Below are 86,925 nucleotides of genomic sequence, written 5' to 3'. Positions count from 1 at the left end.
GATGACCAAGTGGAACACCACGGGCAGCGAGGCTCGCGGCTCCGCCGCGCGCAACACCAGCCAGCGCCTCAGTCAGCCCGACAACACCGCGGACCCCCTCACACCCAAGAACGTCGGTGGATCGAGGCTAAGGCAGCAGCGGTCTTGTGGACTTCACCTCGTGAGTGCGGCCGGATGCGCCAAAAGGTAGCGCCTGCCTTCAGCACGGTGATGTGACCGGCATCGCGCACCGCATCGGCTACCGCTGACGGCACGCGCGCCATACTGATCTCGCCGCCACTGTCATAAAGCGAATTCGCGTCGTCTCCAATGAGGAACGTATAGCGCCGCTGGTGCTTCACAAAGTCCCGGAACCCACTCCACCCCCACTGCAGGGCTTGAACTGGCGACGCCGCATATGGGTCTCGCTGCACCCAGAGCTCCCCGACGATCGCATTCTGGAGGTCGCTGAAGAGATCTTCATCTTCTGTGATCCCGTGATCCATGAGCAGATCGGCAGTGATGCGCTGGCCGCCCATCTGGAAGCCGCCGTCCGCTGACGAATACAAGACCTGGTTCACTGGATCTTCGTACTCGTACTCAAAGCCTTCCACGATGAGCGCCAGAATGACCTCGACGGCCGCTGACGCTTCGGGCGGGACGGGTGTCCGTCCGCAGTAGTCGCACGGCTCTTCCCCTCCTTCGGCGCGGATAGCCTCACCAAGAGCAACATCATCGACACACGTGCTGCAGATGATCTTTCCCACATCGCGCCATCCCCGGTCGTCTGAGAGTAGCTGGTACTCGCTTGCTCCACTCATCCAATCCCCATCAGTCTCGTCGCCTATCAGCCAGTTGTGCTCCCGCTACACAAACACCTTATAAGGGCTCAATCCGAACGCGCGGGAAACCGACGGACGCGCCGATGATCGATCACGAAGCCGGGGTAATGGCGATCGAAACTCCGAATGGTGCCGGATGTCTCATCCGCACGTGCTTTCGATCGTTCTCCGAGTAGAACACCCTAGCCACGGGCCTTAATGAAGATCTCGCCGCTGCATTCGTGAGTCTCCATGAAATCAACGAGCAAAACGTGTCAGAACGACATACCAAGATTCTGCGTAAAGCCAGCCCCGACCAGCAAAAACGACGCCCGACGCATGTCGCGTCGAGCGTCGTATCGGTGGAGCTGAGGGGATTCGAACCCCTGACCCCCTGCATGCCATGCAGGTGCGCTACCAACTGCGCCACAGCCCCGTGATGTGTGAACGTTTCCGCTCCAAACAACTTGCCCAGACTACTACACGCTGTGCCCAGCCGCGAAACCGAGTCGGTCTCTGGTGGGTACCACGTGCATCCGGAACCTAGGCGACGGTCACGGTGAGCGGCACCACCGGGCAGTCCTTCCAGAGGCGCTCGAGGGAGTAGTAGAGGCGGTCTTCGTCGTGGAAGACGTGCACGATGAGGTCTCCGAAGTCGAGCAGCACCCAGCGGCCCTCAGACAGGCCCTCGCGGCGCAAAAGCTTGGCGCCGAACTCCTCGAGCTTCTCGATGACCTCTTCGGCGATGGCTCGCACGTTCGGTTCGTTGCGACCCGAGGCGACGAGGAACACGTCGGTCAGCGGCAGGGGGCCGGAGACATCGAGGGCGACGAGGTTCTCGGCCTGCTTGGAGTCGGCCGCGCGGGCGGCGAGCTGGGTGAGTTCGATGGAACGGGCGGTTGCGGTCACGAAGAGAGGATCACCTGACGTTTAGAAGATTCTGAAAGCAAAGACGGCGACGAGAAGCCCGACGACTCCGACAGCGAGCGTACTGGCGATCACGAGGAGGATGACCGGAGCGTTCGCCCGGCTGCGTTTGGGCGGTGCGATGAGCCCAGAGTTGGAGCCATGCGTACTGACGGCACGCGTCGCGCTGACGGGTGCGACGTCAGACCCGACGTCGCCGTCGGGGTCGAGGTACGCGTCGAGTTCGGAGGATTCGAGGCCGTCGGCCGGCGCCGCACCCATCGAGCCGAGGCTCATGGGGAGGTCGATCGACCCGGTGATGATGACCTCGCCGGTCTCGTCGAGTGCCGTTCCGACGTCGCCGTGATGCGGAACCGACGGGAGTACGAGTGCGCTCGTCGTGGCCACGCTGTTCGACGCTCCGACACCACGCGAAGCGACCAGGTTGTCGAATGAGGAGTCGGTGGGGTCGACCCGTGTGACCTCGCGGTCGGCGGGGGCCGGAAACAGCGGTGACAGGATCGGTCCCGAGGGGTTCTCGTCGATGGTGATGACGTGCACGGCCTCGGGAGCGGTGGTGTCGTCGATCTCGGCGAACTCCTCGTCTTCCTGGCTGGCGACATCGGGGTCGACGGCCTCGTCTACGACGATCAGCTCCTCGACGGGAACAGCGACCTCGCTGGTGTCACTCGGATCGCCCGAGGCGGGGGCGGGGTCGGCGGCGAGCGGCTCGACAGTTTCGACGGCGCCGGTGTCGACGATCTCGATGCTGTCGGTCGGGGGCGTCTCGGGGATGATCTCGGCGATGATCGGGCCGGTGACGGGGTTCGCCGAGCGGTCGGCGGGTTGCGCGCTGCCGGGCTGCGAGTCGGCCAGCGGATGATCGGCGGAGAGTGCGCGACGGGCGCGACGGCTGAGCGCGGGAGTTGCGGCCACGGCCGAGGACGGGGCGAAGGGAACGGCGGATTCGCCCGCAGGCGACTCGGCTGCAGGCTGAACCTCAGCGGGCGCCCCGCCCACGGGCGACTCGACGACGGGCGACTCGACGACGGGCGTCTCGACGACGGGTTCGACAACCGGCGACTCTGCCACAGCGGGTGACGCAGCGACCACAGGGGCTTCGGCGGCCGCGGGCACCGCGGCTGGATCAGGGGCGTCGACGGAAGCCACCTCGGCGGCACGGCGCTGAGCTTCTCCCTCGTCTGCCGCTTTCGCGTCTTCCTTCTGCTGCTTGCGCGGTTTCTGGCGTTCGAGTTCACGGAGCGCACGCCGGGTGAGCGGCTGCTCGTCGTGAGGCACAGTCATTCAACACTCCGATATAGGTGATGCTTGGTGATGTATTGAACTACACCGTCGGGTACCAAGTACCACACTGGGAATCCCCGGCCTACCCGCCCGCGACAGTCAGTCGACGAGATCGCGAGCGCCGGAACTTCCAAATAGCTTACGTCTTGTCGCGGTAAAGCGGAAATGGCCAGCGTGTGACCCGGCCGTGAGACGGCCACGAAGTGGGCGAGCGACCAGAGCTCCTCGGAGTCCTTCCAGCCGAGGATCTGCGCGATGGCGTCGGCCCCCGAGATGAAGAACAGGTCTGCGTCGGGGTTCGCGGCCTTCAGGTCGCGAAGGGTGTCGATCGTGTATGTCGGCCCGTCGCGGTCGATGTCGACGCGGCTGACGGTGAACCGGGGATTCGACGCCGTGGCGATGACGGTCATCAGATAGCGGTGCTCGGCCTCGGTGACCACGGTCTTCTGCCAGGGCGAACCTGTGGGAACGAAGAGAACGGTGTCGAGGTCGAAGAACTGGGCCACCTCGCTGGCCGCCACGAGGTGGCCGTGGTGGATGGGGTCGAAGGTGCCGCCCATGATGCCGATGCGCGGCCGACGCGGCGCGCCCGGGACCACTTCGGACAGGGCGGTCATCGGTGCGGCGCTGACACTTCGGAATGCGGAGCGTGTGGCGGAGGAACTCAGTGGTCGGCGCCGGTACGGTCACCATGACCGTGCAGGTCGTGCGACTGTGCGAACTCGGCGGACTTGCGCGGATGACGGTTGGCGACATCCCGGTAGCTCCACATGACGAAGCCGCACGCCAGGAAGATGGCGAAGGCGATCAGGCCGAAGAAGACGCCCGGGAACGGCAGATGGTTGACGGCCCCTTCACTCAAGACGATCGCACTGGTCACGACGGACATTCGTTCTCCTGTTGCTCATGAGCGGCCAACCGGGCCGCGCTTCAACTCTACCGGCTCACGGCGCTTCTGCCGCTCAGACTGCACCCGGGCGACGGATGCCCGGCAGAACCCCGCGTCTACCCGCGCACCTGGCCGGAACCCCGCACCAACCACTTCGTACTGGTGAGTTCGGGCAACCCCATCGGACCGCGCGCGTGGAGTTTCTGGGTGCTGATGCCCACTTCGGCACCGAAACCGAACTCGCCACCGTCGGTGAAGCGCGTCGACGCATTGACCATCACGGCGGCCGAGTCGACCTCGGTGAGGAACCGCTCTGCGTTGCCGAGGTCGTTGGTGATGATCGACTCCGTGTGGTGGGTCGAGTACTGACGGATGTGTTGCATTGCCTCATCGATGTCGCTGACGACCCGCACCGAGATGTCGAGGCTCATGTACTCGGTCTGCCAGTCTTCTTCCGTCGCCGGCACGGCGTCAGAAAAGAGGGCACGCGTCTCGTCGTCGGCGTGGATGACGACCCCGTCTTCACGCAGTCGGGCAAGCACCGGAGGCACCAGCCGGGCTGCGGCACCCCGGTGCACAAGCAGCGTCTCGAGGGCGTTGCAGACACTCGGCCGCTGCACCTTGGCGTTCTGCACGATGTCGACCGACCACTGTTCGTCGGCGCTCTCGTCGAGGAAGACGTGCACCACGCCTGCCCCGGTCTCGATGACGGGCACCTTCGACTCTGCGACGACGGTTTCGATGAGGGACGCGCTGCCCCGGGGAATGAGAACGTCGACCAGCCCCCGCGCCTGCATGAGCTCGCGGGCACCGTCTCGCCCGAACTCGTCGATGGTCTGCACACACTCCCTCGGCAGCCCGACGGAGGCCAGGGCATCCTGGATCAGGCCGACGAGCACCCGGTTCGTGTTCTCGGCCGCCGAACCACCTCGGAGAACCACCGCGTTGCCGCTCTTGAGAGCGAGCGCGGCGATGTCGACGGTGACGTTCGGACGCGCCTCGTAGATCACACCGACCACACCGAAGGGCACCCGCACCTGGTCGATGCGGATGCCGTTCGGCAGCACCCGCCCGCGCACGGTCTCGCCCACCGGGTCGACGAGGGCGGTGATCTCGAGTACCGCGTCGGCGAGCGCCGACAGTCGCGATTCACTGAGCGCGAGCCGGTCTTGCAGCGCCTGCGACAGCCCGTTCGAACGCCCGTTCGCAAGGTCGAGTCGGTTGGCCGGCAGGATGTTCGGCGAACCGGCCCCGACCGCCCGGGCGATGGCCTCGAGCGCGCGGTTCTTCAGCTCGGTGTTCGCCGTGGCGAGCGCGAGGGAGGCCACGCGAGCGGCCCGCAGCCGGTCACCCAGCGCGGGCGGGGCCACCGGCGGCGTGGGGTACGTCGGTGAATCGAGAATGGTGTCGGTCATGCTCAGATTCTAGAACGCCGCCGCCCGGCACGACGGGGAGCCGCCGATGCTGTGGACAACTGCTAGCGGGCGGCAGGTGTGAAGAACGTACCGATCGGATACCCGGCGAGCGCTTCGCTCACGAGGGTGGCCGAGGTCACCAGAACCGCGGTGCCACTGTCGGCGGCCAGCCGTGCCGCTGAGACCTTCGTCGCCGCTCCCCCGGTACCCACGCCGGCTGCCCCGATGTCGCCGAAGGTGACGTCGGAGAGCAGGTCGCCCTCCGCGACATCCACGATCTTCACGGCCCCCGGTTCGTGCGGCGGGCGCGTGTAGAGGGCATCCACGTCGGAGAGCAGCACGAGCAGGTCGGCCTTCACCAGCACCGACACCAGCGCCGCAAGCCGGTCGTTGTCGCCGAAGCGGATCTCGTGCGTGGCGACCGTGTCGTTCTCGTTCACGATCGGCAGAATGCGCAGCGTCAGCAACCGCTCCATCGCGCGCTGGGCGTTTGCCCGCGGGCTGGCGTTCTGCAGGTCTCCGGCGGTCAGAAGCACCTGGCCGGCCACGATGCCGAAGCGGTCGAGACTGTCTTGATAGCGGTAGATGAGCACGTTCTGGCCCACGGCGGCCGCAGCCTGCTGCGTGGCGAGATCGGTGGGCCGGGCATCCAGTTGCAGGTAGGGCACGCCGGTGGCGATGGCCCCGGAGGAGACCAGGATGACCTCCACTCCCCGCGCGTGCGCCTCGGCCAGCGCGGCGACCAGCACGCCGATGTGCCCGGCGTTCTCCCCGCTGATCGAGGAGGAGCCCACCTTCACCACGACGCGCGAGGCGGAACGGATCTGATCGCGCGTGGAGATGGCCTCTCGGCTCACTCCTCGTCTCCGCGCGACCCCGCAGACGACGGCGTTCCCGCAGACGACGGCGTTGCGGCAGGCGACGGCGTGGCGGCGTCGTAGTCGGGCTCGGTGAGCCCGTCGGCCTCCTCGTCGCCCCAGAGCCCGGCCTCCTTCTCGCGCACCAGTTCGGCGCGCGCGGCGGCCTTCGCGTCCATCAGTTCCACATAGCGCTCGCGCCGGGTCTGGTTGGTGCGACGGTGGTTGGGATCGAGTCGCGAGTCGGTTCCGCGCGGGGCGGTGACGAGCTCGGCGGTCGAGGTGAGCGTGGGCTCCCAGTCGAAGATGATGCCATTGCCCGGGCCGATGACGACCGTGGAACCGCCGACGGCTCCCGCGCGGAACAGCTCGTCTTCGACACCGAGCTTCGCGAGCCGGTCGGCCAGGAAGCCGATGGCCTCCTCGTTCGTGAAGTCGGTCTGCGCCACCCAGCGCTCGGGCTTGGCGCCGAGAACGCGGTAGACATTGCCGAACGACCCACCTTCGACGACCACGCGGAAGTCGACATCGTCGACGGCTTTCGGTCTGATGACGATGCGGGGGCCGGATGCTTCGGTGGCAGCCTCAGCGCGGCTGGTGGTCACGATCTCGGCGAGTGCGAACGACAGGCCCTGCAGCCCCTCATGGCTCGCTGTCGAGATCTCGAAGACGCGGTATCCCCGGGCTTCGAGGTCGGGCTTGACGAAGTCCGCCAGCTCCCGCGCCTCGGGCACATCGATCTTGTTCAGTGCGATGAGCTGGGGGCGTTCGAGCAACGGCAGTTGGCCATCCGGAACCGGGTACGCAGCCAGCTCGGCGAGGATGATATCGAGGTCGCTGACCGGGTCACGGTCGGGCTCGAGGGTGGCGCAGTCGAGCACGTGCAGCAGCGCGCTGCAGCGCTCGACGTGGCGGAGAAACTCCAGGCCGAGGCCCTTGCCCTCGCTCGCGCCCTCGATCAGGCCGGGAACGTCGGCGATCGTGTACCGGGTCTCGCCGGCCTGCACGACCCCGAGGTTCGGGTGCAGGGTGGTGAAGGGGTAGTCGGCGATCTTCGGCTTCGCGGCCGACATTGCGGCGACGAGGCTCGACTTGCCGGCGGAGGGATAGCCCACGAGTGCGACGTCGGCGACCGTCTTGAGTTCGAGGAAGACGTCGCCCTCCCAGCCGGGCGTGCCGAGCAGCGCGAAGCCGGGGGCCTTGCGCTTGCTGGAGGCGAGGGCAGCGTTGCCGAGCCCGCCCTGGCCGCCGGGGGCGACGACGATGCGGATGCCCGGCTCATCCATGTCGACGAGGGTCTCGCCCTCGGCCGACTTGACGACGGTGCCGACGGGAACATTGAGGATCATGTCTTCGCTCGAGAAACCACTCTTGTGGTCACCGGCGCCGGGACCGCCGTTCTCAGAACTGCGGTGCGGGCGACGGTGGAAGTCGAGAATGGTCGTCGTCTGCGGGTCGCTGACGAGGATGATGTCGCCACCGTTGCCGCCATTGCCGCCGTCGGGACCGGCGAGCGGCTTGAACTTCTCACGCTTGATCGACACGCAGCCGTTGCCGCCGTTGCCGGCTCGAAGATGGAGGGTCACTTGGTCAACAAACGTTGCCATTTGCACTCCTTAAGATCGAAAACGCATCTAACGAAAAAACAGGGGCGAGCCGAAGCCCGCCCCTGCGCAAAACAAGAGGTACCTGACTAGGCAGGCACCGCGACGGGCTCGGTTGCGCCGACCGGAGCAACAGCCTTGGCTGAAGCAACGATGTTGATCACCTTGCGGCCACCCTTGTTGCCGAACTCGACCGCGCCGGCGGCGAGAGCGAAGAGGGTGTCGTCGCCGCCACGGCCGACGTTGACGCCGGGGTGGAAGTGGGTACCGCGCTGGCGGACGATGATCTCGCCAGCCGAGACGACCTGACCGCCGAAGCGCTTCACGCCGAGGCGCTGGGCGTTGGAGTCACGACCGTTGCGAGTGGAACTCGCGCCTTTTTTGTGTGCCATGAGTGTCTACCTGCCCTTACTTGATCGTGGTGACCTTGACACGAGTGAGCTCCTGGCGGTGGCCCTGGCGCTTCTTGTATCCGGTCTTGTTCTTGAACTTCTGGATGACGATCTTCGGGCCGCGGAGGTCTTCGAGAACCTCGGCAGTGACCTTGACCTTCGCGAGCTTGGTCGAGTCGGAGGTGATCTTCGTTCCGTCGACCAGCAGCACTGCAGCCAGCTGGATGTTGCCGTCTTTGTCACCCTTGATGCGGTCGAGAGTGACGATCGTGCCGACCTCGACCTTCTCCTGGCGGCCACCGGCGCGCACTACTGCGTAAACCACTTCACATACCTATTCTCTAAACGTTCGGTGCCGCCCAACAGACGTTGGACACCACCTGTGATATTCGATGAAATCTTCTGGAAAAGTACCAGCCCGGGAGCGCGGGCAGAGCCGTGCGCGCACCAACGGTCTACTTTACTTCGAACTGCTCCCCCGGTCAAACGCGCTCGAGCCGCCCGGCGAGCCCCGGGCGTTTGTAGGCTGGCCGGATGACCGTGCTGATCGATCTGCCACGCTGGCCCGCCCATGACACCCTCTGGTCTCATCTGGTCAGTGATGAATCGCTCGGCGAACTGCACGCGTTCGCCCGGGCCCTGGGCATTCCGCGCCGTGGATTCGACCTCGACCACTACGACGTTCCGGCTGCACGCTACGACGAGGCTGTGGCCGCGGGGGCAGAACCCGCGACGATGCGCGAGATCGTGCTGGCGCTCCGCACTAGCGGGCTGAGGGTGGCCGCGAAGGACCGCCCTCAGCACCGCCGCTAGGCGACTCCTACTCCGTCGGCGCGACCGGGGCGCTGAGCGCGGCTGTCGACACCCGGCGGCTGCGCGAGCGCCCCTGGCCGGGCTGTTTGGGTTCGGGCAGGGCCTCCAGCACAGAGTCGAGCAGGCGTTCTGCGTCTTCGCGCTTGGCGCGCTGAACGGGATGCGACTGCTCGGGAAGCTCGAAGAGGGGCAGCTCGGGCTCCTGCCGGGCATCCGGAGCCGATGTCTCGGCAGACGATGCTGCGTCAACCGCGGGCTGCTCTTCGACCGCGGGCTGCTCTTCGACCTCGGGCTGCTCTGCGGTCTCCTCGGTCGCGGGATGCTCGCCCGGCGCCAGCTCGGCAGAGACGTCGGCCGGCAGGGCGACGAGCTCATCGTCGAGCGGGGAACTGCTGCCCTCCGCCGTTTCGCGGTCAGCGCTGGCAGCCTCGGCACTCGCCGCAGCGCGCTGGCTGCGCGAACGACGGGAACTGCGGCGCGAACGCGGCGACGAACCAGCCTCGGCGCCCTCTGACGGGGTCGCGGTCTCATCTGTCCCGACCGCGTTCTGCGTCGTCGGCAGGGTCCCCGAGAGGGCCGCCTCGACGACAGCCGCCGATTCTTGGAGCGTGACCTCGTGAATGGGCTTCTGGCCGTTGGCCGCAGCGATGGTGCTGGCCGCGATCTTGGCGAGGGCCGACTGCGCTGCGGGGGTGATGCTGTGCGTCACACCAGCGGTATGCGAGCCGTTCGAGGCGCCGCCGTTCGACGAACCGCCGCCGTTGCCACTGCCACCGTTCGAAGAACCCCCGTTGCCGTTCGAGCCCTGCCCGCCCTTGCGGGCACGCCGCTGCTCAGGCTGGGGGGTCTGCGCCTGGTGACGACGGGAGGTGGGATCGTGGTGCACGACCACCCCACGACCGGCACACACTTCGCACGGCTCACTGAACGATTCGAGCAGACCGAGGCCGAGCTTCTTGCGCGTCATCTGCACGAGACCGAGCGAGGTGACCTCGGCGACCTGGTGCTTGGTGCGGTCGCGGCTGAGGCATTCCACGAGCCGGCGGAGCACCAGGTCGCGGTTCGATTCGAGCACCATGTCGATGAAGTCGACCACGATGATGCCACCGATGTCGCGCAGGCGCATCTGGCGCACGACCTCGTCAGCCGCCTCGAGGTTGTTCTTCGTGACGGTCTCTTCGAGGTTGCCGCCCGAGCCGACGAACTTGCCGGTGTTGACGTCGACCACGGTCATGGCCTCTGTGCGGTCGATGACGAGCGATCCGCCGGAGGGCAGCCAGACCTTCCGGTCGAGAGCCTTCTCGATCTGCTCATTGATGCGGTACTGGTCGAACGGGTCGTTCTCGCCCTCGAAGATCTCGATGCGGTCGACCAGGTCGGGGGCCACCTGCGCGAGATATGCCTCGATCGTGGCCTGGGCATCCGCCCCACTGATGACGAGCTTGCCGAAGTCTTCATTGAAGACGTCGCGGATGATCTTGACCAGCAGATCGGGCTCACCGTGCAACAGCGCGGGAGCCTGGAGGGCCTTCAGGTTGTCACTGATCGAGGACCACTGGCTGATGAGCCGCTGCACATCGAGCGTCAGCTGCTCCTCGGTGGCACCCTCGGCCGCGGTGCGAACGATGACGCCCACGTTCTCGGGCAGAACCTCTTTGAGGATCTTCTTGAGGCGCGCACGCTCGGTGTCGGGCAGCTTTCGGGAGATGCCGTTCATGTTGCCGTTGGGCACGTAGACGAGGTAGCGGCCCGGAAGGGAGAGCTGGCTGGTGAGACGGGCGCCCTTGTGACCCACGGGGTCTTTGGTGACCTGCACGAGAACGGTGTCACCGGGCTTCAGCGCCAGCTCGATCCGACGCGGCTGGTTGCCGGTGTCGGCCGCCTCCCAATCGACTTCGCCGGAATACAGCACGGCGTTCCGGCCGCGCCCGATGTCGACGAAGGCAGCCTCCATGCTCGGCAGCACGTTCTGCACGCGGCCGAGGTAGACGTTGCCGATGAGCGAGGCATCCTGGGCCTTGGCCACGTAGTGCTCGACCAGGACACCGTCTTCGAGAACGCCGATCTGGATGCGGTCGTGGCTCGAGCGCACGATCATCGATCGGTCGACGGACTCGCGGCGGGCCAGGAACTCGGCCTCGGTGATCACGGGTCGGCGGCGGCCGGCGTCGCGGCCGTCACGCCGGCGCTGCTTCTTCGCCTCGAGGCGGGTGGAGCCCTTGATGCGCTGGGGCTCGGTGATGAGCTCGGGGGCCTGCGCCTGGCGCGGCGGGCGCACCTTGACCACGGTGTTCGGCGGCAGCTCGTCGGGCAGGCGGCTCTCCTCGCCGCTGCGGCGGCGGGTGCGCCGGCGCACGGTGGTGTCTCCCCGGTCGTCGCCGTCGCGGCCGTCGCGATCGTCTCGGTCGTCGAAGCCGCGTGGGTCGCGCCCGCCGCGGTTGCGGTTCGGCCGATCGTCACCCCGGTCATCCTGATCGTCGCGGTCGTAGTCGTCGCCCTGCTCGCGCCCCGGCCGGGGCGGCAGGAGCTGGATGTCGGGGGCCTGGAAGAGCAGGGACGTCGTCGTACGGGGTGCCGGCGACGGAGCGGCGGCAGGTGCCTGCCCGAGCTCGGGCTCGAGCCACGGTTCGGTGGGTTCGTTCGGATCTGTCATGGGGACCTTCACATCTGTTGTGGTCGCGCCCGTCTGCAGCGCGGGGGCGCCTGGCGCCGCCGCGGTCGTTCGATCGGGTGCGGCCGTGAGCTCGGCGGGGCTGAGGGCCCCGGCCGGTGCATCGGGCTGGGTCAGCTCTGCGGCTTTTCGTGCGGCTCTGCGGCCACCGAACAGCCGCGACCGACGTTTGGCCGGTGGTTGCTGGGCGTCATGGGTATTCTCTTCCACCATTTCTGGTGCACTCCTTGCCGGGTTCGCTGACCGCGCCAGGCGAACCGGGTACTCTCTCGTGCGGCCCGATCTCGGCTGACTTCGCCTCGTTCGTACCGCAAATCCTTCACGACTCCGCCCGGCTTCTGCTCTGGGCGATCTTCGTGTTCTGTTGTGCCCGGGCCCCCTTCGTCAGGTCGCCCGAAAAATCTTCTGCGCCAGCAGGCGCATGTTCTGCTGTCTTCGAGCGCGGCTCGAAACACATACAGGCATTATCGCACGCATTCCCAGATCGGGGGGTGAGGCCGTGTGGCAGAATGCCACAGTGATCGAAGACACCCTGCCCGCGCGGCGCCCCGTGGGCCTCGCGATCTTTCTCGTCGTGGCGGGCGTGATCGGCTGGATCGCCTCATTCGTCTTGACGCTCGAGAAGATCGAGACGCTGATCAACCCGAACTACGTGCCCTCGTGCAACATCTCGGTGCTTGTCAGCTGCGGCCCGAATATGGCGAGTCCCCAGGGCTCCCTCTTCGGCTTTCCGAACCCCCTCATCGGCGTCGCCTCGTTCGTGGCCGTGATCGTGGTCGGCGTCGGCGTCCTCGCCGGGGCACGCTTCGCCCGCTGGTTCTGGGTGCTCTTCAACCTCGGCATCGTCGCCGCCCTGGTCTTCGTGATCTGGCTGATCGGGCAGAGCGTCTACGTGTTGGGCACACTCTGCCCGTACTGCATGGTTGTCTGGAGCGTGGTCATCCCGCTGTTCTGGTACGTGACCGTCTACAACCTGCGAGAGGGCAACATCCCGGTGCCGGCGGGCGTGCGCAGCATCGCGGGGCTGTTCTACCCGTTCCTCTGGCTGTTCGTGATCGTCTCGTACCTCGTCGTGGCCGTGCTGGCGCAACTGCGCCTCGACGTCATCGCCTCACTCACCAACAGCTGACCGCGTGCGTTGTGCGCAAAAGCACCCAAACCGTCAGGTTTGGGTGCTTTTGCGCACAATGGTTCGGGTCAGTCGAACCAGAGGGCGAGCTCGCGAGCGGCCGACTCGGGTGAGTCGCTGCCGTGCACCAGGTTCTGCTGCACCTTCAGGCCCCAGTCACGGCCGAGGTCGCCGCGGATCGTTCCGGGCGCCGCGGTGGTGGGGTCGGTGGTGCCGGCCAGCGAACGGAAGCCCTCGATCACCCGGTTGCCGACGACACGCACGGCGAGCACCGGGCCCGACTCCATGAACTCGATCAGGGGCTCGTAGAACGGCTTGCCCTCGTGCTCTTCGTAGTGAGCGGCGAGCAGCGTGCGGGAGGGCTCGAACAGTTTGATGTCGACGAGCTGGTACCCCTTCTTCTCGATGCGGGCCAAAATGTCGCCGATGAGGTTTCGGGCGACACCATCGGGCTTGATCAGAACGAGTGTCTCTTCGACATTTGCAGTCATGGGGCGGTTCTACTTTCTGGGAATCGGAGCGGGATGGAGAGGGGAGAGGATCAGGGCGCGGGCGCGAGCTTCGCGTTGTCGCGGTCGATCATGCCACCCTTGATGACCGCGAACACCCACATTCCACCGAACAGCACGGCAACGATGAGCATCAGCGGTACGAGAATGGCCGAGGCGAGGATGATCGCCTGCAGCGCCCAGCCGAGCGCGATGCCGAAGGGGCGGTTGAGCAGCGGGATCGTGGCGAGCAGCAGCACGCAGAGGGCGGCTCCCCCACCGAGGGCGACGGGCCAGGGCAGCGCCTTCAGGCCGAAGATGGCGAGCGTGGCGAGGAACATGATCACCGACTCGAAGCCGAGCACGATCGAACAGAGGCTCTCTCGAACCGTGCGCTTGCGGCGAGCGCGGGGAGCGCGCGGTTCGCGCGGAGTTCGGTTCACGGCTTCCACCCTTCCTCGGCCGCCAGGGTGATGATCTCGCCCACGAGGGTGATCGAGCCCGTGACGAGCACGGCGCCCTTCGCGCTCTCCCCCGCCGAGTCACGGGCGATCGCCGCCGCCTCGCGCGGGTCGAGCTCGACGATCACCCGGTCGGCACCGGCGATGCCGACGACTACGCTCGCCAGTTCGTCGGCGTCGATCGCGCGGTCTGACGACGAACGCGTCACAACGAACTCCGACACGACGGGTTCGAGCGCCCGCATGATTCCGGCTGCGTCCTTGTCGGCCAGCACGCTGATCACGGCGACGACCTTGTCGAACGAGAAGTATTCGGTGAGCGCCGCCGCGAGCGCCGTCGCACCACCCGGGTTGTGCGCGGCATCCACCAGCACCGTCGGCTCGGTGCCGATCAACTGCAGGCGCCCGGGCGATGTGACCGAGTTGAAGGCCTCGACGAGAACATCGTCGACGAGGGCGTTCGTTCCCCCACCGAGGAACGACTCCACCGCCGCGACCGCGACGGCCGCGTTCTGCGCCTGGTGATCGCCGTAGAGCGGGAGGAAGAGGTCGCGGTAGGTACCGGCGATGCCCTTGATGGTCACGACCTGCCCGCCGACCGCCACGGAACGGGAGAGCACCTCGAACTGCTCCCCCTCACTGATGAACGTCGACTCGGTGAGCTCGGCCGCACGCTGCAACTCGGCCAGTGCCTCAGGTTGCTGCTTCGACGACACGACCTGCACGGCCGGTTTCACGATGCCCGACTTGGTGCGGGCGATCTCGGCGACGGTGTTGCCGAGGCGGGCGGTGTGGTCGAGCGAGATCGGCGTGAACACGGCGACCTGCCCGTCGGCGACGTTCGTCGAGTCCCATTCGCCGCCCATACCCACCTCGATCACACCGACGTCGATCGGCGCATCGGCGAACGACGCGAAGGCCAGAACAGACAGGGCCTCGAAGAAGGTGAGCCGGGGCTCTCCTTCCGCGGTGAGCTCGTCGTCGACCAACCGGAGGTAGGGCTGGATGTCGGCCCAGTTCGCGGCGAGCGCCTCATTGCTGATCGGCCTGCCGTCGATCATGATGCGTTCGTTCAGCCGCTCGAGGTGCGGGCTGGTGAAGAGCCCGGTGCGCAGCCCATAGGCGCGGAGGATGCTCTCGGCGATGCGGCTGGTGCTGGTCTTTCCGTTGGTTCCGGTGATGTGGATGATCGGATAGGCCCGGTGCGGATCGCCCAGCAACTCGACCACCCTGCGCGTGGCGCCGAGCCGGGGTTCGGGCGCTGCCTCACCGAGTCGCGAGAGCAGCTCGGCGTAGACCTCGTCGCCCTGCTCGACGAACTCGTCGGGCAGCTCGGGCTCGTCTTCGCCGATCGTCGCCGCACCGCCCGCCCGCACCACGAGCTGCCCGTCGTAGGCGTCGGCCATCTCGAACTCGTCGGCGCTGTCGTCGTCGGCAGCGGCACCGGGATCGTCTTCGTCGACCGTTCCGTCGTCGTCGTAACGCTGGCGGTGCACGCCGTCGCCGGGGTCGTCTCCGTACCCGACTTCGTCGCGCCTGCCGTCTCCCTCGCGGAGACCATCGTTACCGAACTCGTCAGCGCCCGCTTCGTTGCTGCGATCAGACATTCCGCACTCCTTCCGGCCGGCTCACGGCCACGACGAACAGGTCGCTGTTGGCGTACTTGCCGCCCTCGATACGGGCCACATGCTCGGGCGCGGCGGCGACCAGGCGACCCACCCACTCGGAGGCGAGCTGGTCACGGTACTGCCCGAGGTTTCTGAAGTCCTTCGGCGAGACGACGGTGAAGCGGGTGGCGAGGGTCTCGTCGTCGATCGCGACGGTGCCGGCGTTGCTGCCGGAGCCACCGACGGCGACACTCCTCACCGCGTCGGCGTCATCATCGGAGAAGAAGATGAGATCGAGCGTGATGCGGTCGCTCACGTCGAAGCCGGCGCCCTTGCGAGTCTCCTGCACGGCACGGACGACGTCTCGCGCCAGGCCCTCGGCCTGAAGCTCCAGGGTCATCGCGGTGTCGAGCAGGGCGAACCCTCCCCCGGGCAGAAGTGCGAGCGCGGAGGCCGGGGCTGCGGCACCCTCGGCAGCAGGCTGCCCCGCGGCATCCGGAGCAGCCGTCTCGAGCACGAGGTCGTACTCTGCGGGTTCCAGCGCGATGCCGCCGGCTGTGACGACGCCGCCCTCCTCGCTCCAGTCACCGGCCCGGGCGGCCTTGATCGCGAGCTGCACCTGCCTGCCGAGACGCGGTCCCGCCGCACGGGCATTCACGGTGAGCTTCGACGTGATGCCGAAGTCGGCCGCGCTGGTGGCGCTCTGCTCGACGAAGGTGACCGTCTTGACGTTCAGCTCGTCGCGCAGGATGTCGTCGAACGCAGCGAGCGCCGCCGCGTTCGAGGTCACGATGGTGAGGTTCGCCAGCGGCAGGCGCACGCGCAGCCCGTTCGCTTTGCGGAGCGAGAGGGCCGTCGAGCTGATGGCGCGGATCTGGTCCATCGTCGCCACGAGCGCATGGTCTTCGGGGAAGGCGTTCGCGTGCGGCCAGTCTTCGAGGTGAACGCTGCGACCGCCCGTCAGGCCCTGCCAGATGTGCTCGCCGATGAGGGGGATGAGCGGGGCCGAGAGTCGCGTCAGCGTCTCGAGAACGGTGTAGAGCGTGTCGAACGCCTGCTTCTCGTCGCCCGACCAGAACCGGTCGCGCGAGCGTCGCACGTACCAGTTCGTCAGAACGTCGGCGAAGTCGCGGAGACGGGCCGCAGCCACGGTCGCATCCAGAGCCTCGAGGTCTGACGTCACACCCTCGACGAGTTCGCGCGTCTTGGCGAGCAGGTAGCGGTCGAGCACATCGGTCGAGTCGGTGCGCCAGGAGGCCTCGTAGCCTGCGGACGAGCCCGCGACATCCGGAGCGGCACCCGCGCTCGAACCTGCGGCATTCGCATACAGGCTGAAGAAGTAATAGGTGTTCCAGAGCGGCAGCAGGAACTGGCGCACAGACTCACGGATGCCCTCCTCCGTGACGACGAGGTTGCCGCCCCGCAGAACCGGCGAGCTCATGAGGAACCAGCGCATCGCATCCGACCCGTCGCGGTCGAAGACCTCGTTCACGTCGGGGTAGTTGCGGAGGCTCTTCGACATCTTCTGGCCGTCGCTGCCGAGCACGATGCCGTGGCTGATGACGCTCTTGAACGCCGGGCGGTCGAACAGGGCGGTCGACAGGGTGTGCATCGTGTAGAACCAGCCGCGGGTCTGGCCGATGTACTCGACGATGAAGTCGGCGGGGCTGTGCGAATCGAACCAGTCGCGGTTCTCGAACGGGTAGTGCACCTGGGCGAACGGCATCGACCCGCTGTCGAACCAGACGTCGAGCACATCTTCGATGCGGCGCATTGTCGACTGGCCGGTCGGGTCGTCGGGGTTCGGGCGGGTCAGCTCGTCGATGAAGGGCCGGTGCAGGTCGGGCTGGCCCTCGGCGTTCAGGGGCAGGGTGCCGAAGTCTCGCTTGAGCTCGTCGAGGGAGCCGTAGACGTCTTCGCGCGGGTACTCGGGGTTGTCGCTCTTCCACACCGGGATGGGCGAACCCCAGTAGCGGTTGCGCGAGATCGACCAGTCGCGGGCGTTGCTCACCCATTTGCCGAACTGGCCGTCTTTGACGTTCTCGGGCACCCAGCCGATCTGCTGGTTGAGCTCCTCCATGCGGTCACGGATCTCGGTGACCCGCACGAACCAGCTCGACACCGCCTTGTAGATCAGCGGGTTGCGGCAGCGCCAGCAGTGCGGGTAGGAGTGCTCGTAGCTCGCCTGGCGAAGCAGCCGGCCGTTGGCCTTCAGCAGTTGCGTCAACGGCCTGTTCGCCTCGAAGACCTGGAGACCTGCGACCTCGGTGATGTTCGGCAGGAAGCGAGCGCCCTCGTCGACCGAGATGAGCACCGGGATGCCCGCGGCCTCGCAGATCTTCTGGTCTTCCTCGCCATAGGCCGGCGACTGGTGCACGACGCCGGTGCCCTCGGTGGTCGACACGTAGTCGGCGACGAGGATCTGCCAGGCGTTCTGGGTGCCGTAGGTCTCGACGTCGGCGTAGTGGTCCCACAGCCGGTCGTACCGGATGCCGTCGAGCTCGCTCCCGAGAAGGGTGCGGCCGACCGCCGCGCGGGCTGCCTCTGCGGAATCGTAGCCGAGCTCTTTGGCGTAGTTGCCGACCAGGTCGGCGGCGAGGAGGTAGTCGGCGGTCAGGACGGTGGTCGAGACATCCGTACCCCCGACCTCCCCCACGACCTCTGCATCGGCGGTGCCGTTCGGGCCGCTCGGCACGACGGCGTAGGTGATGTCGGGCCCGACGGCGAGCGCGAGGTTGGTCGGCAGGGTCCACGGGGTCGTCGTCCAGGCCAGCGCCCGCACGGCGGTCAGGCCCAGCGCCTCGGCCTTCGTGCCCACGAGCGGGAAGGTGACCGTGACGGTCTGGTCTTGCCGCATCTTGTAGACGTCGTCGTCCATGCGCAGTTCGTGGTTCGACAGCGGTGTCTCGTCGTGCCAGCAGTACGGCAGAACCCGGAAGCCCTCGTACGCCAGGCCCTTGTCGTGCAGCTGCTTGAAGGCCCAGATCACGCTCTCCATGAAGGTGGTGTCGAGCGTCTTGTAGTCGTTCTCGAAGTCGACCCAGCGGGCCTGGCGGGTGACGTACTCCTGCCACTCGCCGGTGTACTGCAGAACGGATGCCCGAGCCGCCGCGTTGAATTCGGCGATGCCCATCGCCTCGATCTGGCTCTTCTCGGTGATGCCGAGCTGGCGCATCGCTTCGAGTTCGGCCGGGAGACCGTGGGTGTCCCAGCCGAAGCGGCGGTGAACGAGCTTGCCGCGCATGGTCTGGAAGCGCGGAAAGAGGTCTTTGGCGTACCCGGTGAGCAGGTGGCCATAGTGCGGAAGGCCGTTTGCGAAGGGAGGGCCATCGTAGAAGACCCATTCGGGAGCATCAGCCCGCGCGTCGATGGACGCCTGGAAGGTACCGTCGGCCTTCCAGAACGCGAGCACCTGTTCTTCGAGAGCTGGGAACTTCGGGCTCGGCGTGACGGAGGCGGGAGGCCTGCCGGCGCCGAAGGCCGCGCCGGCGGCGTCGGTCGTGCCGGCCCCGGCTGCGGGTGCTTCTTTGGGGTACGTCATGGTTGCTGGTGTCTCCTGGACGGCTGTGTTGGTGCTGCTGCCTGTTCCACGAGGACGCCAGCTCTTCTGCTCCGGCGCGGTACCACCCCGCTTACCGTCTGTGCCGGTTCGCTGTCGCTGCCCCGGCTCGTTCGGTCGCTCTCTCTTTGGCTGTGACGGGCCAGCCCCGGCCGGGTCTACTGGGCGGGCCCACCCTTTCGGGAGGGGTACCACTGTTCTTCCGGCGACTCCCCGGTGATGACCGGCTCATAGTCTTTGCACGGCAATATTACACGCGCCCCGCGCTGACTAGGCTGCTGGGGACAACTCTCGCGAAAGGAGACCCTGTGGAGGAACCAAAACCGGCCCGGGGCCGCCCGCGAGCCTCCTCCCGCGAGCTGCTCGAAGACGCAGCCTTCGAACTCTTTCTCGAAAACACCTACTCCAAGACCACCGTCGAGCAGATCACCCAGCGCGCCGGCGTCGGCCGCTCGACCTTCTTCAACTACTTCGGCAGCAAGAGCGACGTGTTCTGGGGCGACATCGACCGGGCATCCGATGTTCTGCAGCAGAGGCTCGACGAGCAGGCTCCGGATGCCCGGCTCACGATCGCGCTCACTGCCGCCCTGGCGGCCACAGCCCGCGACTTCGGGCCGTCGAGAGTGCCGTGGATCCTGACCCAGTACCCCTTCGTCGGCACCGTCGCAGAGGTGCAGGCGTCAGCGCTGGCGCGCTTCTCGCGGTGGGCGGGGCTCGTGGCCACCTTCACCGGTGTGCGACTCGGCCTCGACCCGGAGACGCTCCGGCCCCGAACCCTTGCGTACGCGGTGACCGGTGCCGTGGTGGCGGCAGCCCAGGAGTGGGCGGCTGCGGGCCCGTCGCGCGGATCGCTGGAACCGTTCGTCGTGGCGGCGCTCGACTCCCTCGGGGCCGAGCTCGGCGGCTGAGCCGGGAGCGACCGGCGCGAGCCCTGCGCGAGCCGGACGTGCTCCCGACGCGCTTCCGACGCGCTTCCGACGCGCGGAGCTTCGATCAGCCCTGCAGCGCGGCCGCATCCGGCACGACGGTGGCAAAACTGCCGTCGAGAGCGGCCATGAAAGAGGCGTGCACCTGCGCACCCGGAACGGTCGTGCCGTCGAACCGGAGGTCGGGCGCCGCGCACGCCCCAGCGACGACGGTCACGGTGTACCCGAGTTCGTGTGCGGCCCGGGTGGTCGAGTCGACGCACATGCTGCTCATCATTCCGACGATCACCAACTCGGTGACGTCGTTCTCCGCCAGACGCTCGCTCAGCCCCGTGCCGATGAAGCTGTTGGGCTCGTGCTTCTCGATGACGACCTCACCCTCGGCCGGAGTCATCAGCGGGTGGAACCCGACGCCCGGTGTACCGGGCCGGAAGAAGGTCGCGTCAGGATCTGTGGACACGTGGAAGACGTGCATCACCTTTTCGCCGCTGGCGCGGAAGGTGTCGAGGACCGCTCGCGCCGACGTCGCCGCCGCAAGCGGTTCGACCAGAGGGAAGGAGCCACCCGGGAAGTAGTCGAGTTGGATGTCGATCAGAAGCAGCGCGCGGGTCATGACCCCATTATGCCGGGGCGAGTTCGACCCGGAGCTGGCTGAAGATGAAGAGCGAGGCGGAGCCCGACCGAACCCGAGCGTGCACCAGCGTTCGAAGCTCGCCCGATCGGCGAAGTCGAAGCGGTGCTCGCTGAGGTGGGAGTCGGCTGTGCGGAGTCCGGCGGCCGCGGCGAGCCGCTCGACCTCGCCCGGTGAGGGGCGCACGAAGGGGGCATCGAACCCGTCGAAGTTTGCGTTCCACCGGGGGATCCCGCGACATCCATCGCCATCTGTTCGAGGGAACGGCGCTCGCTCGCCCCCACGAACTGCAGCACCAACCGGCCCGCCGGAGCCGTGACCGAGCGGAGCTCTGAGAGGGCGCGGCCGAGGTCGGGCACCCAGTGCAATCCGTTCAACGACACGACCAGGTCGATGTTTCGCCCGCCCAGGTCGAGGGCGAGAACGTCTCCGGCCTCGAAATGCACCTTGGCATCCGCGCGGCCTGCAGCCTGAGCCACCATGAGCGGTGACGGGTCGATGCCCCTGACGGCGCCCGTCTGCAGCCGCGCTGCGATGAGGGCCGACACCTCTCCGTCTCCGCAGCCCACGTCAAGCACCCGCTCACCAGGGGAAGCTCCGCGGCGAACGTCGCGCCGAGCGCGTGCTGAAGGTCGGCGAACCGGGCGTACTGCCGCCCATCCCAGTCGGTCAGCGCGAACCTCCACCTCGGCCCATTCTGGCAGCGCCTGCGTGCGGGGAGGAACCCTCGGGCAAGCCCCAGAACGGGGACCTGTGAGTCTTCACAGAACTGACAGACTCACCCCATTACATCATCTGAACCGCTGGGGGGCGGCTCACAGGAACCCCCCTACACGCCCATTCCGCAGAACCCGTCTTCGCCGTACGCGGCCACCGGCACGCTTACACCTGGACCGCCGAAAGCCCCGATGGGCCTGGCGCTGGCCGCACTCATCGTCGGCATCGCCGCCTTTCTCTTCGGGCTCATCCCGGTTTTCGGCGCGGTGGTGGGCATCGCTGCCATCGTGCTCGGAGTCTTTGCACTGCGAAAGGGCCAGTCCAAGGTGCTGGCGATCGTCGGCATCGCGCTCGGAAGCATCGCTACCATCACCTCAATCGTCGTGACGATCGGGGTGGGCGCTGCGGTGAACAGTGCCTCGGTCGACGAGCCGGTCAGCATCGTCGCTGAATCGGCCACGCCGACAAACCAGGCCTACTCCGCGCCTCAGCCGGTCGAAACGGCACAGGCGGCACCTACGTCGGCGCCCGTCGAGACTGCCGCACCCATCGAGACGCAGGCGCCCGCCGCTCAGGCCCCGGCGCCGGCGGCGCCAGCCGCCCCGGATGTTTCCGCCGAATACAAGTCGGCGTTGCGTTCCGCCACGAACTATTCGGAGATCCTCCACCTGAGCAAGGCGCGCCTCTACGACCAGCTCACTTCGGAGTACGGCGAGAAGTTCTCGGCCGAGGCTGCCCAGTACGCGGTCGACAACGTGCAGGCCGACTGGAACGCGAACGCCCTCGCCACGGCGAAGAACTACCAGAACGAGATGTCGATGTCGCCCGAAGGCATCCGCGACCAGTTGACCAGCGAGTATGGCGAGAAGTTCACAGCCGACGAAGCCGACTATGCCATCACCCATCTCAATGACTGACTCGCCTGTCGGCGGGTGAGGACCGGAATGCGGCCCGAGCAGGCCTGACAGGGCGGGCTCGGGCCTCATCCGTCCTGTGACGCTACTCGAGCAGCTTGCCCGCGACCGTGACGTCCTCGCGCATGAAGGCGGCGATCTCGGCGGGGATGGCCGGGATGGTCTCCCGCACCACGCCCGTCGACGGTGACCAGACGAGGTTGACCTGCAGGGCGGGATCGGTCTCGGGGTAGTCGCTGCGGTTGTGGCAGCCGCGGGTCTCGCGGCGCTCGAGTGCGGCCTCGAGGGTGGCCCGCGCCGCGAGCGCTGCCGACTTCAGGTCGAAGGCGTGCGCCAGATCCTGGAAGCCCGCGATGTCGGGGTGGATGCCCACGCTCGGGATGCGCGCCTCGATCGCGTCGAGCTCGGCGAGCCCGGCCAGCAGGCCCTCCTCGCTTCGAACGACACCCGCGTGTGCCGTCATGGTGTTGCGGATGGCGCGCTGCAGCGCGCGCACGTTCTCGGGCCCATCGGAGGCGAGCAGGTCGTCGATGTCGGCCCGAGCGACGGCGACCGCGGCCACCGACCGCTTCTGGGCGGACAGACCGGCGGAGTAGGCCGCGGCGGCCCGGCCGACGATGCGCCCGAAGACCAGCAGTTCGATGAGCGAATTGCCACCGAGCCGGTTCGCTCCGTGCAGTCCCGACGATGCCTCGCCGATCGCGTAGAGGCCGGGAACGTCGGTGGAGTGGTCTTCGGGGCGCACCCAGACGCCACCCATCGAGTAGTGCGCGGTCGGCGCGATCTCGATCGGATCCTTCGTGATGTCGAGCATCTGCAGCTCGAGCATCGTCTGGTAGACCCTGGGCAGCCGGGTCATGATGGTCTCGCGGGGCAGATGCGAGACATCCAGCCACACACCGCCGTTGGGGGTGCCGCGACCCTCCTTGATCTCGGTGTAGCAGGCCAGCGCCACGCGGTCTCGGGTGGACAGTTCGAGCCGCTCGGGGTCGTAGTTCTGCATGAAGCGCTCGCCCAGCCCATTGCGCAGGATGCCGCCCTCGCCGCGGGCCGCCTCGGAAATGAGGGTGCCGGCCGCGTTCTCGGGCTCGATGATGCCTGACGGGTGGAACTGCACCAGTTCGGGGTCGCGCAGGCGCCCGCCCGCCTCGACCGCGAGGCGGAAGGAGTCGCCGGTGTTCTCGTCTCGCCTCGATGAGGTGCGCCGCCAGATGCGGTTGTGCCCGCCCGCGGCAAGAATCACCGCGTCGGCATGGATGAGGTACTTCGTACCGTCTTCGACGTCGAATCCGTACGCCCCGAAGACTGCACCGTCGTCGTTGACGAGGATGCGTGTGACATACACCGTGTCGAGAATGGGCACATTCAACTGCGCTGCCCGGTTCACCAGCGTGCGCTGGATCTCGAGGCCCGTGTAGTCGCCCGCGAACGCGGTGCGGCGGTAGGTGTGGGCGCCGAAGAAGCGCTGCGAGATGCGGCCGTCGGCCTCCCGGGCGAACGGCATGCCGTAACGCTCCAGGTCGTCGATGCCCTGGGCCGCGCCCGAGGTGACGATCTCGACGGTGTGCGGGTTGGCGAGGAGGTAGCTCTCCTTCAGGGTGTCGGCCGCGTGCTGCTGCCAGCTGTCTTCGGCATCCATGGTGCCGAGGGCCGCATTGATGCCGCCGGCCGCGAGGGACGTGTGCGCATCCGATTTGGACCGTTTGCCGAGGGCGAGCACATCGACCCCGGCTTCGGCGAGTTCGATGGCGGCGCGAAGTCCGGAGCCGCCGGTACCGATCACGAGGACGGTGGTGGAGATCTGTCGTTCTGAAATGCTCATGGGGTAACGCTAGGCTCGGGCCACCGATTACTCCAATGCATATGTCGGCTGCTCATGATGCGTTTAAGCTATGGATATGAACCTCGAACAGCTGCGCAGTTTCGTCGAGGTCGCCCAGCTCGGCAACTTCAGTCGGGCCGCCGACCGACTGCACCTCGCCCAGCCCTCGCTGAGCCGCCAGATCGCCTCGCTCGAGCTCGATCTGGGCGCCGAACTGTTCCACCGGGCGCGGGGCGGCAGCACGTTGACCGTCGCCGGTGATTCCCTGCTGCCGCTGGCGAGGCGGATGCTCGCCGACGCCGAATCGGTACGCCGTGAGCTGAGCGAGTTGGCCGGTCTAGAACGCGGCCGGGTGCGACTCGGTGCGACGCCCAGCCTCTGCATCAGCCTCGTCGCCGAGGTGCTGAGCGACTTCCACACGGCCCATCCCGCTATCGAACTCCACCTCTCGGAGCAGGGCTCACGGCGCTTGCTCGATGAACTCGCGGCCGGTGAACTCGATCTGGCCCTGATCACCACCTCCGGCCCGACCGCTGCCGACCGGTTCGCGATCGCCCCCCTGCTCGTCGAGGAGTTGGTGGTCGTCTCCTCGGCCGCCGAACCACCCGTCAACGCGCACGGCACGATCAGGCTGCAGGATGTCGCGGGCCTCCCCCAGGTCGGATTCAGCTCGACCTACGACCTCCGCCGAACGACCGACGCCGCGTTCTCCGCCGCGGGGCTGCACCCGGAGGTCATCCTCGAGGGCGCGGAGATGGATGCTGTGCTGAGGTTCGTCGAACGCGGCCTCGGAGTGGCGATCGTGCCGGCGATGGTGTTGATCGACCGGCCGGGGCTGCGTTCCGTGCGGCTTCGCCAACCGACCCTCACCCGCACCATCAGCCTCGCCCGCCCGACGGATGTCGCGCCCACCGCCGCGGTCGGCGTCATGCAGCGCACCATCGCCAGAACGGCGGCTGCCTTCGCCGCCCGGTCAGGCGCAACCCTGAGGCCCGCGGGCAGCGCCTGACAGGAACCCGCGGCCCGCGGTCAGTGACCTCCGCTGGCGAGAGCAGCAACGTCTGCCGCAGACAGCGCCCGGTTGTAGACCTGTACGTCGTCGACGGCTCCGGCCCAGAAGTCGGCGTTCCGGCCCCCCGCCTGCGCCCGACCGACAGCGAGCGGACCTGTCGACGCGACTCCCGGTGCCTGGTCGAAGGACTGGGTCTGCGCAACGCCATCGACAAAGAGCGTGAAGCGCCCGGTATTCGCGTCGTGCACTCCGGTCAGCTGGTACCACCTGCCCGTGACAGGCGCGACGTTCGACAGGGCACGGCCCTGCTCGGTCGAGAACGCGAGCCGGTCATCCGCTTTCGAATACTGCAGGAAGAACGCACTCGTTCCCGCTCCGTCCTGGCTGACGGCGGTGGCGAACGAACCCGTCGAATCGAGCTTCACCCAGGCGCTGACCGAGAAGTTGCCGACCGTGTCGAGAACCGGGCCCGCCGTCTGGGCGTAGCTTAACGAACCGTCGAACTGCAGCGCCGAACCAGTCGCACCCTCGCGTGCCGCAACCCACGCTGCCCCGCCGGCGAGCGTGAGGTCATGGCCCGCGCCCGAACTGTCTGCTGCCGTCGCCCCCGCTCCCTCATCGAGTGACCAGAGACCGATCGGCGCCTGCTGTCCAGCCGGATATGCCACCGTCAGGGCCTGGCGGGCGTGCGTCGACTGGTTGTTGGCGGCGCCATCGCGGTAGGTCGCCGTCGCAACGAGATCTGTCTGCGTTCCGGGCGCCGAACCAGACGGCGGCGTCAGGACGGAGGTCCAGACGAGGGAGGCCCCCGGACGGATGCTCGCCCGCTGCGCCGCAGAAGGCTGTGACACCACCGTCGACGTCCAGCCCGGCGGCACCGCGAGCGCCGTGGCCGCAGCCGCGAGCGGCCGAGGCGAAGCGTTTGTCACGGTGACGCTCACCGGGGTCGGCCCGTCGATCGACAGCGAGCTTCCCGGCGCGCCGGGCGCCCCGACACCGCCGGCGCCTGAGCCGGACGATATGGCGACCGTGGCCGCCGAACTCGAGGGGCTCCATGACTGCAGCTCCGTGACGCCCACGTATGAACCGGCAGGGTTGGTGAACAGGAGCCGAACCTGGGTGGTCGTGACCGGGGCGAACGTGATGCGGTTGAGCCCGTTGCCCACCGGGGTGCCGGGCGCCCGAACCTGGCCGGGAACATCCAGCCAACCGCCCGCCGCCAGGTACTGCACGCGGTAGTCGGCCGCGGGCCTGACCCCGCCCCCGTCGTCGTAGCCGAACCAGCGCAGATCGCTCACCGCTGTCGGCACTCCGAAGTCGACCCCGTAGTAGTCGGTTCCCGACGCATTCGGCGAGGCATAGTTGGTCCACCTGGTGTTCTCGGGCACCTCGGTGTACCAGATCTTGCCGTCGAGCGGGTTCCAGGCGTCGTCATTCGGGAACGTGTACGAGGCGATGGGCTTCGGGTACCCCTGGCGAAGCGGGTTCGCCGCATCGTTCACCAACCGGGTCGCCGCACCCGAGGCTGTCGCCTGGCCGGTACCGGGTGTGTTCGCCGCCGACGCGGCCGCCACGGCCGCGCCCGTGGGAGCCACCTGGCGAAGCGTCACCGTCGTGTCTTTGAGCGTCTTCGAGAAGGTGACGCGCTTGCCGTCGACGTACACCCCCATCCCCGCACCCTGGCCGTAGTGACTCCCGTCCGCATCCCAGAGCACGCTGATGTTGTGGGAGTGGTAGGGCACGTTCTCGACCGCGTAGTGGTCCCACGAAGCATCCACCAGTGGTTTGATCTGCAGGGTCGTCCCGTCCTGCGGACGCAGCCCGAGCAGCCCCGAGAGCACGAGGTCGTTGAACGTGGAGTGGTTGTAGTCCTCGCTGTGGTTGGCGCCGTCGTAGATCCACGTGGACTGGTCGGGGTCGTGCGCCTCGGCGACGTAGGGCTTCCCGTCTTTGTACTGGGTGAGCGCGTAGGTCTCGACCGCCTTGGCATAATCGGCCTTGGTGATGGCGGTCTGCGCGGGGTAGTCGTCGAGCTGGTTGGCCAGCCCGGTGAGGGTCTGCGAGGTCGAGAAGGGCCAGCTCGGGCCATCCCACCGGCAGCACCCTCCCGCTTCGAACATGAAAAGCGGGCTGCGGCGTTCGGCGGTGGTGGGGCCGAACGGAGCGGCGAATCCCTGCGGGTCGGTCAGCTGCTTCCAGGCGTCGGAGTCGGTTGCGGATGCCGCACCGAACGCCCACGGAATGTAGCCGATCTCCTCCCGGGTGTCGAGCAGGGTGTGGTTCGGGTTGTCGTCTCTGGCCATGGCGAAATAGAACTGCCGCGACGGATCCCACAGCCACTTCTGCATCGAGGTCTTCAGGTTCGCCGCAGCGGTGCTGTATTTCGAGGCGGTCGCCCTGTCGCCCATCATCGACGCGATGCGGCTGATCGATATCGCATCGCCGTACTGGTACGAGTTCAGCGTCGGGCGGTAGCCCGCACCGCCGTGGTACGGGTCGTCGGACTGGTATGACGAGGCCGAGAGCTCCATCGCATCCCAGACCGGAACGGACCAGTAGAGGCCGAGGTCAGCGTTGTACTGCCCGCTCCACCCCTCGTACTGGCTGATGAGCTGGGGCAGCAGGGCCTTCACCTGCGTGAAGTCGCCCGTGACCTGGGCACGGCCGTAGGCGGCGCTCGCCAGCCAGAAGCTGTACTCGTGGGCCCAGTCGTCGGTGTCCTTGTTCACGCCGTCGGTCATCGGCTTCGCACCGGCACCCGGACCGGTCAGCCAGAACTTCGTGAAGTCGTCGACGTACTGCGGATCGCGCAGCCATCGACCCTCGGTGATCTGGTGGCCGGCGGCGGCGTTCACCGCCTGGTAGGGGGCGGCATAGCCGCAGCAGTCCAGGAACTCGGTCGAGATGTACCCGTCGGTCGGGTTCGTGTACCGCAGGTGCTCACGGTAGACGCGCCAGCGGTAGTAGTAGACGTCTTCGATGCTCTTGCTGGGCAGGTCGACGAACGGGATGTTCGACTCGTACCAGGCGGGATCGGTGAACCCCTGGAGGTCAGCGGTGTGGTCGAGAAAGTGAGTACCGGCGCCGACGGCCGGGTAGACACCGGCCGGCCCAGCAGCCGGGAGGGCGGCCGGCGCGGCAGCCGGCGCAGCAGCAGCCGCGGGAGTTGCGGCTGCCGCCGCGAACAGCAACACGGTGGCCGCAGCCACGACAGACAGGTTTCGCACGCGCACGACCGCATCAACTCCTTTGTCGACGAAAAACGGGTGGCCCAAGTGTCTCAAAAACGTGTACGAAAGTCCACTGCTCCGTGCGAATCGGTATTTTCTGCCGTGCGTTCCCCGCCCGGGGGTCAGCGCCCGTCGACCACCGACATGAAGCCGGTGAAGGCGAAGATGCCGGGCACGGCGTAGAGAAAGACGAGCAGGGCGAACCAGCCGATCGCCCCGAGCACTACCACCCGCCCCGCCCCCGGTCGCGCCGGTCGAGACGGCGGCCGTCTGCACCGATGCGGGGTTCCGGTTCGACCCAGCGGGTACCCGGGTGCTCCAGCTGGTACTGGATCGCACGGATCACCCGCGGGGTGCTCTGGCCCGGCACGCGGTCGTCTCGGTAGCGTTCGGCCCTGCCTGCCAGCCGCGCTGCTACGCCGCCCAGAAGAGCGTCGATGCGCAGCCAGGGCTCGAGCCTGGTGAAGTCGGCGATGGTCGGAGAGAAGAACACCAGCGTCCGGTCGAGCGTCTCGACGTTGAAGCCCGCGGCGTCGTCGATGAGCGAAGCCATCACATCCGGGGTCAACGTCAGCCGCTGGGCTCGGTCGAAGGCGGCCGGCAGGTCGGTTGTGAGCCGGCCGCTGGAGGCAGCGTCGAGAACGAGATGCGGCAACGGAGCCGGCAGCTTCACCGCGAGGTAGTGCCACTCGGTCGAGCGACGGCGACGCTGGTCGACGCCACGGCCCGTGAGCATCCCGAACTCCACGCCGGGCGCGACGAACCGCGGATACTCCCGCAGACCCCGGCCCGTGCCCGTGATGAGCGAGGAGAACGTCGAGACCGGGCTCGGTCGGGGCTCGAAACCGTTGGCGAGCGCCGTCAGCGTCTGACGCCATTCGCGAAGGCGTGCCCGCGGCGAGGGCGGCCGGGCGGCGAACCGGTGAAGCCAGAAGGTTCCGCTCAGCCAGAGCGCGAGAATCACCAGCGTCACGACGATCGAGGGCACGTCGGATGCGCTGACGTGGCCGCCCTCGGAGGAACCGACGCGAACGCCGATGGAGACGAAGGAGATTGCCAGGTACCACAGCAGAAGACACTGGTTGACGTGCACGAGCACCGGTCGCCGGGACGGCACCCAGGCGGGCCGGGATTCTCGGCGCACCGTCGCCATGGCGGCGGCGACCTCCGCCTCCGGCGCGGTCAGCCAACGCAGATCCACGGTCATCCCCTCTTGCGGCAACTCTAGGTCATCGTCCAGCCCCGCACCCCAGCATGCCGCGTCTGTGCCCGCGTCCCGCCAGCGCCCGCGTCCCGCCAGCGCTACGACCCGGCGTGCGACTCCAGGAACTCGTACACCTCACGGTCGTCGACCCCCGGGAACTTGCCGGAGGGCAGAGGTGACAGCACGTGCGCGTGCAGGCGCGCGCTCGGCCAGGCACTGTTCGACCACCGCTCGACGAGCTCGGTGGGCGGCCGCTTGCAGCACGACTCGTCGGGGCACTTCGACTGTGCCCGCTTGTCGGTGTCTCGCCCCCGGAACCACTTCGCATCGGCGAACGACGTACCGAAGCTGATCGAGAACTCGCCCGCGGCCGTGGTTCCGGTCTGCGTCGCGCACCAGAAGGTGCCCGAAGGCGTATCGGTGTACTGGTAGAACTCGGTCGAGCGGTTCGTTCGGGTGAGCGCGACCCGGGCCGCCCAGTTGCGGCACACGAACTGTCCCTCGACGGCGCCCGTGACATCCTGGGGCAACGGCAGGCCATCGTTCTCGTAGGCCTTCTGAATGGCCCCGTCATCGGTGAGGCGCAGGAAGTGTACGTCGATGCCCAGATGCGAGGTGGCGAGGTTGGTCATCCGCAGGGCCGCTGCCTCGTGGGTGACGCCGAAGGCGTCACGGAAATCCTCGACCGAGAGGTCGCGCCGGGCCTTGGCCGCCTGGAGGAACTTCACCGAAGCCGCCTCGGGCATCAGCGAGGCCGCCGCGAAGTAGTTGATCTCTAGCCGCTGCTGCAGAAACTCTGCATAGTTCTGCGGCGGCTGGTGACCCAGCACGCGGTGCGCCATCGCCTGCAGCGCCATCGAACGCAGGCCGTGACCGCCGGGAATGGATGCCGGGGGCAGGTAGATCCGCCCGCTCGCCAGGTCGGTCACCGATCGGGCGGAGTGCGGCAAGTCGTTGACGTGGATGAGGCGAAAACCGAGGTCTTCGGCGAGCAGGCTCACCGTACGGTGGCTGAGCGCCCCACCCTCATGCCCCACCCGGGCCAGGGTCTGCTCGACGAGCTTCTCGAGCTCCGGAAGGTGGTTGTTGCGAGATCGCATCGTGTCGCGCAGCTCGGTGTTCGCGCGGCGGGCCTCCTCCGGGGTCGTGATCGACTCCGTCGCGCGGCGGATGAGTTCACGGTGCAGACCCACGAGCGACTCCAGGGTCTCCTGCGGGAGGTTGCGGCTCGCCGGAACGGTGGGCAGGCCGAGCGAGGCGTAGAGGTCACCGGTCTGGGCGCGGGCCAGCTCGATCTCGAGGGCGGTGCGCGCATCCGGAGCCTCATCGCTCAGCAGATCGGAGAGCGGGATGCCCAGGGCCGTCGCGAGGGACTGCAACAGCGAGAACTTCGGCTCCCGACGCCCGTTCTCGATGAGGGAGAGCTGGCTGCCGACGGCGCCCACCCGCTCACCGAGCTGGTCGAGGGTGAGGTCGGCGGCCTTGCGGAAGTGCCGGATGCGTCGGCCGAGAGTGATGAGGTCGATCGTGGCTGGCATCTTTGCCTCCTGTAAAGATTCGGCGATCTTTCGCGCTGCTCTTCAAGAATCTAGTGCAGACGAGGCCCAGAGTGGAAGAACACCGACAAACTTCTGCACGTGCCTCCCGCACGATGCCTGATCCCCCCACAGAGCGGAATGATCGTGAGCCTCTTGGAACGACCGACACACACAACGACGACTTCGACCTACCCCACCCGGGTCGACAGCGTCGGCAGCCGGCCCGACCGGGCATCCACCACCAGCCTGCGCATCGACGCCGGGCTCGCGGCCTGGATCGCCGACGTTACCGCGCTCACCCAGCCCTCCGAGGTCGTGTGGTGCGACGGGTCGACGGCCCAGTGGGACCAGCTGACCAAACTGATGGTCTCGCAGGGCACGCTCATCCGGCTCAACCCGGAATGGCGGCCCAACAGCTTTCTGGCGCGCAGTGATCCGGCCGATGTCGCCCGCGTCGAAGACCGCACCTTCATCTGCTCGAACACCGAGCAGGATGCCGGCCCGACGAACAACTGGCGCTCGCCCGGCGATATGAAGGCCGAGCTGACCCCCCTCTTCGCCGGCAGCATGCGCGGCCGCACGATGTACGTCGTTCCGTTCTCCATGGGCCCCGTCGGCGGCGCTCTCTCACAGGTGGGCGTGCAGGTCACGGACTCGCCCTACGTCGTGGCGAGCATGGCCCTGATGACCCGCATCGGCACCTCCGTTCTGGAGCTGATCAGCGATGAGACGCCCTGGGTTCCGGCCCTGCACAGTGTGGGTGCGCCGCTCGCACCGGGGGCACAGGATGTCGCCTGGCCGCACAATGCGTCGAAGTACATCGCGCACTTTCCGGAGACCCGCGAGATCTGGTCGTTCGGATCGGGTTACGGCGGAAACGCGCTGCTCGGCAAGAAGTGCTTCGCGCTGCGCATCGCCTCGGTGATGGCCCGCGACGAGGGCTGGATGGCCGAGCACATGCTGCTCATCCGCGTGACGTCACCCGAGGGCAGGTCATACCACGTCGCCGCGGCGTTCCCCTCGGCCTGCGGCAAGACGAACCTCGCCATGCTCAAGCCCACCATTCCCGGTTGGACGGTCGAGACGATCGGCGACGACATCGTCTGGATGCGCCCCGGCCAGGACGGCCGCCTGCGCGCGATCAACCCAGAGCGCGGCTTCTTCGGCGTCGCCCCCGGCACCGGCATCGAGACGAACCAGACCGCCGTCGACACGATGTGGGGCAACACGATCTTCACCAACGTGGCGCTGCGCGATGACGGCGACGTGTGGTGGGAGGGCCTGACGCCCACCCCGCCGTCGCACCTGCTCGACTGGCAGGGCAATGACTGGACGCCCTCCTCGGGAACCCCCGCGGCGCATCCGAACGCCCGCTTCACCGTGACGGCCGACCAGTGCCCCTCGATCGCCGAGGACTGGGAGGCTCCGGAGGGTGTCGTGATCGACGCCATTCTGTTCGGCGGCCGTCGGCCCTCCACCGTTCCGCTGGTCTCGCAGTCGAAGAGCTGGGCACACGGCGTCTTCGTCGGGGCCACCATGGCGTCGGAGACGACCGCCGCCGCGGCCGGCGCGGTCGGGCGCCTGCGCCACGACCCCTTCGCGATGCTGCCCTTCGTGGGCTACAACATGGCCGACTACTTTCAGCACTGGCTCGACATGGGCGACATGCTGGGCGAGAAGGCTCCCCCGATCTTTCAGGTCAACTGGTTCCGCAAAGACGAAGGCGGCTCCTACATCTGGCCGGGATTCGCCGAGAATGCGCGTGTGGTCGAGTGGATCATCCGTCGCCTGGAAGGTGACGTCGCCGCCCGCCAGACCCCCGTCGGCGGCCTGCCCCTGGTGCACGAGCTGAACGTCGACGGCCTCGGGCTCAGCGATACGGATGTCGCGACCCTCACAGACGTCGACAAGGCCGCCTGGCTGGCCGAGGCCGACGAGACGCAGGCGTACTTCGACACCCTCGGCGCCAACCGCATGCCCGCCACCCTCCTCACCGAGCTCGCGCGCCTCCGCGCGGGCCTCGCGAAGCTCCCCGGCTAGCCTGCGGCGCCCGCCCGCCCGCGCCTCTTGCGCCCGCCCGGCCCGCCCCCCGCGCCGCCCGCCCGCAACCGCGCCTCTTGCGCCCGCGCGCCCGGCGCCCGCCCGCGCGGCTTGCCCGCACCGGCACCAGCCCGCATTGTGCGCAAAAGCACCCACCATTTCCGGGTTGGGTGCTTTTGCGCAAAACGCGGCGTGCGCGCCGCGTTCGAATGTTGGATGCCCGCCAGCCCCGCCTGAATTGCGGTGCGGCGGGGGCCTCCGGGTGTCGTCCGGCGCCCGTCCAGCCCTCCGGCCCCGAACCACTCGCCGCTGGCGGTGAGAGCCGCCGCCACCACCCCGCCCGCGCCCGTGAATGTGAGCGGGTCGCCGCGTCGGGTGGCGCCTCCGCACCGCTCTATCCCTGCATGGCCGTTCGGTTGGCGCGAGAGGGGATGGCGACGCGAACAAGACGGGTGCGGCGCAGGGCTGGGGCAAGCAGGGTGGCGGGGAGAGCGCGCGTCAGTAGCGGATGGCGTCGATCACCTTCACGCGCACCGCGACGAGGGCGGGCAGCAGGCCCGCGATCGCGCCGACGACGGTCGCCGCCGCAAGACCCAGCACCGCCGCCTCGAGCGGGAACGGGGGCACGTCGGTCACACCCTGCGCAATGAAGTCCTCGACCCATGGGCTCTTCAAGATGAGAATCGACAGCATCACCCCGGCGACCCCCGCCGCGACCGTGGCGACCACGCTCTCCATCATCACCGCGAAGAACACGCGCGACGCCGTCGCTCCGAAGCTGCGGCGGATGCCGATCTCCTGGATGCGCTGCCGCACGGTCACGAGCGAGATGTTGACCAGCCCGAGCGCGCCGAGCACCAGCACGAGCACGGCGACGCCGCTGATCATGAGCTTGATCGGCAGAAAGGGATCATCCCCGTAGGCCGCGTAGTCCTGCCGGTTGACCTGCGCTGTTGCTCCGTCACCCAGGGAAGCCGAGAAATCCGACTGGAGGCGAGTGGTCAACTCACCCGAGATCGACGGCGGAACCCACATCTCGTACGACGAGTAGGGCTGGGAGGCAGCATCCTGAACCAGCTGGTCGGCGAGCTTCGCGTACGAGTCGTTCAGCATCATCATGCTCGGATCGACTTCGTAGGGCAACGCCGCCGTCACCCCCACGATCACAGCCGTCACGGGCTTCGCGCCGACGAGGCTCACGGTCGGGTGCGTGCCGAGGTCGGGCGAGCCGAGCCTGGCGTAGAAGATGTCGTTCACGATGAGCGCGGGCGCCAGGCGGGTGGCATCGTCGGCAGCGAACCAGGCTCCGCGCTGAACCTCGACCCGGTGCATCACGCCGTAGGGCGGGTCGACGAGGGTGGCGTTCACGACGCTGACGCCGTCGATGAACTGGATGCTCAGCTGCTGTTGTGTCACCCGGCTGGCGTACTGCACGCCGTACCGCACCAGTGCCTCGTTCCACGTCGTGTCCATCGCGGTCGCCGGCGGCGGTGACCCGTCTGCGGTATAGGCGGAGACGTACAGCGTGGCAGGCCGCCCGCTTGAGCGCTCGCTTGTCTCCACGGTCGCCTGCTGGGCGATATTGCCGAGCGCGATGACGCTGGTGAGCGCGCAGACCGCGACCGCGACGCCGACGAGCGAGAGGAGCACCCGGGTACGGTGGATGCGGAGCTCCGCCCACGCCTCCACCACGCTTCCGACGAACGCGGTCACGAGACCCCTCACGAGGGCCCTCCCTTACTCAGAGTCGCCGCCGCGGCATCCACCAGCGCGCCCTTCTCGAGCTGGAAGCGCCGTGTCGCGAGAGCGGCGATGGCGGGGTCGTGCGTGATTGTGACCAGCGCAGCATCCGAAGCGGTCGCGATCTCGTCGAGCAGTGCCATGACCGCCTCACCGGTCTCGATGTCGAGTGCACCGGTGGGCTCATCGGCGAGGATGAGCCGGGGGCGCCGCACCAGCGCCCGGGCGATCGCGACGCGCTGCTGCTCGCCGCCCGAGAGCCTGTCGGGGGTCGAGGAGAGCCGGTGCCCGAGCCCGACCCGGTCGAGCATCTCGGTCGCAATCGCCCGGCGGCGCCAGAACACGGCTCCCGTGTCGTAGAGAAGCGGAGTCATCACGTTCTCGAGCGCAGTTCGGCCCTGCAGCAGGTTGAACTGCTGGAAGATGAAACCCACATCGCGCCCGCGTGTCACGTCGCGGTGCCGGGCGGAGAAACGCCGGGTGGGCTCGTCGTCCAGAAAGATCTCGCCTTCGGTGGGCGAGTCGAGCAGCCCCAGCAGGTTCAGCAGCGTCGACTTGCCCGAGCCCGACCGGCCGACGATCGACAAGCGGTCGCCGACCTCCACCGCCAGATCGACACCGCTCAGGATGATCAGCGGACGATCATCCACTCGGGAGACGGTTCTGCCCACCCCCCGGAGCTGCAGGAACGTCATACGCTCAGCCCCCCACGGCGACGCCGCCGACGAAGCAGTTCGGCACACCCTCGCAGCCGCCGCCCGCCGGTGGCGCCGCTGCACCCGGAACGAACTGCAGCACCGCGTCGCCCGCTGCGAGCCCCGAGACCACCTGCACCAAGCTGCCGTCTGTCAGGCCCAGGATGACCGGCCGCTGCTCGGTCGTGCCGTCAGGCAGCACGAACCAGACGTTACCGTTCAGCGCGGTGCCCTCCACGGCCGTCGTGGGGATGACGAGCACATTCTCGGCCTTGCCCGCAGCGATGGTGACGTCGGCGGCCAGCCCTGCGAAGACGCGCACGTCGGCGGGCACGCTGCAGCGGAGGGTGTTGCCCGAGCCGCTGCTGCCGCCCGCGCTGCCTCCTCCTGCGCTCGGGTCACCGCCTGAGCCGCCCGACCCGGAGCCGCTCCCGTCGGAGCCGGCCAGCGGCGTGACGATCGTCAGCCCGGTGCAGGTGAACGGCGCTGGACCGCCGGTGATCGCGACCTGCGCCTCGGTGGGCTGGCTGACGAGCCGGTACTGGTCGGCCGCGTTCAGCGACCCCGTCACGGAGAACGTCGGCGGCGCGATCTGTCCGGCGACGTCTCCAACCGCGACGGTCTGCTCGGGCAGCACCGGCAGCGCACTGACGATGCCCGCAATCGGCGCCGTCACCTCGACGTACGTGATGAGGGGCTTGCGTTCCGTGCTCACCGTCGATCCGTCGGGTGCGACGGTCTCGACCGGATCGCGGGCCGTCTCCACCTTCACGTCGAAGACGGTGTCGCCCGAGGCCACCGTCGCGCCCACCTTCACCTGCACCTCATCGACCACCCCGCTCGCGGTAGCCCTGATGGGCGACGCCGGGTCCGCGGTCACCGTCGCCTTCAGAGTCACGTCATTCGAGATCGTGCCGGTCGCGACCGTCGCCTGCGGCTCGGTCAGCTGCCCCGTCGGCACGGCCGCATCCGCCTCGGCTTTCGTGTCAGGAAAGAACGCGAGCTTGCACAGCGCCGCCGCAATGGCGACGACCACAACCAGACGGATGATCGGAAAGACCCACTTGCGAACTACACCCACGTCGGCACCCCAGTATCGGCCCGCGCTGCGGGCAGCATCACCCGCAGAACCCCCCTGCGGATGTGTCGAGTATAGGGAGTCAGCACCACGACACTCAGGGAGGGGAATCGGGGTTCGTGTAAAGTCGACGTATGCTCAATGATTTCCTTCTCCCCCAGCCCGGTTCACCGGCGATCATTGCCGCCACTGGGCTTCGGTTCCACCTGGCCGAGGATCGCATCCGTGAATTCCTGATGGGCGAGAACCTCTACGGAGAACCGTCGCTGGCGCTTCGTGAGCTGTACCAGAATGCGCTGGATGCCTGCCGCCTGGCGCGAGCGCGCAGGGAGTTCCTCGGGCAGCCACCGGTTCCCTCTGCCGCCGACCGACCGAGCATCGAGGTCGAGCAGGGCGTCGATGCGTCAGGCCGCGGTTTCATCGACTGCGTCGACCGCGGTGCAGGTATGGGGTTGGACGAGCTGACGAACGCGTTCTGCCAGGCGGGCGTGCGGGCATCCGACCTCTCAGCTCGCATTGCTGAGGCTCACGACTTCGCCTCCGCCGACCCGCCCGTCGTGCTGTGGCAGAACTCCCGCTTCGGTATCGGGGTGATGTCCTACTTCATGATCGCTGAGGCGGTCACGGTGACGACGGCACGCCTGAACCGCGACGGTTCCCTCGGTGACCTGCTGCGGATGCACATCACCGGGCCCGCCGACACGTTCGACGTCGAGGCGTTCGGGCCGGCGTTGCTGGCGCCTGGCACTTGATCGGCGACCCCGAATGGCTGGCGCGGATGTCGCTCTCGCACCCGCGGATCGCCGATGCCGTCGTCGTCGCGGGCTCCCGGGGGAACCTCGACCTCACGCTCCACGGAAGGCCATATTCGTGCTCGGCAGCCGGCCAGATCATCGGCGACGACCTCCACTCCCTTGGCGAGAGCCCTGACGCGGTCACCCGGTGGCGCTTCTCCAGGATGCGTGCAGCTGGCCTGTACAGTTCGATCGGAATCGCTGCCGAGTCACACGCGAACGTCGAACCTGCGCGGCCCTCGGACGCCGTTCTACTGGGGCTGACCGAATCGATCTATCGCGATGGACAGGAATACAGGACCAGCCCGTGGACGGCCTCCGCGGCAGCACTCTATGACGTCGAGCGCATCGTGGGGTCACGGCTCGAAACAGTCATCGCCCGCGCGCAGTCACTGGGGCTCGGCGTACCACCGCACGCCGCTTCCCTTCCGCCCAGCACCCCTGCTGTTCGCACGGCGCTGTCGTTCAGTGGACGACAGAACGCTGACGGCAGTCTGCGACCGATCAGTGTCTTCGACGTGTTGCAGACGTCATGGGCCCTGGATATCCCCTCTCAGACGGTAGTCACCGAACTGAGGCAGCGTCACATCGATTACAGTTATCGCGCCGACTCGCTCGAGTCCTTGCCTCTGCCTCCTGAGCTGCTGATCGCAGCGAGCCAGAATGCAGATGGGATCGCACCGTGGTTGTCCTCCACAGACGAAGTCGGCCTCCGCAACGTGGCTGTGGCGGCCCGCGCCACAGCCGCCCAACCGGGGTTCATCGTTGCGGGACTTCGCGAACTGGGGTTTGCCGACGTTCCACACCTCTCGCCCGAACATGCCGTCATCACCGAAGACGACCTGCTCATGCTCACCGTCGACCTCGACGGACTCGCCCCTTATCTTGGGCCATTCCGGCCTGCTTCGCGCCAGCAGGTGAAGAGGGCCGCAGAACGTCTCCGCTTGACCGAAGAGCAGGTCCAGGCACGGCTCGCTGAGTACGGCGTTGCGGTGACGGGCAAGAAATGGCGCGATCCGGAGCGTGCCCCGACGAAGAAGGAAACCCTCCGAATCCTCGGGTTCCGTACCGGGTCGCAGAGAGCGACCATCTCGCGCTCGCAGCTCAGGCTGATGAGCAGGGACGGCGATGCCCTTCCACCGTGGCTCGATCCGCTGAAGCCGATTCCGGCGTGGCTTGTGGCGACGAAGGCCCTCCATGGGCTCAGCATCGACACGATCATGGACGCATATCGTGAGCTGGGATACATCGTCGAAGACCCGCGCACGGCGCCCGTGACCCCGCGGCCCGGCCCTGCCTCCGCAGCCGACGCCCCCGGCGGGTAAACTGGCTGCGCAACCACAAAAGGCACCCCAGACTCGGTGCCGCCTATAGCGCCTGGAGGGCCTCACCATGACCGCGACCGTACCTGACAAACCCGCGCTGGAAGGCCTCGAAGGCAAATGGGATGAGCTGTGGAGCGACCGCGGCACCTACCGCTTCGACCGCGCGCTGACCACCCGCGAGAACGTCTACTCGATCGACACCCCGCCGCCGACCGCGAGCGGCTCGCTGCACATCGGGCACGTGTTCTCCTACACGCACACCGACGTCGTCGCCCGCTTCCAGCGCATGCGCGGCAAGAGTGTCTTCTACCCGATCGGCTGGGACGACAACGGCCTGCCGACCGAACGCCGCGTGCAGAACTACTACGGCGTGCGCTGCGACCCGACACTGCCCTACACCGCCGACTTCGTGCCCCCCTATGAGGGCGGCGACAACAAGAGCGGCAAGGCGGCCGACCAGAAGCCGATCAGCCGGCGCAACTTCATCGAGCTCTGTGAGCGCCTCACCGTCGAAGACGAAAAGCAGTTCGAAGCGCTCTGGCACCGGCTCGGCCTCTCCGTCGACTGGACGCAGACCTACCGCACCATCGCCGACTCGTCGATGCGGGCGAGCCAGCTGGCGTTCATCCGTAACGTCGAGCGCGGGGAGGCCTACCAGGCGCAAGCTCCGACGCTGTGGGACGTGACGTTCCGCACCGCGGTCGCCCAGGCCGAGCTCGAAGACAAAGACATGCCCGGCGCCTACCACCGCATCGCATTCCACGCGGAGAACGCCGACGGCACGAACAGCGGCATCGATATCTTCATCGAGACGACCCGCCCCGAACTGCTCGCCGCCTGCGTGGCCCTGGTCGCGCATCCGGATGACGAGCGCTTCAAGCCGCTCTTCGGCACGACCGTCACCACCCCCCTCTTCGGCGTCTCGGTGCCGATCGTCGCGCATCACCTCGCCCAGCCCGACAAGGGCGCCGGCATCGCGATGATCTGCACGTTCGGCGACCTGACAGACGTGATCTGGTGGCGCGACCTGGCGCTGCCGAACCGCGCGATCATCGGGTTCGACGGGCGCATCATCAGCGAGGCTCCGGATGTCATCACCAGCGACGCAGGGCGCGATGCGTATGCGCAGATCGCCGGCAAGACGGTCTTCTCGGCCAAGCAGGCCATCGTCGACCTGTTGCGAGCATCCGGCGAACTCATCGGAGACCCCAAGCCGATCGTGCACCCCGTCAAGTTCTTCGAGAAGGGCGACAAGCCGCTCGAGATCGTGTCGACGCGCCAGTGGTACATCCGGAACGGTGCGCGCGACGAAGAGCTGCGCCAGCGCCTCCTCGACATGGGCAACGAGGTCCAGTGGCATCCGTCGTTCATGAAAGTGCGGTACGACAACTGGGTGAACGGGCTCACCGGCGACTGGCTGATCTCGCGGCAGCGCTTCTTCGGCGTGCCGATTCCGGTCTGGTACCCGCTCGACGGCGACGGCAACCCGGTCTTCGACCAGCCGATCGTGGCAGCCGAGGCGTCACTGCCGGTCGACCCGTCGACGGATGCCGCACCCGGCTTCGACGAGAGCGCCCGCAACACCCCCGGCGGCTTCGTCGGCGAACTCGACGTGATGGACACCTGGGCGACCTCCTCCCTCACCCCCCAGCTCGCGGGCGGCTGGGAGCGCGACCCGTCACTGTGGGAACTGGTCGCACCGTTCGACCTGCGCCCGCAGGGACAGGACATCATCCGCACCTGGCTGTTCTCGACCATGCTGCGCTCGGCGCTCGAAGACGGCCGCACCCCGTGGAGGCACGCCGCCCTCAGCGGTTTCATCGTCGACCCCGACCGCAAGAAGATGTCGAAGTCGAAGGGCAACGTCGTCACGCCCGCCGATGTGCTCGAGACGCATGGCTCTGATGCCGTGCGCTACTGGGCAGCTTCCAGTCGCCTCGGAACCGATGCTGCCTTCGACCCGCAGAACCCGACCCAGATCAAGATCGGCCGCCGCCTCGCGATCAAGGTGCTGAACGCGGCCAAGTTCGTCTACGGGTTCGAGCTGCCCGAGGGCGTCGACGGCGCCTCGGCCCGCATCACCCACCCGCTCGACCTGTCGATGCTCACGCAGCTCGATGAGGTCATCACGACCGCGACCGCTGCGTTCGAGAGCTACGACCACGCCCGGGCACTCGAAGTCACCGAAACGTTCTTCTGGACCTTCTGCGACGACTACCTCGAGCTCGTCAAGGAGCGCGCCTACAGCGCCTCGTCGGATGCCCGAGCCAAAGCCTCTGCGGTGCTCGCCCTGCAGGCGGCCATCGATGTGCTGCTGCGTCTGCTCGCCCCGTTCATCCCCTTCGCGACCGAGGAGGTGTGGTCGTGGACGCACGGTGACGGTGACTCCATCCACCGCGCGACCTGGCCCACGGGTGTGACCGGGGGCGACGGAGCGGCGTTCGCTCCGGATGCTGCGCCGTCGTTGCCCGCACACGGCACCCTTCTCAAGCTCGCCGGGCAGGCGCTGGTGGGCATCCGCCGGGCGAAGACCGACGCCAAGGCCTCCCAGAAGACGCCCGTCGCCGAGGCGACGATCGCCGGACCGCCCGAACTGCTGGCCGAGCTCGAGCTCGCCGAGGGCGACCTCAAGCAGGTCGGGCGCATCGAGACGCTCACCCTGGTCGAAGGTCCGGAGCTCGCGGTCGTCGAGATCGTGCTCGCAACCGACCCCGCCTGAGCCGATGGCGACAGTGACGGTCAGGCCGGTCGAAGTGGGCGACCACGCGGAGTGGGAGCTGCTCTTCATCGGCTACGGCCAGTTCTACAGTTCGCCCACAGAGGGCGCCGTCGCGGCCCGGGTGTGGAGCTGGCTGCTCGACCCCGGGCATGAGACCGAAGGCTTCGTGGCCGTCGACGACCGCGGCCGCCTCCTCGGCCTCGCACATGTGCGGGAGTTCGCGCGACCTCTCGCCGGGGCGCGCGGCCTGTACCTCGACGACCTGTTCGTCGCCCCGCATGCCCGTGGTGCCGGAGTCGCGACCTCCCTCCTGAACGAACTGAAGTCCCTCGCTGCCGATCGTGGGCTCGATGTCGTACGCTGGATCACCGCTTCGAGTAACGACACCGCACAGCGGGTCTACGACAAGCTGGCTGACAAGACCGCCTTTGTCACCTACAACATCACGGTCTGAAACCGTCTCTGGAGCTGAACACATGATTTCCGTCGGAACCCGCTGGTCGAGCGGCGACGAGCCGCCCACCCGCCTCCCCCAGGCCGTCATCGACGCCGTACTCGACACTGAAGGCGAACTCGCCGAGCAGAACGTCGACACGTCGATGTGGTACTGGACGCTCACCTGGCTCGAGGGCCGTCCCGTCGTCGAGTTCGACGATGGAACCCGCATCGACTACGACCCCGCCACTGACGAGGCCACCGTCTCGCAGTCCGACGACTTCGACGACGACTGACCGCGCCCCCTCCCTTCCCTCCCCACCCGTTCCTCCCCCCTCCCATCCCATCCCCGTATGTGAGACACGTGCGGACGGGTGAGACGCCTGCGCCGGTCTCACACGTCCGCACGTGTCTCACAGTGGCAGGGGGCTGAGTTGACGGATGCTCGACTCTCGGGCAGCATGGGTGGATGACGGATGGTGGGCCCCCGAGTCGGTCTCAGCTGGCACCGCGCGAACGGCGGGCCGCGCTGGTGAGCGGTGCCCTGGGCTTCGGGTTGCTGAAGCTCAGCCTCGACGGTCTCGCGTTGGCAGGAATCCCGGCGGTCTTCCTGGGTGGCTACCTGCTGTTGGGCTTGGCGCTCACAGAGGGTGAGATCGTGAGTGAGCCCGACGTCCAGCAGCAGCTGGTTTACTACGGGTTGCCGGCGGCCGTACTGGCATCGGCGTCGATCATCGTCGCGGCCTGCGGGCTCACGGCGCGCCGCCGGATCCTGCGGCGCGCCGGTATTCCGGGCCGGGCGGCGATCGGCTGGTCGGCGTTCGGCGTTCTGATCATCCCGTGGCTGCTCTCGTTCGCGGCGCTGGCCTTCGCCACGCTCGGCATCGCGAGCACCCAAAACTATTCACCGAACGACCTCTACTGGGCGATGTGGCCCATCTTCGTGGTGGCGGTCACCGTCGACACCGCCTTCGGTGCCGTCACCGGTGCCTTTGCGACCCTCTGGATGACGCACCTTCGCGCGCGCCGCGCTGGGCGCGCTACCGCGGCGTGGTCAGGCGCGGCGGGTTGAGCGCAGGGTCAGGCGCCGCGGCCTCGAACGCGGAGCGGGTCAGGCGCGGCGGCGGGGCCAGGGTGACGCCGAGACGAGCATGATCAGGCCGCCGGCGAGCAGACCCCAGAAGGCACTGCCGACGCCCACGATGACGATTCCCGACGCGGTGGTGAGGAAGGTCGCGATCGCCGGGATGCGGTGCGCTGCATCTTCGAGCGCCGAGGTGACCGCGCCGACGAGAGCTCCGAGCAGCGCGAGGCCGGCCACGGCCGTGATCAGGATGGGCGGCGACGCCGAGATGAGCGCCACCGCGAAGCCGGCGCCGAGTCCGAACACGATGTAGACGAACCCCGAAGCGAAGGTGGCGATCCACCGGCGCGAGCGGTCCGGGTGCGAGTCGGGCCCGGCCATGATGGCCGCGGTGATCGCCGCGAGGTTCACCGCGTGCCCGCCGAAGAACGCGCCGACTGCCGTTGCGGCACCCGAGGCGACGAGCACGGGCCGAGGTGGAACGGTGTAGCCGAGCGTCGACATCACGACGAACCCCGGAACGTTCTGGCCGGCCATGGTGACGATGAACAGCGGCAGCCCGAGGCTCACGATGACGAACGCGTCGAAGGTCGGGGACACGAAGGTGAGGGCGGGCGCCAGGGAAACAGACGATTGCGACAGCCATCCGGAACCCGCCGAAACGCCGATACCTACCGCAGCCACCAGCATCGCCGCGGGAACCGCCCACCGCGGCGCGAGCCTGAACAGCACGAGCCACACGGCCACGACGGGCACCGCCAGTGCCGGAATCTGTGTCACCGCGAGCACCGGCGCCAGACAGATCGGGAACAGGATGCCCGCCAGCATCGCGCTCGCGATGGACTTCGGAACGCGGGTGATCGCCCGCCCGAGCGCAGGCCACAGCCCGCAGAGCACGATGAGAACCCCGCACACCGCGAACGCGCCGACGGCGGCCGAGAAGTTGCTCGTTGTGGCGCTGGCCGCGATCAGCAGCGCGGCCCCGGGTGTGGACCAGGCGAACGAGATCGGCATCCGGTAGACCCGGGCGAGCACGATGCAGAGCAGGGCCACCGCGAGACACAACGCCAGCAGGCCCGAAGAGGCCTGGGCATCCGAAGCCCCGACGGCGTGCAGGCCAGCGATGACCAGCGCGAACGAGCTGGCGAACCCGGTGATGCCCGCGACGACACCCGCCGCCACCGGCTGCAGGATGCCCGGGGTGCCGGTCGGCGAGGAGTCAGCGGAGGGCGTGGCCCCCGTCGTGCCGGCTACGGGTTACGCCGACTTCTCGATGCGACGCGGGCTCACGCGAGGCACGATCGTCGGAGCCGCGTTGGAGACGACCGCCTCGCGCGTGATGATGACCTTGGCCACCTCGTCGGTCGACGGCACCTCGAACATGACCGGACCGAGCACCTCTTCCATAATGGCGCGGAGACCACGGGCGCCCGTCTTTCGAAGCACCGCCAGATCGGCGATCGCCTCGAGGGCGTCTTTCTCGAAGTCGAGTTCGACACCGTCGATTTCGAACATGCGCTGGTACTGGCGCACGAGGGCATTGCGCGGAACGGTGAGGATCTGCATGAGCGCCACCTGGTCGAGCGGCGTGACGGTCGTGACGACGGGAAGCCGGCCGATGAACTCGGGGATCAGGCCGAACTTGTGCAGGTCTTCGGGCAGAACCTCGCTGAAGAGGTTGATGTCGTCGCGCTTGGAGTGCAGTGGCGAGTTGAAGCCGATGCCCCGCTTGCCGCTTCGTTCGGCGACGATCTCCTCGAGCCCCGCGAAGGCGCCCGCCACGATGAACAGCACATTCGTCGTGTCGATCTGGATGAACTCCTGGTGCGGATGCTTGCGCCCACCCTGCGGCGGTACCGACGCGACGGTACCCTCGAGGATCTTCAGCAGGGCCTGCTGCACACCCTCACCCGACACGTCGCGCGTGATGGAGGGGTTCTCGGCTTTGCGGGCGATCTTGTCGATCTCATCGATGTAGATGATGCCCGTCTCGGCCTTCTTCACGTCGAAGTCAGCGGCCTGCAGGAGTTTCAGCAGGATGTTCTCGACGTCTTCCCCGACGTAGCCCGCCTCGGTGAGCGCAGTGGCGTCGGCCACGGCGAACGGAACGTTGAGCTGCTTCGCGAGAGTCTGCGCGAGGTAGGTCTTGCCGCACCCGGTCGGGCCGATGAGCAGGATGTTGCTCTTCGCCAGTTCGACTTCGTTCGAGACGGCGTCGGCAGAGGTGAGGGTATTCTTCGAGCGCACCCGCTTGTAGTGGTTGTAGACGGCGACGGCGAGCGACTTCTTCGCCTGCTCCTGGCCGATGACGTACTCCTCGAGGAAGGCGAAGATCTCCTTGGGCTTCGGCAGCTCGAACTCGCTCGAGGCCTCCTCGCCCGTCTCGGAGAGCCGCTCTTCGATGATCTCGTTGCAGAGTTCGACGCACTCGTCGCAGATGTAGACGCCCGGGCCGGCAATGAGCTGCTGCACCTGCTTCTGGCTCTTGCCACAGAAGGAACACTTGAGCAAGTCGGCGCTCTCCCCGATGCGTGCCATGCCCATCCTCCTCGTCGATGACCCTGGGTAGAGCCTAACCCGTGCCGCCGACAGCGGCGCTCATTGAGACAGCGAAAGGCACCCGGCCGAAGCCGGATGCCTTTCGCGTCAGTGCACTCCTACTTACTTAACCAGTGCGGGAAGGTTCTTGCGCGAGGTCAGCACCTGGTCGATGATGCCGTACTCGACAGCGTCGGCCGCGCTCAGGATGTTGTCGCGGTCGATGTCCTTGTTGACCTGCTCACTCGTTCGGTTCGAGTGGAAGGCCAGGGTGTCCTCGAGCCAGGTGCGCATGCGGAGGATCTCCCGCGCCTGGATCTCGATGTCGGATGCCTGGCCGCCGCCCTGGCCACCGGCCGAGGGCTGGTGGATCAGGATGCGCGCGTTCGGCAGGGCGAGACGCTTTCCCGGCGTGCCGGCCGCGAGGATGACGGCGGCGGCAGACGCCGCCTGGCCGAGGCAGACCGTCTGGATGTTCGGCTTGACGTACTGCATGGTGTCGTAGATGGCCGTCATGGCCGTGAACGAACCACCGGGCGAGTTGATGTACATCTCGATGTCGCGGTCGGGATCCTGGCTCTCGAGCACGAGCAGTTGGGCCATCACGTCGTCGGCCGACGCGTCGTCGATCTGCACGCCGAGGAAGATGATGCGGTCTTCGAACAGCTTGGCGTACGGGTCTTGACGCTTGTAGCCGTAGGCCGTGCGCTCTTCGAAGGTGGGGAGGATGTAGCGGTCGGACGGGCTCGTACCGTTCCCGTAGGGGGATGCGGCCGGCATTCCGCCGAAGGTGGGGGTGTGCATTCTGGTCTCTGTTCTTTCGAAGGTGTCGCGACTAGTTGGATTCGGAGGGAACGGAGTCTTCGACCTCGGTGCCGCCGCCGCCGGCAACGTCGGAGGAGAACTCGCGCACGTAGTCGACGAAGCCGTACTCGAGGGCCTCCTGGGCGGTGAACCAGTTGTCGCGGTCACCGTCGAGCATGACCTGCTCGGGAGTCTTGCCGGTCTGCTCGGCCGTCAGTTCGGCCATCCGCTTCTTCATGTCGAGAATCAGCAGGGCCTGGGTCTGGATGTCGGCCGAGGTGCCGCCGAACCCGCCGGAGGGCTGGTGGAGCAGAACGCGGGCGTTCGGCGTGATGTAGCGCTTGCCCTTGGTGCCGGAGGAGAGCAGGAACTGCCCCATCGAGGCGGCCATGCCGATACCGACGGTGACGATGTCGTTCGTGACGAACTTCATCGTGTCGTAGATGGCCATACCCGCGGTGATCGATCCGCCGGGAGAGTTGATGTAGAGGTAGATGTCGCGATTGGGGTCTTCTGCGGCGAGGAGAAGGATCTTTGCACAGATCTCGTTCGCCATGTCGTCGCGAACCTCAGTGCCGAGCCAGATGATCCGGTCTTTCAGAAGACGTTCGAAAACGCTGTTTGGCATCGCCATATCGGCCATGTTTGTCGCTCCAATTCACTTGCGGTAATTCGAATCTAGTGGAGCCGTCACCCCCGCACGCCTCTGTTCGCTGGGGGCAGACTCCGACCACGCTACTGCGCCCTGCGGATGAGGTCGACCCTCGTGTCGACAGCAGTCCAAGCCTCGTATTCCCCAGTTTCACCGTGGCCCCAGGCGATCGCACAATGCCGCTCGATCGTCTCCCCTGCGGCCGCCCCCGTGATGCGCCAACCCAGCCCGGTGACAGGCACAGGAAGTGCCCGGTCGACAGCGGGCAGCCAGTTCGCGACGCCTTCATCTGGGCCGCCGACATAGACCGTCACACCTGACGCCCCGTAGGCGATCGCGGCGAGGCCCTGGCCGGTGCACCACCCGCTTTCGATCGACGGGTCGATGCGCACGCGAAAGTCGATGGGCCCGCAGGCTTCTTCGACCGCGAAGGTCACCACGACGCCCCAGCCGTTGCGGCTCGGCCGGGTGGGTACGCAGACGGCGCCGACCCTCACACCACCAAATGGCAACCACGCAGCCACGAACCCTCCGTGTGGCGGGTTGTGAAGGTTGTGCGGCTTTCGCGGGAGCAGTACCCCTCCCACAGCGAACTCGAACAGCGCTGGGCCGGCAGGCGTGGTGAGGGAAGGTCGGAGCACAGATCCGATCCTACCGAAAATGAGCATAACCCGACAAAGGAGAGAGCCCCGCGGATGATCGTGGGGCCCTTCTGCGGCGTGTCGCCGCGTCGCGGTCAGTGACTAGTGCGAGTGACCCGCATGGTCGTGGCCGGCGTGGTCGTGACCCTCGCGGTCGCCGGCGTCGGAGTCGTCGTCATCTGACGAGCCGTCGACAGCGATGAACGGCTGGTCGGCATCGCGCGTGATCGAGGTGAACTCCGAGACGTCGACGCTCTTGCCGTTGGTGTCGGTGACGACGGCCTTGTCGAGAACGATGGCGAGCGCCTTGTTGCGGGCGACCTCACCGACCATGGCGGGGATCTGGCCGTTCTCGTCGAGCACCTTGACGAACTCCTGCGGCTCCATGCCGTACTGCGCAGCGCTCTGGATGAGGTACTGGCTCAGTTCGTCCTGGCTGACCTTGACCTCTTCCTTCTCGGCGATGACGTCGAGGAGGATCTGGGTCTTGAAGGTCGAGGTGCTCGACTCGGTGACCTCTGCGCGGTGCTCGTCGTCTTCGAGGCGGCTCTCGTTCTCGAGGTGACGGTGCACCTCGTCTTCGATCAGCTTCGGCGGAACCGGCACCTCGACGAGAGCGAGCAGGGCCTCGAGGGTCTTGGTGCGGGCATCCGTCACCTGGGTGAACGACTTCTGGCGCTCGACCTGGGTCTTCAGGTCGGCCTTCAGCTCGTCGATCGTGTCGAACTCGCTCGAGATCTGGGCGAAGTCGTCGTCGGCCTCGGGCAGCTCGCGCTCCTTGACCGAGTTAATGGTCACGGTGACGAGGGCGTCTTTGCCGGCGAACTCGCCGCCGAGCAGGGGCGCCTCGAAGGAGGTGGTCTCGCCCGCGGTCAGCGAGTCGATGACACCGTCGAGGCCTTCGAGCAGCTCGCCCGAGCCGACCTCGTACGAGATACCGGTCGCGTTGTCGACCTCGTTGTCGTCGATGGTGGCGATGAGGTCGATCTGGGCGAAGTCGCCCGTCTTGATGGGGCGGTCGACCGTGATGAGCGTACCGAAGCGGGTGCGGAGCTTCTCGAGCTCGGCATCGACCTCTTCGTCGCTGACCTCGAGCGGATCGACGGTGACCGGGAGCCCGGCATAGTCGGGCAGGTCGAGCTCGGGACGAACATCGACCTCGATGGCCAACTGCAGGTCACCGGTGAAGTCCTTGTTGCTCGGCCACTCGACGATGTCGGCCTCGGGACGGCCGAGCGGGCGGAGCTCCTTCTCGGAGATGGCCGCGCGGTAGAAGCCGTCGAGCCCGTCGTTCACCGCGTGCTCGAGAACGGCGTCTTTGCCGACGCGCTGGTCGATGAGGGGCGGCGGCACCTTGCCCTTGCGGAACCCGGGGATGTTGACCTGCTCGGCGATGTGGCTGTAGGCGTGGTCGATGCTGGGCTTCAGCTCTTCGGGCGTCACCGAGATCTCGAGCTTGACGCGAGTGGGGCTGAGCTGTTCTACCGTGGTCTTCACGTGAAAAATCTCCTGAGGATTGAAACTGGTGAGCTGGCTGTAGATCGGTCTTGTCGGGGCGACAGGATTCGAACCTGCGACCTCTCGGTCCCAAACCGAGCGCTCTACCAAGCTGAGCTACGCCCCGGGAAATAACCTCGGCAAGTCTAGTGCACCCATAGATGTACCGAACCTGTACTACGCTGTTCCCCGTGCCTTCTGGGCACACGGGGATGTAGCTCAATGGTAGAGCCTCAGTCTTCCAAACTGATGACGCCAGTTCGATCCTGGTCATCCCCTCCAGAGGTAATCCTTCCCTTCGTTAGCCCAGCCTCAGCTTGCTTGCGGGCCGGTTCAGGCTGAGTAACGTGACGTGTACGAGCCCGCCACATGGGCCGAACTTCCTGAAGGGAGACGTCATGAGCGACGTTGTCACCACCATCAAGAGCTCCTCGAATCCGGATGTCGCGGCCGCTGCCGCGCAGTTCCTCGGCCAGGTCGTGATCGATTCGCAGGCCCTCGTCATCAACGGCAAGCAGGCCCACTGGCACGTGCGCGGGGCCAACTTCATCGCCGTCCACGAGCTGATCGACGAGATCGTGGAGCGTGCCGAGGAGTACTCCGACACCGCCGCCGAGCGGGTCGTCGCGCTCGGCCTCCCCCTCGACGCCCGCATCCAGACCGTCGCCGCGAAGACCACGCTGCCCGAGCTGCCCGCCGGGTTCCAGCCCGCCGACGTGTTCGTCGCCGCCCTCGTCTCCTCGATCGACGCCCTCATGGTGAGCGTGAACAAGGCGATCAAGGAGCTCGGCCCTATCGACGCCGCGAGCCAGGATGTCGCCATCGAGATCGCGCGCGGCCTCGAGAAGGACCGCTGGTTCCTCTTCGCGCACATCGCGACGGTCTAGGGACACCGTTCCACACGTTCCACCGAAGGGGTCCCTCTGGGGCCCCTTCGTCGTTTCACACCGGTGAAGGTTAAGTGATATTCTCTCACTTGTGATCATGATTCCCGAGCCCCGCCGACCGTCGCCCGGTGACCCGCCTGAGCGCGACGCAGCGTCGGCGACGCCCGTGGCCGCTCCGGATGCTCGTGTTGCCCTTTCGCCGGGGCGGAGGCGCTCGACGCGGCGCGTGGTCGTCGTCGTCGTCGTGGTGGTGCTCGGTGCGGTTCTCCTCGGCACAGCAGTGGCTGTCGCCGTGCTCCTCGGCCCCGGGCTCGACCTCGCCTTCATCGGGCTCATCTTCGGGTTCCTGCTGTTCGGCGTGCTCAGCGCCGCGCTGCGGTTCTTTCCCGACTCACTTCCGCTGGTGCCGTCGGCCCGGCGCATTCTGAGCTTTCTCTCGCTCGCTGCGCTGGCGGGTCTGCTCTACCTCTACGTCTACCCGGCGGTGACTCACAGTTCTTTCGCGGGGCCGGATGGCACGTACCAGAACGGTCCGGGTGTCGGTACGACCCGACAGGCGACCGTCGTGTATTCGCTGACGGGCGACGGCGGAGCGAGTATCGGGGCTGCCTCTCCCCTGCCGAGCGGCGAAACGGTACCGGCGAGCGTGCACCAGCTCCCGTGGGATCACCCGGTGCAGCTCACCGTGAACGCGAAGAACCCGGGACTGTTCACTCTCATCGCCTCGGGGCTGCCGGTCGACGACGATTCGGCGCTCGCCTGCACGATAACGGTCGACGGGGTGGTCGTGGCGCACGACGAATCGAGCGGTGCGCACCGGTCGGTGTTCTGCAGCGGTAAACCGCAGTAGCGCTGTCGGGACGAAGATCCGGCCGGGGCGCGGTCGGGCGAGCGCGCCCCGGTCAGGCGATCTCGCCGGTCAGGCGAGCATGCTGGCCCAGGGGGCGAGGTACGTCGGGCGGCCCGCGAGGAAGGTCGCCGAGACGGGCATGGTGCGGAGAAGCTCGGGCGACGTGTCGAGCGGGTCGAGGTCGGTGACCACGATGTCGGCGGGAGTGCCCACCCCGATGAGGGCGGAGCCGTTGGTCGACGCCGCGAGAGCGTCGGCCGCCGGGATGCGCTGCTCCGGATGCCAGGGGGTTCGCTCGTCGCGGGCGCGACCGATCGCCGCCGCCATGGTCACCCACGGGTCGAGCGGCGCCACCGGCGCATCGGAGCCGAGCAGCAGGCTGGCACCGGCCGCCCGGAGACTCGCCAGCGCGAAAGCGCGGTCGGTGCGGCCCGCCCAGTACCGGTCGGCGACCTCGCGGTCGTCCATCGCGTGCTCGGGCTGCACGCTGGCCGTGACGCCCGCCGCCGCGAAGCGGGCGAAGTCGGATTCCGCGACGAGTTGGGCGTGCTCGATGCGCCCGCGCGATCCGAGCGCCTCGAAGATGTCGAGAGCCAGGGAGTTGGCATGGTCGCCGATCGCATGCACCGCGGGTATCAGCCCCGCCGCACTCGCCCGCTCGAGCAGGCGCTGCAGATCATCCGGAGCCACCGTCAGCAGCCCGTGCGAGTGCTCCTGACCTTCGAGCCCGGCATATTCGTCGAAGCAGTAGGCCGTTCGCGTGTTCAGAGAACCGTCGGTGATGACTTTGAAGGGGCCGACGGTGAGCAGGCCGCCGGTGCCGGGGATGATGTCGCCGGTATGCAGTTTCGCTTCGATCGAGGCGTCGAGCTGGGCCGTGTAGATGCCGAAGGCGACGCGCAGGTCGCGCTGGCCGCCGACGATGCGACGTCGCCACGCAGCGAGGTTGTCGGTCATCTCGAGATCGACTATTCCGACGACGCCACGCGCGGCAGCGGCCCGGGCGGCCTCGGCGGCGAGCTCGTCACCCTCGTCGTCGGAGAGGTCGTTCATCAGGCCCGTGACCCTGAAGCACTCCTCTTCCTGGAGGTAACCGGTGGGGTGTTCGGGCAGGCCGAAACGATTCAGGGCCGCCGAGTTCAACCAGCAACTGTGCAGGTCGCCGCTGATCAGGATGACCTGCCGACCGGCCCCGCCCGAGACCGCATCGAGGCGGCGGCTGTCGAGGGCGGTCGCCCAGAGGGCATCGCGCAGTCCGAATCCGATGACGGGTGCAGTCGCAGAGGCGACGGGCACCGGCGTGGCCACATCACTCGCACCGGTGGCGATGTCGGGCGAAACGGACGCCAGCTCCCCCGCGCCGGTGATCGCGGCCACGCGCGCGAGCACTTCCTCCGCCGACACGGTCGACCCCGCGAAGTCGTGGCGCCGGCTCTGCGCAGCCCACTGGGTGAAGTGCACGTGGTTGTCCCACAGCCCCGGTACGAGGAAGCGCCCCTCGAGCGCGAGCACCCGCGACGACACCGGCGGCGCCACGATTCCGCTCGGCACGATGGCGTGGATCCGCCCGTCGGCCATGAGCACATCGAACGCGCCCTCGTGCCCGGGCATCCGCCCACCCTGCAGGAAGATGTCTTCCGTCATGCACACACCCCGATCGCGAGCGAGGAGGCCGAAATCGTGCCGAACGAGCCCGGGTGCAACGATTCGGGGCCCCTCGTAAGCCACGAACGAGAGACGCCGGTCATGGCGTGGGCCGGGGGTGCACGCGGCGCATCTCGGCGGCCAAGGCGGGGTTCGCGTAGTTCTCCCCCTCCGAGAGCTCGTGCAGGATGCGGTCGACGGTCTCTGCGGGGCGGTTCTGGCTCAACTTGAACTTCGCGTCGATGCGCGTCGCGGTGAGCCGAAAGCCGACCGTGCCCGCGCTGATGCGGGCTGCGTACTCTGCATTCTCGAGGGTTCCGTTCATGCGGCGGGGCTCGGGCATCCGGTCTTCGAAATGGTCGACGAGCGACGCCAGAACACCGAGGTTCTCGGCCGCGGGCAGAATTTCGGGCACGCCGTGCAGGTGGGCGACGACGAAGTTCCACGTCGGCACCTCCGGGTTCGCCCCGTACCAGCCCGGCGAGATGTACCCGTGCGGGCCCTGCACCACCACGAGCACCTCGTGCTCGCCGAGTTCGTGCAGCCGATCATCCGGTCGCCCGACATGACTCAGGATGCTGACACCCGGCGCGTGCTCGTCGAGAACGACCGGATAGTGCGAGGCCACAAGCCCGGCGGAGGTGTTGCTGACGAGGGTCACCCACGGGTTCTCGCGGATGAGACGGCGAATCTCGTCGTCGCGGCCGGCCTCGTCATCACCGGGCGCGTCGAAGACCGGATTCTGCCTCACCGTGTCACGTTCCGCGGCAGCTTCTGGTCTTTCGGGCACCAGTAGAGCTTTCGGGCACCCATCTCCTCGAGCAGGATGTTCGTGCCGCACACGAGGCAGGGCAGGCCCTCGCGCTTGTAGACCCAGTACCGGTCGGCTCGACTGCGTACCGCCTTCTTCTGCTCGGCGGGCGACAGGCCGTCCCGGGTGAGCATCATGCCCGTGCGGATGCCGATGTCGAGCAGGTAGACCCAGTCCTGCCAGAGCGCTCGGAGCCGTGGCACCGAGATGGCCTTGCCGGGAGTGTGCGGGTCGAGGCGCGCGCGGAACAGCAGCTCGGCCCGGTAGACGTTGCCGATGCCGGCGACGACGGACTGGTCCATCAGCAGCAGCCCGATCGGTGTGGGCTTGGTGCGGATGCGTTTGACGAACCGGTCTTCGGCAGCCTTGCTCGAATCGTCGGCGGGGTCGGGGCCGAGCTTCTCGATGGCCAGGGCGACCTGGGCCGAGTCGATCACCTCGCACGCAGTCGGGCCGCGGAGGTCGGCAACAGTCTCGTCGGTCACCAGACGAACGCGCACCTGGCCCACAGGTTCGGGCGGGAACGTGTCGAAGTCCGACGGCTTTTCGGTGTCGTTCTCGGCCATGCGAACCGCCCGGCGGCGGCGGGGAGCGCCGATGCTGCCGTACGTCTCGGACTCCTCGTTGATGGACGAGACCGTGCCGAAGAATTCCCAGGCGCCGTAGAGCCCGAGGTGGATGCGCAGCCATCTGTCGTTTTCTAATTCGAGGAACATCTGCTTTCCGATGGCACGGGAGCTGAGCATCCGGAGCCCGTCGATCTCAGCGGCACCCTCGGCGAAACGGCCCTGCGGTGAGCTGACGGCGGCGGTGTGGCCGACGAAGTCGCGTTCGAACTGCAGCGCGATGCGGTGGACGGAGTGGCCCTCAGGCACGATCGGCCACGTCTGCACCCGTCGTGGCGGCACCGGCAGAGGCACGATCGGCCACGTCCGCACCCGTCGTGGCGGTACCGGCAGAGGCACGATCGGCCACGTCTGCACCCACGTACACGCCCGCGATCGCACCGGTCGCCTCGTACTCGGCGAGCTGCGCGATGCGGCGCGCATGGCGTTCTTCGAAGGAGAACGGCTCGGCGATGAAGGTGTCGATGAACGCGACGGCCTCGTCGACGGTGTGCTGGCGGGCGCCGATGGCGATGAGGTTCGCGTCGTTGTGCTGCCGGGCGAGCAGGGCGGTCGCCTCGCTCCAGACGAGTGCGGCGCGGGCGCCGTTCACCTTGTTGGCCGCGATCTGCTCGCCGTTGCCCGACCCGCCGAAGACGATCCCGAGGGCCTCGACCCCGGCACGCTGGTCGCGCACCACGCCCAGCGCCGCATTGATGCAGAAGGAGGGGTAGTCGTCGATGGGGTCGTAATTCGCAGGACCATGGTCGATCACCTCGTGCCCCGCCGCCGTCAGGTGGTCGAAGAGTTGCCGGCTGAAGTCGAGCCCCGCGTGGTCGGTGCCGAGGTGGATTCGCATAGCGACGAGCTTACAAGTCGCCGCCGACACCGGAGTGGCTAGGCTTGCTGGTGGAATTCCCGCCGAGCCCACGAGGCGCCATGGCGGAACATCAGCCCCACGACCAGTACGGAGACCATCAGTTGCCTGGAGAAAACCTCACCCGCGACGAGGCCCGCGAGCGCGCCTCGCTCATCACGACCTCGAGCTACGACATCAGCCTCGATCTGACGACCGGGCCCGAGACGTTCCTGAGCACCACCACCGTGCGTTTCACCGCCACCGCGGGGGCCTCGACGTTCATCGACGCCATCACCAAGACCGTGCACAGCGTCACGTTGAACGGTTCCTCGCTCGACCCCGCCGCGGTCAGCGACGGCGTGCGCATCCAGCTCGACGACCTGCTGGCTGAGAACGAGCTGACCGTCGTGAGCGACGCGCTCTACACGAACACGGGCGAGGGCCTGCACCGCTTCGTCGACCCGGTCGACGGTGAGGTCTACCTCTACAGCCAGTTCGAGGTGCCCGACTCCCGCCGCGTCTTCGCAGTCTTCGAGCAGCCCGATCTGAAGGCGACGTTCACCTTCACCGTCACCGCGCCGTCGAGATGGCAGGTCGTGTCGAACTCCCCCACGCCCACCCCCGTTGAGTCGGGCGAGGGTACGTCGACATGGAGCTTCGAGCCGACCCCGATCCTCTCCTCCTACGTCACCGCGATCGTGGCCGGCCCGTACGTGGTCGAGCGCAGCGAGCTGACGTCGAGCGATGGTCGCACCATCCCGCTCGGTGTGTTCTCCCGGGCCTCGCTCTCGCAGTACATGGACGCCGACTACGTGTTCGAGAAGACCCGCCAGGGCTTCGAGTTCTACGAGAAGGCCTTCGACTACCCCTACCCGTTCGCCAAGTACGACCAGCTCTTCGTGCCCGAGTTCAACGCCGGGGCAATGGAGAACGCGGGCGCCGTGACGTTCACCGAGGCCTACGTCTTTCGGTCGAAGGTGACGGATGCCCAGCGGGAGCGTCGTGTCGTGACCATCCTGCACGAGCTCGCGCACATGTGGTTCGGCGACCTCGTGACCATGAAGTGGTGGAACGACCTCTGGCTGAACGAGTCGTTCGCCGAATACATCTCGACCCTCGCCACCGCCGAGGCAACCGAGTGGCATGGCGCCTGGGCGACCTTCGCGTCGACCGAGAAGAGCTGGGCCTACCGCCAGGACCAGCTGCCCTCCACCCACCCGATCTTCGCGAGCATCAACGATCTCGACGACGTGCAGGTGAACTTCGACGGCATCACCTACGCCAAGGGCGCCTCCGTACTCAAGCAGCTCGTCGCGTGGGTCGGCCAGGAGCAGTTCCTCGCCGGCGTCAGCCACTACTTCAAGAAGCACCAGTACTCCAATACCGAGCTCGGCGACCTGCTGCTCGAACTCGAGCACACGAGCGGCCGCGACCTCTCCGAGTGGTCTGAGGCCTGGCTCGAGACGGCCGGCGTCAACACCCTGCGTCCTGTCATCGAGACCGATTCCGACGGCGTGATCAGCTCGTTCGTCATCGAGCAGACGGCGGTCGAGGCGTACCCGACCATCCGGCCCCACCGCTTGGCAATCGGGTTCTACAACCTGCACGAGGGTGCGCTGATCCGTAACCACCGGGTCGAACTGGATGTCGCGGGCACCTCGACGACCGTCGAAGAACTCGTCGGGCTCACCCGCCCCGACCTGGTGCTGCTGAACGACGACGACCTCGCGTACACGAAGATCCGACTCGACGAGCAATCGCTGTCGACCGCGATCGCGCACCTGGCCGCCATCGAAGACGGGCTCGCCCGCTCGATCGTCTGGGGGTCGGTGTGGGATGCGACGCGCGACGCCGAGACGAAGCCGCGCGACTTCGTACGGCTGGTGCTGGGCAACGTGGCGACCGAAGACGAGTCGACGACGCTGCGCACCGCGCTCAACCAGCTCGTGCAGACGGCGAACAGCTATGTGGCCCCCGAATTCCAGGCGCAGACCCTGGCGTCGGTGGCCGACGAGCTCTGGGCGCTGGCCCGGAACGCCGCCCCCGGGTCTGACGAGCAGTTCCAGTTCGCCAGGTTCTTCGCCGCGACAGCGCGCACCGAGGAGACGTTGGCCCATGTCGCCGGACTGCTCGACGGCTCGATCGTGCTCGAAGGCCTGACGATCGACACCGACCTCACCTGGGACCTGCTCACCTCGCTGGTTGCTTCGGGCAAGGCGGGTGCGCCGGAGATCGACGCCGCGCTGGCCGCCGACAACACTGCGACGGGCGCCCAATCGGCCGCGAGCGCGCGGGCATCCATCCCGACGGAGGAGGCCAAGGCCGCGGCGTGGGCATCACTCGTCGACACCGACTCGGCGTCGAACCTCATCGTGCGGGCGACGACGGTGGGCTTCCAGCGTGCGGCCGACGATCACCTGCTGCAGCCGTACATCGCCAAGTACTTCGAGGTCGTCAAGACGCTGTGGGAGACGCGTTCCTACCAGATCGCTGCCACGCTCATCACGGGGCTGTACCCGTCGGGGCTCGCTTCGGCAGAGCTTCGCGACGCGACCGTCGCCTGGCTGGCGACCGACCCGGAGCCTGCTGCGCTTCGGCGGCTCGTCGTCGAGAACCTCGCCGGGGTCGAGCGGGCGCTGGCGGCGCAGGCGCGCGACGCCGACTGACTGACGGCGACGGCATTCGGGGGCCCCTCAGAAAGGTCTGGGGGGCCCTCGCTACCATGAGACGCATATGAACGACTTCTTCACGAACCTGGGTAACTTCTACGTCTCGTACCAGCACCTGCTCAACATCGTCTTCATCGTGCTCGGTGCGCTCATCGTCCGATGGATCCTGCTGCGCTCGGTCGACCGTGTCGTCAAGCGCGTCGTCACGGGTGTGAAGAAGAAACACGACGCCGCCGACACACAGGCCATCATCGCCTCCCCCGTGGCCGCTGTTCGCGTCGTGCAGCGCACGCGCACGATGGGCAGTGTGCTGTCGAACCTCATCACCTGGGCGATCATGGTCTTCGCCTTCATCCTGATTCTGGGTGAGCTGCAGTTCCAGGTGACCGCGATCGTGGCCTCTGCCGGCGTTCTGGGTGCAGCGCTCGGTTTCGGCGCCCAGAACGTGATCAAAGACATGCTGAACGGGCTCTTCATGGTGGTGGAAGACCAGCTCGGGGTCGGCGATGTCGTCGATCTCGGGCCCGCGACCGGTGTGGTCGAGGCGGTCGGAATCCGCGTCACCACTCTGCGTGATGTCAACGGCACGCTGTGGTTCGTGCGCAACGGCGAGATCCTCCGGGTGGGCAACATGTCGCAGGGCTGGTCGCGGGTGATCATCGACCTCGCCGTTCCGTACGACACCGACATCGATGCGGTGCAGGCGCGCATGCTCGAAACGGCGAACGACCTCGCCGAGAGCGAGAAATGGCGTTCGCGTGTCATCGAGCGGCCCGAGATCTGGGGGCTCGAGAGCATCTCTGCCGAGGCCCTCGTCATCCGACTGGTCGTCAAGACCCGCACGAACTCCAAAGACGACGTCGCACGAGAGCTGCGGATGCTGCTGAAGCGCGCCCTCGACGACATGGGTGTGCACCTGCCGTCGTTGAACAGCATCGTGCTGACCGGGTTCGAGGGCGCCGCGCCCCGCGGGGGGACGCGATGAGCGACCCCGCGGGCTCCTCCCCCCTCTCCACGCCGGCTCCCGTGCCTTCCTCCGGTGCTGGCCGTGCGCTGCCACTCATTCCTCTGGTTCCCACCGCGTCGGCGCCCGCCACCGACGCTGGGGCAACCTTCTACGAGCAGATCGGCGGGCGCCCCACCTTCGAGAAGCTCGTCCGCACGTTCTACAGTGGCGTTGCAGCTGACCCCGTTCTGGTGGCCATGTATCCCGAAGAAGACCTCGAAGGGGCCATCCAGCGCCTCACCGGCTTTCTCGAACAGTACTGGGGCGGCCCGACGACCTACAGCCAGGAGCGCGGCCACCCGCGGCTCCGGATGCGCCACAACCCGTTCAAGGTCAACCCCGACGCGCGAGACCGGTGGCTCACGCACATGCGCGCCGCCGTGGATTCCCTGCAGCTCGCGCCGCTTCAGGACGCGACGCTCTGGGACTACCTGGAACGCGCGGCCCACGCGATGGTGAACACCTTCGAGGAGTGAGGCGGTTGCTCTAGCGGGTCAGCACGTGACCGCGCCGGGTGCTCAACCGGGTCCACGGGCCCGATCTGTAGATCGCGACCGGGTCTTCGGGCCGCAGGAAGCCGAGACTGACGGCGGCGAACGCCGCGCCCGAGGCGGTCTCGCGCTCGATCCCCGCGATGGCACGGCCCCAGACCTGGGACCGCACCCGGTGCACGATCTGCTCACCGGTGTCGGGGGGAAGCGCGGCTGCGACCTCGGAGATGCCGTCCCCCGCAGACTTCTCGAGCAGGGCCGTGTCGACCAGGCCGAGATTCGTCCAGCCACCGCGGGGCGGCGAGATGCCGGCCCAGGCCGCGAGGCCCTCCGACGGCGGCAGAGTGACGTCGACGGGGCCCGTCTCGCCGTTGACGACGACCGAGAGCAGAGCCAGCCGGTCGAGCAGCGCCCTGATCGAGATGATCTCGTCGAAGGACTCCTCGGTGTCTGTCAGCGCGAAGGTGCGGAGCCCCAGCACCGTCGGACCGGTGTCGAGCAGCCCCTTCGGCGCCAGCACGGAGGCGTAGACGGCGAGCACGCCCTGGCCGCCGATCAGTCGCACCGACCCGGTGCCCACCCGCGCCGCGCGACCGAGGAAGACCTTGAGGTCTCCGAGCGAGAGAGCGTCGACGAGCGAGAACGTATGAACCATCAGCTTCTAAACTACTTCACGGTGAGGGTGAGCGAGTGGTTGCACGGCCGCCTTTACCGGATCGAGACGGAGAGCCCATGTCAGACCCCTTCAGAAGCCTGCTTTCAGCGCTCGACATCACCAAGAGCGCCCGAACGAGCGAGGACATCTTCGTGGGCTCGTCGGAGTGGACGCCACTCGGCCGGGTCTTCGGCGGACAGGTTCTCGCGCAGTCGCTGGTCGCGGCCAGCCGCACCGTCGACGACGATCGTGCCGCGCACTCGATGCACGGATACTTCCTCCGCCCCGGCGACGCGAACCAGCCCATCACGTTCTCTGTCGACCGCATCCACGACGGCCGCTCGTTCACGACGAGGCGCACGCAGGCCTACCAGAACGGGCAGCCGATCCTGTCGATGATCGCGTCGTTCCAGATCGAGGACCCCGGGCTCGACCATCAGGCCGAGATGCCGGAGGGCGTGCCCGAGCCTGAGTCGCTGCCGACCGCGGCCGACCTCATCGGTCATTTCGATCATCCTGTCGCTCGCAACTGGGCATCGGAACGGCCCTTCGACATCCGCCATGTGTCGTCGCCCGTCTATCTCGCCGCCGACGAGAACCGAGTCGCCCACCAGGCGGTGTGGATCAAGTGCATCAACCGGCTGCCCGACGACCCGGTACTGCACCGGGCGGCCCTCGCTTACGCCAGCGACTACACCCTGCTCGAGTCGATCTACCGCCGGCACGGACTGAGCTGGCTGACGCCCGGGCTGAAGGCCGCGAGCCTCGACCACGCGATGTGGTGGCACCGGCCGGGCCGGGCCGACGAGTGGATTCTCTATACGCAGGAGTCGCCCTCCGCGTCGGGCGGTCGCGGGCTGGCGCTCGGGCGCATGTTCTCGAAGGACGGTGTTCTGCTGGCGAGCGTCGCGCAGGAAGGGATGGTGCGTATTCCGGCGCTGCGGTAGCACGCGGTTCAGGATGATCGGGGCTCCGCCCTCGTAGCTACCGGCGGCGGGAGAACTCCAGGGGAGCCTCGACATAGGGCGACCACGCGGCTCGCTCGACGTCGGAGATGCGCCGGGGGCGCCCGGTCTCGGAGTCTGCCAGCACGAGTGTCGTGGCGGCCCGGGTGAAGAGCACCCGGGGCTCGGTGGTCTCGGGATTCCAGACCTCGTAACAGACCTCGAGGCTGGCTCCGCCGAGCCGGCCGAGCCAGAGCTGGATGTCGAGTGACTGGCGGAGGTACGGAACCTGCACCAGGTACTCGATCTCCTGCCGCGCGATCAGCGACAGCGTGCCCGACCCCGGTTGCACGTTGAGCACCGCCGTTTCGGAGCAGTCGACGGGAACCCCCGCCGTCTCTTCGGGCGACCAGAACGCCTCGATGCGCGCCTCTTCGAGCAGACGCAGCATCTGCACGTTGTTCACGTGGCCGTAGGCGTCGAGGTCGGACCAGCGGAGACGTGCGGGTACGTGGAGCCGCATGGAGGTGCCCGTGCCCGTCAGTCTCGGGTCAGCTTGCGGTACGCGGAACGGTGCGGCTTGGCTGCATCCGGACCCAGCCGCTCGATCTTGTTCTGCTCGTAGGCCTCGAAGTTGCCCTCGAACCAGTACCAGTTCGCCGGGTCCTCCTCGGTGCCCTCGTACGACAGGATGTGGGTGGCGATGCGGTCGAGGAACCACCGATCGTGTGTGATGACCACCGCGCAACCGGGGAACTCGAGCAGCGCGTTCTCGAGGCTGCCGAGCGTCTCGACGTCGAGGTCGTTGGTCGGTTCGTCGAGCAGCAGGAGGTTGCCGCCCTGCTTGAGGGTCAGAGCGAGGTTCAGCCGGTTGCGCTCACCGCCGGAGAGCACGCCGGCGGCCTTCTGCTGGTCGGGGCCCTTGAACCCGAACGTCGAGACGTAGGCGCGGGACGGGATCTCGGTCTTGCCCACCTGGATGTAGTCCTGGCCGTCGGAGACGACCTCCCAGAGGCTCTTCTTGGGGTCGATGCCGCCGCGGTCCTGGTCGACGTAGGAGATGTCGACCGTGTCGCCGATCGTGAGCGTACCGGCGTCGAGCGGCTCGAAGCCGACGATGGTCTTGAAGAGCGTCGACTTGCCGACGCCGTTCGGGCCGATGACGCCGACGATTCCGTTTCGCGGCAGCGTGAACGAGAGGTTGTCGATGAGCACACGCTCCCCGAAGGCCTTGTGCAGCTTGCTCGCGTCGATGACCTGGGAACCCAGCCGGGGCCCGACCGGAATGACGATCTCCTCGAAGTCGAGCTTTCTGGTGCGCTCGGCCTCGGTGACCATCTCCTCGTAGCGGGCGAGACGCGCCTTCGACTTCGCCTGGCGGCCCTTGGCGTTCGACCGCACCCAGTCGAGCTCCTCTGCGAGACGCTTGGAGAGCTTGGCGTCTTTCTTGCCCTGCACCTGCAGGCGCTCCTGCTTCTTCTCGAGGTAGGTCGAGTAGTTGCCCTCGTAGGGGTAGAGCTTGCCGCGGTCGACCTCGGCGATCCACTCGGCGACATGGTCGAGGAAGTACCTGTCGTGTGTCACGGCCAGAACGGCGCCGGGGTATTTGGCCAGGTGCTGCTCGAGCCAGAGCACGCTTTCGGCGTCGAGGTGGTTGGTCGGTTCGTCGAGGAGCAGAAGGTCGGGCTTCTGCAGCAGGAGCTTGGTGAGCGCCACGCGACGCTTCTCTCCACCGGAGAGATTGGCGACGCTCGCATCGCCCGGAGGGGTTCTGAGGGCATCCATCGCCTGCTCGAGCTGGGAGTCGAGGTCCCACGCGTCGGCGGCGTCGATCTCCTCCTGGAGGTTGCCCATCTCGCCCAGCAGCTTGTCGAAGTCTGCGTCGGGATCTGCGAGCTCGACGGAGATCTCGTTGAAGCGGTCGATCTTGCCCTTGATCTCGCCCACCCCCTCCTGCACGTTCTCGAGGACGGTCTTCGTCTCGTCGAGCTCGGGCTCCTGCATGAGGATGCCGACGCTGAAACCGGGGCTGAGTTTCGCCTCGCCGTTGCTGGGCGTGTCGAGCCCCGCCATGATCTTCAGGATGGTCGATTTACCGGCGCCGTTCGGACCCACCACACCGATCTTCGCTCCGGGCAGGAACGACATCGTCACGTCGTCGAGGATCAGTTTCTCGCCCACAGCCTTGCGGGCGCGCACCATGGAATAAATGTATTCGGCCATGGCTACCAGTCTATTGTGCGGGTCTCCCCGACCAGGCATCTGCCGGTGCCGAGCAGCGGCGCCACGAGGCTGTGGTATTCACCGAACCCGTACTGCCCGATGAGGCACTGGCCGCCGAGCGCGACGGAGAACTGGACGGTGTCGGCCTTCACCCCGACCGTGGTCACGTCGGGGGTCACCTGCATCGCTGAGACATCGAACCCGCCGTCACGCAGGGCGCTGGTGAAGGCCTTTCCGTCGGGGGTGGTGTTCGACGCGGCCGACGAGGCGATCGTGGCGTTGTTGAGCGCGTCGAAGACGGGAAGGTTCTCGGCCGCAGACCCGCCCGCCACGAAGATGGGCGCCGCACCCGACGTCGGCACGGCGACTCCCGTCGGCGAGGCGGAGGCGCTCGGCACCGGAGCGGGAGACGGGGTGTCGCCGCCGGTGCAGGCGACCAGGGAGACGGCGACGACCGAGGTCAGAAGCGTGGCGAGAATGGCACGAGGCAGACGCCCAGGCATGAAGACTCCATCGGTTGTGAGCTGAATCCCCCTACAGACGCGTCGAGTCTAGGCCAGGAGAGTGCGCAAGAAGCTCACTTTCACCTCCCGAAGCTGGGAAGAACCCCTCTGCCGCAGCGTGCTCCGCGACGCTCGTCGGGGACTCTGCCGACCCGGGCCCGTGCCAGCCCCCGCCCGCCTCCTGCCGCTCGGACGAGACGCTCCGACGGAACTCGCTGTTGCCCCAGGCGAGGTCATGACCGACGGACTCGGCCTCGACCTCGACCGTCATGCCGCTCTTCTCGGAGTTCTCCCACTCCCGTATTCTCAGCCGTCCCGCCGCCACCACCCGGTCACCCTTGTTGACCGAGGCGGCCAGGTTCGAGGCCAACTGCCGGAAGGCCGTGACGGTGTACCAGTTCGTTCCGGTCTCGACCCAGGTGTTCTGCTGCCGGTCGTAGCGGCGCTGACTCGAAGCGAGACGAAAACTCGTGATGGCGAGCCCGTCACCGGTGGTGACATGACGCGGAGTGGTGGCGACGACTCCGGTGAGGGCGATGGTGTCAGGCATGGTGGAACTCCTTCTCGTGATGGCCGATCGCCCGCCAGCCGGTGTGGCTGGTCGACGTCTCGGCCGGTGGATCGAGTCTGTTCCGGTACCCCCGGAGCAGTCGGGAGCACCGACGAATCTGTGGAGAACCGGGCGCGGGTACCGCGTGTGGAGGGGACATATCCGAGACCGCTCCGACGAGCATCCTGAGCCAATGTCAGCGGCTCGTTCTACGGTTGTGCCACATCGAGAGCCGGGCCGGCGAACACACCAGAAAGGCACCACATGAGCTTCAGTCCCACTGCTCGCGCTTCGGCGTTCGCCCCGACCCTCCGCCAGGTGCGTCCGACTCTCTGGCGGGTGCTGCGCTCGGATGGCAGCATGGCCGGGTACATCGAACAGGCCACCGACCGTTTCGAGGCCCGCCGCATGATCGCCTCGACGCGGCAGTTGGTCGGTGTCGGCGACTTCGGCTCCATCGACGACGCGCTGAGCTGCTTCCGGTGAACGCGGTCGAGCAGGGCACGCGGGGCGCTGCAACACACGCCCGCATGATCCACGGCCGGGTGAAGGGGCGGAGGTAGTCTTCCCCCATGGAATGGTGGAGCAACTTTCTCAACTGGGCCGGCACCGATGGTGGGGCCTACGTCATCACGAGCATCGCGGTGCCGGCTGTCTCGATCATCGTCGCCGGGCTACTGGCAGCGTGGATTGCGAGCGGGTCGATCAAACGACTGCTGGCGAACCGCGACCGCGACCTCAAAGTGGCCGCCATCGGCGCGCTGGTGGATGCCGCCGAGCAGGCCTCTGTGTGGAATTCGCTGACCCCGCAGGAGCAGGTGCTCTCCGACAGGGCGACCGGGCAGGCCGACATCCAGGTGCGCCTGCTGCCCCTGAAGGGCGCTGCCGTTGCGGCGAACTGGGCAGCGCATTCGCTCGCCGAGATGAAGCGCAGCTCGGCCACATTCGGCTACCAGATCGAGCCTGCCGTCATCCAGTTCCGCGACCAGTTGGTCGAGTGGCAGCACCGCCCGGGCCGCACCCGCCGTTCGTTCCAGAGCGATCTCGACCGATGGTCGACGCAGGGCACCGACACCGAGCGCACGCTGAAGGAACAGCAGGAGGCCTGGGTCGCACAGCAGCACCACGAGCAGTATTCGGCGCCCGCAGCGAACCCTGCGCCGGGCGCCTCCACGGCTGCCGCGAACGCCGGGGCAGCGACCGGAACGTCGACCCCTGCCCCGGAGGCGGCGGCCGCCTACCGGGCGCCCAGCTACCCTTCGCGCTCGGTCGATGCCCCTCGCGCAACCACGGGAACGCTCGACACCCAGCGGGTGCTGAACAACGTCGATGCCCTCGAACGACAGATCGACGCAAACCCCACGCGCTGACACACACTGTCCCCCCGGAGGGATTCGAACCCCCGGCCTGATGGGTAGAAACCATTTGCTCTTCCGCTGAGCTACGGGGGGAGGACTACCCCACCATTATGCCGCAGTGACCCCGGGGCTCCGGCGCGACGCGGCCCGGTGGCTCTACCCGGTCAGCTGCCCTCTTTCTTCACTGGGCGGGACTTCTTCGGCTTCGACCTGTTGTAGGCGATCGCCGCACGGATGAGATCTTTGAAGGCGTCTTCGTCAACGCTCTCCCCCTCCGCCAACTCCACCGAGCGGCGCTGGTTGCCGCCGAGTTCACCGTTGAACAGCTTCTCGGGGTCGTCGATCAACGCTCCGTACATGAACCCCATCTTGACCTTCGTCTTGAAGATGTTGCCGACGACCAGGATGCCGTCGAGCTCCCAGACGGGAGCGCCCATCCACTTCCATTCCTCGACGATGTCGCTGTCGACCTCGAGCACCATCCGGCGCAGGTTCGCCAACGCTGCACCGCGCCAATCCGGGTGCTTCGCGATCAGGGTGTCGATCTCGTCGGAGGGGTTCACAGCTGGTTCCTTTCGTCGGCCGCGGCATTCCAGAGCAGGATGACCGGGGCGCCGTGCTCGTAGCCGAGCGCGCTCAGGGTCGAGGTCGCGAGGGAGAAGATCTGCCCGCCGGTCGGAGCCAGTTCCACCCAGGCGGCCGCGAGCGCACGCAGGATGTGGCCGTGGGCGACCAGCAGCACGTCGTCACCCGCATCGACGTCTGCCCGCACACGCGACAGCACGGAGAGCGCACGCAGCTGCACCTGGGCGTTGTTCTCCCCCGGAGTCGCCCCGGCTGGCACACCGTCGCGCCAGAGGTTCCACGCTCCGCGCTGGGCCACGATCTCGACCGAGGTGAGGCCCTCGTAGGCTCCGTAGTCCCACTCGGCGAGATTCGGATCGACGACCGCTTCGTCTGCGTAGCCGACGAGCTCGGCCGTTCTCCGGGCCCGGATGCGTGGGCTCACCAACACCTGGCTGAACGGCCTGCCCTGCAGGAAGCGCCCGACGGCGCGCGCCTGGTCTTCACCGTGGGCCGTGAGCGGCAGATCTGTCGTGCCCGTGTGCTGACCCGTGAGACTCCACGCGGTCTCGCCGTGTCGAACGAGAACGATCTGCCCGGTCTTGGGCGGTATTGTTTCAGTGACCACGGGTGTGACTCCAGTCGGGTGGTTGGCCGGAGATCCGGTCCACTCTCACGGTAGCGCAGCATCATCCGGAGCCTGTGTCAGGGGCCGACGATAGACTTCCACCATGAGCACACACACAGACCGACTGGTCTGGATCGACTGTGAAATGACCGGCCTCGACCTCAGCGTCGACGAACTGGTCGAGGTGGCGGTGGTCATCACCGACTTCGAACTGAACCTCGTCGATCCCGGTTTCACCATCGTGATCAAGCCCGACGATTCCGCCCTCGAACACATGAACGACTTCGTGCGCAACATGCACGCGACGTCCGGGCTCGACCAGCTCATCCCGAACGGAGTGACGCTTGCCGAAGCGGAGTTCGAGGTGCTCGAATACATTCTGAAGTTCGTGCCGAACGAGCTGAAGGCACCGATTGCGGGCAACACCATCGGCACCGACCGCATGTTCCTCGCCAAGTACATGCCGCGGGTCGACGCACACCTGCACTATCGCAGCGTCGACGTCTCGTCGATCAAGGAGCTGGCCCGTCGGTGGTTTCCGCCCATCTACTTTCACGCGCCCGCCAAAGACGGCGGGCACCGCGCCCTCGCCGACATCCTCGAGTCGATCCGCGAGCTGGAGTACTACCGCAAAGCGATCTTCGTGGCTCCCCCCGGGCCGGCGTCTGCCGACCTCAGGGCCATCTCGGCCGAAGTCGTGAACGCGTTCGCGTCGAAGCTGTAATAGACTCTTCGAGTTGCTTCGTTTGACGACGGAGTCATGGTGGGTATAGCTCAGTTGGCAGAGCGCCTGGTTGTGGTCTAGGAGGTCGCGGGTTCGAGCCCCGTTACTCACCCCATCGAAACGAGCGGCCCGAGTCTTTCGGGCCGCTCGTTTTTCGTTCTGCTGAGTTTCATGGTCGGTTTCAGTTCACGGAGGGCTCCGGATGATCGACCTCGATGCAGAGGCGTTCGAAGCGCTCGTGGTCGAAGAACTCGACGGGCTGCCCGACGACATGATCGACGGTCTCGAGAACGTGGCATTCGTCGTCGAGGACAGACCCGAAGACGGCTCCCTCGACCTGCTCGGGCTCTACGACGGAGTCGCACTGACGGAACGCGGGCAGTACGGGTTCGGCGAGATGCCCGACCGCATCATCCTGTACCGCGAGCCGCCGCTCGCGGTGGCGGCCGACCTCGACGAGCTTCGCGACGAGATCCACATCACCCTGGTGCACGAGATCGCCCACTTCTACGGAATCGACGACGAGAAGCTGCATGAGCTCGGCTGGGCCTGAGGTCGGCGTGCCGGCGCCTCGGCCAGCGGGTCGCTCGGGGGCACGGCCGGCTGCGGGCTAGCGTGGGGGCATGCCCTCGACTGCCGCGCACCGTGTTCGCCGGGGGATCGTGGTGGCCATCGGCACGGTCGTGATCCTGGGGCTCGGGGTGTATGGGCCGGCGACGCTGCTCGGGCCGCTGCCGGCCGCGACCACGACGGTCATCGATGTGCCGGCCACGGCATCCGGCGCCGTCGCGCCGTCTCTGCCGTCGACGGGGGCCAGCGGGGTCACGGTTGCAAGTTCGGAGGCGGGTGGCGCGGGCTCTGCCGGGTCCGGCACCCCAGCTCCCGCCGCCCCGCCCGCGGGCAGCGTCGTCACCGCGGGCATCACCGATCCTGTGCCGCTGGGCGGCAGCACCAAGATCATCACTGCGCTCGTGGTGCTGTCCGAGCATCCGATCGTCGACGGAACCGACGGCAGTCCCGTCGTGATCACTGCCGAAGACTACGCGGACTACGTGGCCTACATCTCCCAGAGCGCCCGGGCGGTGTCGTTCATCGCGAACGAGAGCTGGTCGGAGCGGGACATGCTGCGGGCGATGCTGCTCGGCTCCAGCAACAACCACAGCGACGCGCTGGCGCGCTGGGCGTTCGGAACAATGGACGGCTACCTCGCCGCGGCGAAGACCTGGCTGGCGGCGAAGGGGATGACCGGCACAACGGTAGTCGATGCAACAGGTCTTTCGGAGGGGTCGGTCGGCACGCCATCCGACCTCACGCGCATCGCACAGCTGGCGTTCGAGACTCCCGTGATCGCGGAGATCATGGCCCAGGGTTCGGCGACCCTCCTCGGCAACCGCCAGGTCGAGAACCTCGCGACCTACCTGCCCGACCTCGGAGTGACGGGGTTGTCTCTCAGTTACACCGATGAGGCGGGCCTCTGCCTGCTGTACAGGGCAGTGGTGCCGGTGGCGGGCGGCGCGACGACCGGGGGCGACGCGGCGGGCGGGGGCGACGCGGCGGCGTCCACCGATCCGGGCACCGCCACGATCTACGGCGCACTGCTGCGGGAGCCCGACTACCCCACGCTCGAGGCCGACCTCACGGCGTTGGTGAGCAGTGCATCCGCGGGTCTGAAACCGACTGCACTCACGACGGAAGGCACCGCCTACGTCGAGTATGAGACGGCATGGGGGCAGATGGCGAAAGGCACTGCTGCTTCCACAGAGTCCCGGATGCTCTGGGCCACCGCGCCCGTCGAACACAGCGTTTCGCCAATGACCGTGACCACCGCAAGGGCCGGAAGCTCGGTGGGCTCTGTCACGTTCCCTCTGCCGGGCGGACCGGTCGCTGTGCCGCTCACTCTCGACAGTGCGCTGACCGACCCCGGACCCCTCTGGCGACTGTCGCACCCGATCGAGACGATCAGTACGTTCATCGCATCTTTGGGGTAGCTCCCGGACGTCAGCCCTGCCCAACGCCCGGCCGACGCAACGGCCGTCGACGCGACGGGGGCAGGCTCCGGCGAATGGCCGCTAGACGAGCGCCTCGCCGGGCGCCACGCCCTCCTCGTCGCTGACGGGCGAGTCGCTCTTCGAGGCGTCGAACGAGTACTTCACATGGGTCTCGCCGTTCATCTCGCGCTCGCCGATGGCGTGGTACTCGAAGTTGGCCTCGATGCCGTCGACGAGGGCGATGACGCCGAAGGTCTTGTCGTACTCTCCGCCGATGAGCAGGCGCTGGTCGGTCTGGCCCTCGAGTGGCCCGTCGGTGTATTCGACGACGTACGTGTTCGGTTTTTCAGTTGCATCAGTCATGATTCAACCGTACCGGCACCGCGCTCGGGCCCGGCACGTTCACCCCTGGCTGCCGATGAAGTTCCAGTGCCCGGTCGACACCGACACCGTGACGGCGACGAGTGCGACGACGATCGCGAGGCCCACCAGCACTCCCTCCCGCCAGCCGATGACGGATGCCCGGGCGTATGTTCGGGCGATCGACGACCCGAATCCGCGGGCCTCCATCGCGGTGGCGAGCTTGCTCCCCCGCCGGATGGACAGCACGAGCAGGGCGAAACCCTGGCTCGCAAACCGCCGGATGCGGCCCGAATCACCCACCCCGCGCGCCCGGCGTGCGAGCTCGAGCGACCGCCAGTCGTCGAGGAAGAGCCCGACCAGCCGCAGCGCAGCGAGGGCGCCCAGCACGAACCGACTGGGCAGATGCAGCACCTGGGCGAGGCCGTCGGCGAGATCAGTCGGATCGATGGTGACGAACAGCACGACGGCTGGCAGTCCGATGGCGAGAACGCGTAACAGCGTGGCGAATGCCAGCTCGAAAGAGCCATCCGTGACATTGATGAGCGCGAACTGAAAGTACGTCTGCCCGGCTGGCCGCCCGTACAGCACCGTGGTCAGGGCGGCGGCGGGCGCCGCGATCAGCACCGGCAGGGTGCGGAGGAAGAACACTCGAAGCCCGAGCCCGGCCCAGAAGAACAGCACCGTCTCGAGCGCCAGCGCGACTCCCGCCGACACCCAGTCGATCGAGAGCACGAGAGTCAGGCTGAGCAACAGAGCCGCAGCGAGCTTCGCGACAGGGTTGAGTGCGTAGACGGCCTGCGGTCCGCGCAGCGGGGTCAGGATGCTCACACCGCTCCGTCGCGGTTGAGGGAGCCGGGCATCCGGAACTCAGCGTCGGCGAGCGCATCGACGAACTCGGCGTCGTGGGTGACAGCGACCAGGGCGGTGCCTTCGTCGAGCAGTTCGGCGAGCAGAGCGACGAGTTCGGCCCAGGTGCGGGCATCCTGTCCGAAGGTGGGTTCGTCGAGCACGAGGAGACCCGGACGGGTAGCGAGCACGGTTGCGACGGAGAGGCGGCGCTTCTCGCCGCCGGAGAGGGTGAACGGGTTCGCCTCTGCGAGCGCGCGGAGGCGGAGCCGGTCCAGGAGTTCGTCGACCCGGGCGTCGATCTGGGGCTGAGGGAGCCGGAGGGCGCGCGGGCCGACAGCCAGTTCGGAGCGCAGGGTGCTGGCGAGGAACTGGTGCTCGGGATCCTGGAAGACGGTTCCGATGCGGGTGAGGAGCTCGCGGGACTTCCAGCGGATGGGGTGCGGGCCGGCTCCCGCGGCGAACGCGTCGCTCGCGGTGAGCGCGCGCCCCGCGGGTTGGGCGGCGGCGCGGCCGCTGAGACGGGTGCGGGCAGGGGTGTCGCTGGCGCCGCGCTGGCCGCCGGCGGGGTGGGTGCGGGCGGGGGTGTCGCCGGCGGGGGCGAGGAGGCCGGCGAGAGTGAGGGCGAGGGTCGACTTTCCGGCGCCGTTCGGACCGGTGATCACGGTGGCGCGGCCGGCCTCGATGTCGAGCGTCAGCCCCGTCGCGACGGTCGTACCCTTCACACGCGCCACGGCGAGGTCCCGCGCGATGAGCAGCGGCGCCGCGCCGGTCCGGTTCCCACCCGCACGGAGGGGGGCCGAACCGACGCCACTGACGCCGAGGGGTGGCTCAGCTCCGTGCGGGCGGTCGGAACCGAGGGGCGACGCACTGTTCAGCTCGTCAGACTCGAGCCGCGAGACGCGGATGGGGGCGTGGGGCGTGGCCGCGGGGGCAGCGGTGTCGGCCGGCCCACCGGGGGCGGCGTACGGGGCGGCCGCCGGCGTGGCCGCGGGGGCGGCGGCGCCTCGCGGCGCGCGCAGCGGGCGGGAGGGCGGATGTCCCGGCACCCAGACCCCGGCGGCGGCGAGAGCGGCCCCGCGGGTGCGGAGCACGTCGTCGGGGGGTCCGTCGGCGAGCACACCGCCGCCGGGGGCCAGCACCACGACACGGTTCACGAGGTGCTGCCAGATCGCCACGCGGTGCTCGATCACGACGAAGGTCGCCTGGGAATGCTCGAGTACGCGGGCAACCGCGTCCCGAACCTCCACCACACCGCGAGGGTCGAGGTTCGCGGTCGGCTCGTCGAGCAGCAGCAGTTGGGGCTGCATGGCGAGCACGCCGGCGAGCGCGAGCCGCTGCTTCTGCCCGCCGGAGAGGGACGACGTGGGGTGCGAGAGCGGAAGATGCAGTCCGACCGCGTCCAGCGCGTCGCCGACCCGCCGCCAGATCTCGTCGCGGGGCACTCCCAGGTTCTCGCAACCGAAGGCGACATCGTCGCCGACCCGCGCGAGCATCACCTGGGAATCGGGGTCCTGGAGCAGCAGGCCGACCCGGCCCCGGGCATCCGCCGGCCGTGCGCCACCGACGAGCAGCGAGCCGCGCTCCTCGCCCTCGTCAGAAGAACCGAGCACACCGGCGAGCGCGCTGATGAGCGTCGACTTGCCTGCTCCGGATGCCCCGAGCAGCAACACGCGCTCTCCCGCCCCAATTTCGAGGTCGAGCTGATCGACGGCCCACGCCCGGCGCCCCGCGTGCCGCCATCCCCACCCGCGGGCCGCAACATCCGCCCCACCCGTCAAGGGAGCGCCTGGCGCGCGGGGCGCGAACGCGGCGCTCAGACGAGCGCCCGCGCCTCGCGGCCGGCCGCGAAGCGGCTGAGCGCGCCCGTGCGGGCTATGCCCCGCATGGCCAGCCACGAGAGCAGCCCCGCAAGCACGATCCCCGACACGATCGACGTCAGCGAGTAGAGCAGGATGAACGGGGTGTCCGACCCCGGGTACGAGAGCGTCAGGTCGGTGATCGAGAGCGCGATCCCCGCGCCCACGCCCGCCAGCAGAGCGACCCACAGGCGGTAGCTCGAGTACAGGAACAGCGCGAAGACGATCTCTGCCCCGATCCCCTGCACCGCGCCCGAGACCAGCGTCGTGATGCCCCACTGCGTTCCGATCAGCGCCGAGACCACCGCAGCGACGAGTTCGGTGTACAGGGCGGCACCGGGCTTTCGGATGATCAGCCCACCCAGCACGCCGGCGAACAGCCAGCCCCCGTTGAACAGGCCCTGCAGCCCCGGGAGCGCGGCGCTCAGGGGGGTGGTGACGGGGTTGTAGGCGAGCCCCCAGGCCCAGAAGATGAGGCCCGCGGCGACGCCGATGACGCTGGCTGTGATGATGTCGACCACGCGCCACTGGAAACGGCCCCCGGTCGGTGAACCGGATGAAGAGGAGGTGGAGCGGCCGAGCTGGGTTGTTGTAGCGTGCACTGGTCGTGCCCTTTCGTCGATGCGAATGTGTAGGGCACGGGTTGTGAGACGCCGTCAGCGATCGGCAGAACGAACCGATCGGCAACGACGGCTCGAGAGATTGTCCTCCCTGCGCTGGCATGATCCAGATCAGGTTCGACGGTCGAAGGTTGAGAACCTTCCTCTCAGCCCGGCTCACCGGACTCCCGTGTTGCGTCGAGTATCCCATATTCTGGAGGTCTCATGCAGCTTCTCTTCGTTCTCGGCATCCTCATCGTCATCGCGGGGCTCTTTCTCGCGGTGAAGGCCCACCGGCACCTGACCGAGAGCTGGCTGCTCCGCCGGGGCACGCGGGCGAGGGGGCAGGCCGTGACGGTCGCTCCCCCACTGTCGGCCGGACTGGTCTCGCGCCTGACGAAGACGGTCACGGTCATCTCCTACACCGCGCACGACGGTGAGGCCCGCAGCCTCGTGCCGCGGTCGGGCGCCGGGGTGTTCAAGGTGATGGGCGCCGGCGGCGGCGTGACCGTGCTCTACGACCAGCAGCACCCTTTGAAGGAGGACCGCATCCGCGTCGGCTTCGGCTCTGCCCCGGAGCGCTGGCACCGTGTACGCCTCCGTCAAGCTGGGCAGCCGCTCGGAGAAGTGTGAAAAGCTGAACCCATGCAGTTGCGAATCTTCACGGAGCCACAGCAGGGCGCCAGCTACGACGGTCTCCTCGCCGTAGCCCAGGCAACCGAGCGGCTCGGCTTCGACGCCTTCTTTCGGTCGGACCACTACCTGACGATGGACGACGGCCCAGGCCTGCCCGGCCCGACCGACGCGTGGACCACGCTCGCCGGCCTCGCCCGGGAGACCAGCCGCATTACGCTGGGTACGCTCGTGTCGAGCGTGACCTACCGACACCCGGGCATCCTCGCCATCCAGGTGGCGCAGGTCGACCAGATGTCGGGCGGCCGCGCCGAACTCGGCCTCGGCACCGGCTGGTTCGAGGCCGAGCACAGGGCGTACGGCATCCCCTTCCCCGACAAGCGGCTCGGGATGCTCGAAGAGCAGCTCGAGATCGTCGAGGGGCTCTTCGGCACTCCGCTGGGCGAGAAGTACTCGTTCGACGGTGCGCACTACCAGCTCACGAATTCTCCGGCCCTGCCCAAACCGGTGCAGAACCCCCTGCCGGTGATCGTCGGCGGCAGCGGACCGAGCCGCACTCCCGCGCTCGCGGCGCGTTACGCCTCCGAGTTCAACACGCCGTTCCTCGAGTTCGAGAAGATCCGGCCGCAGTTCGACCGGGTGCGGAGCGCCTGCGAGGCGATCGACCGCGATCCCGACTCGATGGTCTACTCCGCTGCCCTCATCGTCGCGGTCGGGGCTGATGAGGCCGAGTTCACACGCCGCGCCGGGGCCGTGAAGCGCGACCCCGCCGAATTGCGCGAGCACGGCATCGCCGGAACGGCATCCGAAGCCGTCGATCGCATCAACCAGCTCGCGGAGCAGGGCGTCGAACGCCTCTACCTGCAGGTGCTCGATCTTCACGATCTCGAGCACCTCGAATTCATCGCGGCCCAGATCTCGCCGCACGTACAGTAAGACCGGTTCATCCGAAGCGCCCACCCGGGGTGCCGGAGAACCGCCATGCACTTTTTGAAGGAGTACTTCTGTGGACAGTTGGCCAGGATCTGCCTATCCGTTGGGCGCGACGTTCGACGGCAGCGGCACCAACTTCGCCCTCTTCAGTGAGGGGGCCGAGAAGGTCGAGCTCTGCCTGTTCGGCGAGAAGGGTGCCGAGACCCGCATCCTGCTGAACGAGGTCGACGCCTTCGTGTGGCACTGCTACCTGCCGCAGGTGCAGCCGGGGCAGCGCTACGGCTACCGCGTGCACGGGCCGTACGATCCGAAGAACGGGCAGCGGTTCAACCCGAACAAGCTCCTGCTCGACCCGTACGCCAAGGCGACCAGCGGCTCCATCGACTGGGACCAGTCGCTGTTCTCCTACAACTTCGGTGACCCCGACAGTGAGAACGACCTCGATTCGGCCAAGCACATGATGTACGGCGTCGTGATCAACCCGTTCTTCGACTGGTCGGGCGACCGCATCCTGCGGGTTCCCTACCAGGACACGATCATCTACGAGGCGCACGTGAAGGGGCTGACCGAGCTCAACCACGAGATTCCGAAGGATCAGCGCGGCACCTACGCGGGTATCGCGCATCCGGCCACCATCGAACACCTGCTGAAACTCGGTATCACGTCGCTCGAGCTCATGCCGGTGCACCAGTTCGTGCAGGACAGCACGCTGCTCGACAAGGGCCTGCACAATTACTGGGGCTACAACACGATCGGTTTCTTCGCCCCCCACAGCTCCTACTCCTCGGCTGGCGAGCGTGGCCAGCAGGTGCAGGAGTTCAAGGGCATGGTCAAGGCCTTGCACGCTGCCAACATCGAAGTGATTCTTGACGTCGTGTACAACCACACCGCCGAGGGCAACCATCTGGGCCCGACGATCTCCTTCCGGGGTATCGACAACGAGGCGTACTACCGGGTCATGGACGACGACAAGCGGTACTACATGGACTACACCGGCACGGGCAACACGCTGAATGTGCGCCACCCGCACTCCCTCCAGCTGATCATGGACTCCCTGCGCTACTGGGTCACCGAGATGCACGTCGACGGCTTCCGTTTCGACCTGGCCTCGACCCTGGCCCGCGAGTTCTACGACGTCGACCGCCTGTCGAGCTTCTTCGAGCTCGTGCAGCAGGACCCGGTGGTGTCGCAGGTGAAGCTGATCGCCGAGCCGTGGGATGTCGGCCCCGGCGGCTACCAGGTGGGCAACTTCCCGCCGCAGTGGTCGGAGTGGAACGGCAAGTACCGCGACACCGTTCGCGACTTCTGGCGCGGCGAGCCGTCGACGCTCGGCGAGTTCGCGTCGCGTTTCACCGGCTCGGCCGACCTCTATGAGCACTCCGGCCGCCGCCCGGTGGCCTCGATCAACTTCGTCACCGCACACGACGGCTTCACCCTCGCCGACCTGGTTTCGTACAACGAGAAGCACAACGATGCCAACGGCGAGAACGGCAACGACGGGGAGTCGAGCAACCGCAGCTGGAACAGCGGCGCAGAGGGCCCGACAGAAGACACCGACATCCGGAGCCTGCGTGCGCGCCAGCAGCGCAACTTCCTGGCCACGCTGCTGCTGTCGCAGGGCGTTCCGATGCTGCTGCACGGAGACGAACTCGGCCGCACCCAGAACGGCAACAACAACACCTACGCACAAGACAATGAGATCTCGTGGGTGCACTGGAAGCGTGCCGACGAGCCGCTGACCGAATTCACCGCGGCCGTGATGCGGCTGCGCAAGGAGCATCCGACGTTCCGCCGCAGCCGCTTCTTCGACGGTCGGCCCGTGCGCCGTGGTCGCGGCGAGCCGCTGCCCGACATCGTGTGGCTGAACCCCGACGCGCTCGAGATGGAGCCGGAGGAATGGGATGCTGCGCTCAGCCGTTCGCTCGGTGTCTTTCTCAACGGGCAGGGCATCCGCGGTCGCGACTACCGCGGTGAGCGCGTCACCGACGTCAACTTCCTCGTCTACTTCAACGCCGACGACGTCAACGTTGCCTTCACTCTGCCGAGCGCGGAGTACGGCGCCGCGTGGGACGTCGTGATCGACACCGCCGGCCAGGCGACCGACCAGGACCCGTCGAAGCCCGGCGCCATCCTCACCGTCTGGCCGAAATCGATGATGGTGCTGCGCGCCCACCGGCGCGAGACGGCCGATCCCGATCACTCCGTCGCCGCCTCGCTCAGCAGCATGACGGGCGCGATACAGACGATCACCATTCCCGCCACCCGGCCGTCGGTCGGATAGCACCCACTCCCCTCCTGCGTACGGCGAAAGAGACCCATGCCTGTTCCCAAGTCGACCTACCGGTTGCAGATCACGTCGGCGTTCACCCTGAACGACGCCGCCGCCGAAGCCTCGTACATCCACGACCTGGGAGCGGACTGGCTCTACCTCTCCCCGCTGCTGAGGGCCGAGGCGGGCAGCGACCACGGATACGACGTGGTCGACCACTCCGAGATCGATCCCGCAAGGGGCGGGGCCGCGGGGCTCTCCGCCGCGGTGGCGGCCGCGCGGAGGCTCGGGTTGGGTGTGCTCATCGACATCGTTCCCAACCACGTGGGCGTCGCGACTCCGACCATCAGCGGCTGGTGGTGGGACCTGCTGAAGAATGGGCAGGCCTCCGCCTACGCGTCGTACTTCGACGTGGACTGGGCCTTCGGTGGCGGCAAGGTGCGCATCCCCGTGCTCGGGTCGGCGCCGGTCGCCGGCGAGGAGATCGAGGGCCTCGAGGTGGTCGGCGACGAACTGCACTACTACGACAACGTCTATCCGATCGCCCCGGGCAGCTACACCGAGGGCGACTCGGCGACGACGGTGCTGCAGCGCCAGCACTATGAGCTGATGGACTGGCGACGTGCAGACGACGCCCTGAACTACCGTAGGTTCTTCGCGGTGAATTCGCTCGCGGGCATCCGCGTCGAGGAGCAGGTCGTGTTCGATGACTCCCACGTCGAGATCGCGCGGTGGTTCCGCGAGGGCCTCGCCGACGGCCTGCGCGTCGACCACCCCGACGGGCTCCGCGACCCGGGCACCTACCTCGACCGCCTGAGCGCGCTGACGGGGCAGGGCTACGTGCTCGTCGAGAAGATCCTCGAGGGCCGCGAGCAGATGCCCTCCTCCTGGCCGACCGCCGGCACCACCGGGTACGACGCTCTCGCCGACTTCGACCGCGTGCTGGTCGATCCGGCCGGCCAGGCGGCCCTGGACGCCCTCGACCAGGCGTTGGCGACGGATGATCGTCCCGCGCCCGAGACGTTCGAGAACCTCATCCACACCACCAAGCGCGGTATCGCCGACGGCATCCTCCGCTCGGAGGTGCTGCGTCTGCAGCGCGACCTCGCCGCGAGTGGCGCGCTCGATACCGCCGGAGCGCTCTCGGGTGGCGCGGGCGGTCCCGGTGCCTCGGGGCCGGGCGCATCCGGCGTCGACGCGATGGACGACGACGTGGCCGACGCGATCGCCGAACTGCTCACCTGCTTCCCCGTCTACCGTTCGTACCTGCCGCTCGGGCTCGACCAGCTCGAGGCCGCTGCCACGCTCGCCCGGGAGCACCGGCCCGACCTCGCCGGCACGATCGACGCCATCCTTCCGGCGCTCGGTGACCCCGACAACGAGGCCGCGAAGCGCTTTCAGCAGACCTCGGGCATGGTCATGGCGAAGGGCGTCGAAGACACCGCGTTCTACCGCTACAACCGGCTCACCTCCCTCAACGAGGTCGGGGCCGACCCGGGAGAGTTCGCCGTCGCGGTACCCGAATTTCACAAACGCCAGGTGGCTCGCCTGCGCTCCTACCCGAACGCCATGACGACGCTCTCGACGCACGACACGAAGCGTGGCGAAGACACGCGTGCCCGCATCAGCGTGATCTCCGAACTGACGGCGGAATGGGCATCCACTCTCAGCCAGCTGCGCGCGCTGGCGCCGCTCGGCGACGGCCAGCTCGAGAACCTGCTCTGGCAGGCGATCGTGGGCTCGTGGCCGGCGTCGCGCGAACGCCTGCACGCCTACGCCGAGAAGGCCTCGCGGGAAGCGGGCGACTCGACGGGCTGGCTCGATGTGAACGAAACGTTCGAAGAGCGGATGCACGCTCTGATCGACAGCGCATTCGACGACCCCGAGGTGGGGTCTGTGCTGGCCGCGTTCCTCGCCAGGGTCGAGCAGCCGGGCTGGTCGAACTCGCTGTCACTGAAGCTGCTGCAGCTGACCGCGCCGGGATCGCCCGACGTCTATCAGGGCAGCGAGCTGTGGGAGACGTCGCTCGTCGACCCCGACAACCGCCGACCGGTGGACTACACCAAACGCCGCGTGCTGCTGTCGTCGATCGACGGCGGGTTCAGGCCGGCCATCGATGCGAGCGGTGCAGCCAAACTGCTGGTGACCTCCCGCGCACTGCGGCTGAAGCGCGACCGGCCAGGGCTGTTCCAGGGCTACCGGCCCCTGACCGCATCGGGTTCCGCCGCCGGCCATGTCGTGGCATTCGATCGCGACACTGCGGTGACGGTCGCCACGCGCCTGCCCGTCGGGCTCGCTGCGGCAGGGGGCTGGGGTGACACGAGCCTCGACCTCGACTCGGCGCGCGTGGTCGACGTGATCACCGGGCGGTCGTTCAGCGGCGACAACCTGCTGCTCTCCGAGCTGTTGAGTGAATACCCGGTCGCGTTGCTCGCGCCGGCAACCGAGGCGTGAGGCGTACGGCTATGACGATCAAACAGTTCGATGTGTGGGCGCCCCGGGCACAAGCGGTTACCTTGCGGCTGCGGGAGCTGGGGGCGGCCGGCGACAAGGTCGACCTCGGGGCTGCCGCTGCTGCGGCATCCGCAGACCCGGAGACGACCGACGTGGATGCTGCGGGGGAAAGCGCAACCACCGATGCGCTCCGCTCCATCACCATGGAACCGAGCGATGACGGCTGGTGGACCGCGCCCGGGCTCGCGGGCTTCATCGAGGCCGACTACGGCTACGTTGTGACGCCTCTCGAAGGCGACCCGTCCGATGACGACGGCGACTCCTACGCCGACGCCGGTGCCGAGGGGCCGATCTACTCGAGCGTGCCCACTCATATCGAAGACGAACAGGTGCTGCCCGACCCGCGCTCGCGGCGCCAGCCCTCGGGCGTGCACGGTCTCTCGCGCAGCTACGACCCCACCACCTTCGTCTGGAGCGACGAGACGTGGAAGGGCCGCCAGCTCGCGGGCGGCGAGATCTACGAACTACACCTCGGCACCTTCACTCCGCAGGGAACCCTCGAGGCCGCGATCGGCAAGCTCGACCACCTCGTGTCGATCGGTGTCGACTTCGTCGAGCTGCTGCCCGTGAACGCCTTCAACGGAACGCACAACTGGGGCTACGACGGCGTGCTCTGGTTCGCCGTTCACGAGCTCTACGGCGGGCCTGAGGGTTACCAGCGTTTCGTCGACGCCTGTCATGCGAGAGGCCTGGGCGTCATTCAGGATGTCGTCTACAACCACCTCGGCCCGAGCGGCAACTACCTGCCGCTGTACGGCCCGTACCTGAACGATGCGGCGGCCAACACCTGGGGCTCGGCCATCAATCTCGACGGCGACGATTCCGCCGAGGTGCGCCGCTACATCATCGACAACGCGCTGATGTGGCTGAACGACTACCACGTCGATGGGCTGCGCCTCGATGCGGTGCACGCCCTGCAGGACTCCTCACCCGTGCACCTGCTCGCCCAGCTGTCGACCGAGGTGGATGCTCTCTCGAGCTTCCTGGGCAAGCCGCTCACCCTCATCGCCGAGTCCGACCTCAATGATCCGGTCATGTTCACCCCGCGGGAGAGCCATGGCTACGGGCTCACCGGGCAGTGGAGCGACGACTTCCACCACGCGGTGCACGTCGCCCTCACCCGCGAGACGACCGGATACTACGAGGACTTCGACTCGCTGTCGGCACTCGGCAAGGTGCTGACGGAGGGGTTCTTCCACAACGGCACCTTTTCGACCTTCCGCGAGAAGACGCACGGTAAGCCGATCGACACCGCCCACGTATCCACGTGGCGGCTCGTGGTGGCGAACCAGAACCACGACCAGATCGGCAACCGGGCGACCGGCGACCGGCTGACCGCGTCGCTGACGGATGGCCAGCTCGCCATCGCCGCTGTGCTCACCCTGCTCGGGCCGTTCACCCCGATGCTGTTCATGGGTGAGGAGTGGGCGGCCTCGACTCCGTGGCAGTTCTTCACGTCGCATCCGGAGCCCGAGCTCGGTGAGGCCACCGCCAAGGGCCGCATCGCCGAGTTCGCCAAAATGGGCTGGGACGAGAACGAGGTGCCCGACCCGCAGGACCCGTCGACGTTCACGAACTCGAAGCTCGACTGGAGCGAGACCGAGAGTGGACGCCACACGAAGCTCCTCCGTCTCTACCGCGACCTCGCGACACTCCGGCACGGTCTGCCCGAGTTCACCGATCCGCGCTTCACAGAGGTTGCCGTGCGCTTCGACGAGCAGGCGCGCTGGTTCGAGGTGCGCCGCGGCGACATCCGCGTGCTCATCAACTTCTCGGAAGCCCCGGTCGATGCCTCGATGATCGACGACGCCCTCGGCGAGGTGCTGCTGTCAACCCAGGATGTGCTGGCCGACGTTGACGCCGGAGCATCCGGCGCCGGGGCTGGCGCACCGGGTACCCTCCCCGCGCATTCGGCGACGGTCTATCGGCGCGCCTGAGGCTGGCGGCGCCGGGCTCTCGGCGCCGCTCAGCCGGCCGTGACCGGGTAGGGCTCGGTCGTCAGAGTGGTGCTGGGGTAGCCGGTCTTGCGTGCGGTGATCGACACGGAGAGGTAGTGGCCGAGGTCGGCCTGCACGATCCGGTACGACGATCTCGTCTGGCCGGGAATCGGCGCTCCGTCGCTCAACCACTGGAAGGTGAACGTCGCGCCCAGGGGGGTGACATTGGCCACGTCTGCCGAGAGGGTGTTCCCGACGGACGGGGTGCCGTTTGTCGCGTACCCCACACCGCTGATGACGCGAGCGGCGATCGCCGCTGTGGGCGTCGACTCGAGGGAGGCACTCGAGCCCGACGGCGTGCGACCGGTCACGGTGACGGACAGGGCGGCCCCCGCGTCAGCCGCGGCCGGTGTGTACTGCGATCGGGTCGCCCCGGCGAGGGGCACGCCGTTGCGGCTCCACTGGTAGCTGAAGGTCACAGGGAGCGGCTTCCACGTTCCGGTCTGGGCCGTGAGCACGGAGCCGACCTGTGGCGTACCGACGATGGTGGGCTTGGGCGTCTGGGTGAAGGCTGCACCGGTACCGGCGGGGCCGGTCGTGACCGTCGTCTGGTAGGTGACCATGTCGAAGTCGAGATTCTCGCCGATCACATCGAGCTTCGGCGTGACGGTCTGGGAGAACCCCGGGCGGATGGTGACGCTGCCCACCGGGCCGACGTACTGGAAATCGGAGTCGTCGGAGAACTCGATGGTCGCCCGCTGCCCGTGCAGTGCCGCGGTGATGTCCCACGAGACGGTCACCGTGTCTGCCGCCACGACGGTCTTCAGTGTGTAGTTCCGGTCGATCTCGCCGAAGACGTAGGTGCCGATCGGGGCGCTCGGTACGCTGGCGTAGACGCGGCCCTTGATGGTCGCGACCGCCCTGAGACGCACCACGTTGACCGTTCCCTCGACGAGGTCCTTCCCGGTCAAAAACGAGAACGTGTCCGGTCCGGCGACACGGAAGAAGTCGGGCTTTCGCCAGACGTTGTCGCCGTTGAGGTCGTACTGGTAAGTGATCTGGTCACGCGTGGCGCTGCCGAACGTTCCCTCCCTGACGATCTCGTAGAAGATGATGCCCTGACGACCGGGGAACATGGTCTGGTCGGTCACGGTGGGCGGGCCCGGGGGCACGGCTGCGGGCGCGGCTGCGGGCGCGGCTGCGGGCAGCGGCTGCGGGCAGCGGTGCTGCCGTCGCCGGCATCGCGCCGCCGAGGGCCAGCGTGGCCGCCAGACCCAGCCCCATCGCCGCCGTGACTGTCTTCGCCAGACCTCGTGCGAACATCCGATTCCCCCTCGAATCACCCCGGGGCCGACCCGGCCCTCCAGCCGATCATGCGCACCGGGGCGGCCGGCGTCAAGCCTCGGGGTCGGCTACTTGGCTGCCTCGACCGGATCCGTCTCGTACGTCACCAGGCTCACGGTCGGGTACCCGGTCTTCCGCGCCGTGATCGCGAGGGAGATGCGGTGACCGACGTCGGCCGGTACGACCTGGTGCACGGCCTTCGTGTCGCCGGCGATGGGAGCTCCGTCGCTCAGCCACTGGTAGGTGAAGGCCACGCCCAGCGGGGAGACACCCCGGGTCTCTGCGTACAGGGTGTAGCCGACGATCTGGGTGCCGTTGAGATAGTTCTGCACGCCGGTGATGACCCGCGCGGCGACGGTCTCCGTCGGTGATGATGCCACCGTCGCGCTTGCGCCCGAAGGAGTGCGGCCGGTGACGGCGACGGTGACCCTGGCACCGGCATCAGCCGTGACGAGGGTGTACTGCGAACGGGTCGCGCCGGCGATGGCTGCGCCGTTGCGGCTCCACTGGTAGCTGAGGGTGACGGGCTGCGGCTTCCAGGTTCCCGCCTGGGCGGTCAGCACCGAACCGACCAGCGGATCGCCGACGATCGTCGGCTTCGGCGTCTGGGTGAGGGGTGCGCCGCTGCTCGCTGCACCGGTGGTCACCGTCGTGGAATAGTCGCGGTAGTCGAAGTCGAGGTTCTCACCGATCACGTTCAGCGTCGCTGTCACCGTGGTGGAGTAACCGGGGCGAAGCGTGACGCTGCCGACCGGGCCGACCGGCCCGCCCACACCGAGATCGGGATCGGTGCCGAAGGTGATGTCGGCTCGCTGGCCGTGCAGGGACTGGGTCAGATCCCACGAGACCGTGACGGTATCGCCCGATACAACCGTCTTCGGCGAGTACGTGAGGGCGAGCTCGTTGAAGACGTAGGTCGAAACGGCGGCACTCGGAACGCTGTCGTAGATGCGGCCCTTGATGGTGGCACGGGCGATCAGCCGGATGCTGTAGGTGTGACCCTCGACGATGCCTTTGCTCGCAACGACCCCGAAGTCGTCGGAACCGGGCTTGTACCCGTAGTCGGGCTGGCGCCAGACTCCGTCGCCGTTCAGGTCGTAGAGGTAGCTGAGCTGGTCGAGCGTGGCGCTGCCGTGGGAACCCGCCTTGACCACCTCGAGCCAGATGACGCCGTCACGGCCGGGGAACTCGGTGAGTTCGAGCGAGACCGGCGGGCTCGGCGGGGTGATGGTCGCCGCTGCGGCTACCGTGCTCGCTGTGCTGTTTGCCGCCGCGGTACTGGTTGCTGCCACGGTCGTGATGGCGGTTGTTGCCGCTGGTACGGCGGCCGTGGCCGACACCGCTCCCGTCAATGCCAGCGCGGCGGTCACGACGACCCCCGCAGCGACTCTGCCTGTCTTCTTCAGACCCTGTGCGAACATGCCCGTTCCCCCTTGAAGCCGTCGTGCTCGTGCCGGGCCGGTCCGGCCCCCCTCGTGAGCATGCGCGATACTGCGCAGAAGGTCAACCCCGGGAACCTTCATCGGTCGTCGGCGGTTGCCTTCGGTCGGTGCGCCGGCGTTCACGCGGGCCGGGCTCGACGAGCGACGCACGCTTCAGGATGTCCCGGCCGAACTTCTCGACCACGCGGTCGACCGTGACCTCTGCATCGCGCCAGCCCGACGGCGGAGCGGACTCGTCGTCCCACAGGGAGGGCTGATGCACCGTCTCGCTCGCTTCGACCAGGTTCTCGGCGCGCACGCCGATCAGGCGGATGCGCTGGTCGAGCCCGACATGGTCGAACAGGTCGCGCGCCGCGTCGGAGATCGTCTGCGCCAGATCGGTCGGCTCGCCGAGCGTTCGCGACCGCGAGATCGTGGAGAAGTCGCTGAACCGCACCTTCAGGGCGACCGTCTTCGCCGCGAGGCCCGCCCGGCGCAGGCGCACCGCGACCTGGTCGGAGAGCCGCAGCAGTTCGAGCCGGAGCTGCCGGGGGTCGTGCATGTCGAACTCGAACGTCATCTCGTGCCCGATGCTCTTCTCCACGTGCTGCGTCACCACCGAGCGCCCGTCGTGGCCGTTGGCCAGGCGGTGGAGCTTCGTGCCGGATGCCTCACCGACCCGCGACACGAGCGTCGGCAGCGGGGTCGCAGCGAGGTCGCCGACGGTGCGGATGCCGAGTCGTGTCAGCGCCTCCGCGGTGCTGGCGCCGACCCCCCAGAGCGCCCCGACGGGCAGCGGGTGCAGGAAGTTCAGCGACTCGGCCCCCGGCACCACGAGCATCCCGTCGGGCTTGGCCCGGCCGGAGGCCATCTTCGCGATGAATTTCGTCGACGCAGCTCCCACCGAGCAAGTGAGCCCGGTCTCGGATTCGACCCGCGCACGCACCGCTCTGCCGATGGTCGAGGGCGAGCCCAGCAGGCGCCGGGCACCCGCCACGTCGAGGAACGCCTCGTCGATACTCAGCGGTTCGACCAGCGGCGTGACGTCTTGAAAGATGTTCATCACCTGGGCCGAGTAGTGCCGGTACCGCTCGTAGTGGCTCGGCAGCACGATCGCCTTCGGGCAGAGCTGCAGGGCGCGGGCGGTGGGCATGGCCGAGTGCACCCCGAAGCGCCGGGCTTCATAGGTGGCCGAGGTGACGACGCCGCGGCCGCCCGCTCCGCCGATGATCACCGGGAGCCCGCGGAGTTCAGGATGCTCGAGCAGCTCGACAGAGGCGAAGAACGCATCCATGTCGATGTGCAGCATGGTCGACGTGCCGTCGTCTTCGCCGCCGCCGAAGATGTGCTCGCCGGCACTCGGGGCCCGGCCCGTGGCAGCGCGGTCTGCCCCCGGCGCCTTCGAGCTGCCGGGCGGAGGCGTTCGCGAAGGGATCGGGGTGCGCGCAGGCACCGGCCGGGACTCCCACCCTGCCGCCCGCTTCGCCTCCGTCATACTCTCAGCCTAAGCGCGCCCAGCGACACCCGCCCCGGCCCCCGCCGCGCCCCCGGCCCGCACGCACCCACCCCCGCCGCGCCCGCGGCCCGCACCCACCCGCCCCCGCCGCGCCCCCGGCCCGCACCCACCCGCCCCCGCCGCGCCCGCGCCGAGGTTTCGCGGGTTCCGCGCCCATTTGTCGCATCCGCGCATGCGCGCGCACTCGCGGATGCGACAAACGACCGCGTATCCCCGCGCAGGAGCCCGCGGGGGCGCGGGGGCGCGGGGGCGCGGGAGCGCGGGAGCGTAGCGTCAGGAGGTGGAGCGCCCTCGGAGGAGTGCGGCGATTTTGTTCGCGGTGTTGAGGTTGCGGGCCGTGTAGACGGGGCCGAGCTGCTTCCAGAACGAGGCCGGGAGGCGGCTGTTCGAGATGCCGTCGGGGTGCCAGGAGTAGACCGCGTGCGGCCCCGTCGCCAGTACCTCGGGGAGGGTGCTGTCGGCGTCGGGGAGGGCGATCGCGGCGAGGGGGCCGGCCGCGCGGGGGTCGGCCGTGCGGGGGCCGGGGGTGCGGGATGCTCCACCCCGGGCATCCGGAGCCTGCGGCAGGAAGGTGACGACCAGCCGCGATGGGTCGGTGGCGACGTCGAGCAGCGGGTTCGCGTCGAGGATCTCGAGGAACTGCCCCGTGCCCAGCACCACGAACCCCGCACGAAAGCCGGCCCGGGCGGCGAACGCTTCTTCGATGGCGGCCACATCGGCGAGCGTGAGGTCGCGGGCCGCGTCGAAGACCACGTTGCCACTCTGCAGCAGCGTCTTCACGTCGGCGAAGCCGAGCCCCTCGAAGACGGCGCGGAAATCTGCCATCGGGATACGGTTGCCCACGCCGACGTTGATTCCCCGCACGAGCCCGACGTACGAGCCGCCGCCACCGGCTGAATCGGCGGCCGCGCCCTTGGCCGCGCCCGCACCGCTCATGACTCGGTCACCTGCCCGTCGGCCACGCTCCACTGGCGGTTCAGCGTGACCGTCTCGAGCATGCGACGGTCGTGCGTCACGAGCAGCAGCGTGCCCTCGTAGGCGTCGAGAGCCTGCTCGAGCTGCTCGATCGCCGGCAGATCGAGGTGGTTGGTGGGCTCGTCGAGCACGAGCAGGTTCACGCCGCGGGCCTGCAGCAGCGCGAGTGCTGCCCGGGTGCGCTCGCCGGGAGAGAGGCTGTCGACGGGGCGGTCGACGTGGTCGGCCCTGAGCCCGAACTTGGCGAGCAGCGTTCGTACCTCGGCGAGCGGCATCTCGGGCACCTCGGCCGCGACCGCCTCGAAGAGCACGGCGGAGCCCTCGAGCGACGCACGCGCCTGGTCGATCTCGCCGATGGCGACGCTCCGGCCAAGGGAGGCAGAGCCCGAAGACGGCGCCTGCGTGCCGAGCAGCAGGCGCAACAGGGTCGACTTGCCGGAGCCGTTCGGCCCGGTGATCCCGATCCGGTCGCCGCCGTCGACCTGCAGCGAGACCGGCCCGAGCGTGAACGAACCCTGCGTCGCCACTGCGCCGCTCAGCGTCGAGACCACCGCGCTCGATCGGGGCGCCGATCCGATCGTGAACTGCAACTGCCACTCCTTGCGCGGTTCGTCGACCTCGTCGAGGCGCGCGATGCGGCTCTCCATCTGGCGCACCTTCTGCGCCTGCTTCTCGCTCGACTCGGCGGCGGCCCTGCGACGGATCTTGTCGTTGTCAGGCGATTTCTTCATCGCGTTGCGGACACCCTGCGACGACCACTCGCGCTGGGTGCGCGCCCGGCCGACCAGGTCGGCCTTCTTCGCCGCGAACTCGTCGTAGTTCTCG

78 protein-coding genes and 5 tRNA genes (1 of these 83 cut by a window edge) are annotated in these 86,925 nt (G+C 67.8%); 30 read left to right on the top strand and 53 right to left on the bottom strand.

Annotation, left to right across the window (positions count from 1 at the left end):
- Positions 1-98: 98 nt before the first annotated feature.
- The 11 genes from B7R24_RS05615 to rplU all read right to left on the bottom strand — a co-directional run bounded on the left by B7R24_RS05615 (position 99) and on the right by rplU (position 8,493).
- On the bottom strand, positions 99-746 hold the full coding sequence (locus B7R24_RS05615; protein WP_147303973.1) for a HEPN-associated N-terminal domain-containing protein: 648 nt from the start codon (positions 744-746) through the stop codon (positions 99-101).
- 417 nt (positions 747-1,163) lie between these two features.
- Positions 1,164-1,236, bottom strand: a tRNA-Ala gene (locus B7R24_RS05610).
- A gap of 107 nt (positions 1,237-1,343) precedes the next feature.
- Positions 1,344-1,709 carry a ribosome silencing factor gene (gene rsfS, locus B7R24_RS05605; RefSeq protein WP_116417981.1) on the bottom strand — a complete coding sequence of 122 codons (366 nt, stop codon included), beginning with the start codon at positions 1,707-1,709 and terminating at the stop codon, positions 1,344-1,346.
- A 21-nt stretch (positions 1,710-1,730) separates the two neighbouring features.
- Positions 1,731-3,011 carry a hypothetical protein gene (locus B7R24_RS05600; RefSeq protein ID WP_147303972.1) on the bottom strand — a complete coding sequence of 427 codons (1,281 nt, stop codon included), beginning with the start codon at positions 3,009-3,011 and terminating at the stop codon, positions 1,731-1,733.
- A complete protein-coding gene (gene nadD / locus B7R24_RS05595; protein WP_116417979.1) occupies positions 3,008-3,628 on the bottom strand; it encodes a nicotinate-nucleotide adenylyltransferase in 621 nt (206 codons plus the stop codon). The genes B7R24_RS05600 and nadD overlap by 4 nt, the downstream gene beginning before the upstream one ends.
- A gap of 47 nt (positions 3,629-3,675) precedes the next feature.
- On the bottom strand, positions 3,676-3,900 hold the full coding sequence (locus tag B7R24_RS05590) for a hypothetical protein (RefSeq protein WP_116417978.1): 225 nt from the start codon (positions 3,898-3,900) through the stop codon (positions 3,676-3,678).
- A 116-nt stretch (positions 3,901-4,016) separates the two neighbouring features.
- Positions 4,017-5,315, bottom strand: a complete 1,299-nt coding sequence (locus B7R24_RS05585) for a glutamate-5-semialdehyde dehydrogenase (RefSeq protein ID WP_116417977.1) — start codon at positions 5,313-5,315, stop codon at positions 4,017-4,019.
- 62 nt (positions 5,316-5,377) lie between these two features.
- Positions 5,378-6,172, bottom strand: coding sequence for a glutamate 5-kinase (gene proB / locus B7R24_RS05580; RefSeq protein ID WP_253259283.1), 795 nt, complete (start codon positions 6,170-6,172; stop codon positions 5,378-5,380).
- Positions 6,169-7,779 carry a GTPase ObgE gene (gene obgE / locus B7R24_RS05575; protein ID WP_116417976.1) on the bottom strand — a complete coding sequence of 537 codons (1,611 nt, stop codon included), beginning with the start codon at positions 7,777-7,779 and terminating at the stop codon, positions 6,169-6,171. Before obgE ends, proB begins: the two co-directional genes overlap by 4 nt.
- 86 nt (positions 7,780-7,865) lie before the next feature.
- A complete protein-coding gene (gene rpmA / locus B7R24_RS05570; RefSeq protein ID WP_116417975.1) occupies positions 7,866-8,168 on the bottom strand; it encodes a 50S ribosomal protein L27 in 303 nt (100 codons plus the stop codon).
- A gap of 16 nt (positions 8,169-8,184) precedes the next feature.
- Positions 8,185-8,493, bottom strand: coding sequence for a 50S ribosomal protein L21 (rplU, locus tag B7R24_RS05565; RefSeq protein ID WP_116417974.1), 309 nt, complete (start codon positions 8,491-8,493; stop codon positions 8,185-8,187).
- Between the two features lie 209 nt (positions 8,494-8,702).
- Here rplU and B7R24_RS05560 point away from each other — a divergent pair, with 209 nt between their 5' ends.
- Positions 8,703-8,981: a DUF4031 domain-containing protein gene (locus B7R24_RS05560; RefSeq protein ID WP_116417973.1), complete on the top strand. Its 279-nt coding sequence runs from the start codon at positions 8,703-8,705 to the stop codon at positions 8,979-8,981.
- A gap of 7 nt (positions 8,982-8,988) precedes the next feature.
- On the opposite strand, the gene B7R24_RS05555 is transcribed toward B7R24_RS05560, so the two are convergent.
- On the bottom strand, positions 8,989-11,865 hold the full coding sequence (locus B7R24_RS05555) for an Rne/Rng family ribonuclease (RefSeq protein ID WP_116417972.1): 2,877 nt from the start codon (positions 11,863-11,865) through the stop codon (positions 8,989-8,991).
- 307 nt (positions 11,866-12,172) lie between these two features.
- Here B7R24_RS05555 and B7R24_RS05550 point away from each other — a divergent pair, with 307 nt between their 5' ends.
- Entirely contained in the window at positions 12,173-12,781 is a 609-nt protein-coding gene (locus B7R24_RS05550) for a vitamin K epoxide reductase family protein (protein WP_253259289.1), read from the top strand.
- A gap of 68 nt (positions 12,782-12,849) precedes the next feature.
- On the opposite strand, the gene ndk is transcribed toward B7R24_RS05550, so the two are convergent.
- Genes ndk through ileS form a run of 4 tightly spaced genes read right to left on the bottom strand, consistent with a single transcriptional unit; the run spans position 12,850 to position 18,878 of the window.
- A complete protein-coding gene (gene ndk, locus B7R24_RS05545; RefSeq protein ID WP_116417970.1) occupies positions 12,850-13,272 on the bottom strand; it encodes a nucleoside-diphosphate kinase in 423 nt (140 codons plus the stop codon).
- A gap of 50 nt (positions 13,273-13,322) precedes the next feature.
- Positions 13,323-13,712: a DUF4233 domain-containing protein gene (locus tag B7R24_RS05540; RefSeq protein ID WP_253259282.1), complete on the bottom strand. Its 390-nt coding sequence runs from the start codon at positions 13,710-13,712 to the stop codon at positions 13,323-13,325.
- Complete coding sequence (locus tag B7R24_RS05535; RefSeq protein ID WP_253259281.1) at positions 13,709-15,337, bottom strand: bifunctional folylpolyglutamate synthase/dihydrofolate synthase; 1,629 nt, start codon at positions 15,335-15,337, stop codon at positions 13,709-13,711. Before B7R24_RS05535 ends, B7R24_RS05540 begins: the two co-directional genes overlap by 4 nt.
- Positions 15,330-18,878 (bottom strand): isoleucine--tRNA ligase, encoded by a 3,549-nt coding sequence (gene ileS, locus B7R24_RS05530; protein WP_116417969.1) that lies wholly within the window; start codon positions 18,876-18,878, stop codon positions 15,330-15,332. The genes B7R24_RS05535 and ileS overlap by 8 nt, the downstream gene beginning before the upstream one ends.
- A 326-nt stretch (positions 18,879-19,204) precedes the next feature.
- Between ileS and B7R24_RS05525 the strand changes: the two genes are divergently transcribed.
- Positions 19,205-19,804, top strand: coding sequence for an acyl-CoA-like ligand-binding transcription factor (locus B7R24_RS05525; protein ID WP_116417968.1), 600 nt, complete (start codon positions 19,205-19,207; stop codon positions 19,802-19,804).
- 85 nt (positions 19,805-19,889) lie between these two features.
- Here the strand turns inward: B7R24_RS05525 and B7R24_RS05520 are convergent, their stop codons facing one another.
- The gene (locus B7R24_RS05520; protein ID WP_116417967.1) at positions 19,890-20,435 is read right to left on the bottom strand and encodes a cysteine hydrolase family protein; all 546 of its coding nucleotides are present in this window, start codon (positions 20,433-20,435) and stop codon (positions 19,890-19,892) included.
- Positions 20,432-21,139, bottom strand: coding sequence for a class I SAM-dependent methyltransferase (locus B7R24_RS05515; RefSeq protein WP_301182459.1), 708 nt, complete (start codon positions 21,137-21,139; stop codon positions 20,432-20,434). The genes B7R24_RS05520 and B7R24_RS05515 overlap by 4 nt, the downstream gene beginning before the upstream one ends.
- Positions 21,140-21,361: 222 nt before the next feature.
- Here B7R24_RS05515 and B7R24_RS05510 point away from each other — a divergent pair, with 222 nt between their 5' ends.
- Positions 21,362-22,087, top strand: a complete 726-nt coding sequence (locus B7R24_RS05510) for an Ltp family lipoprotein (protein WP_116417965.1) — start codon at positions 21,362-21,364, stop codon at positions 22,085-22,087.
- Between the two features lie 82 nt (positions 22,088-22,169).
- Here the strand turns inward: B7R24_RS05510 and B7R24_RS05505 are convergent, their stop codons facing one another.
- A complete protein-coding gene (locus B7R24_RS05505) occupies positions 22,170-23,906 on the bottom strand; it encodes an L-aspartate oxidase (RefSeq protein ID WP_116417964.1) in 1,737 nt (578 codons plus the stop codon).
- Between the two features lie 76 nt (positions 23,907-23,982).
- On the opposite strand from B7R24_RS05505, the gene B7R24_RS05500 reads away from it, so the two are divergent.
- A complete protein-coding gene (locus tag B7R24_RS05500) occupies positions 23,983-24,915 on the top strand; it encodes a LysR family transcriptional regulator (RefSeq protein WP_437123508.1) in 933 nt (310 codons plus the stop codon).
- A 20-nt stretch (positions 24,916-24,935) separates the two neighbouring features.
- Here the strand turns inward: B7R24_RS05500 and B7R24_RS05495 are convergent, their stop codons facing one another.
- From B7R24_RS05495 to B7R24_RS05485, 3 genes are all read right to left on the bottom strand, one after another.
- Positions 24,936-28,151 (bottom strand): MGH1-like glycoside hydrolase domain-containing protein, encoded by a 3,216-nt coding sequence (locus B7R24_RS05495; protein WP_216364024.1) that lies wholly within the window; start codon positions 28,149-28,151, stop codon positions 24,936-24,938.
- A 220-nt stretch (positions 28,152-28,371) separates the two neighbouring features.
- Positions 28,372-29,349 (bottom strand): hypothetical protein, encoded by a 978-nt coding sequence (locus B7R24_RS05490; RefSeq protein ID WP_147303971.1) that lies wholly within the window; start codon positions 29,347-29,349, stop codon positions 28,372-28,374.
- A 101-nt stretch (positions 29,350-29,450) separates the two neighbouring features.
- A complete protein-coding gene (locus B7R24_RS05485) occupies positions 29,451-30,890 on the bottom strand; it encodes a helix-turn-helix transcriptional regulator (RefSeq protein WP_116417961.1) in 1,440 nt (479 codons plus the stop codon).
- 138 nt (positions 30,891-31,028) lie between these two features.
- On the opposite strand from B7R24_RS05485, the gene B7R24_RS05480 reads away from it, so the two are divergent.
- A complete protein-coding gene (locus B7R24_RS05480; RefSeq protein ID WP_116417960.1) occupies positions 31,029-32,930 on the top strand; it encodes a phosphoenolpyruvate carboxykinase (GTP) in 1,902 nt (633 codons plus the stop codon).
- A 498-nt stretch (positions 32,931-33,428) separates the two neighbouring features.
- Here the strand turns inward: B7R24_RS05480 and B7R24_RS05475 are convergent, their stop codons facing one another.
- From B7R24_RS05475 to B7R24_RS05465, 3 genes are read right to left on the bottom strand one after another with little or no spacing between them, the layout of a single operon-like run.
- On the bottom strand, positions 33,429-34,655 hold the full coding sequence (locus tag B7R24_RS05475; RefSeq protein ID WP_253259280.1) for an ABC transporter permease: 1,227 nt from the start codon (positions 34,653-34,655) through the stop codon (positions 33,429-33,431).
- Positions 34,652-35,365 carry an ABC transporter ATP-binding protein gene (locus tag B7R24_RS05470; protein ID WP_116417958.1) on the bottom strand — a complete coding sequence of 238 codons (714 nt, stop codon included), beginning with the start codon at positions 35,363-35,365 and terminating at the stop codon, positions 34,652-34,654. Before B7R24_RS05470 ends, B7R24_RS05475 begins: the two co-directional genes overlap by 4 nt.
- A gap of 4 nt (positions 35,366-35,369) precedes the next feature.
- A complete protein-coding gene (locus B7R24_RS05465) occupies positions 35,370-36,446 on the bottom strand; it encodes a hypothetical protein (protein ID WP_216363624.1) in 1,077 nt (358 codons plus the stop codon).
- 131 nt (positions 36,447-36,577) lie between these two features.
- On the opposite strand from B7R24_RS05465, the gene B7R24_RS05460 reads away from it, so the two are divergent.
- The 6 genes from B7R24_RS05460 (at position 36,578) to B7R24_RS05435 (ending at position 42,788) form a co-directional block, all read left to right on the top strand.
- Positions 36,578-37,195, top strand: a complete 618-nt coding sequence (locus B7R24_RS05460; RefSeq protein ID WP_116417957.1) for a hypothetical protein — start codon at positions 36,578-36,580, stop codon at positions 37,193-37,195.
- On the top strand, positions 37,192-38,562 hold the full coding sequence (locus tag B7R24_RS05455) for a wHTH domain-containing protein (RefSeq protein ID WP_172582718.1): 1,371 nt from the start codon (positions 37,192-37,194) through the stop codon (positions 38,560-38,562). Before B7R24_RS05460 ends, B7R24_RS05455 begins: the two co-directional genes overlap by 4 nt.
- 67 nt (positions 38,563-38,629) lie before the next feature.
- Positions 38,630-41,281, top strand: a complete 2,652-nt coding sequence (gene valS, locus B7R24_RS05450; protein WP_116417955.1) for a valine--tRNA ligase — start codon at positions 38,630-38,632, stop codon at positions 41,279-41,281.
- 4 nt (positions 41,282-41,285) lie between these two features.
- A complete protein-coding gene (locus B7R24_RS05445) occupies positions 41,286-41,735 on the top strand; it encodes a GNAT family N-acetyltransferase (protein ID WP_116417954.1) in 450 nt (149 codons plus the stop codon).
- Positions 41,736-41,757: 22 nt separating this feature from the next.
- Entirely contained in the window at positions 41,758-42,012 is a 255-nt protein-coding gene (locus B7R24_RS05440) for a hypothetical protein (protein WP_253259279.1), read from the top strand.
- Positions 42,013-42,248: 236 nt separating this feature from the next.
- Positions 42,249-42,788, top strand: a complete 540-nt coding sequence (locus B7R24_RS05435) for a hypothetical protein (protein WP_116417953.1) — start codon at positions 42,249-42,251, stop codon at positions 42,786-42,788.
- Between the two features lie 39 nt (positions 42,789-42,827).
- Here the strand turns inward: B7R24_RS05435 and B7R24_RS05430 are convergent, their stop codons facing one another.
- The 7 genes from B7R24_RS05430 to B7R24_RS05400 all read right to left on the bottom strand — a co-directional run bounded on the left by B7R24_RS05430 (position 42,828) and on the right by B7R24_RS05400 (position 49,059).
- Positions 42,828-43,982 carry a benzoate/H(+) symporter BenE family transporter gene (locus B7R24_RS05430; RefSeq protein WP_216363623.1) on the bottom strand — a complete coding sequence of 385 codons (1,155 nt, stop codon included), beginning with the start codon at positions 43,980-43,982 and terminating at the stop codon, positions 42,828-42,830.
- 75 nt (positions 43,983-44,057) lie between these two features.
- Positions 44,058-45,338: an ATP-dependent Clp protease ATP-binding subunit ClpX gene (gene clpX, locus B7R24_RS05425; protein WP_116417951.1), complete on the bottom strand. Its 1,281-nt coding sequence runs from the start codon at positions 45,336-45,338 to the stop codon at positions 44,058-44,060.
- 123 nt (positions 45,339-45,461) lie between these two features.
- The gene (locus B7R24_RS05420; protein ID WP_172582715.1) at positions 45,462-46,142 is read right to left on the bottom strand and encodes an ATP-dependent Clp protease proteolytic subunit; all 681 of its coding nucleotides are present in this window, start codon (positions 46,140-46,142) and stop codon (positions 45,462-45,464) included.
- Between the two features lie 31 nt (positions 46,143-46,173).
- On the bottom strand, positions 46,174-46,776 hold the full coding sequence (locus B7R24_RS05415; RefSeq protein WP_116417950.1) for an ATP-dependent Clp protease proteolytic subunit: 603 nt from the start codon (positions 46,774-46,776) through the stop codon (positions 46,174-46,176).
- A gap of 101 nt (positions 46,777-46,877) precedes the next feature.
- A complete protein-coding gene (locus B7R24_RS05410) occupies positions 46,878-47,318 on the bottom strand; it encodes a hypothetical protein (protein WP_147303970.1) in 441 nt (146 codons plus the stop codon).
- 219 nt (positions 47,319-47,537) lie between these two features.
- Positions 47,538-48,932, bottom strand: coding sequence for a trigger factor (gene tig, locus B7R24_RS05405; protein WP_172582712.1), 1,395 nt, complete (start codon positions 48,930-48,932; stop codon positions 47,538-47,540).
- A gap of 53 nt (positions 48,933-48,985) precedes the next feature.
- Positions 48,986-49,059, bottom strand: a tRNA-Pro gene (locus tag B7R24_RS05400).
- An 81-nt stretch (positions 49,060-49,140) separates the two neighbouring features.
- Between B7R24_RS05400 and B7R24_RS05395 the strand changes: the two genes are divergently transcribed.
- From B7R24_RS05395 to B7R24_RS05385, 3 genes are all read left to right on the top strand, one after another.
- Positions 49,141-49,214, top strand: a tRNA-Gly gene (locus tag B7R24_RS05395).
- Between the two features lie 116 nt (positions 49,215-49,330).
- Complete coding sequence (locus B7R24_RS05390) at positions 49,331-49,819, top strand: Dps family protein (RefSeq protein ID WP_116417947.1); 489 nt, start codon at positions 49,331-49,333, stop codon at positions 49,817-49,819.
- A gap of 97 nt (positions 49,820-49,916) precedes the next feature.
- A complete protein-coding gene (locus tag B7R24_RS05385; RefSeq protein WP_147304958.1) occupies positions 49,917-50,669 on the top strand; it encodes a hypothetical protein in 753 nt (250 codons plus the stop codon).
- Positions 50,670-50,738: 69 nt separating this feature from the next.
- Here B7R24_RS05385 and B7R24_RS05380 read toward each other — a convergent pair whose 3' ends face one another.
- The 4 genes from B7R24_RS05380 to B7R24_RS05365 form a co-directional block, all read right to left on the bottom strand.
- A complete protein-coding gene (locus B7R24_RS05380; protein WP_116417945.1) occupies positions 50,739-52,313 on the bottom strand; it encodes an amidohydrolase in 1,575 nt (524 codons plus the stop codon).
- A gap of 100 nt (positions 52,314-52,413) precedes the next feature.
- The gene (locus B7R24_RS05375) at positions 52,414-53,064 is read right to left on the bottom strand and encodes an FMN-binding negative transcriptional regulator (RefSeq protein ID WP_116417944.1); all 651 of its coding nucleotides are present in this window, start codon (positions 53,062-53,064) and stop codon (positions 52,414-52,416) included.
- Positions 53,061-53,999 carry an Fpg/Nei family DNA glycosylase gene (locus B7R24_RS05370; RefSeq protein WP_116417994.1) on the bottom strand — a complete coding sequence of 313 codons (939 nt, stop codon included), beginning with the start codon at positions 53,997-53,999 and terminating at the stop codon, positions 53,061-53,063. The genes B7R24_RS05375 and B7R24_RS05370 overlap by 4 nt, the downstream gene beginning before the upstream one ends.
- Positions 53,992-54,588, bottom strand: a complete 597-nt coding sequence (locus tag B7R24_RS05365) for a ribose-5-phosphate isomerase (RefSeq protein WP_116417943.1) — start codon at positions 54,586-54,588, stop codon at positions 53,992-53,994. The genes B7R24_RS05370 and B7R24_RS05365 overlap by 8 nt, the downstream gene beginning before the upstream one ends.
- Positions 54,589-54,710: 122 nt before the next feature.
- On the opposite strand from B7R24_RS05365, the gene pepN reads away from it, so the two are divergent.
- The 3 genes from pepN to B7R24_RS05350 all read left to right on the top strand — a co-directional run bounded on the left by pepN (position 54,711) and on the right by B7R24_RS05350 (position 58,739).
- Positions 54,711-57,254: an aminopeptidase N gene (gene pepN, locus B7R24_RS05360; RefSeq protein WP_116417993.1), complete on the top strand. Its 2,544-nt coding sequence runs from the start codon at positions 54,711-54,713 to the stop codon at positions 57,252-57,254.
- Between the two features lie 67 nt (positions 57,255-57,321).
- Positions 57,322-58,242, top strand: coding sequence for a mechanosensitive ion channel family protein (locus B7R24_RS05355; RefSeq protein WP_116417942.1), 921 nt, complete (start codon positions 57,322-57,324; stop codon positions 58,240-58,242).
- On the top strand, positions 58,239-58,739 hold the full coding sequence (locus B7R24_RS05350) for a globin (protein WP_116417941.1): 501 nt from the start codon (positions 58,239-58,241) through the stop codon (positions 58,737-58,739). The genes B7R24_RS05355 and B7R24_RS05350 overlap by 4 nt, the downstream gene beginning before the upstream one ends.
- 10 nt (positions 58,740-58,749) lie before the next feature.
- Here B7R24_RS05350 and B7R24_RS05345 read toward each other — a convergent pair whose 3' ends face one another.
- Positions 58,750-59,409, bottom strand: a complete 660-nt coding sequence (locus B7R24_RS05345; RefSeq protein ID WP_116417940.1) for a hypothetical protein — start codon at positions 59,407-59,409, stop codon at positions 58,750-58,752.
- A gap of 77 nt (positions 59,410-59,486) precedes the next feature.
- Here B7R24_RS05345 and B7R24_RS05340 point away from each other — a divergent pair, with 77 nt between their 5' ends.
- Positions 59,487-60,356: an acyl-CoA thioesterase gene (locus B7R24_RS05340; RefSeq protein WP_116417939.1), complete on the top strand. Its 870-nt coding sequence runs from the start codon at positions 59,487-59,489 to the stop codon at positions 60,354-60,356.
- Between the two features lie 37 nt (positions 60,357-60,393).
- Here B7R24_RS05340 and B7R24_RS05335 read toward each other — a convergent pair whose 3' ends face one another.
- From B7R24_RS05335 to B7R24_RS05320, 4 genes are read right to left on the bottom strand one after another with little or no spacing between them, the layout of a single operon-like run.
- Positions 60,394-60,876, bottom strand: a complete 483-nt coding sequence (locus B7R24_RS05335; protein WP_116417938.1) for an acyl-CoA thioesterase — start codon at positions 60,874-60,876, stop codon at positions 60,394-60,396.
- A 17-nt stretch (positions 60,877-60,893) separates the two neighbouring features.
- Positions 60,894-62,576 (bottom strand): energy-dependent translational throttle protein EttA, encoded by a 1,683-nt coding sequence (gene ettA / locus B7R24_RS05330; protein ID WP_116417937.1) that lies wholly within the window; start codon positions 62,574-62,576, stop codon positions 60,894-60,896.
- A gap of 2 nt (positions 62,577-62,578) precedes the next feature.
- Positions 62,579-63,079 (bottom strand): DUF6993 domain-containing protein, encoded by a 501-nt coding sequence (locus tag B7R24_RS05325; protein WP_116417936.1) that lies wholly within the window; start codon positions 63,077-63,079, stop codon positions 62,579-62,581.
- Between the two features lie 31 nt (positions 63,080-63,110).
- Positions 63,111-63,629 (bottom strand): single-stranded DNA-binding protein, encoded by a 519-nt coding sequence (locus B7R24_RS05320; protein WP_116417935.1) that lies wholly within the window; start codon positions 63,627-63,629, stop codon positions 63,111-63,113.
- A 264-nt stretch (positions 63,630-63,893) separates the two neighbouring features.
- Here B7R24_RS05320 and B7R24_RS05315 point away from each other — a divergent pair, with 264 nt between their 5' ends.
- Complete coding sequence (locus B7R24_RS05315) at positions 63,894-64,115, top strand: hypothetical protein (protein WP_116417934.1); 222 nt, start codon at positions 63,894-63,896, stop codon at positions 64,113-64,115.
- Between the two features lie 86 nt (positions 64,116-64,201).
- Positions 64,202-64,999, top strand: a complete 798-nt coding sequence (locus B7R24_RS05310; RefSeq protein WP_216363622.1) for a hypothetical protein — start codon at positions 64,202-64,204, stop codon at positions 64,997-64,999.
- A 9-nt stretch (positions 65,000-65,008) separates the two neighbouring features.
- Here B7R24_RS05310 and B7R24_RS05305 read toward each other — a convergent pair.
- The 3 genes from B7R24_RS05305 to B7R24_RS05295 all read right to left on the bottom strand — a co-directional run bounded on the left by B7R24_RS05305 (position 65,009) and on the right by B7R24_RS05295 (position 66,179).
- Positions 65,009-65,080, bottom strand: a tRNA-Arg gene (locus tag B7R24_RS05305).
- A 71-nt stretch (positions 65,081-65,151) separates the two neighbouring features.
- Positions 65,152-65,550 (bottom strand): DUF1801 domain-containing protein, encoded by a 399-nt coding sequence (locus B7R24_RS05300; RefSeq protein WP_116417933.1) that lies wholly within the window; start codon positions 65,548-65,550, stop codon positions 65,152-65,154.
- Positions 65,547-66,179 (bottom strand): histidine phosphatase family protein, encoded by a 633-nt coding sequence (locus tag B7R24_RS05295; protein ID WP_116417932.1) that lies wholly within the window; start codon positions 66,177-66,179, stop codon positions 65,547-65,549. Before B7R24_RS05295 ends, B7R24_RS05300 begins: the two co-directional genes overlap by 4 nt.
- A gap of 103 nt (positions 66,180-66,282) precedes the next feature.
- On the opposite strand from B7R24_RS05295, the gene orn reads away from it, so the two are divergent.
- The 4 genes from orn to B7R24_RS05275 all read left to right on the top strand — a co-directional run bounded on the left by orn (position 66,283) and on the right by B7R24_RS05275 (position 68,891).
- On the top strand, positions 66,283-66,903 hold the full coding sequence (orn, locus tag B7R24_RS05290) for an oligoribonuclease (protein WP_116417931.1): 621 nt from the start codon (positions 66,283-66,285) through the stop codon (positions 66,901-66,903).
- A 39-nt stretch (positions 66,904-66,942) separates the two neighbouring features.
- Positions 66,943-67,018, top strand: a tRNA-His gene (locus tag B7R24_RS05285).
- A gap of 87 nt (positions 67,019-67,105) precedes the next feature.
- Positions 67,106-67,456, top strand: a complete 351-nt coding sequence (locus B7R24_RS05280; protein WP_116417930.1) for a metallopeptidase family protein — start codon at positions 67,106-67,108, stop codon at positions 67,454-67,456.
- Between the two features lie 70 nt (positions 67,457-67,526).
- The gene (locus B7R24_RS05275) at positions 67,527-68,891 is read left to right on the top strand and encodes a hypothetical protein (RefSeq protein ID WP_116417929.1); all 1,365 of its coding nucleotides are present in this window, start codon (positions 67,527-67,529) and stop codon (positions 68,889-68,891) included.
- A gap of 81 nt (positions 68,892-68,972) precedes the next feature.
- Here B7R24_RS05275 and B7R24_RS05270 read toward each other — a convergent pair whose 3' ends face one another.
- Genes B7R24_RS05270 through B7R24_RS05255 form a run of 4 tightly spaced genes read right to left on the bottom strand, consistent with a single transcriptional unit; the run spans position 68,973 to position 72,561 of the window.
- Positions 68,973-69,254 carry a hypothetical protein gene (locus B7R24_RS05270; RefSeq protein ID WP_116417928.1) on the bottom strand — a complete coding sequence of 94 codons (282 nt, stop codon included), beginning with the start codon at positions 69,252-69,254 and terminating at the stop codon, positions 68,973-68,975.
- Between the two features lie 39 nt (positions 69,255-69,293).
- Positions 69,294-70,082, bottom strand: a complete 789-nt coding sequence (locus tag B7R24_RS05265) for an energy-coupling factor transporter transmembrane component T family protein (protein ID WP_116417927.1) — start codon at positions 70,080-70,082, stop codon at positions 69,294-69,296.
- Complete coding sequence (locus tag B7R24_RS05260) at positions 70,079-71,881, bottom strand: ABC transporter ATP-binding protein (protein WP_216363621.1); 1,803 nt, start codon at positions 71,879-71,881, stop codon at positions 70,079-70,081. Before B7R24_RS05260 ends, B7R24_RS05265 begins: the two co-directional genes overlap by 4 nt.
- Before the next feature lie 35 nt (positions 71,882-71,916).
- Positions 71,917-72,561: an ECF transporter S component gene (locus tag B7R24_RS05255; protein ID WP_116417926.1), complete on the bottom strand. Its 645-nt coding sequence runs from the start codon at positions 72,559-72,561 to the stop codon at positions 71,917-71,919.
- A gap of 222 nt (positions 72,562-72,783) precedes the next feature.
- On the opposite strand from B7R24_RS05255, the gene B7R24_RS05250 reads away from it, so the two are divergent.
- The 5 genes from B7R24_RS05250 to treZ all read left to right on the top strand — a co-directional run bounded on the left by B7R24_RS05250 (position 72,784) and on the right by treZ (position 80,844).
- Positions 72,784-73,191 carry a DUF3592 domain-containing protein gene (locus B7R24_RS05250; protein WP_116417925.1) on the top strand — a complete coding sequence of 136 codons (408 nt, stop codon included), beginning with the start codon at positions 72,784-72,786 and terminating at the stop codon, positions 73,189-73,191.
- 12 nt (positions 73,192-73,203) lie between these two features.
- A complete protein-coding gene (locus tag B7R24_RS05245) occupies positions 73,204-74,127 on the top strand; it encodes an LLM class F420-dependent oxidoreductase (RefSeq protein ID WP_116417924.1) in 924 nt (307 codons plus the stop codon).
- Between the two features lie 70 nt (positions 74,128-74,197).
- Entirely contained in the window at positions 74,198-76,405 is a 2,208-nt protein-coding gene (gene glgX, locus B7R24_RS05240) for a glycogen debranching protein GlgX (RefSeq protein WP_116417923.1), read from the top strand.
- A gap of 36 nt (positions 76,406-76,441) precedes the next feature.
- The gene (gene treY, locus B7R24_RS05235) at positions 76,442-78,847 is read left to right on the top strand and encodes a malto-oligosyltrehalose synthase (protein WP_116417922.1); all 2,406 of its coding nucleotides are present in this window, start codon (positions 76,442-76,444) and stop codon (positions 78,845-78,847) included.
- Positions 78,848-78,858: 11 nt separating this feature from the next.
- Entirely contained in the window at positions 78,859-80,844 is a 1,986-nt protein-coding gene (gene treZ / locus B7R24_RS05230; RefSeq protein ID WP_116417921.1) for a malto-oligosyltrehalose trehalohydrolase, read from the top strand.
- 29 nt (positions 80,845-80,873) lie between these two features.
- Here treZ and B7R24_RS05225 read toward each other — a convergent pair whose 3' ends face one another.
- From B7R24_RS05225 to B7R24_RS05200, 5 genes are all read right to left on the bottom strand, one after another.
- Entirely contained in the window at positions 80,874-81,995 is a 1,122-nt protein-coding gene (locus tag B7R24_RS05225) for a hypothetical protein (RefSeq protein ID WP_116417920.1), read from the bottom strand.
- Between the two features lie 261 nt (positions 81,996-82,256).
- Positions 82,257-83,609: a hypothetical protein gene (locus B7R24_RS05220; protein WP_116417919.1), complete on the bottom strand. Its 1,353-nt coding sequence runs from the start codon at positions 83,607-83,609 to the stop codon at positions 82,257-82,259.
- A gap of 82 nt (positions 83,610-83,691) precedes the next feature.
- On the bottom strand, positions 83,692-85,104 hold the full coding sequence (locus B7R24_RS05215) for a DNA polymerase IV (protein WP_437123507.1): 1,413 nt from the start codon (positions 85,102-85,104) through the stop codon (positions 83,692-83,694).
- Positions 85,105-85,398: 294 nt separating this feature from the next.
- The gene (locus B7R24_RS05205; protein ID WP_116417918.1) at positions 85,399-86,061 is read right to left on the bottom strand and encodes a DUF1697 domain-containing protein; all 663 of its coding nucleotides are present in this window, start codon (positions 86,059-86,061) and stop codon (positions 85,399-85,401) included.
- A protein-coding gene (locus tag B7R24_RS05200) for an ABC-F family ATP-binding cassette domain-containing protein (RefSeq protein WP_116417917.1) crosses the window boundary here: on the bottom strand, positions 86,058-86,925 show its 3' portion. The gene runs 770 nt beyond the window's last position; the window shows 868 of its 1,638 coding nt (coding positions 771-1,638); its start codon lies off the right edge, out of view; the stop codon is at positions 86,058-86,060. The genes B7R24_RS05205 and B7R24_RS05200 overlap by 4 nt, the downstream gene beginning before the upstream one ends.

The sequence above is a fragment of the Subtercola boreus genome (assembly GCF_003399645.1).
Lineage (GTDB): Bacteria > Actinomycetota > Actinomycetes > Actinomycetales > Microbacteriaceae > Subtercola > Subtercola boreus_A.
This window is presented reverse-complemented; position numbering and strand designations above follow the sequence as displayed.

Coding starts and splice junctions, on each gene's coding strand:
- B7R24_RS05600 (WP_147303972.1), bottom strand. CDS start 3,011: ATGACTGTGCCTCACGACGAGCAGCCGCTCACCCGGCGTGCGCTCCGT.
- nadD (WP_116417979.1), bottom strand. CDS start 3,628: ATGACCGCCCTGTCCGAAGTGGTCCCGGGCGCGCCGCGTCGGCCGCGC.
- B7R24_RS05590 (WP_116417978.1), bottom strand. CDS start 3,900: ATGTCCGTCGTGACCAGTGCGATCGTCTTGAGTGAAGGGGCCGTCAAC.
- B7R24_RS05585 (WP_116417977.1), bottom strand. CDS start 5,315: ATGACCGACACCATTCTCGATTCACCGACGTACCCCACGCCGCCGGTG.
- obgE (WP_116417976.1), bottom strand. CDS start 7,779: ATGGCAACGTTTGTTGACCAAGTGACCCTCCATCTTCGAGCCGGCAAC.
- rpmA (WP_116417975.1), bottom strand. CDS start 8,168: ATGGCACACAAAAAAGGCGCGAGTTCCACTCGCAACGGTCGTGACTCC.
- B7R24_RS05560 (WP_116417973.1), top strand. CDS start 8,703: ATGACCGTGCTGATCGATCTGCCACGCTGGCCCGCCCATGACACCCTC.
- B7R24_RS05555 (WP_116417972.1), bottom strand. CDS start 11,865: ATGGTGGAAGAGAATACCCATGACGCCCAGCAACCACCGGCCAAACGT.
- ndk (WP_116417970.1), bottom strand. CDS start 13,272: ATGACTGCAAATGTCGAAGAGACACTCGTTCTGATCAAGCCCGATGGT.
- B7R24_RS05535 (WP_253259281.1), bottom strand. CDS start 15,337: ATGTCTGATCGCAGCAACGAAGCGGGCGCTGACGAGTTCGGTAACGAT.
- ileS (WP_116417969.1), bottom strand. CDS start 18,878: ATGACGTACCCCAAAGAAGCACCCGCAGCCGGGGCCGGCACGACCGAC.
- B7R24_RS05520 (WP_116417967.1), bottom strand. CDS start 20,435: ATGACCCGCGCGCTGCTTCTGATCGACATCCAACTCGACTACTTCCCG.
- B7R24_RS05510 (WP_116417965.1), top strand. CDS start 21,362: ATGGGCCTGGCGCTGGCCGCACTCATCGTCGGCATCGCCGCCTTTCTC.
- B7R24_RS05505 (WP_116417964.1), bottom strand. CDS start 23,906: ATGAGCATTTCAGAACGACAGATCTCCACCACCGTCCTCGTGATCGGT.
- B7R24_RS05500 (WP_437123508.1), top strand. CDS start 23,983: ATGAACCTCGAACAGCTGCGCAGTTTCGTCGAGGTCGCCCAGCTCGGC.
- B7R24_RS05485 (WP_116417961.1), bottom strand. CDS start 30,890: ATGCCAGCCACGATCGACCTCATCACTCTCGGCCGACGCATCCGGCAC.
- B7R24_RS05480 (WP_116417960.1), top strand. CDS start 31,029: ATGATCGTGAGCCTCTTGGAACGACCGACACACACAACGACGACTTCG.
- B7R24_RS05470 (WP_116417958.1), bottom strand. CDS start 35,365: ATGACGTTCCTGCAGCTCCGGGGGGTGGGCAGAACCGTCTCCCGAGTG.
- B7R24_RS05460 (WP_116417957.1), top strand. CDS start 36,578: ATGCTCAATGATTTCCTTCTCCCCCAGCCCGGTTCACCGGCGATCATT.
- valS (WP_116417955.1), top strand. CDS start 38,630: ATGACCGCGACCGTACCTGACAAACCCGCGCTGGAAGGCCTCGAAGGC.
- B7R24_RS05445 (WP_116417954.1), top strand. CDS start 41,286: ATGGCGACAGTGACGGTCAGGCCGGTCGAAGTGGGCGACCACGCGGAG.
- B7R24_RS05440 (WP_253259279.1), top strand. CDS start 41,758: ATGATTTCCGTCGGAACCCGCTGGTCGAGCGGCGACGAGCCGCCCACC.
- clpX (WP_116417951.1), bottom strand. CDS start 45,338: ATGGCACGCATCGGGGAGAGCGCCGACTTGCTCAAGTGTTCCTTCTGT.
- B7R24_RS05420 (WP_172582715.1), bottom strand. CDS start 46,142: ATGCACACCCCCACCTTCGGCGGAATGCCGGCCGCATCCCCCTACGGG.
- B7R24_RS05415 (WP_116417950.1), bottom strand. CDS start 46,776: ATGGCGATGCCAAACAGCGTTTTCGAACGTCTTCTGAAAGACCGGATC.
- B7R24_RS05390 (WP_116417947.1), top strand. CDS start 49,331: ATGAGCGACGTTGTCACCACCATCAAGAGCTCCTCGAATCCGGATGTC.
- B7R24_RS05385 (WP_147304958.1), top strand. CDS start 49,917: ATGATTCCCGAGCCCCGCCGACCGTCGCCCGGTGACCCGCCTGAGCGC.
- B7R24_RS05380 (WP_116417945.1), bottom strand. CDS start 52,313: ATGACGGAAGACATCTTCCTGCAGGGTGGGCGGATGCCCGGGCACGAG.
- B7R24_RS05365 (WP_116417943.1), bottom strand. CDS start 54,588: ATGCGAATCCACCTCGGCACCGACCACGCGGGGCTCGACTTCAGCCGG.
- B7R24_RS05355 (WP_116417942.1), top strand. CDS start 57,322: ATGAACGACTTCTTCACGAACCTGGGTAACTTCTACGTCTCGTACCAG.
- B7R24_RS05350 (WP_116417941.1), top strand. CDS start 58,239: ATGAGCGACCCCGCGGGCTCCTCCCCCCTCTCCACGCCGGCTCCCGTG.
- B7R24_RS05345 (WP_116417940.1), bottom strand. CDS start 59,409: ATGGTTCATACGTTCTCGCTCGTCGACGCTCTCTCGCTCGGAGACCTC.
- B7R24_RS05340 (WP_116417939.1), top strand. CDS start 59,487: ATGTCAGACCCCTTCAGAAGCCTGCTTTCAGCGCTCGACATCACCAAG.
- B7R24_RS05335 (WP_116417938.1), bottom strand. CDS start 60,876: ATGCGGCTCCACGTACCCGCACGTCTCCGCTGGTCCGACCTCGACGCC.
- ettA (WP_116417937.1), bottom strand. CDS start 62,576: ATGGCCGAATACATTTATTCCATGGTGCGCGCCCGCAAGGCTGTGGGC.
- B7R24_RS05325 (WP_116417936.1), bottom strand. CDS start 63,079: ATGCCTGGGCGTCTGCCTCGTGCCATTCTCGCCACGCTTCTGACCTCG.
- B7R24_RS05320 (WP_116417935.1), bottom strand. CDS start 63,629: ATGCCTGACACCATCGCCCTCACCGGAGTCGTCGCCACCACTCCGCGT.
- B7R24_RS05315 (WP_116417934.1), top strand. CDS start 63,894: ATGAGCTTCAGTCCCACTGCTCGCGCTTCGGCGTTCGCCCCGACCCTC.
- B7R24_RS05310 (WP_216363622.1), top strand. CDS start 64,202: ATGGAATGGTGGAGCAACTTTCTCAACTGGGCCGGCACCGATGGTGGG.
- orn (WP_116417931.1), top strand. CDS start 66,283: ATGAGCACACACACAGACCGACTGGTCTGGATCGACTGTGAAATGACC.
- B7R24_RS05280 (WP_116417930.1), top strand. CDS start 67,106: ATGATCGACCTCGATGCAGAGGCGTTCGAAGCGCTCGTGGTCGAAGAA.
- B7R24_RS05275 (WP_116417929.1), top strand. CDS start 67,527: ATGCCCTCGACTGCCGCGCACCGTGTTCGCCGGGGGATCGTGGTGGCC.
- B7R24_RS05270 (WP_116417928.1), bottom strand. CDS start 69,254: ATGACTGATGCAACTGAAAAACCGAACACGTACGTCGTCGAATACACC.
- B7R24_RS05250 (WP_116417925.1), top strand. CDS start 72,784: ATGCAGCTTCTCTTCGTTCTCGGCATCCTCATCGTCATCGCGGGGCTC.
- B7R24_RS05245 (WP_116417924.1), top strand. CDS start 73,204: ATGCAGTTGCGAATCTTCACGGAGCCACAGCAGGGCGCCAGCTACGAC.
- treY (WP_116417922.1), top strand. CDS start 76,442: ATGCCTGTTCCCAAGTCGACCTACCGGTTGCAGATCACGTCGGCGTTC.
- treZ (WP_116417921.1), top strand. CDS start 78,859: ATGACGATCAAACAGTTCGATGTGTGGGCGCCCCGGGCACAAGCGGTT.
- B7R24_RS05220 (WP_116417919.1), bottom strand. CDS start 83,609: ATGTTCGCACAGGGTCTGAAGAAGACAGGCAGAGTCGCTGCGGGGGTC.
- B7R24_RS05215 (WP_437123507.1), bottom strand. CDS start 85,104: ATGACGGAGGCGAAGCGGGCGGCAGGGTGGGAGTCCCGGCCGGTGCCT.
- B7R24_RS05205 (WP_116417918.1), bottom strand. CDS start 86,061: ATGAGCGGTGCGGGCGCGGCCAAGGGCGCGGCCGCCGATTCAGCCGGT.